Annotated in this window: 109 protein-coding genes, 1 tRNA gene, 5 pseudogenes and 3 other annotated features (1 of these 118 only partly in view); of the genes and pseudogenes, 22 read left to right on the forward strand and 93 right to left on the reverse strand. The window is 36.8% G+C overall.

Annotated features, from left to right (window positions below; translation table 11 throughout):
* The 4 genes from safA to nadB all read right to left on the reverse strand — a co-directional run.
* On the reverse strand, positions 1–1,206 hold a 1,206-nt coding region (safA, locus tag AZF08_RS03765; protein WP_153019482.1), incomplete at its 3' end, for a SafA/ExsA family spore coat assembly protein.
* 429 nt (positions 1,207–1,635) lie between these two features.
* Positions 1,636–2,742, reverse strand: a complete 1,107-nt coding sequence (gene nadA / locus AZF08_RS03770) for a quinolinate synthase NadA (protein WP_033672725.1) — start codon at positions 2,740–2,742, stop codon at positions 1,636–1,638.
* Between the two features lie 30 nt (positions 2,743–2,772).
* The gene (nadC, locus tag AZF08_RS03775) at positions 2,773–3,606 is read right to left on the reverse strand and encodes a carboxylating nicotinate-nucleotide diphosphorylase (RefSeq protein WP_033672727.1); all 834 of its coding nucleotides are present in this window, start codon (positions 3,604–3,606) and stop codon (positions 2,773–2,775) included.
* Positions 3,607–3,626: 20 nt separating this feature from the next.
* Positions 3,627–5,153 (reverse strand): L-aspartate oxidase, encoded by a 1,527-nt coding sequence (nadB, locus tag AZF08_RS03780; protein ID WP_033672728.1) that lies wholly within the window; start codon positions 5,151–5,153, stop codon positions 3,627–3,629.
* A 178-nt stretch (positions 5,154–5,331) separates the two neighbouring features.
* On the opposite strand from nadB, the gene AZF08_RS03785 reads away from it, so the two are divergent.
* The 3 genes from AZF08_RS03785 (at position 5,332) to AZF08_RS03795 (ending at position 7,748) form a co-directional block, all read left to right on the forward strand.
* Positions 5,332–6,471 (forward strand): IscS subfamily cysteine desulfurase, encoded by a 1,140-nt coding sequence (locus tag AZF08_RS03785; RefSeq protein WP_033672729.1) that lies wholly within the window; start codon positions 5,332–5,334, stop codon positions 6,469–6,471.
* Complete coding sequence (locus tag AZF08_RS03790; RefSeq protein WP_033672730.1) at positions 6,471–7,013, forward strand: transcription repressor NadR; 543 nt, start codon at positions 6,471–6,473, stop codon at positions 7,011–7,013. The genes AZF08_RS03785 and AZF08_RS03790 overlap by 1 nt, the downstream gene beginning before the upstream one ends.
* Positions 7,014–7,100: 87 nt before the next feature.
* Positions 7,101–7,748: an MOSC domain-containing protein gene (locus AZF08_RS03795; RefSeq protein WP_033672731.1), complete on the forward strand. Its 648-nt coding sequence runs from the start codon at positions 7,101–7,103 to the stop codon at positions 7,746–7,748.
* 123 nt (positions 7,749–7,871) lie between these two features.
* On the opposite strand, the pseudogene AZF08_RS32090 reads toward AZF08_RS03795, so the two are convergent.
* From AZF08_RS32090 to AZF08_RS03905, 25 genes and pseudogenes are all read right to left on the reverse strand, one after another.
* A pseudogene (locus tag AZF08_RS32090) lies at positions 7,872–8,425 on the reverse strand (GNAT family N-acetyltransferase).
* Positions 8,376–9,227, reverse strand: a complete 852-nt coding sequence (gene pheA / locus AZF08_RS03805) for a prephenate dehydratase (RefSeq protein ID WP_033672732.1) — start codon at positions 9,225–9,227, stop codon at positions 8,376–8,378. Before pheA ends, AZF08_RS32090 begins: the two are co-directional and overlap by 50 nt.
* Before the next feature lie 100 nt (positions 9,228–9,327).
* Positions 9,328–9,708 (reverse strand): FtsX-like permease family protein, encoded by a 381-nt coding sequence (locus tag AZF08_RS31950; protein ID WP_321141613.1) that lies wholly within the window; start codon positions 9,706–9,708, stop codon positions 9,328–9,330.
* A gap of 142 nt (positions 9,709–9,850) precedes the next feature.
* Positions 9,851–10,063, reverse strand: coding sequence for a hypothetical protein (locus AZF08_RS31055; protein ID WP_235604048.1), 213 nt, complete (start codon positions 10,061–10,063; stop codon positions 9,851–9,853).
* 114 nt (positions 10,064–10,177) lie between these two features.
* Complete coding sequence (locus tag AZF08_RS31060; protein WP_235190015.1) at positions 10,178–10,609, reverse strand: hypothetical protein; 432 nt, start codon at positions 10,607–10,609, stop codon at positions 10,178–10,180.
* Between the two features lie 124 nt (positions 10,610–10,733).
* Positions 10,734–11,234, reverse strand: a complete 501-nt coding sequence (locus AZF08_RS31065; RefSeq protein ID WP_235190016.1) for an FtsX-like permease family protein — start codon at positions 11,232–11,234, stop codon at positions 10,734–10,736.
* A gap of 49 nt (positions 11,235–11,283) precedes the next feature.
* Positions 11,284–12,681 (reverse strand): annotated as a pseudogene (locus AZF08_RS03815) (ABC transporter permease); the annotation flags it as partial.
* A gap of 232 nt (positions 12,682–12,913) precedes the next feature.
* Positions 12,914–14,200: a GTPase ObgE gene (gene obgE, locus AZF08_RS03820; protein WP_033672733.1), complete on the reverse strand. Its 1,287-nt coding sequence runs from the start codon at positions 14,198–14,200 to the stop codon at positions 12,914–12,916.
* Positions 14,200–14,748: a sporulation initiation phosphotransferase B gene (locus AZF08_RS03825; protein ID WP_033672734.1), complete on the reverse strand. Its 549-nt coding sequence runs from the start codon at positions 14,746–14,748 to the stop codon at positions 14,200–14,202. The genes obgE and AZF08_RS03825 overlap by 1 nt, the downstream gene beginning before the upstream one ends.
* A 64-nt stretch (positions 14,749–14,812) precedes the next feature.
* A complete protein-coding gene (gene rpmA / locus AZF08_RS03830; protein ID WP_000944957.1) occupies positions 14,813–15,103 on the reverse strand; it encodes a 50S ribosomal protein L27 in 291 nt (96 codons plus the stop codon).
* A gap of 3 nt (positions 15,104–15,106) precedes the next feature.
* Positions 15,107–15,451, reverse strand: coding sequence for a ribosomal-processing cysteine protease Prp (locus AZF08_RS03835; protein WP_006096063.1), 345 nt, complete (start codon positions 15,449–15,451; stop codon positions 15,107–15,109).
* Between the two features lie 11 nt (positions 15,452–15,462).
* Complete coding sequence (rplU, locus tag AZF08_RS03840) at positions 15,463–15,771, reverse strand: 50S ribosomal protein L21 (RefSeq protein WP_003200848.1); 309 nt, start codon at positions 15,769–15,771, stop codon at positions 15,463–15,465.
* 14 nt (positions 15,772–15,785) lie between these two features.
* Positions 15,786–15,863: a sequence feature (ribosomal protein L21 leader region), on the reverse strand.
* 77 nt (positions 15,864–15,940) lie between these two features.
* Positions 15,941–17,329, reverse strand: a complete 1,389-nt coding sequence (locus AZF08_RS03845) for an Rne/Rng family ribonuclease (protein ID WP_033672735.1) — start codon at positions 17,327–17,329, stop codon at positions 15,941–15,943.
* Positions 17,330–17,398: 69 nt separating this feature from the next.
* Positions 17,399–18,259: a M50 family metallopeptidase gene (locus AZF08_RS03850; protein ID WP_033672736.1), complete on the reverse strand. Its 861-nt coding sequence runs from the start codon at positions 18,257–18,259 to the stop codon at positions 17,399–17,401.
* Positions 18,252–18,995 carry a M23 family metallopeptidase gene (locus tag AZF08_RS03855; RefSeq protein ID WP_033672737.1) on the reverse strand — a complete coding sequence of 248 codons (744 nt, stop codon included), beginning with the start codon at positions 18,993–18,995 and terminating at the stop codon, positions 18,252–18,254. The genes AZF08_RS03850 and AZF08_RS03855 overlap by 8 nt, the downstream gene beginning before the upstream one ends.
* 327 nt (positions 18,996–19,322) lie before the next feature.
* A complete protein-coding gene (gene minD / locus AZF08_RS03860) occupies positions 19,323–20,120 on the reverse strand; it encodes a septum site-determining protein MinD (RefSeq protein WP_033672738.1) in 798 nt (265 codons plus the stop codon).
* A 2-nt stretch (positions 20,121–20,122) separates the two neighbouring features.
* On the reverse strand, positions 20,123–20,809 hold the full coding sequence (minC, locus tag AZF08_RS03865) for a septum site-determining protein MinC (protein ID WP_033672739.1): 687 nt from the start codon (positions 20,807–20,809) through the stop codon (positions 20,123–20,125).
* A 35-nt stretch (positions 20,810–20,844) separates the two neighbouring features.
* The gene (mreD, locus tag AZF08_RS03870) at positions 20,845–21,387 is read right to left on the reverse strand and encodes a rod shape-determining protein MreD (protein ID WP_033672741.1); all 543 of its coding nucleotides are present in this window, start codon (positions 21,385–21,387) and stop codon (positions 20,845–20,847) included.
* A gap of 12 nt (positions 21,388–21,399) precedes the next feature.
* Complete coding sequence (mreC, locus tag AZF08_RS03875) at positions 21,400–22,254, reverse strand: rod shape-determining protein MreC (RefSeq protein WP_033672742.1); 855 nt, start codon at positions 22,252–22,254, stop codon at positions 21,400–21,402.
* Between the two features lie 41 nt (positions 22,255–22,295).
* Complete coding sequence (gene mreB, locus AZF08_RS03880; RefSeq protein ID WP_033672743.1) at positions 22,296–23,312, reverse strand: cell shape-determining protein MreB; 1,017 nt, start codon at positions 23,310–23,312, stop codon at positions 22,296–22,298.
* 159 nt (positions 23,313–23,471) lie between these two features.
* Entirely contained in the window at positions 23,472–24,149 is a 678-nt protein-coding gene (gene radC, locus AZF08_RS03885; RefSeq protein ID WP_033672744.1) for a RadC family protein, read from the reverse strand.
* A 47-nt stretch (positions 24,150–24,196) separates the two neighbouring features.
* Complete coding sequence (locus AZF08_RS03890) at positions 24,197–24,772, reverse strand: Maf family protein (protein WP_033672745.1); 576 nt, start codon at positions 24,770–24,772, stop codon at positions 24,197–24,199.
* A 227-nt stretch (positions 24,773–24,999) separates the two neighbouring features.
* Positions 25,000–25,956: a hypothetical protein gene (locus tag AZF08_RS03895; protein WP_033672746.1), complete on the reverse strand. Its 957-nt coding sequence runs from the start codon at positions 25,954–25,956 to the stop codon at positions 25,000–25,002.
* Between the two features lie 320 nt (positions 25,957–26,276).
* Positions 26,277–27,578 carry a bifunctional folylpolyglutamate synthase/dihydrofolate synthase gene (locus AZF08_RS03900; RefSeq protein WP_033672747.1) on the reverse strand — a complete coding sequence of 434 codons (1,302 nt, stop codon included), beginning with the start codon at positions 27,576–27,578 and terminating at the stop codon, positions 26,277–26,279.
* A 116-nt stretch (positions 27,579–27,694) separates the two neighbouring features.
* On the reverse strand, positions 27,695–30,343 hold the full coding sequence (locus AZF08_RS03905) for a valine--tRNA ligase (protein ID WP_033672748.1): 2,649 nt from the start codon (positions 30,341–30,343) through the stop codon (positions 27,695–27,697).
* Positions 30,344–30,380: 37 nt separating this feature from the next.
* Positions 30,381–30,612: a binding site (T-box leader), on the reverse strand.
* A gap of 282 nt (positions 30,613–30,894) precedes the next feature.
* On the opposite strand from AZF08_RS03905, the gene AZF08_RS03910 reads away from it, so the two are divergent.
* Entirely contained in the window at positions 30,895–31,089 is a 195-nt protein-coding gene (locus tag AZF08_RS03910) for a hypothetical protein (RefSeq protein ID WP_033672749.1), read from the forward strand.
* 27 nt (positions 31,090–31,116) lie between these two features.
* Here the strand turns inward: AZF08_RS03910 and ysxE are convergent, their stop codons facing one another.
* The 8 genes from ysxE to hemA form a co-directional block, all read right to left on the reverse strand.
* Positions 31,117–32,142 (reverse strand): spore coat protein YsxE, encoded by a 1,026-nt coding sequence (gene ysxE, locus AZF08_RS03915; RefSeq protein WP_033672750.1) that lies wholly within the window; start codon positions 32,140–32,142, stop codon positions 31,117–31,119.
* Between the two features lie 170 nt (positions 32,143–32,312).
* Positions 32,313–33,320 carry a stage VI sporulation protein D gene (gene spoVID / locus AZF08_RS03920; RefSeq protein ID WP_033672751.1) on the reverse strand — a complete coding sequence of 336 codons (1,008 nt, stop codon included), beginning with the start codon at positions 33,318–33,320 and terminating at the stop codon, positions 32,313–32,315.
* 244 nt (positions 33,321–33,564) lie between these two features.
* Positions 33,565–34,854, reverse strand: coding sequence for a glutamate-1-semialdehyde 2,1-aminomutase (gene hemL / locus AZF08_RS03925; protein ID WP_033672752.1), 1,290 nt, complete (start codon positions 34,852–34,854; stop codon positions 33,565–33,567).
* Entirely contained in the window at positions 34,854–35,843 is a 990-nt protein-coding gene (gene hemB, locus AZF08_RS03930) for a porphobilinogen synthase (RefSeq protein WP_033672753.1), read from the reverse strand. The genes hemL and hemB overlap by 1 nt, the downstream gene beginning before the upstream one ends.
* Before the next feature lie 30 nt (positions 35,844–35,873).
* Positions 35,874–36,632 carry a uroporphyrinogen-III synthase gene (gene hemD / locus AZF08_RS03935; protein ID WP_033672755.1) on the reverse strand — a complete coding sequence of 253 codons (759 nt, stop codon included), beginning with the start codon at positions 36,630–36,632 and terminating at the stop codon, positions 35,874–35,876.
* Between the two features lie 2 nt (positions 36,633–36,634).
* On the reverse strand, positions 36,635–37,564 hold the full coding sequence (gene hemC / locus AZF08_RS03940) for a hydroxymethylbilane synthase (protein WP_033672756.1): 930 nt from the start codon (positions 37,562–37,564) through the stop codon (positions 36,635–36,637).
* Positions 37,565–37,579: 15 nt separating this feature from the next.
* Positions 37,580–38,413: a cytochrome c biogenesis protein gene (locus tag AZF08_RS03945; RefSeq protein WP_033672757.1), complete on the reverse strand. Its 834-nt coding sequence runs from the start codon at positions 38,411–38,413 to the stop codon at positions 37,580–37,582.
* Between the two features lie 17 nt (positions 38,414–38,430).
* On the reverse strand, positions 38,431–39,768 hold the full coding sequence (hemA, locus tag AZF08_RS03950) for a glutamyl-tRNA reductase (protein WP_033672758.1): 1,338 nt from the start codon (positions 39,766–39,768) through the stop codon (positions 38,431–38,433).
* A 441-nt stretch (positions 39,769–40,209) separates the two neighbouring features.
* On the opposite strand from hemA, the gene AZF08_RS03955 reads away from it, so the two are divergent.
* Both AZF08_RS03955 and AZF08_RS03960 read left to right on the forward strand, forming a co-directional pair.
* The gene (locus tag AZF08_RS03955; protein ID WP_033672759.1) at positions 40,210–40,662 is read left to right on the forward strand and encodes a MarR family winged helix-turn-helix transcriptional regulator; all 453 of its coding nucleotides are present in this window, start codon (positions 40,210–40,212) and stop codon (positions 40,660–40,662) included.
* A gap of 2 nt (positions 40,663–40,664) precedes the next feature.
* Complete coding sequence (locus AZF08_RS03960; protein WP_033672760.1) at positions 40,665–41,081, forward strand: organic hydroperoxide resistance protein; 417 nt, start codon at positions 40,665–40,667, stop codon at positions 41,079–41,081.
* Between the two features lie 55 nt (positions 41,082–41,136).
* Here the strand turns inward: AZF08_RS03960 and ysxC are convergent, their stop codons facing one another.
* The 8 genes and pseudogenes from ysxC to AZF08_RS03995 form a co-directional block, all read right to left on the reverse strand.
* On the reverse strand, positions 41,137–41,733 hold the full coding sequence (ysxC, locus tag AZF08_RS03965) for a ribosome biogenesis GTP-binding protein YsxC (RefSeq protein ID WP_033672761.1): 597 nt from the start codon (positions 41,731–41,733) through the stop codon (positions 41,137–41,139).
* Complete coding sequence (gene lon / locus AZF08_RS03970; RefSeq protein WP_033672762.1) at positions 41,730–44,060, reverse strand: endopeptidase La; 2,331 nt, start codon at positions 44,058–44,060, stop codon at positions 41,730–41,732. The genes ysxC and lon overlap by 4 nt, the downstream gene beginning before the upstream one ends.
* Before the next feature lie 286 nt (positions 44,061–44,346).
* Positions 44,347–46,017, reverse strand: coding sequence for an ATP-dependent protease LonB (gene lonB, locus AZF08_RS03975; protein ID WP_033672763.1), 1,671 nt, complete (start codon positions 46,015–46,017; stop codon positions 44,347–44,349).
* A 106-nt stretch (positions 46,018–46,123) separates the two neighbouring features.
* Positions 46,124–47,383 carry an ATP-dependent protease ATP-binding subunit ClpX gene (clpX, locus tag AZF08_RS03980; RefSeq protein ID WP_033672765.1) on the reverse strand — a complete coding sequence of 420 codons (1,260 nt, stop codon included), beginning with the start codon at positions 47,381–47,383 and terminating at the stop codon, positions 46,124–46,126.
* A 265-nt stretch (positions 47,384–47,648) separates the two neighbouring features.
* A complete protein-coding gene (gene tig / locus AZF08_RS03985; protein WP_033672766.1) occupies positions 47,649–48,932 on the reverse strand; it encodes a trigger factor in 1,284 nt (427 codons plus the stop codon).
* 340 nt (positions 48,933–49,272) lie between these two features.
* Positions 49,273–50,271 carry a hypothetical protein gene (locus tag AZF08_RS03990; RefSeq protein WP_033672768.1) on the reverse strand — a complete coding sequence of 333 codons (999 nt, stop codon included), beginning with the start codon at positions 50,269–50,271 and terminating at the stop codon, positions 49,273–49,275.
* 237 nt (positions 50,272–50,508) lie between these two features.
* Positions 50,509–50,719 (reverse strand): annotated as a pseudogene (locus AZF08_RS30380) (hypothetical protein).
* Positions 50,720–51,026: 307 nt separating this feature from the next.
* A pseudogene (locus tag AZF08_RS03995) lies at positions 51,027–51,441 on the reverse strand (group I intron-associated PD-(D/E)XK endonuclease).
* 154 nt (positions 51,442–51,595) lie between these two features.
* Here AZF08_RS03995 and AZF08_RS04000 point away from each other — a divergent pair.
* Entirely contained in the window at positions 51,596–52,210 is a 615-nt protein-coding gene (locus AZF08_RS04000; protein WP_033672770.1) for a PH domain-containing protein, read from the forward strand.
* Between the two features lie 414 nt (positions 52,211–52,624).
* On the opposite strand, the gene AZF08_RS04005 is transcribed toward AZF08_RS04000, so the two are convergent.
* The 7 genes from AZF08_RS04005 to gerE form a co-directional block, all read right to left on the reverse strand.
* A tRNA-Gly gene (locus AZF08_RS04005) sits at positions 52,625–52,698 on the reverse strand.
* Positions 52,699–52,799: 101 nt separating this feature from the next.
* Entirely contained in the window at positions 52,800–53,306 is a 507-nt protein-coding gene (locus AZF08_RS04010) for a metallophosphoesterase (RefSeq protein WP_033672771.1), read from the reverse strand.
* 13 nt (positions 53,307–53,319) lie between these two features.
* Complete coding sequence (locus AZF08_RS04015) at positions 53,320–53,928, reverse strand: XTP/dITP diphosphatase (protein ID WP_033672772.1); 609 nt, start codon at positions 53,926–53,928, stop codon at positions 53,320–53,322.
* Between the two features lie 11 nt (positions 53,929–53,939).
* Positions 53,940–54,677, reverse strand: a complete 738-nt coding sequence (gene rph / locus AZF08_RS04020) for a ribonuclease PH (protein ID WP_033672773.1) — start codon at positions 54,675–54,677, stop codon at positions 53,940–53,942.
* 133 nt (positions 54,678–54,810) lie between these two features.
* A complete protein-coding gene (locus tag AZF08_RS04025; RefSeq protein ID WP_033672774.1) occupies positions 54,811–55,860 on the reverse strand; it encodes a GerMN domain-containing protein in 1,050 nt (349 codons plus the stop codon).
* Positions 55,861–56,009: 149 nt separating this feature from the next.
* Entirely contained in the window at positions 56,010–56,825 is an 816-nt protein-coding gene (racE, locus tag AZF08_RS04030) for a glutamate racemase (protein ID WP_063177233.1), read from the reverse strand.
* A 191-nt stretch (positions 56,826–57,016) separates the two neighbouring features.
* The gene (gene gerE, locus AZF08_RS04035) at positions 57,017–57,241 is read right to left on the reverse strand and encodes a spore germination transcription factor GerE (protein WP_000659484.1); all 225 of its coding nucleotides are present in this window, start codon (positions 57,239–57,241) and stop codon (positions 57,017–57,019) included.
* A 387-nt stretch (positions 57,242–57,628) separates the two neighbouring features.
* Here gerE and AZF08_RS04040 point away from each other — a divergent pair, with 387 nt between their 5' ends.
* Positions 57,629–59,452, forward strand: coding sequence for an APC family permease (locus tag AZF08_RS04040; RefSeq protein WP_033672776.1), 1,824 nt, complete (start codon positions 57,629–57,631; stop codon positions 59,450–59,452).
* 209 nt (positions 59,453–59,661) lie between these two features.
* Positions 59,662–59,847 carry a PspC domain-containing protein gene (locus AZF08_RS04045; protein WP_033672777.1) on the forward strand — a complete coding sequence of 62 codons (186 nt, stop codon included), beginning with the start codon at positions 59,662–59,664 and terminating at the stop codon, positions 59,845–59,847.
* Between the two features lie 32 nt (positions 59,848–59,879).
* Here the strand turns inward: AZF08_RS04045 and AZF08_RS04050 are convergent, their stop codons facing one another.
* From AZF08_RS04050 to AZF08_RS04085, 8 genes are all read right to left on the reverse strand, one after another.
* Positions 59,880–61,604, reverse strand: coding sequence for an amylo-alpha-1,6-glucosidase (locus AZF08_RS04050; protein ID WP_033672778.1), 1,725 nt, complete (start codon positions 61,602–61,604; stop codon positions 59,880–59,882).
* Positions 61,605–61,653: 49 nt separating this feature from the next.
* The gene (locus AZF08_RS04055) at positions 61,654–64,740 is read right to left on the reverse strand and encodes a glycoside hydrolase family 2 TIM barrel-domain containing protein (protein ID WP_033672779.1); all 3,087 of its coding nucleotides are present in this window, start codon (positions 64,738–64,740) and stop codon (positions 61,654–61,656) included.
* A 45-nt stretch (positions 64,741–64,785) separates the two neighbouring features.
* A complete protein-coding gene (locus tag AZF08_RS04060) occupies positions 64,786–65,616 on the reverse strand; it encodes a carbohydrate ABC transporter permease (RefSeq protein WP_033672780.1) in 831 nt (276 codons plus the stop codon).
* 25 nt (positions 65,617–65,641) lie between these two features.
* Positions 65,642–66,586: a carbohydrate ABC transporter permease gene (locus AZF08_RS04065; RefSeq protein ID WP_033672781.1), complete on the reverse strand. Its 945-nt coding sequence runs from the start codon at positions 66,584–66,586 to the stop codon at positions 65,642–65,644.
* Between the two features lie 22 nt (positions 66,587–66,608).
* Positions 66,609–67,859 (reverse strand): ABC transporter substrate-binding protein, encoded by a 1,251-nt coding sequence (locus AZF08_RS04070; RefSeq protein WP_051725629.1) that lies wholly within the window; start codon positions 67,857–67,859, stop codon positions 66,609–66,611.
* A gap of 185 nt (positions 67,860–68,044) precedes the next feature.
* Positions 68,045–69,211 (reverse strand): response regulator transcription factor, encoded by a 1,167-nt coding sequence (locus AZF08_RS04075; RefSeq protein ID WP_033672783.1) that lies wholly within the window; start codon positions 69,209–69,211, stop codon positions 68,045–68,047.
* On the reverse strand, positions 69,208–70,911 hold the full coding sequence (locus tag AZF08_RS04080) for a sensor histidine kinase (RefSeq protein ID WP_051725620.1): 1,704 nt from the start codon (positions 70,909–70,911) through the stop codon (positions 69,208–69,210). The genes AZF08_RS04075 and AZF08_RS04080 overlap by 4 nt, the downstream gene beginning before the upstream one ends.
* A gap of 129 nt (positions 70,912–71,040) precedes the next feature.
* On the reverse strand, positions 71,041–71,613 hold the full coding sequence (locus AZF08_RS04085) for a helix-turn-helix domain-containing protein (RefSeq protein ID WP_033672784.1): 573 nt from the start codon (positions 71,611–71,613) through the stop codon (positions 71,041–71,043).
* 107 nt (positions 71,614–71,720) lie between these two features.
* On the opposite strand from AZF08_RS04085, the gene AZF08_RS04090 reads away from it, so the two are divergent.
* Positions 71,721–72,686, forward strand: a complete 966-nt coding sequence (locus AZF08_RS04090) for a DMT family transporter (RefSeq protein WP_033672785.1) — start codon at positions 71,721–71,723, stop codon at positions 72,684–72,686.
* Between the two features lie 175 nt (positions 72,687–72,861).
* Positions 72,862–73,527, forward strand: coding sequence for an aquaporin (locus tag AZF08_RS04095; RefSeq protein ID WP_033672786.1), 666 nt, complete (start codon positions 72,862–72,864; stop codon positions 73,525–73,527).
* Between the two features lie 57 nt (positions 73,528–73,584).
* Here the strand turns inward: AZF08_RS04095 and AZF08_RS04100 are convergent, their stop codons facing one another.
* From AZF08_RS04100 to AZF08_RS04110, 3 genes are all read right to left on the reverse strand, one after another.
* Entirely contained in the window at positions 73,585–74,016 is a 432-nt protein-coding gene (locus tag AZF08_RS04100; protein WP_033672787.1) for an Rrf2 family transcriptional regulator, read from the reverse strand.
* 117 nt (positions 74,017–74,133) lie between these two features.
* The gene (locus AZF08_RS04105; RefSeq protein WP_033672788.1) at positions 74,134–75,360 is read right to left on the reverse strand and encodes an ABC transporter permease; all 1,227 of its coding nucleotides are present in this window, start codon (positions 75,358–75,360) and stop codon (positions 74,134–74,136) included.
* A 2-nt stretch (positions 75,361–75,362) separates the two neighbouring features.
* A complete protein-coding gene (locus tag AZF08_RS04110; protein ID WP_033672790.1) occupies positions 75,363–76,247 on the reverse strand; it encodes an ABC transporter ATP-binding protein in 885 nt (294 codons plus the stop codon).
* A 375-nt stretch (positions 76,248–76,622) separates the two neighbouring features.
* On the opposite strand from AZF08_RS04110, the gene AZF08_RS04115 reads away from it, so the two are divergent.
* Together AZF08_RS04115 and AZF08_RS04120 are read left to right on the forward strand one after the other, a co-directional pair.
* Positions 76,623–77,450 (forward strand): 5'-nucleotidase, lipoprotein e(P4) family, encoded by an 828-nt coding sequence (locus AZF08_RS04115; protein ID WP_033672791.1) that lies wholly within the window; start codon positions 76,623–76,625, stop codon positions 77,448–77,450.
* A 221-nt stretch (positions 77,451–77,671) separates the two neighbouring features.
* Positions 77,672–78,451: a M15 family metallopeptidase gene (locus AZF08_RS04120; RefSeq protein ID WP_033672792.1), complete on the forward strand. Its 780-nt coding sequence runs from the start codon at positions 77,672–77,674 to the stop codon at positions 78,449–78,451.
* Between the two features lie 64 nt (positions 78,452–78,515).
* Here AZF08_RS04120 and AZF08_RS04125 read toward each other — a convergent pair whose 3' ends face one another.
* The 4 genes from AZF08_RS04125 to sdhC form a co-directional block, all read right to left on the reverse strand.
* Complete coding sequence (locus tag AZF08_RS04125; RefSeq protein WP_033672793.1) at positions 78,516–78,962, reverse strand: acyl-CoA thioesterase; 447 nt, start codon at positions 78,960–78,962, stop codon at positions 78,516–78,518.
* Between the two features lie 430 nt (positions 78,963–79,392).
* Entirely contained in the window at positions 79,393–80,154 is a 762-nt protein-coding gene (gene sdhB, locus AZF08_RS04130) for a succinate dehydrogenase iron-sulfur subunit (protein WP_033672794.1), read from the reverse strand.
* Positions 80,147–81,940: a succinate dehydrogenase flavoprotein subunit gene (gene sdhA / locus AZF08_RS04135; protein ID WP_033672795.1), complete on the reverse strand. Its 1,794-nt coding sequence runs from the start codon at positions 81,938–81,940 to the stop codon at positions 80,147–80,149. The genes sdhB and sdhA overlap by 8 nt, the downstream gene beginning before the upstream one ends.
* Before the next feature lie 13 nt (positions 81,941–81,953).
* Positions 81,954–82,580, reverse strand: coding sequence for a succinate dehydrogenase cytochrome B558 (sdhC, locus tag AZF08_RS04140; protein ID WP_033672796.1), 627 nt, complete (start codon positions 82,578–82,580; stop codon positions 81,954–81,956).
* A 312-nt stretch (positions 82,581–82,892) separates the two neighbouring features.
* Between sdhC and AZF08_RS04145 the strand changes: the two genes are divergently transcribed.
* A complete protein-coding gene (locus AZF08_RS04145) occupies positions 82,893–83,342 on the forward strand; it encodes a YslB family protein (RefSeq protein WP_033672797.1) in 450 nt (149 codons plus the stop codon).
* Positions 83,343–83,465: 123 nt separating this feature from the next.
* On the opposite strand, the gene uvrC is transcribed toward AZF08_RS04145, so the two are convergent.
* Complete coding sequence (gene uvrC, locus AZF08_RS04150) at positions 83,466–85,250, reverse strand: excinuclease ABC subunit C (RefSeq protein WP_033672798.1); 1,785 nt, start codon at positions 85,248–85,250, stop codon at positions 83,466–83,468.
* Positions 85,251–85,602: 352 nt separating this feature from the next.
* On the opposite strand from uvrC, the gene AZF08_RS31070 reads away from it, so the two are divergent.
* On the forward strand, positions 85,603–85,803 hold the full coding sequence (locus tag AZF08_RS31070) for a cytoplasmic protein (protein WP_082245985.1): 201 nt from the start codon (positions 85,603–85,605) through the stop codon (positions 85,801–85,803).
* 100 nt (positions 85,804–85,903) lie between these two features.
* Here AZF08_RS31070 and trxA read toward each other — a convergent pair whose 3' ends face one another.
* The 6 genes from trxA to AZF08_RS04180 all read right to left on the reverse strand — a co-directional run bounded on the left by trxA (position 85,904) and on the right by AZF08_RS04180 (position 91,460).
* Complete coding sequence (gene trxA / locus AZF08_RS04155) at positions 85,904–86,218, reverse strand: thioredoxin (protein ID WP_033672800.1); 315 nt, start codon at positions 86,216–86,218, stop codon at positions 85,904–85,906.
* A gap of 210 nt (positions 86,219–86,428) precedes the next feature.
* A complete protein-coding gene (gene etfA, locus AZF08_RS04160; protein ID WP_033672802.1) occupies positions 86,429–87,406 on the reverse strand; it encodes an electron transfer flavoprotein subunit alpha in 978 nt (325 codons plus the stop codon).
* A 36-nt stretch (positions 87,407–87,442) separates the two neighbouring features.
* Positions 87,443–88,216, reverse strand: a complete 774-nt coding sequence (gene etfB, locus AZF08_RS04165) for an electron transfer flavoprotein subunit beta (protein ID WP_033672804.1) — start codon at positions 88,214–88,216, stop codon at positions 87,443–87,445.
* 78 nt (positions 88,217–88,294) lie between these two features.
* Positions 88,295–89,071 carry an enoyl-CoA hydratase gene (locus AZF08_RS04170; RefSeq protein WP_033672807.1) on the reverse strand — a complete coding sequence of 259 codons (777 nt, stop codon included), beginning with the start codon at positions 89,069–89,071 and terminating at the stop codon, positions 88,295–88,297.
* An 11-nt stretch (positions 89,072–89,082) separates the two neighbouring features.
* Positions 89,083–89,670 (reverse strand): TetR/AcrR family transcriptional regulator C-terminal domain-containing protein, encoded by a 588-nt coding sequence (locus AZF08_RS04175; protein ID WP_438823427.1) that lies wholly within the window; start codon positions 89,668–89,670, stop codon positions 89,083–89,085.
* A gap of 107 nt (positions 89,671–89,777) precedes the next feature.
* Positions 89,778–91,460: a long-chain-fatty-acid--CoA ligase gene (locus AZF08_RS04180; RefSeq protein WP_033672812.1), complete on the reverse strand. Its 1,683-nt coding sequence runs from the start codon at positions 91,458–91,460 to the stop codon at positions 89,778–89,780.
* Between the two features lie 272 nt (positions 91,461–91,732).
* Here AZF08_RS04180 and AZF08_RS04185 point away from each other — a divergent pair.
* A pseudogene (locus AZF08_RS04185) lies at positions 91,733–92,140 on the forward strand (FecCD family ABC transporter permease); the annotation flags it as partial.
* 39 nt (positions 92,141–92,179) lie between these two features.
* Here AZF08_RS04185 and AZF08_RS04190 read toward each other — a convergent pair.
* Positions 92,180–92,851: a hypothetical protein gene (locus tag AZF08_RS04190; RefSeq protein WP_033672815.1), complete on the reverse strand. Its 672-nt coding sequence runs from the start codon at positions 92,849–92,851 to the stop codon at positions 92,180–92,182.
* Positions 92,805–93,389 (reverse strand): sigma-70 family RNA polymerase sigma factor, encoded by a 585-nt coding sequence (locus AZF08_RS04195; protein WP_033672899.1) that lies wholly within the window; start codon positions 93,387–93,389, stop codon positions 92,805–92,807. Before AZF08_RS04195 ends, AZF08_RS04190 begins: the two co-directional genes overlap by 47 nt.
* 207 nt (positions 93,390–93,596) lie before the next feature.
* On the opposite strand from AZF08_RS04195, the gene AZF08_RS04200 reads away from it, so the two are divergent.
* The 3 genes from AZF08_RS04200 to AZF08_RS04210 all read left to right on the forward strand — a co-directional run bounded on the left by AZF08_RS04200 (position 93,597) and on the right by AZF08_RS04210 (position 94,910).
* Entirely contained in the window at positions 93,597–94,100 is a 504-nt protein-coding gene (locus tag AZF08_RS04200) for a DinB family protein (protein WP_033672816.1), read from the forward strand.
* A gap of 124 nt (positions 94,101–94,224) precedes the next feature.
* Positions 94,225–94,455: a hypothetical protein gene (locus tag AZF08_RS04205; RefSeq protein ID WP_033672817.1), complete on the forward strand. Its 231-nt coding sequence runs from the start codon at positions 94,225–94,227 to the stop codon at positions 94,453–94,455.
* Between the two features lie 95 nt (positions 94,456–94,550).
* The gene (locus tag AZF08_RS04210) at positions 94,551–94,910 is read left to right on the forward strand and encodes a YfjL-like protein (RefSeq protein WP_407639458.1); all 360 of its coding nucleotides are present in this window, start codon (positions 94,551–94,553) and stop codon (positions 94,908–94,910) included.
* A gap of 64 nt (positions 94,911–94,974) precedes the next feature.
* On the opposite strand, the gene AZF08_RS04215 is transcribed toward AZF08_RS04210, so the two are convergent.
* The 5 genes from AZF08_RS04215 to AZF08_RS04235 form a co-directional block, all read right to left on the reverse strand.
* A complete protein-coding gene (locus AZF08_RS04215) occupies positions 94,975–95,679 on the reverse strand; it encodes an ABC transporter permease (RefSeq protein WP_033672819.1) in 705 nt (234 codons plus the stop codon).
* A gap of 24 nt (positions 95,680–95,703) precedes the next feature.
* Positions 95,704–96,384 carry an ABC transporter permease gene (locus tag AZF08_RS04220; protein ID WP_033672820.1) on the reverse strand — a complete coding sequence of 227 codons (681 nt, stop codon included), beginning with the start codon at positions 96,382–96,384 and terminating at the stop codon, positions 95,704–95,706.
* Positions 96,377–97,300: an ABC transporter ATP-binding protein gene (locus AZF08_RS04225; RefSeq protein WP_033672821.1), complete on the reverse strand. Its 924-nt coding sequence runs from the start codon at positions 97,298–97,300 to the stop codon at positions 96,377–96,379. Before AZF08_RS04225 ends, AZF08_RS04220 begins: the two co-directional genes overlap by 8 nt.
* 121 nt (positions 97,301–97,421) lie before the next feature.
* Entirely contained in the window at positions 97,422–98,357 is a 936-nt protein-coding gene (locus tag AZF08_RS04230) for a sensor histidine kinase (protein WP_033672822.1), read from the reverse strand.
* 1 nt (position 98,358) lies between these two features.
* Complete coding sequence (locus AZF08_RS04235) at positions 98,359–99,051, reverse strand: response regulator transcription factor (RefSeq protein ID WP_033672823.1); 693 nt, start codon at positions 99,049–99,051, stop codon at positions 98,359–98,361.
* Between the two features lie 168 nt (positions 99,052–99,219).
* Between AZF08_RS04235 and AZF08_RS30680 the strand changes: the two genes are divergently transcribed.
* Together AZF08_RS30680 and AZF08_RS04245 are read left to right on the forward strand one after the other, a co-directional pair.
* Entirely contained in the window at positions 99,220–99,393 is a 174-nt protein-coding gene (locus AZF08_RS30680) for a hypothetical protein (protein ID WP_063177234.1), read from the forward strand.
* Positions 99,394–99,588, forward strand: a complete 195-nt coding sequence (locus AZF08_RS04245) for a YwbE family protein (protein WP_033672824.1) — start codon at positions 99,394–99,396, stop codon at positions 99,586–99,588. It begins immediately after the preceding gene.
* 154 nt (positions 99,589–99,742) lie between these two features.
* On the opposite strand, the gene AZF08_RS04250 is transcribed toward AZF08_RS04245, so the two are convergent.
* Both AZF08_RS04250 and AZF08_RS04255 read right to left on the reverse strand, forming a co-directional pair.
* Positions 99,743–100,942: a class I SAM-dependent rRNA methyltransferase gene (locus AZF08_RS04250; protein ID WP_033672825.1), complete on the reverse strand. Its 1,200-nt coding sequence runs from the start codon at positions 100,940–100,942 to the stop codon at positions 99,743–99,745.
* A gap of 241 nt (positions 100,943–101,183) precedes the next feature.
* Positions 101,184–101,771, reverse strand: a complete 588-nt coding sequence (locus tag AZF08_RS04255; protein WP_033672826.1) for a prolyl hydroxylase family protein — start codon at positions 101,769–101,771, stop codon at positions 101,184–101,186.
* A 325-nt stretch (positions 101,772–102,096) separates the two neighbouring features.
* On the opposite strand from AZF08_RS04255, the gene isdG reads away from it, so the two are divergent.
* Positions 102,097–102,420, forward strand: a complete 324-nt coding sequence (isdG, locus tag AZF08_RS04260) for a heme oxygenase (RefSeq protein WP_033672827.1) — start codon at positions 102,097–102,099, stop codon at positions 102,418–102,420.
* Between the two features lie 88 nt (positions 102,421–102,508).
* Here isdG and srtB read toward each other — a convergent pair whose 3' ends face one another.
* The 10 genes from srtB to AZF08_RS04310 form a co-directional block, all read right to left on the reverse strand.
* A complete protein-coding gene (gene srtB, locus AZF08_RS04265) occupies positions 102,509–103,273 on the reverse strand; it encodes a class B sortase (protein WP_033672828.1) in 765 nt (254 codons plus the stop codon).
* A gap of 43 nt (positions 103,274–103,316) precedes the next feature.
* The gene (locus AZF08_RS04270; RefSeq protein ID WP_033672829.1) at positions 103,317–104,087 is read right to left on the reverse strand and encodes an ABC transporter ATP-binding protein; all 771 of its coding nucleotides are present in this window, start codon (positions 104,085–104,087) and stop codon (positions 103,317–103,319) included.
* Positions 104,077–105,060 (reverse strand): FecCD family ABC transporter permease, encoded by a 984-nt coding sequence (locus AZF08_RS04275; RefSeq protein ID WP_033672830.1) that lies wholly within the window; start codon positions 105,058–105,060, stop codon positions 104,077–104,079. Before AZF08_RS04275 ends, AZF08_RS04270 begins: the two co-directional genes overlap by 11 nt.
* Before the next feature lie 28 nt (positions 105,061–105,088).
* The gene (gene isdE, locus AZF08_RS04280; protein WP_082245981.1) at positions 105,089–105,967 is read right to left on the reverse strand and encodes a heme ABC transporter substrate-binding protein IsdE; all 879 of its coding nucleotides are present in this window, start codon (positions 105,965–105,967) and stop codon (positions 105,089–105,091) included.
* Positions 105,968–106,050: 83 nt separating this feature from the next.
* Positions 106,051–108,474 (reverse strand): NEAT domain-containing protein, encoded by a 2,424-nt coding sequence (locus AZF08_RS04285; protein WP_063177235.1) that lies wholly within the window; start codon positions 108,472–108,474, stop codon positions 106,051–106,053.
* Positions 108,475–108,517: 43 nt separating this feature from the next.
* Positions 108,518–108,985, reverse strand: a complete 468-nt coding sequence (locus AZF08_RS04290) for an NEAT domain-containing protein (RefSeq protein ID WP_033672832.1) — start codon at positions 108,983–108,985, stop codon at positions 108,518–108,520.
* A gap of 31 nt (positions 108,986–109,016) precedes the next feature.
* Positions 109,017–109,754 carry a heme uptake protein IsdC gene (gene isdC / locus AZF08_RS04295; RefSeq protein ID WP_063177236.1) on the reverse strand — a complete coding sequence of 246 codons (738 nt, stop codon included), beginning with the start codon at positions 109,752–109,754 and terminating at the stop codon, positions 109,017–109,019.
* Between the two features lie 498 nt (positions 109,755–110,252).
* Complete coding sequence (brnQ6, locus tag AZF08_RS04300) at positions 110,253–111,578, reverse strand: branched-chain amino acid transport system II carrier protein BrnQ6 (protein ID WP_033672834.1); 1,326 nt, start codon at positions 111,576–111,578, stop codon at positions 110,253–110,255.
* Between the two features lie 120 nt (positions 111,579–111,698).
* Positions 111,699–111,950, reverse strand: a binding site (T-box leader).
* A gap of 268 nt (positions 111,951–112,218) precedes the next feature.
* Positions 112,219–112,908 carry a 23S rRNA pseudouridine(2604) synthase RluF gene (locus AZF08_RS04305; protein WP_033672835.1) on the reverse strand — a complete coding sequence of 230 codons (690 nt, stop codon included), beginning with the start codon at positions 112,906–112,908 and terminating at the stop codon, positions 112,219–112,221.
* Positions 112,909–113,116: 208 nt separating this feature from the next.
* Positions 113,117–115,343: the 3' portion of an endonuclease MutS2 gene (locus tag AZF08_RS04310; protein WP_033672837.1), read on the reverse strand. 134 nt of this gene lie beyond the right edge of the window; the window shows 2,227 of its 2,361 coding nt (coding positions 135–2,361); its start codon lies off the right edge, out of view — the gene reads right to left on this strand; its stop codon occupies positions 113,117–113,119.

The raw sequence follows: 115,343 nt of genomic DNA on the forward strand, positions 1-115,343 counted from the left end.
ATTATCCATCAYYGGCATTATATTTGGTRGTTGGTTGTTATCCATCACCGGCATTATATTTGGTGGTTGGTTGTTATCCATCACCGGCATTATATTYGGTGGTTGGTTGTTATCCATCATTGGCATTATATTCGGCATCTTAATGTCTGGTGGTAGCACTTGCGGTATGACAAAATTTTCTTTCTGTACTTGCGGCGATACTATATTTCCTACATTTTCTTTCTGTACTTGCGGCGATACTATATTTCCTACATTTTCTTTCTGTACTTGCGGTGATACTATATTTCCTACATTTTCTTTTTGTACTTGCGGTGATACTATATTTCCCACATTTTCTTTTTGTACTTGCGGTGATACTATATTTCCTACATTTTCTTTTTGTACTTGCGGTGATACTATATTTCCTACATTTTCTTTTTGCACCTGAGGTGACACTATATTATTTGCATTTTCTTTTTTCGTTTGTGGTGCAATTATATTATTGGGTTTCATTTTATTAATTTGCGGTGCAATTAACTCGCTCCCTTTTTTCAGTACATCCGAAATTTTATAATCTTTTGCAGGTTTAATTGGCGGCTGCGGTGGCTGTGGTAATATATTTACCGAAAACTTCGTATTTTCTTTTGTTGCAGGTTTTTCTACCTTCTCAACAACTGATGGCTTTTGTACAGGTTTTTCAACAACAGCTGGTTTTTCAACAACAGGTGGCTTTTGTACAGGTTTTTCCTTTTGAATCGGTTTTTCTTTTTGCACAGGTGCTTCTTTCTGAATCGGTTTTTCTTTTTGCACAGGTGCTTCTTTCTGAATCGGTTTTTCTTTTTGCACAGGTRCTTCTTTCTGAATCGGTTTTTCTTTTTGCGGCTTTACCTGCACTTCTTTTTGTGTTTGTTGCATTGCTGGTTGCTGTGTAATTGGTGCAGATTGATACGTAGCTTCTTCTTCATCTTCTATTGCAAGCGGCGTAGGTGTCGCTGCAAATTCTTTTTGTTGTACTTCTTTTACATATTCTTTCGGAGGGGCTGAGCCAGCACCCATATTTTTTTTCACATTAACACTGCTTGATGGTACTTTAATTTTCATGCCTGGCATAATGAGATCTGGGTTACTAAGTTGCGTATTCGACTTTTTCAACGTCTCAAAATCCACTCCGTACTTTTTCGCAATTTTCCAAAGGGTATCCCCTTTTTGCACGATATGAATTTTCAAATTTTCCCCCTCCTGTATAACTTATCTATAAATAAAAAACACTTTGAAATAAAGCTTTCTGTAACGATTAAACTTGATCAACCACTCTTTCCCAACCATTTCCCCTAATATTCCTTGAATCCCCTCTGCTTCTTTAAGCAAGGTAAGGCAAACCCATTCTTCTATAATTAATCATGTAAACTCTGACTGTTCGAAAATAAACATACGAAAAAGTGCACTGATTTCCTCAACACAATGTATGCTTATTCCTCCCTAATTATGTACACGAAAAAAAGCGACGAGAATCTGTCGCTTTTTTTTCGCTACTTGCGGAAAATACTACCCTCACCTCGAAATTCATTCAAGGTGTGAAAGTTAGATAAGGGGTAAACTTCCTGCAAAATCCCCGTTGGTGAGGCATAACAATCAGTAGGAGATTAAAGTTTCACTTTATACCCGCTCTAACATACGGTTTAACGCGAGAACCGCTTCTTTTGTTACTTGTTTATCCACTTGGATGACATTGATTTGTTCTCCGCGCTCTATGGTTTCTAATGCCCAAAGCAAGTGTGGTAAATCAATACGGTTCATCGTTAAACAAGGACACATAAAAGGATTAAGTGAAATAATTTCTTTATCAGGATGTTGATGAATAATTCGATTTACTAAGTTCATTTCCGTACCAATTGCCCATTTACTTCCAGATGGTGCCTTTTCAATCATATCGATAATATACTTTGTAGAACCTGCATAATCTGAAGCTTCTACAACTTCATAACAACATTCTGGATGAACAATAATATTCATATCAGGATAATTTTTTCGTACACTCTCAATATTTTTCACAGTGAAATTTTGATGAACCGAACAATGCCCTTTCCATAAAATCACTTGTATCTCTTCCATATCTCCATCATATTCTAATGAATCTGTATGTGGATCCCAAACCGCCATTTTATCTAATGGAATACCTAAGTCATAGGCTATATTTCTTCCTAAATGTTGATCTGGTAAAAAGACTAAACGCTCTTTCTGCGTAAATGCCCATGACACCATTTTTTTCGCATTTGAAGACGTTACTGTAGCACCGCCATTCCGGCCACAAAACGCTTTAATCGCCGCAGTAGAATTCACATATGTCAATGGAATCATCGTATCACCAAACAACTTAGTCAGTTCCTTCCAAGCTCGTTCTGTTTGTTCGATATCTGCCATATCAGCCATAGAACATCCAGCGCGCATATCTGGTAAAATAACAACTTGTTCATCTGTCGTTAACATATCCGCCGTTTCTGCCATAAAATGTACACCGCAAAATACAATATATTTCGCATCCTTATTACTCGCTGCAACTTGCGCGAGTTGTAAGGAATCTCCCGCTGCATCTGAAAATTGAACAACTTCATCTTTTTGATAATGATGCCCAGGTATAAATAACGCTTCCCCTAATTTCTCTTTAATTTCTCGAACACGCTCTTCCATTTCTTGTACAGACATCGTTTGATACCGCTCTGGTAACATCGTTTCGATTGGCTGAACTTTCTCTAAAATACCCATCAGTAATCTCCCCTCTAACCGTCTCTCTTCTTAAGCCTCAATATTAAAACTTATATCTAATGCTTTCACTGAATGTGTTAATAATCCAAGTGAAATGTAATCTACCCCTGTTCCGCCATACTTTGATAAATCTTCAATTATGATACCGCCTGATGCTTCTGTAACAATCGCACTTGGAACGATTTTAGAAAACTCACGAATTTCTTCCGGTGTACGGTTATCAAACATAATAATGTCTGCACCTGCTGATACAGCTTCCCGCACTTGCTCTTCCGTCTCTGTTTCTACTTCCACTTTCACCATATGTCCAAGCTTTGCTTTCACTGATGTAACTGCTTTTGTAATAGACCCTGCAAAAGCAATATGATTATCTTTAATCATTACACCGTCGTATAATCCAAATCGATGATTATATCCTCCTCCGCATACAACCGCATATTTATCAAATATACGTAGCCCTGGCATTGTTTTTCTTGTATCACAAATGCGCGTGTGATCACTTTCTAGTGCACGAACCGCTCTTTGTGTCATTGTCGCCACACCACTCATGCGTTGAATCACATTTAATATAACGCGCTCTGCTGTTAATAAAGAGGCAATCGGCCCTTGTGCAGTCGCTAAAATTTCACCCTTTTCTACGAAATCTCTATCTTTTTTATGAAATGTCACTTGAATTCTGTCATCTATCAATCGAAATCCTTGTTCAATTACTGCGGTACCTGCGAATACACCTGTATCCTTCACAAGAAATGTTCCTTTTGCCTGTAAATTATCAGGAAAAATAAACTGAGACGTTACATCTCTTTCCCCAATATCTTCTAAAAAAAATCGATTTAATGCTTCTCTTACCTTTAGCGTATTCATAAAACCTCTCTTTCCCCTCGTTACACAAGTTGTGGTTTTCTTTTTGTAAGAATCATTTCTTTCGTTACATTATTTCCCTCTGGATAATCACTACGATAATGACCACCTATGCTCTCTTTTCTTTGTAAAGCAGCCTCTGTAATGAGGTCACAAACTGTTAGCATATTTATAATGGTTACCTCTTCATTTGTCAGAGCATCGTATTGTAATTGCCTATTTTGAACACCATACTGCTGAAACCATTTCTTTGCATACAATAAACTCTTTTCTGTCCGCACAATTCCAACGTACTTCATCATATATTCTTGTATTTCCTGTTTTGTTGGTAACTGAGGAATTGCGAAGCTCTCATGAAGTCCTTCGCTACTATTTATCTTTTTTTCCACCGGATGAGTTAAAATATGTGCCCCAATTCTTCTCCCGAACACAAGCCCTTCTAGCAATGAATTACTCGCTAATCGGTTCGCACCATGAACACCGTTGCAAGCTACTTCACCCACCGCATATAAATGGGAAATTGACGTTTCCCCATCACAATTTGTTTGAATACCGCCCATATGAAAATGAGCACCGGGTACAACCGGAATTCTATTTCGTTTTACATCTACACCATTTTTTCTACATAAAGCTGATACAGTAGGAAAACGCTCTTCAAAGTTTTGAATAGAAGAAATATCTAAATATACCTTTCCTCCAAGAAGAAACTGTTCATGAATGGCACGCGCTACAACATCACGCGGTGCAAGGTCGCGCTGCGGATGTACATCCATCATAAAACGCTCTCCTTTTTCATTTACAAGAATAGCTCCTTCGCCGCGTACCGCTTCGGAAACAAGACCACAACAACGGCCCTTCACATATAGCATTGTTGGATGAAATTGCATGAATTCTAAATCAACAAGCTCTCCCCCAGCTCGGTATACAATCGCTAGCCCATCACCTGTAATCGTTTCATCGTTAGAGGTGAAAGTGTATACACCACCGGTTCCGCCTGTAGCTAACACAGTATGTTCAGCATAATAACGCTGCAAGTTCCCTTCACTATCACGAGTCAAAACACCACTACATTTGTTATTTTCTATCATTAAATCGAGCACCATTTCTTGCTCCACTACTGTAACGTATGGAATAACTTCTTTCATAAGATGCTCTAATAATTTTCTCCCTGTTGCATCTCCTCCTGCATGTAAAATGCGTCGTTTTCGATGCGCACCTTCTTTACCAAGATGAGGTCCTTTTTCATCCCCATCAAAATTCATACCATTTGCAATGAGCTTACGAATCTCTCTCGGTCCTTCTTCAACTAAATAGCGAACCGCTTCTTTGTTGTTATAATTACAACCTGCCACTAACGTATCCTCATAATGATCATTCGCATTGTCATATGTAGAAACAGCTGCCGCAATTCCACCCTGCGCTAAATGCGTATTGTTATTCCGTCGTGTTTTCTTTGTGATAATCATCACATTCTTTTCGTGACAAATCTCTTTCGCAACACTAAGTGCTGCAACACCACTTCCGATAATTAAGACATCTGCACTTGGCATGATCATTGCCTCCTAGTTTACACTTTTCAACTGTCTTGACACCTATATTTACATAGATTTAAAATAATGACAAGAGTTTTTTTAAAAGTCATATTCTCATTATGAATTTTAGAGAAATTCTCATACTACTTTAAAATAAAAAACGACTGTAACTCTACTACAGAGAGGACTATGCGTTATGATATATCTTGACTATGCAGCAACAACACCAATGAGCAAAGAAGCAATTGAAACATATACAAAGGCAGCAGAAAATTACTTCGGTAACGAACAAAGCCTACATGATATCGGAGGAACAGCTTCATCTTTATTACAAGTTTGCAGGGAATCATTCGCACAAATGATTGGCGGAAAAGAACAAGGCGTATTTTTTACAAGCGGTGGCTCAGAATCTAATTATCTTGCAATCCAGTCGCTCTTAAACACGAAGAGTGGTAAGCACATCCTTACTACACCGATGGAACATGCATCCATTCGTAGTTATTTTCAATCCTTACAAAAACAAGGATATACAATTACTGAAATTCCCGTTGATGCTTATGGACTCATTAATTTAGAGGCTTTAGAGACCGCTATTACAGACGATACCGTTTTAGCAAGCATTCAGCATGGAAATTCTGAAATTGGAACTGTCCAACCAATCTCAAAAATTGGGTCACTCCTAAAAAAACACCATATTTTATTTCATACCGATTGTGTACAAACATTTGGCAAGCTTCCAATTGATGTTATAGCGATGCAAATTGATAGCCTTTCTATTTCCGCACATAAAATCTATGGTCCAAAAGGTGTAGGGGCTTGCTATATAAACCCACAAATTCGCTGGGGGCAAGTATTCCCAGGAACATCTCATGAAAAAGGATTTCGCCCTGGTACAGTTAACGTTCCTGGCATCGCTTCTTTTCTGACAGCAGCGGAGCATATATTAGATGATTGTGAAGAAGAAACAGCTCGTTTTGAGCAATTAAGATCCTATTTTTTAGAACAATTACAGGCGCTTCCGTTTGAAATTCAAGTGGAAGGACATTCTACTGCTTGTTTACCGCACATTATTGGGGTTACAATAAAAAGAATAGAAGGTCAGTACACGATGTTAGAATGCAACCGTCATGGCATCGCGATTTCAACAGGAAGCGCTTGTCAAGTTGGCAAACAAGAACCTTCAAAAACAATGCTTGCAATTGGAAAAACGTATGAAGAGGCAAAACAATACGTCCGCTTTTCATTTGGACGTCATACAACGAAGGAACAGATTGATACAACCATTCATGCACTACACACAATTGGAAATCAATTTTATAGAGGTGTTAAATTATAATGAAACAAAATGATCAAAAAAAGATTTTAGGTGAAGAAAGAAGACAGCTCATCCTGCAATGGCTCCTTGCCGCTAATGAACCGTTATCCGGGAGTGAACTATCTAAGAAAACAAATGTCAGTAGACAGGTCATTGTGCAAGATATCTCCTTACTGAAAGCACGTAATGAACCAATCATTGCAACTGCACAAGGATACTTATATTTAAAACCACAGACAAAGCAACAGGCTTTTGAACGTGTCATCGTCTGTCAGCATAAGCCCAAAGAAGTTCGCCAAGAGCTAACAATGCTTGTCGATCACGGCGTTACGATTAAAGATGTGAAAGTAGAACATCCTGTATATGGCGATTTAACAGCTTCCATTATGGTAAGTAACCGTTTTGATGTCGAACAATATTTACAAAAAATTGAAGATACAAATGCTTCCTATCTATCTCAATTAACCGATGGGATTCACCTACATACAATCGAAGCAGATTCCAAAGAGAAATTAAATGCCGCTTGTGATGCACTAGATCGAGCTGGATTTCTTGTTTATTAATATAAAGCACAGAGAGTTCGATTCCTCTCTGTGCTTTTATTTGTAAAATGATATAATATTGAAATCAATTGGTAAAGGAGAAATGATATGGGAATTGAGCTCGTTCACTTCAGCACCGGCAAACCGAAACAAATGCAATACGGCGAAGACAAAGAAATGACAACAGGAATCTGTAAAGAACTTACGGAAGAAGCCTTTCTATCCAAAGATGGCTTTCGTGGTGATGATGTAGCTGACTTAAGATATCACGGTGGACCTGACCGTGCCGTCTGTGTCTATCCACATGAACATTACGCACTATGGGAACAAGAATTTCAAACAACGCTCCCTTCTTCTACATTCGGCGAAAATATTACCGTTACCAATATGTTAGAGCGTGATGTTTTTATCGGTGATACATATCAATTAGGCGAAGCGATCATTCAGGTTACACAAGCTAGGGTACCATGTAGCACCATTTCAAAACGCCTTGGTATTCCTGGCATTTTACCACGCATTGTGGCAACTGGATATACTGGCTATTTATGCCGCGTTCTTCAAGAAGGAATTGTGCGTAAAGATTCACCAATGAAACTACTAGAGCGTCATCCAAATGAAGTTTCTGTTCTATTTTCTAACGAAATATATTTTCATAGACGGAAAGATAAAGAAGGTATCGAAAAGGTTCTTGCTGTTCCAGAACTAGCAGAAGTTTGGCGTGAACAATTAACAGACCGTTTAGCGAAATTAAAATAAAACTCCATGCTTATAACTAGTTATTAGGTTAAAATACATTTCAGATAAAAAGGTGTTTTCTAGATATGAAAACACCTTTTTTGACATAAATTCTGCGAATAACATGCAATAAATCTAATCAACTTACTTTGCTTCAATAGAATAAATTCCTTGCTCTGCACCAAATCTTTGATATGTTTGCACTAGTTCCATATGTAACCTTTTCAACAAGTTAAGGGACGGAATATTAGCCATTTGAGTTACCGCAATTACCTTTGGTAGTTTTAATTCATTAAAAGCATAATTTATCATTTCTTGTACTGCCTCAGTTGCATATCCCGCTCCCACCACTCAGGAAGAAACTGATAAGACACTTCAATATCTTTCCCAATATGATGAGGATCAAGGGATACTACACCCATAAACGCTTTTGTTTGCCTTTCTCTAACGATCCAGTACCAGCAGTTTTCATTTGGATTCAACATACCATTTAAAACCTCTCTAATTGTTTCTTCTTTACGAGGGCCTCCAAGATATTTTCTTACTTCTTTATTTACGTATAGTTCTTTTATATTTTTGTAATCTGACTCATGAATCTTATCCAGCAAACAACGTTTCGTTTCAATCAAATTATCACTCCATTTTACCTTACAACCAATAAAACGAATAGCTCCCCAGCACCGTAACAGAAAACCCAAGTGCCTCTAGCTCCATCGTCACTCCTGGCAATAATACGTCATCATACGCCTTATCAACATCAATTAAGAAGAAGTAATTGCCAAGACCTGTTTTCATTGGACGGGATTCGATTTTGGATAAATTTAATTTTCTCCATGCAAAAGCCGATAATACTTGATAGAGTGCCCCTGCATAATCAGCAGGTAACGTTATCATAAGCGTCGTTTTCTCTCCGCGATTCTCTCCGTTTTTCGGCAGCAATGCTCGCTGCTTTTTATGTAACACGAGGAAACGTGTATGATTGTTTTTATGCGTATGAATATTGCGCTGCACAATTGCTAAATCATATTTCTCTGCTGCTGCTTCATTAGCAATTGCTGCAATCTTTTCTTCTGGGTGTTCCTTGATGTACTGCGCCGCGGCACTTGTCGATGTCATATCACGGACCGTTACACCTTTTAATTCCTCATTTAAAAACTTATGGCACTGCGCAATCGCATGTGGATGAGAATGCACTGCATATACTTCTTTCCAAACTTCTTTGTAATCCTGATGAACAAGCAAGTGTTGCTGAATAGGCACTGTAATTTCACCTACAATGAAAAGCGGCTGTTCATGTACAAGATAATCAACTGTAATATTCACTGAACCTTCAATCGCATTTTCAAGTGGTACAACAGCAAAATCCACACTTTCATTTGCTGCCGCATCCATACAGTCAGGAATCGTACGATATGGTACATGTTCTGCTTCCGGAAAAAAACGACTCACCGCCATATTTGTAAATGTTGCTTCTGGTCCTAAATATCCAACTCGAATCATCGTCTTTCCCCTCTTTTTCGTTTTCTTACTGTTATATCATGAATATTTATATTTTTCTATGTGAATTTCGAATATTTTAAAAAGACTAGCATTTGCTAGTCTATATATGTTTCATATATTCTTTTTGGGCGAAGAAGAAATAAATGGCTGTTGCAACGCAATAAATACCTATGATTTTTATACATGTAACCCACACATTCATATCCATTAAATTACTTAATACATAGAAGGCAAATATACTATGTATGATACCAACAACAAAAGGAATTAAAAATAAACTCCCCATTTGCCAACGGACAATTCGGGTTATTTCTCTTTTTTCTATTCCTATTTTCATTAAAGAGCGATATTCTTTACGATCCTGTTCAATATCTAAAAACCATTTAAAATATGTTATACCACAAGTTGCTAGGAAAAAGAGAACACTAATAAATGACCCGATAAATAATACTAATGCTCCCCTTCTCTGAATTGCGTATATACAACAATCTTATTTCTCGTCGAAGAATAATAATTTGGTGACACCTTTTTTATCACTTCTAGTCCCATTTTTTCTGCTCCTGCCAATCCGGAATCTTATAACCGTAATATACATACTTTTCATGATCAGGAATAGCAGACTTTCATTGTTTAAACTGTTCATCACGTACGACTAATAAATAGTCATGATGCCCATCTGCATCACTATTAAACACATTTTTCACTTTCGATTCACGTAATTTAATCTGATATGGCACTCCTTGAACTTGAAATTCAAATATTTCCTTGTCATACACATTTAAGTCATCAAAAAGCCTTGGATTTATAAATGTTCCATAGCCTTCTTTATTACTCAAAATACTTTTTCCTTGCTTCTTTGCTTCCTTGTTATAATCTTCCTGTGACATAACCGTGACTGGAAATAAGCGTCCATCATTTGTTGTAAAAAATTCCCCTGGCAATCCAATAAACTATACTTTTTCTACCGTTTCATAACCATATTTTTTAAACAACGCTGAGAGCTCCTCAGAAGAAATTACTTCATGAGACCCTATCCCTTTTTCTGTATAGGAAAATTCATGAGGAAACGCAAACATCGTGCTTTTTGGAAGATCGGAAGAGTATGCATATACCGTTCCAGTTGCTGTAATAACTGTTGCTATCAAAATAGAACTAGAAAATAAAAACTTGGCATGATCTTTCAATTTATGTTCAAGGCTACGAAGTACAAATAGATTTGGATATTTATAATTACATTTTTTCGTTTTTGTATCCCTTTTAAAAACACAACACTTCCTTGTGTAAATAAAAAATAAGTTCCCACAATTACAGTGATCATAAGTGGATAAAAATATAGAAATAAATTCCCAAGGGTTACTTTTATCGCCAATGTGTATCCACATAGAAGAAAAAGAATCCCTAAACCAAATCGCCATTTCCCTATTTTAAAGACAGTATGCCCTTTTCGCTTGTCCAATAATAAATCAATAATGTTTAATTTCCAGATATTTCATAAACTAAATAGTGCTAACGAGAAAAAACACATGAATAGACAACAGCTGTAATCAAAATTGGTTTTGTTTGAAAGATAAAACCAATCGCATTCTCTAAATTTAATAATACACTCAATACCATTAGAAATAAGTGTGAAAATAACATTCCAATTCCAATCTTAATACACGTTGATAAAAAATCAACTATAGTCTGTTCAAGTAATAACAACATTGAAATTCTAGTATTTGTAGCCCCCATTAATTTAAGTAGTCCTAATTCTTTCTTTCTCGCGTCGCGAAAAATAGAATTAGAACTTAGCATAAAGAGTGCGGAAAACATAACAATAAGATAACTACAACCTCGTAAGCCTAATCGAATTCCAGTATGTACATTGCTATATACAACTTCTGGATGATAAACAAAAGATGTATACATATAAAAAACGGCTACAGAAAATGAGCTACTTAATAAAAATGCTTTATAGCTCCGCCAGTTTCCTCTTACATTTTGAATAGCTAGCTGATACAAATTCAAAACTCCACCCCCTGTAACCTGTTACACACGTAAAAAGCTAGAGGTTTCCCTAGCTTTTTACGTGTTTTAAATATCCTCTTTGCGCAACCATAAAGTAAATTGCCGAAGCTAAAATATATGCCCCCATGACAATCGTGCCTGATTTCCATAAATCTAAATAAAGCATTTTCCCTAATGTATGAAGAGCAAATTCACTATGCACAGTACCAACTAAGATTGGGATAAAGAAGATCACTCCCATCTGACAAATCGCAATTTTACGAATTTCTTTATCTGTCATACCAATACGTTTTAATGATTTAAATTGAATACGATCCTGTTCTTTATCGTTAAACCATTTAAAGTATGTCATATTGCAAGCAAAGAAGAAAAACAGTACCGCTACAAAGAAACCGATGAACACTGTAATTGCACCTTGTTCCCTTATCGCTTTATAAGTAAGGACAGAATTTTTAAATTCCCCTTGTTTGTCTTGAGGAATTTCTTTTTTCAAGTCTACTACAAGATTCTCTGTTCCTTTCCAGTCTTCAATATAATATCCGTAATATTTCGTCTTTTCATTGTCTGATACAGTCTCTGCATATTTCGCAAAATCTTGATCATTTACGATAAGATATCCTTCATCATTAAAAACAGAATATGAAGTCGGTTCGTTTAACTTAATAGACTGTTTTTGCCCATTCAACGTAAACTCATATGGCTTCGTACGATCTAACTTCATAAAATCATTCATCATGTTAATTAAAACCATCGTTGCGCTTCCTGGTTCATTGTGCACCTCAGATTTTTTCTGCTTGCGTACTTCTGCATTGTATTCTTTTTCTGAAACAATACCTAAAGGTACCTCATGCTCACCATTCAACCACTCTTGTTTTTGTGTGGCTGGAAGTGTTACATATGTTACCTTTCGTGCATCTTCAAATCCATGATTTTTCAATGCTATTTGTATTTTATCTTCGCTAATTACTTCATGTGTATTAAGGCCTTTTTCCACATATGAAATAGCGTGTGGAGTAAGAGTTACCGTTTTATAGCTCATATTTTCAAAGAATACATATAGCGTACCAATAGCTGAAGAAACAATCGCTGTAATAATCGATATAACAAAGAGAAAACGAGCATTATCTTTCATTTTATAAATAAGATTACTAAGAACGAACATATTTGGATATGTATAAAATGATGTTTTTCTTTTTTGCAATGCTTTTAATACGACAGTGCTACCTTGTGTAAATAGTAAGTATGTCCCCCCAATTGTTAATCCCACGATCGGTAAGAAATACATAACAAAATTCATAAGTGTAACCTGAAAACAAAGAACATACGCCACAATGATGCATAATACTCCTGCGACACATAACCATGTAAATGCAAAAGGCTCTACTTTTTGCTTTCTCGCCTCTCTTAATAAATCAATAATTTGTAAACGAATACATATCCATTTTGATTTTCCAACATATAGGTCACGGCTATGAAAATAAAAAGGAATCTCCACTCATTTTCTCCTTTTGTTTTCACGTGGCATGGGGCTAAAAAAGGAACTGACCGCTTCTATGCTCGGTCGGATGCTCTCTCTCACCTAAAGATTAGGTTTTATGTCGGTTTTTCAATCTGTATTTCTGTAGTTCTATTTCCACTCCTTCCTCCATTATAAAAAAGACTGCCGTATTTTGGCAGTCTTAATCGATAAATTCGAATTGATATTCAAGAATTTTTACAATGTCACCATCTTCTGCACCACGTGCACGAAGGGCTTCATCAATACCCATTCCACGCATTTGACGAGCAAAACGACGTACAGATTCATCACGTGAGAAGTCTGTCATCTTGAATGTTTTCTCAATATCATAACCAGAGATAACAAACGTGCCATCGCTTTCGCGTGTAATTTCAAATTTAGATCCTTCAGACTCAAATTTGTACATTACACTTGCTTCAGATTCATCTATAACATCATGTACTGGGAATTCTGGTGTTGTTTCTACTAAATTCGCTACTTCAAATAGTAAATCACGAACACCTTGTTTTGTTACTGCAGAAATTGGGAAGATTTGTACTTCGTCGCCCACTTTCTCTTTAAATGCTTGTAAGTTTTCTTCTGCATCTGGCATATCCATTTTGTTCGCAACAACAACTTGTGGACGCTCTGTTAAACGCAGATTATATTCTTTTAGTTCAGAATTGATCGTTACATAATCCTCATAAGGATCACGGCCTTCTAAACTAGACATATCAATTACATGCACGATAACACGTGTACGTTCAATATGACGTAAGAATTGGTGTCCAAGTCCAACACCAGCATGTGCTCCTTCAATTAGTCCAGGAAGGTCAGCCATAACGAAACTACGGTTATCACCTGTTTCAACAACACCAAGGTTTGGAACGATTGTTGTAAAGTGATATTCAGCAATTTTCGGACGTGCTGATGATACAACAGATAATAATGTTGATTTACCCACGCTTGGGAATCCAACAAGTCCAACATCAGCTAATACTTTTAATTCTAAGATTACATCACGTTCTTGACCTGGCTCCCCGTTCTCAGCGATTTCCGGCGCTGGGTTCGTTGGCGTTGCAAAACGTGAGTTACCACGACCACCACGGCCACCCCTTGCGATAACTGCTGATTGCTCATGCGTTACTAAATCCGCAAGAATTTGGCCAGTTGCTTCATCTTTTACAACTGTTCCCGGTGGAACCTTTACAATTAAATCCTCAGATTTACGGCCATGTTGACCTTTGCTCATTCCGTGTTGACCACGATCAGCTTTGAAATGACGTTGATAGCGGAAATCCATTAATGTACGTAAGCCTTCGTCTACAACGAAAACAACATCTGCACCTTTTCCTCCATCGCCACCTGCTGGGCCACCTTTTGGAACATACTTCTCACGACGGTACGCAACCATTCCGTTTCCACCGTCGCCGCCTTTTACATATATCTTGACCTGATCTACAAACATTATTTCACCACACTTTTTTCGATTGGTTGTAATATAACCGAGACCTCTTCATCTCGTACTGTATAAGAAATGGAATACCATTTATTACTTTGGTTTGTAAGCCACGTTTGTAGTTCTTCTACATCCGTTAGCTTGCCACGAAAATCAAAAAAGAAACGAGCATTCTCCGCGTCACATTCGATTGTGATACAAACATAATTTTCAACATAAACGTCTAAACTATGCTGAAGTATTGAGAAAAATTGATTCGTCCATGTACAAACTGTCTCATCGAAACGAGAAAAGTTATGTATTTTCCCTAACACTTCGTACTCCAATAAGCACGGCTGCTGTTTCCAATTATATGTTAAAATCCATTCTGAAAACAAAGGCATCGATAGCCCCATCAGATTGGATTCTTGTCTCGCTTCTTGGACAAAACGATCGATGAGCCCATGAATCTCTTCCACTCTTCCGAGCGAAAGATTTCCTTTAATCATTTGCATACGATTGAGCCAGTCATGCCTCGAATGACGCATCGCATCCATAATTGTCCATTTTTTGTCCATCCAGATACCCCTTAATATAGAAAAACTCTAACCTGCACTCAGGTTAGAGTTTTCCGTGAGTTTCTTATGCTTCTTGAGCAACAGGATATACGCTCACTTGTTTGCGGTCACGGCCAAGACGCTCGAAGCGTACTACGCCGTCAACTTTCGCGTATAAAGTGTCATCGCCACCACGACCAACGTTAACACCTGGATAAATTTTTGTACCGCGTTGACGGTAAAGAATTGAACCACCTGAAACCGTTTGACCATCTGCGCGTTTAGCACCAAGACGTTTTGACTGAGAGTCACGACCGTTCTTTGTACTACCTACACCTTTCTTAGATGCGAAAAACTGAAGATCTAATCTTAACATACGTTACACCTCCTGCATTTTTTCTATTAAACGGATATACTTTCCGTAATCAAGTTCAATCGTCTTTAGCGAAACAACCAATCCTTCTAAAAGTGTTTGTGCTTTTTCTGCTGTATGAGCGTCTAAATCATTAGGCAATTCATACGTTAAGAATCCGCCATCACTTCCGAGTTCAATAGTTGCTTGCACATTACAAAGTACTTCCACTGCATTTATAGATCCAAACACAACCGCAGTTGTTCCAGCACAGACAAGATCTTGTCCATGTGGCGCATAATCGGCATGTCCAGTCATTTTAAATGATTGGATACTTCCTAATTTCGTGCGACTTATCGTAATTTTAATCATCTTAACCAGAATTAAGCGTTGATTGCTTCAATCACTAGCTTAGTGTAAGGTTGACGATGACCTTGTTTCTTACGATTGTTCTTTTTCGCTTTGTATTTGAAAACGATGATTTTCTTAGCGCGACCTTGTTTTTCAACTTTCGCAGTAACTGTTGCACCTTCTACAACTGGGCTACCAACTTTCACGTTTTCGCCACCAACGAAAAGAACTTTGTCAAAAGTAACAGTTTCACCAGCTTCAGCATCTAATTTTTCAATGTAGATTTCTTGACCAGCTTCAACTTTAATTTGTTTTCCACCTGTTTCGATAATTGCGTACATACTTGCACCTCCTCATAATTACTAAGACTCGCCAAAACGAGGTAGACATAGAATGTCTTTTGAGAACCTGTCTTGCGCGGTTGTAGCATATAGCAGTTTAGGTGCTATAAACTATAACATAAAGATGTTATCACGAAACATAGATTATTGTCAATAAATGTTCTGCTAACTATTTTTTATGTTGCATCATTTCTTGCTTCGTTCCGAACCGAACAATCTTATATTTCTCCGCATCTTCCTCTGTGAAATAAATCTGAAGCGATATATTTTTTTGTAATTCTTTTTGTAAAAATATTTTTTGTACTTCTTTAGGCGTTGCAATTAAAACCGCTTCATCCTCTACGCTGCTATATGTAATTAATTCTCTCTCTAGCTCATATGCGATGGATTCATGAGACACTTTGTATCCTGTAGCTCTGCAAGTTGAACAATCTTCTAATAGTACATCACGTAATGAATGCTTTTTTCGTTTACGTGTCATTTCTAAAATACCTAGTTCTGTAAATCCAAGTACCCGCGTGTAGGTAGGATCTCCTTGCAAGGCTGTTATTAATATTTCTCTTATTTTTTCTTTATCCTCATGTTTTTTCATATTAATGAAGTCAATTAATATCATACCGCCAATATCACGCAGTCTTAATTGGCGAGCAATTTCTGCGGCAGCCTCTTCATTTGTACGCAGTACTGTATCTTGTAAATTCTGTTTCCCTGTAAATTTGCCGGTATTTACATCAATTACCGTCATCGTTTCCATTTGCTCGATAATTAAATAAGAACCATTCGGAAGCCATACTATTTTTTGCAACGCTTTTTCGATTTCCCGTTCCACACCATAGTGACTGAATAGAGAAGTTTTTTCATTGTAAAATAAAACTTTTTCTTTTCCTACTTTATCTTGCAATTCCGGTACAATGCTCCGTGTATCTACAATGATTTTTTCAATTGATTCAATCGGATTTTCTTTGAATACACGATCTAAAAAAGTTGCTGGTCGATGTAGTAGTAACGGAGCTTTTCCTTGCCTCTCTTTTCTTTTTAACTCTTCAAATAGCTCTTGAAAATCTTGCATTTCAACTTGCACTTCATCGATGGTTCCTTTTTCAGATGCTGAACGAAAAATATATCCACCAGTTCCTTCTACTTGGATTTCAAGTAATTGTTGCTTTCTCTTATAATTTTTTATTTTCCGGGAAACTGCGCGCATTTCGTCATACGGCATATAAACGACATATTTCCCGGTAAATTCTATATTAGCCGTTAGCTTGGGACCTTTTGTATCAATTGCTTCTTTCACTACTTGTACAAGCAAGGCCTGTCCTTCATGCACTCGATATGATGAAGGAACATCATCGTAAGAAAGGTACGCATGCTTTTCTAAACCGATATTGACAAAAGCCGCATTCATGCCAGCGATCGTGCGTACGACACGACCTACATAAATATGCCCCACAATTTCTTGCTCTTGATTTCTTTGCCATAAAAGTTCAACAATTTCTCGTTCTTCTTCTACAGCAACTCTTTTTTCCGAACCTGTATAGTTGATGTATAACGTCTTCAAAATACCTTCCTCGCTTTTTCTTTTTTCTTTTCCTCTTACAATAATAAAAGGTTAGTGCCCTCGTCAACACTAACCGATTAACTCTTCCACAGATGAAGTTGTTCTTTTTTCGGTAAAATACGCATAAAGCAATTCATTTTCATCTAATGTATAATGCTCTTTATATTTACCATGCACGATAATAGAATGTTTATACCCTCTGCGAAACTTTGTGAAAATCACATATAATCGATCTTCTGTTTTTACTTCAATTGGAGCAATCTTTTCAATATCTCTCTTATTTCCATAATAACGTTCTAGTAAAAAGCGCATAAATGCATAACGCCTTTGCTTCCATTCTTGATACAAAGAAATAGTTAAGAAAAGAAGGAGCACCCACATCATAATATTATTACTATTCCAAAATAGTTGCCACCCCAATATCATACTAAAAAAAACACATGATATTTTCATCATTTTCTCATGCGCTTGTAAATAAGGAAATTTGTGAGATAAAATATTAAATAAAATTTTCCCACCATCCAGTGGCCAAATGGGTAATAAATTAAATCCTAAAACAATTAAGTTGTTCCATACAAAAAAATGATACAGATCATCTGGAACCCATCCAGCCTTGTATAAAACATACGCCATTCCAATCATCCAGACATGTTGAATAGGCCCTGCCACCACAACAATTAATTCTTCTTTTAACGGTTTATTCCCATGCTCCTCAAGCTCAGCCACACCACCAAATGGTAAAAGCTGTATTTGCTTGATCCGCCATTTATAATGTGCAGCTGCAAAAGCATGCCCAAGCTCATGAATGAGCACGATACAAAATAAAAGAAGTAACTCTTTAAAGCGTGCCGTAAAAATCCCGATGGCTATAATTCCCCAAAACAAAGGGTGTATCGTAATTTTTGATAATACTTCGCTATATTTATTCAAATGAAATCACCTGAATCGGATCGATAAATTTTTCATTCTTTTTGATTGCAAAATAAAACTTACCATTCTTATTATCTGTGTTAACACTCACAGTTCCAATCTTTTGTTTCTTCGTAACATAATCATATAATTTCACCGATGTTTCACTTAAATTTCCATACCATGATTCCGTTCCATCTGCATGTTGAATTTCTACTATATTCCCAAATTCCTCTTTCTTTCCAGCGAAAATTACGACTCCTTCATTCACTGACTCCACCGTTGCATTTGCTGCTGTTTGTACAAATACACCTTGCCCATTTTTTTGAAAGTCTTGCATAACTTTTCCAGAAGCTGGAACTGCGTAATCTTTTGATTTTGCCTCTTGTTTTTTTTCACTACCAGGAAAAAAAGCAAGAGGTTTTCCGAATTGATCTTCATACCATTTTGATACAGCAGCAAACTGAAATTCCTCCTGCATAACTTTTTTTACAACCGTCCTTGTCCCGTCAAAAGAAGCTGGGGCATTTTTAAATAAAATAGCTACCGACAACACAAGAATCGCTGCTAGTAAAAACTTAAATAAGAATACTTCTTTTCGAAAAAGGGGATGCACCTCTTTTTCACCATCTTCAATAAACAACGTTTCTCCGTCAAAGCCCTCTTCAGAAAAGTATTGCCCTTTTTCTAATCTTTCTTGTTCTTCTTTTCTCTTCGCAATCCGTTTTCGAATTTCGTCTACACGTCTATTCTTCATCCTGTCCCCTTTCTTTTGCTAATTCTCATTATTAGCAAATCCAGTGAAACTGCAAAATAGTAATAGTTATCCATTCGCCACACTTCCCCCACTTTAACGCACAGTAAGAACCCACCTCAAAATTCAGAGAAAAGCAAGGAGGATAAGGTAGGCAAGGGATCGACTTCCCATAAAAGCCCAGTTGATGAAAGCTAACCATCAGTGGTGATGAAGAATCCCCACTGACGAAAGTTTCACTTTATATAGTTTGTACATATGTATGAGGCGGTCGGCAAAGATATTCATGAGAAGAAAAAAGAAAGCACTTCGCATATATGCGAAGTGCTTTTAACGGATTCCAAAGAAATGTTTCACCTTTGTAAATACAGATACTTTCTCTTGTTCAAACGCTTGTAATGGTACAGATTCACCTAACAAACGTCTTGCAATGTTTCGATAAGCTAATGCTGCTTTCCCACTCGGCTGCAACGCTACAGGTTCCCCTGTATTTGTAGCACGAATAACTTCATCGTCATCTTCCACAACACCAAGTAGTTCAATCGAAAGTGTACGTACAATTTCATCTACATCTAGCATATCTTGCTCATGTAGCATATGGCTACGCACACGATTGATGACAAGCTTCGGCGGTTCAATATCCTCTTTTTCTAAAAGTCCGATAATACGATCCGCATCACGCATAGAGGATACTTCAGGTGTCGTTACAACAATTGCTTTATCCGCACCTGCTACCGCATTTTTGAACCCCTGCTCGATACCTGCCGGACAATCAATTAATATGTAATCATAATCTTGACGTAATAGCTGTATTAATTCATCCATTTGTTCAGGTGTTACCGCTGATTTATCACTCGTTTGTGCTGCAGGTAATAAATAAAGCTCATCAAAACGTTTATCTTTAATAAGAGCTTGAGGTAAACGGCAACGACCTTCGACAACATCAACAAGATCAAATACAATACGGTTTTCTAGCCCCATTACTACGTCTAAATTTCTTAGACCAATATCCGTGTCAATTAAACATACTTTTTTGCCAGATAATGCCAGGGCTGTACCAATGTTTGCAGACGTTGTAGTTTTGCCTACACCGCCTTTTCCAGATGTAATTACTATTGCCTCTCCCACAGCTATACAATTCCCCTTTCTAACTTTGTTAAATTAGGTCTAAGATGAGTGAGAAGTTGCAGGCGATCGACAACAATGTGATTATTCTCATCAATATACGCACATTCTGCCGTCTCTGCTCCGTCTTCTTTCTCTTCCGGAGCCCTCATTGTCACATCACTAATCCGAAGTTGCATTGGATTCATAGCAGATGCCGCAATTACAGCATCTGTATCCCCATAATATCCAGCATGTGCAATACCTCGTAGTGCTCCAATGACAAAAATATTCCCCCCAGCGATAACCGTTCCGCCTGGATTAACATCTCCAATTAATAATAAATTTCCTTTTACATGCAACACTTGACCTGAGCGAACGATTTTGGAAATAGGGACAATTTCTGTTTCTTCTTTCCAAGCTATAGCTTCTTCTTTTGTGATAACATCACTCTCAATGGAGTCCACAACAAGATTTTTCTTATTGCGAATTAAAGTACGAATCTCTTCTTGTTGTACCTCTGTCAAATAGCGATTTCCTACTCTAACATGTACTTCAATTAGTGACCGTTCATCACCATCGTAATAATGTGTAGAAAGCTTTTCGTCCAGTTCTTGCAGTAATAAAGAAAATGAACAACAATCATCTAAATGTAGTGTTATTCCATCTTTTGTCCCTTTGATCGTTACATTTTGCTGCTTTTTTTCTTCCACTAAAGTTCACCCCACCGATTCAATTCGACATAAAATTAGAAAATCCTTTTTTCTTTTTCTTCCATGGCTTTTGAAAGACGCACAAGATATCGTCTCAGTGGGAAACAAACTAACAATAAGAAAATTCCATTTAACAATAAAGTAGCAAAGAGACGATCTGATAAAAAGATATGTGCTGGTAAATGAATACGTCCTAGTAATGTTAAGAACCCATATACATAATACTCTAATGCCACAATCCCTGTTAATACAATAAAAGAAACAATAAATAAATTTAATTGTAAAACTTTCATTGTATTGTAAACAAGATACGCTAAAATCGGATAAGCAAATATATATACCCCAACAAGTTCTGTATACACCGTATCAAATAAAAAACCGAATAGTAGTCCATAGTAAATACCTTGAAGAGGACTATAATAAACGGTAATAAAGCATAGTACAATCATAAAGAAATGCGGAGTTGCTATACTGTTTTTCCAAAATAATGCTGTCGGAACTACAGTAGAAAACATATTTTCAAATAAAAAGACAAAAAGAAGCAAAAGAGGAAGAATCGCTCTTTTTAAAATAGCCATATCTTCTCCCCCTTACTGTTCTAATGCTGCTGAAGGCATAACTCTTTTTGTAACCATAACATGGTCTACATCATTTAAATCCGCAGCAGGTTTTACGTAAGCTGTTTGTGTTAATCCATATTCATCCGGTGAAACATCTACGATTTCCCCTATTATTAAACCTTTCGGGAAAATATCACTTAGTCCTGATGTTACAACTTTTTGCCCTTTTTCCACTTTTACATCCGAAGAAATCTTTGTAAATACAAGTGCTTGTTTATTTTTGTCATATCCTTCAATCAATCCGAAAATACGATCCTGACCTTCTACCACCACAGAAACACGATTTTCTCGATTCAGTGAGCTTAGTAACTCTACATTTGCTGTAAATTGAGACACACTCTTCACTCGTCCAACTAATCCTTTTGAAGTCATTACAGCCATATCCTTTTTGATTCCTTGCTGCGCACCTTTATCAATTCCAATTAAGTCATACCATTTGTCTGGATTACGCGCAATAACTGTCGATTGAATTGGCTTATAGTCACGAAGAGAATCTTTCTTATCAATTGTTTCACGAAGCTTCGCATTATCTTTTTCTAAATCTTTTACTTTCACGGATAATTCCGCATACTGATCTAATTTTTGTTTTAATGTTTTATTTTCTTCATACGTGCGCTTTACATCTTCTACGTTCTCAAAGAATCCAGCAGCATAATTCGCAGGCTTTTGGAATACACGCTCTACAACACCAACAGTATCTTTTACAAACTGCTCTGGCCATGTTAGATTTTTCCGTTCTTTCAATGAGATTCCAATCAATGCCACGAGAAGAATAATACTAACTAACAAAACAATTAATCTTTTGTTTAAGAAAAACTGTGGCACGTTCACACCCTCTTAATTTCATTGATTTTTATTTTGAAGTATTATCGAGCAGTTTTGAAAAGGTCGATATTATCTAAAGCTTTACCTGTTCCAATTGCTACACAATCCAATGGGTCTTCTGCAACAAGAACTGGCATTTTTGTTTCTTCACTAATTACTTTATCTAAGTTGCGAAGTAATGCCCCACCACCTGTTAATACAATTCCGCGGTCCATAATATCCGCCGCTAGTTCAGGTGGAGTTTTTTCTAATGTGTTTTTAACTGATTCTACAATTGCATCTACTGTATCTTTTAATGCTGATGCAATCTCTTCAGCTTGAATTAATACTGTTTTCGGTAAACCACTTACTAAATCACGACCACGGATTTCCATTGGCTCAATACCTTCTGGCTCGCCCGCAGAACCGATTTCTAATTTTAATGCTTCTGCTGTTCTTTCACCGATCATTAAGTTGTAGCTTTTCTTAATGTATTGAATGATTGAATCATCCATATCATCACCAGCCACACGAACTGATTGACTTGTTACAATTCCGCCTAAAGAAATAATAGCAACTTCAGTTGTACCACCACCGATATCAACGACCATACTACCAGTTGGTTCCCAAACAGGTAAGTTTGCACCAATTGCTGCTGCAAATGGCTCCTCAATTGGATATGCATCACGAGCGCCTGCTTGGCGAGTCGCATCGATTACCGCACGTCTTTCTACAGCAGTAATACCAGATGGCACACATACCATTACATAAGGCTTACGAGAGAAAAATCCATTTGATTTTTGTGCTTGTTGAATATAATATTTCATCATTGTTGCTGTTGTTTCATAATCAGCAATTACGCCATCTTTCATAGGGCGAAGAGCCACTACGTTTCCTGGTGTACGACCAATCATTTGTTTTGCATCGCTACCAACTGCAACGATTTGTTTTGAGTCAGTTTGCAGTGCCACTACTGAAGGTTCACGTAAAACAACACCTTTTCCTTTTACGTATACAAGCGTATTCGCCGTTCCTAAATCTATTCCAAGATCACGAGTAAAACCACCAAATCCAAACATATCATCTATCTTCCTTTCTCATTTTCACGGACTCATTTTCTTACTTTATATTTATAATAAAACAGTACGTTTTTATATTTTCTATCCTTTATTGTAGACGATTGTCTACAAAAAACTCATAAATCACATTATAAAACAAAATGGGTAAAAAGAATAGTCTTAAATATGACCTTTTTCTTTCAAACTCACGAATTTATGATCACCTATGATAACATGATCGAGAACTTCAATTCCAATAATCCTACCACACTCTACTAATCTTTTTGTTACTTCAATATCTTCACGGCTTGGCGTAGGGTCTCCTGAGGGATGATTATGAAGACATATAATAGAGGCAGCCGCACGGCGAAAAGCTTCCTTAAATATTTCACGAGGATGCACAATCGAGGCATTTAAGCTCCCAATAAAAACGGTTTGTCGATGCATAACTTGATTTTTTGTATTCAAATATAAACAAACGAAATGCTCTTGTTGTAAAAAACGCATCTCTTCCATCATATAACTTGCACAATCTTCTGGGCTTCGAATACTATATCTATTTTGATACTCTAAGCGCACCATTCTCCTTCCTATTTCAAATGCAGCGATAAGCTGAGACGCCTTCGCTATTCCTACACCATGAATACTTGTCATCTCCTCTATTGTAGCATCTTTTAACATGCGTAATCCGTCAAAATGATACAAAATTTGATCTGCTAATGTTAAAACCGATTCTTCTTTAGAACCTGTTCTAAGTAACACTGCAAGCAGTTCTCGATTCGATAAATTACTTGCTCCTTCTAACAACAAACGCTCCCGTGGCTGTTCCTCTTTCAAAACATCACGAATACCGTTCATATTTTCACTCCTTTTTTTATTTATTGCAAAGAAAACCCCATGCAATTTTAGGCATGGGATACATCATTATCGAACTGTTTTAATTCACGAACAAGACGGGAAATCGGTAGACCGACCACACTATAGTAATCCCCTTGTATATGCTGAACAAAAATAGCACCCTTCCCTTGAATACCATAACTTCCAGCTTTATCAAGTGGCTCTTTTGTTCTAATATACGCATCTATCTCTTCTGCTGTTAACTCCCAAAAAGTTACTTCTGTACGCTCATAAAAAGTGACTGTCTTTTCTTTCGAAATGAGCGCAACACCCGTATATACTTCATGCGTTTTCCCTGATAATAATTGCAACATCTCTTTTGCCTCCGCCTCATCACTCGGCTTCCCGAGAATACGCGACTCATATGTAACAATTGTATCTGCACCTAACACCACACAATCATCATGATCCTCTGCTACAGCAGACGCTTTTTGCAAAGCCAGTGACATCACAATATCAGAAGGTGATGAATATGCGCCGATTGTTTCTTCTACTTCACTCACAACAATTTCAAACGGTACATTTGCTAGTTCAAGTAATTCTTTCCGGCGTGGTGAACCAGAAGCTAAAATAAGTTTTTTCATATATTCTCCTTTCTTTCTTACCATACAACAGAAAAATATAGCTTGATCGTATCAAATGAATATCTTCCCCACAAATTGTAAAAATATCATTTTCTTTTTTATAAACTTAATCTTTTGTTTGTATACGACTATATTCTGTAGGTAAAGAAAGCACCTTATTCTTGAATGAAATCAAAAAGAAAAGAGAGAAGTATCCACACTTCTTCCCTTCTTATTTCATTATCATATCATTTTGCTTTTTTCGAAACCAATTTTTCATAAGAAAGTAAACTATCGATAACGACTTGATTCAATTTCGCTACTGCTTCCTTATCACTTTTCCCTTCTTTAATCGTTTGTACTGCTACCGATGCATACGTATATAATTTTTTCATATCCTCACGTTTCATTGCTTTGTCTTCTTTTTCAATTGCCTTCCATTCTTTTTCAATTGCAGCTATTTCTTTTTGATTACTCTTCCCTCCAGATTGCACATCTGATGCATATTTTACAAAATGAGTATATAAGGACTGTAACTTACTTAAAAAGGAGCCAAATTCTTTATCATTTTTTAACAATGCTTTATCTGTAATTTCCCAATTCTTCTTCAAAACAGATACGCCATCTTTCTTATACTGTTCCATTAATTTATCTATAGATTGTCCATCGCTAGCAATACCAACAACAAGTGAATACTTATCACCATTCGGTTTTAACGCTGCTACGCCTCCATTATCTTTCCACTCTTGAATAGCTGCCTGTCCTTTTTCTTCAGAAGAATATAGTCCCCCCTGAACAAAATATAACGTTATTGGTGCTAAAGCCGCTGTATTCCCTACCGGTGTCTTCTCTTCTTTTTTTTCTTCAGCTCCTGCTTCCTCCTTCTCTCCCCTACTAGTTTGTTGTGAAGATGTTACAGTAACGTCTCCAGCTGAATCTTGTCCCGTTAACAAATGAAGCATCCCCATTCCTAGCATTGTGCCCATAATAATGGCAGCCGCAACTGTAAAGATAAGTACGTTACTCCATTTCTTTCGATATTTTTTGATAGATGGTAGCTTTTCTTTTTGAAACGGCACTACATTTTGCGGCGTTTTACTATCGACCACCATCCAATCAAATTCATCCTTTTCCTTCTGCGTTTCTTCATACTTTGCTTCCGTTCCGTTTACCTTAACCGAGATTGTTCGTGATTGCTTGTCCATACCCTCACACCTCACCTCTTATCATTGTCCGCATCATATCATATTCACTTCATAAAAAAACGAGATATTTGTCAGAGGGATTCGTCAAATTGTTCCATATAGTTATCTTATCCCGCATTAACGGGCAGTAATATCCCCTATCTCAAAAGTTAGGATAAAAACAATGAAGGTTGTTAGGGGATAACTGCCCCTAAAAGCCCGATTGGTGAAAGCTAACCATCAGTGGGAAATAAAAAAAACCACTGATGGTTAGCTTTCACTTTATATCTATGCATTTGACTTCATTTGTAGAACAAACAACTAGGGCAGCAAATGCTGCCCTAGTTGTTCTCACGAATGTATTTTCGGACTTCTGAAATAAAATAAAGCGATCCCGTTATGATGAAAACATCATTGTCTTTTACATTCTTCATATTTGTATCAATTGCTTCTTGCCAATTCTCAAAGATTTGTTTTGATTTCTTACGTGAATATGCAGCCAGCTCTTTAGCAGAAATCGCGCGATCAAATGCAAATGTTGTGAAAATCATTTCATCTGCAATCGTTTCTAATTGTCCTACCATGTTGTTTAGCTGTTTATCACCAAGAGCAGTAAATAAAACAATGACATTTCTATCGTTATAATGAGCCTTTACTGTTTTCACAAGGCTCGTAATCCCTTCTGGATTATGAGCGCCATCTATAATTACGTCCGGATTACTTTGTAACCGCTCAAATCGGCCGATCCAGTATGCTTCACTTAATCCTGTTCGAATATGCTCTTCTTCCACTAAGAATGATAAATATGTTCTAAGGTACATAACTCCCATCAGCGCAAGTGTTGCATTTCCTACTTGGTGAGCTCCTTTCATCGAAATACAAACTTCCTCAAACGTCGCAAACGGACAAGAAAAGTCAAAGTACTCTCCATCTTTATCAGAACACTGATGTACTACTTTAAATTGTTTTCCAAGTTCATAAAGGTTTGCATTCTTTTCCTTAGCAACCTTTTGAATGACATCAAGTGCTTCTTGATCCTGAACACCCGTAATAACAGGAACACCTGATTTAATAATTCCTGCTTTTTCATATGCAATTTCCCCTAGCGTATTACCTAGAATATGCATATGATCATGACCGATATTTGTAATCATCGTCAGTATCGGATGAATTACATTTGTTGAATCAAAACGACCACCAAGGCCTGTTTCAAACAGGACAACGTCACAGAAGTTTACCTTACCGAAATAACAGATTGCCATTACTGTAATAATTTCAAACTCCGTTGCTTCTCCAAAATCTGTTTCATCTAATTTTTCAACAACGGGTTTTACCATATTTACAAGTTCAGTAATTTCTTTATCTGCAATTGGTATTCCATTAACACTAATTCGTTCATTAAATGTTTCAATATACGGAGACGTAAATGTCCCAACTTTATACTCTGCTGCCTCTAGCATATAACGCATATACGTTAAAGTTGAACCTTTTCCATTCGTTCCTGCAAGATGAACACATTTTATATGACGCTCGGGATTCCCAAGTTTCTCTAGCATCCACTGCATTCTTTCTAACCCTGGTTTAATACCAAACTTTAATCGGCTATGAATCCAGCCTATTGCTTCTTCGTATGTATGTACCATCTATGCCATTCCCCTTTCAAATCAACAAAAAAAGAACCAAGGCAACAAATTGCCTTGATTCTATTATACGCAAATACAAGAGACTCACCAATATGATGAGTCTCCTTAGAACGGTTTTACTTTTGAAGATCAGCTAGACGTTGGCGAACTGCTTCGCGTTTTTCTAAGTAATCTTGCTCTTTCGCGCGCTCTCCTTCAATAACTGCTGCTGGAGCTTTTGCTACGAAACCTTGGTTTGAAAGTTTCTTCTGTACGCGTTCTACCTCTTTATCAAACTTCTCAAGTTCTTTTTCAAGGCGTGCTTTCTCTTCATCAAGATTGATAAGATCAGCTAACGGTAAGAATAACTCCGCACCTGATACGATTGCAGTCATCGCTTTTTCTGGTGCTTGTAAATCCGTCTTAATTGTTAATTCGCTTGGATTACAGAAACGCTCAATGTAAGAGCTGTTTTTCGTAAGCTGCGCAAGTACTGCTTCGTCTTTTGCTTTAATTTGCATTTGAACTTTTTTGCTCATTGGCGTATTTACTTCAGCACGAATGTTACGAACAGAGCGAATGATATCAACAAGAAGATGCATTTCTGCCGCCGCTTCTTTGTCTTGTAAATCTTCGCGAACTGTTGGCCATGCTGCTACTGTAATAGATTCACCTTCATGAGGTAAGTGCTGCCAAATTTTCTCTGTTACGAATGGCATGAATGGGTGTAATAAACGCATCGTTTGATCTAGTACGTACGCTAGAATAGAACGAGTTGTTTTCTTCGCTACTTCATCTTCACCGTATAATGGCAGTTTCGCCATTTCGATATACCAGTCACAGAAATCATCCCAAATGAAGTTGTATAATGCACGGCCAACTTCACCAAATTCATACTTATCCATGTTACGCGTTACACTTTCAATTGTTTCATTTAAGCGAGTTAAAATCCACTTATCTGCAACTGATTTTTCACCAGTTAAATCGATATCTTCATACTTCATGTCATCCATGTTCATTAATACGAAACGTGACGCGTTCCAAATTTTATTAATGAAGTTCCAAGTAGATTCTACTTTCTCCATACTGAAGCGTAAATCTTGCCCTGGCGCACTTCCTGTTGATAAGAAGAAGCGCATTGCATCTGCACCGTACTTTTCAATAACATCCATCGGATCAATACCATTACCAAGAGACTTACTCATTTTACGTCCTTGCTCGTCGCGAACAAGACCATGAATTAATACATCTTTAAATGGACGCTTTCCTGTAAACTCTAAGCCTTGGAAAATCATACGAGATACCCAGAAAGCAATAATGTCATAACCTGTTACAAGTACATCTGTTGAATAGTAACGATCGAAGTCTGCTGCATCTTCATTAGGCCAACCAAGCGTTGAAAATGGCCATAACGCTGAACTAAACCATGTATCAAGTACGTCATTATCTTGATTCCAGTTTTCGATATCTGTCGGTTCTTCTGTACCTACGTATACTTCACCCGTTTCTTTATGATACCAAGCTGGGATGCGGTGCCCCCACCATAATTGACGAGAAATACACCAATCATGAATATTTTCCATCCAGCGTAAGTATGTGTTCTCGAAACGATCTGGTACGAACGTTACTTTTTCGTCTTCTTCTTTTTGTTGAAGTTCAATTGCCTTTTCTGCAAGTGGAGCCATTTTTACGAACCATTGTGTTGATAAGTAAGGTTCAACAACTGCTCCGCTACGCTCACTGTGACCTACTGCATGTATGTGAGGCTCAATTTCTACTAATACACCGGCTTCTTGCAAGTCTTTTACTAACTGCTTACGGCATTCAAAACGATCCATGCCGTTATACTTACCAGCTTTTTCATTCATTGAGCCATCTTCGTTCATTACTAGAATACGTGGTAAGTCATGGCGGTTACCTACTTCAAAGTCATTCGGATCATGAGCTGGTGTAATTTTTACAACACCTGTACCGAAATCTTTTTCTACGTACTCGTCAGCAATAATCGGAATTTCACGATCTACGATTGGAAGTGTAACTGTTTTTCCGATTAAATGTTTGTAACGATCATCTTCTGGATGAACTGCTACTGCTGTATCACCAAGCATTGTTTCCGGACGAGTTGTCGCAAGACGAATGTGACCAGAACCGTCTGTTAGTGGGTAGTTCATATGGTAGAACGCACCTTGAATATCTTTATGGATTACTTCAATATCAGAAAGGGCAGTACGTGTTGCTGGATCCCAGTTAATAATATATTCTCCGCGGTAAATTAAGCCTTTTTCATATAATTGAACGAATACTTTATTAACCGCATCAGATAAACCTTCGTCTAATGTAAAGCGCTCACGAGAGTAGTCTAATCCTAAACCAACTTTTCCCCATTGCTGACGAATGTGAGAAGCATATTCTTCTTTCCATTCCCATGCTTTTTCAAGGAATTTCTCACGGCCAAGATCGTAACGTGAAATACCTTCTTCACGAAGTTTTCCTTCTACTTTTGCTTGCGTTGCAATACCAGCATGGTCCATTCCTGGAAGCCATAATACATCGTAACCTTGCATACGCTTTGTACGTGTTAAAATATCTTGAAGTGTTGTATCCCAAGCATGACCTAAATGCAATTTACCTGTTACGTTTGGAGGCGGAATCACAATCGTATACGGCTGTTTTTCTGCATCTCCTTTTGCTTCGAAATATTTGCCATCGAGCCACCATTTATAAAGGCCTTCTTCAACGGACATATGATCATATTTAGTCGGTAAATTCTTTTCCGTGTTTGACATTATTTTCCCTCCTTAAAATAAAAAATGCCCCTCATCCAAAAAGGACGAGGGACATCGTGGTACCACCTTTATTTACAAACAAATTCAAGATTTGCTTATACTCTTAATTGGATAACGGACAGATCCGTCTTTTCCTAATGAGAATGGTTCCGTTCAGAAAAGATGCTCCAGGGCTACCTTCTAACATGACTATCTAGAGAATCTCACAGCTACTAATTCTCCTCTCTGCAGACGTTTAATGTTATACTCTTCCCTTTCAACGCATTTATATAATTGTTATTTATTATATACAATAGTGTAAAAAACGAAACCACATTCGTCAAGATAAAAATATTTTTCATCAAATTCTTACATTTGATAGATTTCACACATTCCTATCCTCAAAAAAAATTCTTCCATTCTCTATCAGCTTAAATATTTTTTCAACACATGTACAAAAATGAAAAAATGCAGCACAAGCACCTTAGGTACTTATCCTGCATAATATACTATTACACCTTCACCTCTCAAGATTAATATGTAATAACAGCTTTCTGTATGGAGGAATGATTATGCGACGATTCCGACGCAACTACAATTTTTCTGCTCCTTCATGGATTAGAAATATACAAACAGTTTTTGCTGATTTTGCAATTCCCCTTACCATTTTCCAAGGTATTCGCACTTTACTACTTCCAACTTTCTTAGACTTTATCATCCTTATTATTTTTGTTGTCGCAACAATCCGCTTGCACTTTCAGCCGTAGCCTCAGAAATTACTGAGACTACGGCTGTTATTCATTACCTTGCTGCGTTGCTTGTAATTGTGCAATAAAATATTCTATATTACTTACGAGCCAATGGGATTGCTGCAGCATTTTCACACCATGAAGCTCTTTCTTTTCATTACGACTTCGTTTTGTACTTGTATAAGAGCGAATTTGCCGGATAAACGGTGATGGATACGTCAAGTAAGCAAACATCAGAAGCTGTTCTTCTTTCGTAAACGGAAAATTCTTTTGGTACACTTGATACCACTCAAAGCGATCACTTCTTGCAATTGGATAGGTGTTCAAAGAACGAGAGTAAAAACCAACAAGATCTTGAACCGGTGTAGCAAATTGAGATTTTTCTAGACTAATAAAATAGCCGTTGCGTTCATAATCAAATAAAAAATGATTCATCGATACATTTCCATGCACAAAAGAAATACGTGTTTTCTCTTTCTCTTTCATCGCTTCATGCCACTCCGAGAGCTGCTTCGTCGCAAAATTACGAGCCCTCATCACATGATGAAAATACGTGCAGTACTGTAGTTCAAACGGAGACATATACCATTTCGCTTCAGATTCTACAAGGAACTCCTCTAAAAACTCTCCATCTTTCTCCCATCGCTCTGATACATTTGTATAATGCTCTTCTAACACTTCTTCCGTATACGTTTCTTCTTTAGTCGTTCTTTGATGGAGCATCGCTAACGTCTGAAACATTTTATGATATTGATCATTGTCTTCTCCATTCCCTTCCTCTCTCTCTAACCAAGGCATTAAATAGTAACTATACTTCCCATCACTTAAAACATACTTCCCGTCTGTCGCATGGTAAATGGGTGCAAAGTGTGTAAATCCTTTTTCACGTAAATATTGAATGTGGTACATTAAATTATTCCGCTCTAGTCTTTTATCTAGTAATTTTTTCAATGCATATGGACCTTGATTCGTATAAATTTTCATCACATTCCCGTGCTCTTCCATATGTTCAACAGTCAATTGATATTGCCGCAAAATTGGTGCATATTGCTCACGTAATTCTCTATCCATACGAAGGATCCTTTCTCATTCAAAAACGTAAAATAAAATGAAAGTTTAACGTACCAGCAACTAGCAAAATAAAGTGAAACTTTCATCAGTAGGGGTCTTCATTCCCCACTGATCATTAGCCCTCAAATAGCGGGATAAAAAGAAAAGAGGTGAAGAAGAAATTTCTTCACTCACTTTGTCTTTACTTTTGAAACAGGTATATATATAACTTGCCCGGCAGTTAAATATATATCGTCTGTTTGATTCACGCGATGCAGATGCTGAACAGAAGTTTCATAGCGTTCTGCAACGGATTCAATCGTATCCCCTTCTTGCACAAAATACATACGTACCTTTGTAAACTCTTCCTCTGGCTCTTTCGTAAATAATTTCGTTAAATATAGAGCATTTTCATCTCGCTGCGAATATGTTGTTTCTTCCTCTTCTTCCGGCAGCTTCTTTGCTTTTTCTTTCTTAAAATCCTTCCGACCAAACAATTCAAATTGAGGTGCTGTTTCTTTTGTTTCTATTGGCTCTATTGGTTCTTCAACTTCTTGTACGTCTTTCTCTTCCTCTTCTAGCTCTTGTTCTTTACGCTCCTCTAGTTGAAACGGCTCAAATGCATAATCTTCCCATCCATCTTTTTCTGTATGAACCGGTACTTCTTCAACTTCCATTGGCACTGGCGTTTTCATTTCATCCACTGCTATTACTTCCTGTTCCCTTTCAACTTCTTCCTGCTTCTCTTCAGCTTCAGCTTCCTCTTCCACTCTCTCTTCATCATATAAACCAGAGATTGATATATCCGCTAATAGTTGTAAGCAACCATTTTCTTTTAATTCATAATCGAATTCTTCAATAGACACATATAATTCCTCAATGTGTTTCACCCTGTTTCGGGGAATCGAGATTTCTAGCGGAAAAGAATGTACAAGCTCGTTCACACCATCTTCTCGTGTTTCTACATAATCAATGGATTTAGCTGGAGACAACTCTCGCAGCGAAAATGCTGAATCATCTTGTTTTGCAACATATTCCCCTGTTAAGTCCAACTGCCCTCTCACAATCACTTCATAATCAAGCTCTTCTATCTCAACGTCTGGATCTAACGAAATTGACAAAAGTTCTTCGACTTCCTGTCCTTTTTGGAACCAAACCGATTCTTTTAATGAAAAACGTAATGAATGATCTGTCGCCACTTCTTTTTCCCCCTCCCAAACTATAGGTCATTACAGATTTATGTGTATGGGAGTGATTTTATGAATAAAAAATCAAACTTCACATGTAAGCTTCCCATTCAATTCAGTTTCAATATATCAGCGATTTTCAAGATATACCGACGGAATCGCTACATATATCGACCATCAGGCACAACTTATCGATGCTTCAACAATATGCAACATAACAAAAAGGTTGCCAGGACTCTCCTGACAACCTTTTTATTTACGCTTTTAATTTTGACATCGCAATTTCTGCCGCTGCGATCGTTGCTTCAATATCAGCATCGCTATGTGCTGTCGATAAGAATAATCCTTCAAATTGAGAAGGTGGTAAAAATACACCTTGTTCTACCATTTCACGATAGTAAGCTGCAAAGAATTCTAAATTTGAAGTTTTCGCAGCATCGTAATTAATAACTCGTTCATTTGTAAAGAAAATACCAATCATAGAACCTGCGCGGTTTATATGATGCGGGATCCCATGCTTTTCAGCCGCTTTACGTAGGCCATTTTCTAGCATTTCCGCTTTACGTTCAAACTCTTGATAACACTCTGGCGTTAATTGTACTAATGTTTCATAACCTGCAGTCATTGCAAGTGGATTACCAGATAATGTACCCGCTTGATAAATTGGACCACTTGGTGCCACTTGGCGCATAATCTCTGCTTTACCACCATATGCTCCAACCGGTAATCCACCTCCGATTACTTTTCCTAAGCAAGTTAAGTCAGGAATTACGCCGTAATAACCTTGTCCACAGTTGTAAGCTACGCGGAATCCCGTCATAACTTCATCAAAAATAAGCAAAGCACCATTTTGCTCCGTCACTTCACGAAGCCCTTCTAAAAATCCTGGTTCAGGCGGCACAACTCCCATATTTCCTGCTACTGGCTCTACGATAACACACGCGATATCATCACCAAATTGTTCGAAAGCATATTTTACGCTCTCTAAGTCGTTATAAGCTACTGTAATTGTATTTTTCGCTACACCTTCTGGTACACCAGGGCTATCTGGTAAACCAAGTGTTGCAACACCAGAACCAGCTTTAATTAATAAGGAGTCACCATGACCATGATAACAACCAATAAATTTTAAAATTTTATTGCGCCCTGTATACCCACGTGCTAAACGAAGTGCACTCATTGTTGCTTCCGTTCCGGAGTTTACCATACGTACAATCTCAATAGATGGCACGCGCTCAATAACAAGCTGTGCTAATTTATTTTCAATTTCTGTTGGCGCACCGAAGCTCGTTCCTTTTTCAGCCACAGCTTTTAATGATTCCACAACACGGTCATTTGCATGTCCATGAATTAACGGTCCCCATGACAATACGTAATCGATGTATTCATTCCCATCGATATCATACACTTTAGAGCCTTTCCCGCGCTCCATAAACAACGGATTCATACCGACAGACTTAAATGCACGAACTGGGCTATTTACACCACCAGGCATTAAATCTTGCGCCGTTTCAAATGCTTCAATGGATTTATCAAATTTTTTCATTATTGTGCGCCTCCTTCTTGTAACCATCGTGCTGCATCTTTCGCATGATACGTAATAATTAAATCTGCTCCTGCACGTTTCATACTTAATAGTTTTTCGAGTACGATCTCTTTTTCATTAATCCAACCATTTTGCGCCGCTGCTTTAATCATGGAATATTCTCCGCTCACGTTATACGCAACAATTGGTAAATTGAAATTATTTTTCACATCGCGAATAATGTCTAAGTAAGAAAGAGCTGGTTTTACAATTAAGAAGTCTGCTCCTTCCATTACATCTGATTCAGCCTCGCGGAATGCTTCCATACGGTTTGCTGGATCCATTTGATACGTCTTACGATCACCAAATTGCGGCGCACCATGTGCTGCATCACGGAATGGACCGTAAAATGCTGATGAGTATTTCACAGCGTATGACATAACCGGTATGTGCGCAAATCCATTTTCATCTAACGCATAGCGAATGGCCGTTACGAACCCATCCATCATATTAGATGGAGCAATAATATCCGCTCCTGCTTTTGCTTGGCTTACTGCTGTTTTTGCAAGAACCTCTAATGATTCATCATTTAAAATGATTCCGTCTTCAATAACGCCGCAATGACCATGGCTTGTATATTGACATAAACATGTATCGGCAACTACTACTAATTGTGGGAATTGCTCTTTAATTTGCTTAATCGCACGTTGGACAATACCATTCTCACAATACGCTGATGATCCAACTTCATCTTTTTCAGCAGGTAAACCAAATACGATAACAGAACGAATACCTAAATCTACAACTTCTTGCATTTCAGCTTGCAGAAGATCTAAAGAAATTTGATATACATCTGGCATAGAAGGAACTTCATTACGAACATTCTCGCCTTCTAGTACAAAAATAGGGTAAATAAAATCTTCTGTATGTAAAAATGTTTCACGTACAAGCGCACGCATATTTCCGCTTTGTCTTAAACGACGATGACGATTAAATTGTAAAGAACTCATAAATTTCTATCCCCATTCTTTTTATTTAGATTATGCATTTAAATTCGATTTGGAAATGCATTGTATTAACGATTCCACTGTATATTTCTCTGGAATAATAACATCTGCAAAATAATATCTTGCTTCTTGTTCTGTTATCGGTCCTATACAAGCAATTGTACATTTTTTTATCCATTCTCTCCAGTTTGTGCCCTCAAGTAACTTCACAAAACTCGTAACAGTAGATGGGCTCGTAAATGTAACGAAATCGATCTTGCCAGATTCTAAAGCTGTGACGAGCTCCTGCTGTTTCTTATCATTTGTTTTCGTTTCATATACGACGAGCTCTTCTAAGAGTATCCCAAACTCCCGGAGCTTCTTTGGAATAACATCTCTAGCTAAATTTCCTTTTGGAAATAAAATACGTTCTGCCCCGTTTAATTCTCTTATAAATTCTTCTGCAAAAGTTTCCGCAACAAACGCTGTTGGAACAAAATGAACTTGATAGCCTCTTTTTTTTAACTCTTGCCCTGTTTTCACACCTACTGCCGCAATACGTACAGTAGATGGCATCCGCTTACAAAAACCATCTAAAAAAAAGCTCACACCATTTTTACTCGTGAAAATAATCCAGTCATACAAATGAAGCTGCTGAGATACATTTTGAAATTCCCGCTGGAATACACCCTCCATATGCAAAAGCGGAATCTCCAATGGAATTCCGCCCTTTTTTTTCACAGCTGTACTCATTTGTCTTACTTGGTGCTGAGCACGTGTAATCAGTACTGTTTTGCCAACAAGAGCATTCATATTTACTGCTGCTCCTTGTTCGCAGCGAGAATAAGTTCTTTTGCTCCTTGCTTAATTAAACGATCTGCCGCTTCTAGACCAACTTTCTCTGGATCGGCACCTGTTACGATTTCTTTTAACAAGATCGAACCATCCATAGAACCAACAAGAGCCGTTAACTCAATTTTATTGTTCTCCCCAAGTGTCGCATACCCTGCAATCGGAACTTGGCACCCACCTTCAAGTTTATGAAGGAATACTCGCTCAGCTGCTACTGTGCGCTCTGTTACAGCATCATTGATATGTGATAACAATTGCAATAAGTCTTCATCACCCTCACGGCACTCAATCGCTAAAGCACCTTGTCCCACAGCTGGTACACATAACGTTTCATCTAAATGCTCTGTAATCACATCATTATCCCAGCCCATTCTCTGTAATCCAGCTGTTGCTAAAATGATTGCATCATAGTCTTCTTCTTTTAATTTACGTAATCTCGTATCAATATTTCCACGAATCCACTTCACTTGTAAATCTGGTCTAGCTGCTAATAATTGCGCACTACGTCTTAAACTACTCGTCCCAAGGACTGCCCCTTCTGCTAGGCTCTCAAATGATTCCCCGTTTTTCGAAATAAACGCATCACGTGGATCGACACGCTTTGGTATACATCCAATTGTTAATCCATCCGGAAGCACAGCTGGCATATCCTTCATGCTATGTACAGCCATATCGATTTCTTTCGTAAGAAGCGCGTGTTCAATTTCCTTTACAAACAAACCTTTTCCGCCTACTTTTGAAAGAGTCACATCTAAAATGACATCACCTTTTGTAACAATTTCTTTCACTTCAAATTCATATGGTAAACCTAGTGCCTTTAACTGATCAATAAACCAATTTGTTTGTGTTAACGCTAACTTACTTTTTCTCGAACCTACAATAATTTTGCGCATAATTTTCTCTCCTCATTATAAATACCAAAAGTGGAAGTTGGATAAACTGCTTAATAGAAAAATATTGATTAACATAACGAGGAAAGCCCCAATGTTCCAATTTATAATCTTCTTACCTTGCAATATATCTGTTCCTCGTAAATATAGACCCGCACAATATACAAATAAAACAACAAAAGACCCGATTACTTTCGTGTCATACCAATGAAAATTATCTAACTTTGTATATCCCCATATACATCCAAGCAAAATAGCTAACAAGAAAAAAGGAACAGAAAATAAATTCAGTCCATAAGACATAGACTCAAGCTTCGGTAAATTCCCGAGCCTTCTTAATCTGGCATTCCATTTTTTTTGTTTTAACAAGCGATATTGCAATAGGTACATAATCGAAAAAATAAATGATACTGTAAATGCCGCATACGAAATAATTGCCATCCCTACATGCACATATACCAGCTCCGAAACCAATTGATGCGCAAGTACCGGAGACATTTTTCCAAGCGGGGTAAAAATAGAAAAAGCGCTTACGCCGAAAGCAATCACATTTGTAAAAAAGACTAAAAAGTCAATGCGCATAAATCGATTGATTACTAATGACATTGTAATCAATAACCACACATAAAAATAAATTCCCGACAATAAAGTTAAAATGGGATTCGTTTCTGATTCAGTCGCCCGTATAAGCATAAAAACAGACTGCAGTACCCACACAATTGAAAGTAACCAAAAAGCAATTCGATTCGCCTTTCGGTTACTTTGAAAATAATCTATAAAATATAAACTAATGCTACAAGCATATAAAATGATTGCGATATGATAAATAATACTATTATTTAAAAAGCTCATCCGATCATCCTTCCGAGTTATAAAGATGGAACGGATGGTGTCCATGCTCGTTTATGTTCCGGTTCTTCCTTATGTTCCAAAGCCTCTTCTTGCACTTCTAAATCAAAAATCTTTGCAAATAAAGCGAGCTTTTCCGTAGCTCCCTCTTCAGCTGCTAATTCTTTCGCTACTAAAATTGGATCCTTTAGCAGTTGATTAATAATACTTTTCGTATGCTTACTAATCACTTTCTTCTCACGATCACTAAGCGTTGGAATTTTTCGTTCAAGACTTTGCATCGTATCACTTTGAATCGCTAACGCTTTATCACGTAAGGCTGATATTAATGGAACAACGCCAAGCGTATTTAACCACGCTTTAAATAGAACGATTTCCTCCTCAATCATAAGTTGAATTTTTTCCGCCTCTTTCAAGCGCTCAGCACGATTCGCTTCTACTACACCTTGTAAATCATCAATATCGTACAAGAAAGAACCTTCTAGCTCATCAATCGCTGGATCAATATCACGCGGTACTGCAATATCGACCATAAATAAAGGACGACCGCAGCGCATCCGTTCCACTCTTGTCATCATTTCTTTCGTAATCACGTAATCTGAAGCACCCGTTGAACTAATTAAAATATCCGCTTCTAAAAGGGCACATTGCAATTCACTTAACGGCTTTGCATGCCCCATATATTTCTCGGCCATTGTTTCCGCTTTCGTAAATGTACGGTTCATCACTGTAACTTTACGAGCTCCGCTTCCGTATAAGTTTTGCAACGCGAGTTCTCCCATTTTGCCAGCACCAAGAATTAGCACATGACAATCTGTTAAATCACCAAAAATTTTCTTCCCAAGCTCAACGGCCGCATAACTAACAGACATCGCATTCTCACCAATTGTTGTTTCTGAATGAGCACGCTTTGCGAGCGTAATCACTTGTTTAAACAATTCATTAAAAATCGTGCCTGTTGCTTTTACTTCTTGCGCCTGTAAGAAGCTGTTTCGAATTTGACCTAAAATTTGTGTTTCACCAACTACCATAGAATCTAATCCGCACGTTACACGGAATAAATGTTCAACGGCACCATCTTGTTCAAAAATAGACAAATATGGCGAAACTTCTTCTATCTCAAGCTGAAACCAATCAGCTAAAAATTTCTTAATGTAATATCGTCCCGTGTGTAATTGATCGACGACAGCATAAATCTCTGTGCGATTGCACGTTGATACAATGACATTTTCTAACACACTCTTTTGATTTTGTAATGTTGTCATTGCCAGTTCTAGCTCTGCTGCCTGAAATGTGAGTTTCTCACGAAATTCTACAGGGGCTGTTCGATAATTTACACTAACAACAAGAATATGCACGCAGCATGTCCCCCTTCACCCGTTTTTTCACCTTATCTACTATCATAATACAACTTTCCTGTTATGAATCTGACAATCGTGTGAACAACAGAAATTTTTTTATTCATCCTTCTCACTTCTTGCAGAAGGTAGATCAAATCTTCTGAAATAAACATCTCAATTTATAATCATTATAAAATAATAACTCTATTTGTACGTTACCAAAAAAAATTGTCAGAATCAAGTGATGGAAACTATTCCATACGAATTGCAAGGCTATCTTTTTCTATCTTCTTTCATCATACAGAAAAATATGTATGTTTGTTCCATAATGTAACAAATTCTTGTATATTACATATTACTCAATTTTTTCGTTGCATTGTATTTGACTTCTCATTTCTTTTTCGATATATTGATTTCATAAAATTAAATTGTGCACAATTTAAAAAAGGAGGAATGCTCATGAAAGAGAATCCTTTACATCTCGATAATCAGCTTTGCTTTTCTATTTATGCTTGCTCTAAAGAAGTAACACGCTTTTATCGACCTTATTTAGAAGAAATGGGTATTACGTATCCTCAGTACATTACATTATTAGTGCTTTGGGAACAAGATGGCATAACTGTAAAAGAAATTGGTGAGCAATTATTTTTAGATTCGGGTACATTAACACCGATGCTAAAACGAATGGAAGCATTAGAATTAGTAAAACGCGTCCGTTCTAAAGAAGATGAACGCAAAGTTTGCATTGAACTAACAGAACAAGGACACGCTTTAAAAGAAAAAGCATGTTCGTTACCAAAAACAATGGCTACCAATTTAGGGATTTCAGAAAAGGAATATCAATCATTATTAATTCAGTTAAATAAATTAATTGAAACAATGAAAACAATCAATGATAGAAAAGGAGAATAAAGATGGAAAAATTATATACTGCAACAGTAACTGCGACAGGTGGAAGAAATGGAAAAATCGTTTCAGAAGATGGAATTCTAAATCTTGATGTGAAAATGCCAAAAGCATTAGGGGGTATGGGCGGAGAAGCAACAAATCCTGAACAATTATTCGCAGCTGGATACGCAGCATGCTTCGATAGCGCATTACAACTTGTTATTCGTACAAAACGTGTAAAAGTGGAAAGCACAGAAGTAACAGCTCACGTTTCAATCGGGAAAGATACTGATGGCGGTTTTGGACTATCTGCTGTACTTGACGTACGCGTTTCTGGTGTTTCTCACGCTGAAGCTCAAGAGCTAGTAGAAGCCGCTCACGGCGTATGTCCGTACTCAAAAGCAACAAGAGGAAATATCGACGTTACATTAAACATACTGTAAGAAGATAACTATTTCATTACTCTATCTTCTCAAAACAAAAACGCGCGACGAATCGTCACGCGTTTTTTGTTTTTGTAAATTTATGAATTGCTTTCCACGCTTCATCTTTTCCAAGTCCTGTTTCCGATGAAAATAGAACCACTTCATCACCTTGTTCAATATCAAGCGTTTCTTTCACAACTTTCAAATGCTTTTGCCATTTTCCTTTCGGAATTTTATCAGCTTTCGTCGCAATAATAATAGTTGGAATTTCATAATGCTTAAGGAAGTCATACATCATGACATCATCTTTTGTTGGTTGATGACGTAAATCAACTACTAATACAGCCGCATCTAATTGCTCACGCGTTGTGAAATACGTTTCAATCATTCTTCCCCATGCCGCTCGCTCTGTTTTCGATACTTTCGCATACCCATAGCCTGGCACGTCAACAAAGTGCATCATTTCATTGATTAAGAAAAAGTTCAATGTTTGCGTTTTTCCCGGTTTCGAAGAGATACGTACTAATTTTTTACGGTTTAAAATTTTATTAATAAAGGAAGACTTTCCAACATTAGAACGACCAGCTAATGCAATTTCTGGCAAGTCCACATCTGGATATTGTTCTGGTTTTACAGCACTGATTACAATATCTGCTTTTGTTACTTTCATTGTTTCACTCCTACTAATGCGTGCTCCAATACTTCGTCTAAATGAGAAACAAGCACAAACGTAAGGTTTTCTTTTACGCTTTCCGGAATATCATCTAAATCTTTTTCATTTTCTGCTGGCAAAATAATTTTCGTTAAGCCTGCACGATGAGCACTTAATGTTTTTTCTTTCAAACCACCGATTGGTAACACACGACCACGAAGTGTAATTTCACCTGTCATCCCTACTTCTTTGCTTACAGGAACGCCTGTTAGGGCAGAAATAAGTGCCGTTGCCATTGTAATACCAGCTGATGGACCGTCCTTTGGAACTGCTCCTTCTGGAACATGAATATGAATATCATTCTTTTCATGGAAATCTGAATCGATGTGAAGTTCCTCTGCACGAGAACGAATGTAGCTAAATGCGGCTTGTGCGGATTCTTTCATAACATCCCCAAGTTTCCCTGTTAAAATCAATTTCCCTTTTCCTGGAGATACAGACACTTCAATTGCAAGTGTATCACCACCAGCAGCTGTATACGCTAAGCCAGTTGCCATTCCAACTTGGTCTTTCGTTTCAGCTTGCCCGTAACGGAATATATGTTTACCAAGCAAGTCAGTAATATTTTTTTCTGTTACAACAATACGTTTACGCTCTTCTGTTACGATAATTTTTGCTGCTTTACGACAAATCTTTGCAATTTGACGCTCAAGCGTACGAACACCCGCCTCGCGTGTGTAGTAACGAATGATTTCAAGCAGCGCTTCATCACGCACTTGCAGATTTCCTTTTCGCAAGCCATGTTCCGTTAATTGCTTTGGTAATAAATGCTCACGCGCAATATGTACTTTTTCAATCTCTGTATAACCAGCAATCGAAATAATTTCCATACGATCAAGAAGTGGACCTGGAATGCTTGCTAGCGTATTTGCAGTTGCAACAAACATTACTTTTGATAAATCATAAGGCTCTTCAATATAATGATCACTAAAGTTATGATTTTGCTCTGGGTCTAACACTTCTAATAACGCAGCAGACGGATCACCACGGAAATCATTAGACATTTTATCAATTTCATCTAATAAAAAGACAGGATTGATTGTCTTCGCCTTTTTCATTCCTTGAATAATACGGCCTGGCATTGCCCCGACATATGTACGACGGTGACCACGAATTTCAGATTCATCACGAACGCCACCAAGAGAGACACGCACAAAATTACGATTTAACGATGTCGCAATCGAACGAGCTAAAGATGTTTTTCCGACACCAGGAGGTCCTACTAAACAAAGAATTGGTCCTTTTAACGAATTTGTTAGCTTTTGTACAGCTAAATATTCGAGCACACGTTCTTTCACTTTCTCGAGACCGTAATGATCTTTATTTAAAATCTGTTCCGAATGTGCTAAATCGATCATATCCTCTGTTGCTTCTGTCCACGGAAGTGCTAATAACCAATCAAGATAATTGCGAATAACACCGCTCTCCGCAGAACTTACTGGCAACTTTTCATAACGATCCAATTCTTTTAAAGCAGCCTTCTTCGTTTCTTCTGGCATTCCTGCCTCTTCAATTTTCGTACGAAGTTCTTCTACTTCGCCGCCTTTACCTTCTTTATCACCAAGCTCTGTTTGGATAGCTTTCATTTGTTCACGCAAGAAGTACTCTTTTTGCGTACGTTCCATTGAACGCTTCACTTTCTGCCCAATCTTCTTTTCTAAACTTAATAGTTCTTGTTCATCTTGAATAATGGAAATAAGTGTATGTAATCTTTCTTTTACTGCTAGCGTTTCTAAAATCTCTTGCTTTTGTTTCGTCTTAATTGGTAAATGAGAAGCAATTAAGTCAGCTAAACGGCCAGGTTCTTCTACATCTGCTACTGTTGCAAATGTTTCATTCGATATCTTTTTGGAAACTTTAATATATTGCTCAAAATGTTCCAGCAACGTGCGCATAAGAGCTTTTTCCTCTAGGTCGCCTTCTTCTTCCTCTGTTACCATTTGAATCGAGACTTTTACTACCTCTTCTTCTTCAATAAACTTTACTACTTCTGCTCTATGTAAACCTTCTACAAGGACACGAAGCGTACCGTTCGGCAGTTTTAACATCTGCTTTACTTTCGCCACCGTACCCACACTATATATGTCATCTTCTTTCGGATCATCGATATTCATTTCTCTTTGCATCGCTAAAAAGATAATATTTTCATCCATTGCTGCCTGCTCTAGTGCTTGTATCGATTTATCACGTCCTACATCAAGATGCAGAACCATCGTTGGATATACGAGAACGCCTCTTAATGGTAGGAGGGGCATAATTCTTTCGTTCGTATTCATACTAGACATAGCACCTCCATAATAAATTAAACTCCTGTTCAACTATTTTATATTACAATACACCTTGATGCAATTGCAGAGGTTCCTTGCAATTACAAAACTCCTACTTTTTCTTTCTCTATAAAGTGAAGCTTTCATCAGTTTAAGACTCTTACTGCCCGCGAATAATAGGACAAAAGAAAAAGGGACTCCGCTTAAGCATACAAACTTAAACGAAGTCTGGCAAATATTATTATGTTCTATGCCGCATTCCAATTAAAGGAAACTTCTCATTAGAACCTTATTTACTTTTATTTTACATCGATTGTGCATCGCTTTCATCTACCCCACGGCGTACATCGATTTCACGATGAATGTTCTCTTGCACGAATGTTAACTCAAAAACTTCTTTCAACTTTCGAACAGGAATAATTTCAATACCCTTTATTGTGTATAAAAATGGTTGCATATTTTCAGCCGGGATAATGACCTTTTTAGCCCCTGCTTTTTTCGCAGCTTTCACTTTTGCATATACACCGCCAACTGGTTTTACTTCCCCATGAATGCTGATTTCTCCCGTCAGCGCTATTTCGTTATTCACATACATACGTTGTAAGGCGGAATATACACCTGTTGCCATCGCAATTCCAGCAGATGGTCCATCAATTGGAATACCACCTGGAAAATTAATATGTATATCATATCCTTCTGGCAACAAGTCGAGAGAACGCAGCACGGTTAACACATTATCAACAGAACCTCTCGCCATACTCTTACGGCGAATCGATTTAGTTTGACTACCAATACTCTCTTCTTCCACAATCCCTGTAACATTCACTGCCCCTTTATCCTTAGCAGGGATAGCTGTTACTTCAATTTCTAATAGTGCTCCTGTATTCGGCCCATATACGGCGAGACCATTTACTAGACCAATCTTTGGAATCGGATAAATTCGCTTTTCATATTTTGGAGTAAGCTGACTCGAATGAACGACCCATTCAATATCCTCATCTTTAATAAAAGAACGTCCCTCATTGATTGCCATTCCGGCCGAAATTTGGACAAGATTGATGGCTTCTCTCCCATTCCTCGCATACATGCCTATCATTTCGACACCTTGCCCTCCAATATCCATTTTCACTTTTTCAGCTGCATTCTTCGCTACTTTTTGAATTTCTTCTGTATCTAGTTCCCGGAAGAACACTTCTAAACAGCGAGAACGAATGGCAGGAGGAATTTCATCTGGAGAACGAGTTGTCGCTCCAACTAAACGAAAATCCGCTGGTAAACCTTTTTGAAAAATATCATGTATGTACGTTGGAATCATTGAATTTTCTTCACTGTAGTAAGCACTTTCCAAAAACACTTTGCGATCTTCTAATACCTTTAACATTTTATTCATCTGAATTGGATGCAATTCCCCAATTTCATCAATAAACAAAATGCCACCATGCGCATCTGTTACGGCACCTTTTTTTGGTTGTGGAATCCCTGCTTGCCCCATTGCACCTGCACCTTGATAAATCGGATCATGTACGGAACCAATTAAAGGATCAGCAATGCCGCGCTCATCAAAGCGAGCTGTTGTTGCATCAAGTTCAATAAATGTTGCGTTACTACGAAATGGGGATTTTGGATTTTTCTTTGCCTCTTCTAACACAAGACGTGCCGCCGCTGTTTTCCCTACTCCAGGAGGCCCATATATAATGACATGTTGCGGGTTTGGACCACAAAGCGCAGCTTTTAACGATCTAATCCCATCCTCTTGTCCAACAATATCTAAAAAAGATGTGGGACGTACCTTTTCAGCAAGCGGTTCTGTCAAAGAAATCTCACGCATTTTACGAAGTTGTTCTAATTCTTTTTTCGATTCTCGATCAATTGAAACTTTTTGTGTTCGCTGATTTCGGAGCAAATGCCAAAAATATAATCCGACAATTACACCAAAAACAAGTTGAACAAGTAAGAATATATTTGTCCAGCTCATAATTTATTTCCTCCTGCCATGTTTTACCATTTAGTATTTCCTTGGAGGAATAGAGCTAAACATAATAAGAAACAGCAATTATAAAAATTGCTGTTTCCCTCTTACATTATGCAGATGTTTTTGTATCAAGTACAGTACCGTCTTGTAACACCAATTTTGGCGCAGCATCGTCCGCTACTGTTTCTTTTGAAAGAATACACTTCTCGATGTCTTTACGAGATGGAAGTTCGAACATTACATCTAGCATTAAGCCTTCAATAATAGAGCGAAGTCCACGAGCACCTGTTTTACGTTCAATTGCTTTTTTCGCAATCTCAATCAGCGCTCCTTCTTCAAATTCTAACTCAACATCGTCAAGCTCCAATAATTTTTGGAATTGCTTTACAAGTGCATTTTTCGGTTTTGTTAAAATATCAACAAGAGCACCTTCATCAAGCGGCTCTAAGTTTGCGATAACTGGTAGACGACCGATAAACTCTGGAATTAAACCAAATCTTAAAAGATCTTCTGGTAGCACATGAGATAAAACATGCTTTTCATTTACATCAGCATTTTTCTTCTCTGAACCAAATCCAATTACCTTTTCACCAAGGCGACGTTTAATAATTGGCTCAATGCCATCAAACGCACCACCGCAAATGAATAGAATGTTCGTTGTATCAATTTGGATAAATTCTTGATGTGGATGCTTACGGCCACCTTGAGGTGGAACGCTTGCTACAGTACCTTCTAAAATTTTCAGAAGGGCTTGCTGCACACCCTCACCAGACACATCACGTGTAATTGACGGATTTTCTGACTTACGCGCCACTTTATCAATCTCATCAATATAAATGATTCCTTTTTCAGCTTTCTCAACATCGTAATCAGCTGCTTGGATAAGTTTTAATAAGATGTTTTCTACATCTTCACCTACATATCCAGCTTCTGTTAAAGATGTTGCATCCGCGATTGCAAATGGAACATTTAAAATACGCGCTAGTGTTTGTGCCAATAGCGTTTTACCACTACCTGTTGGCCCGATAAGTGCGATATTACTCTTCGCCAATTCTACATCATCAATTTTGCTGTTAGAATTAATGCGTTTGTAATGGTTATATACCGCCACCGCTAAAGCTTTCTTCGCGTTGTCTTGTCCGATTACATACTCATCTAAGATTTCACGAATCTCTACCGGTTTCGGTACATCTTTGAATTCTACTTCTTCGTCTTTTGCAAGCTCCTCTTGTACAATCTCTGTACAAAGCTCAATACACTCATCACAAATGTAGACACCTGGACCAGCAACAAGCTTTCGGACTTGCGTTTGTGTTTTACCACAGAAAGAACATTTCAGTTGTCCTTTTTCATCATTAAATTTAAACATATTTTCACACCCCTTACAAAGTGCTAACATCTTGCCCTCGTATGTACACGATAAATGTATCGTATGTAAATACATATTATGTCACTACGCGGCTAGAAATACAAATAATATGACTAGTTATGTACAAATAAAAAATTTTTAAAACTTTTGAAATATGTATATTCGACTTTCAAAGGATCTTTTCCTTCTACATCGAAAACTTTTATAAATATATTATCTATATTTATAAAATAAGGCACGATCAAAATCGTGCCTTATTATTTTATTATGCAGCTTTGCTGTTGTCTACTAAGAAGTCTACAGCTTTACGAACTTTAAGATCTTCAGATAAAGCATCAGCGCTTCCAAGAGCTTGTGTGATAGCTTCAACTGGCATGTTGTACATTGCAGCCATTTTTTCAACTTCTGCAGTTACTTCTTCTTCAGTAACTTCGATGTTTTCAGCTTCAATGATAGCTTCAAGAACAAGGTTGATTCTTACACGTTTTTGTGCATCTTCTTTCATTTGTTCTTTTAACTTGTCAGCGTCAGTACCTGTGAATTGGTAGTAAAGCTCAAGGTTCATACCTTGTTGGCTTAAGCGTTGCTCGAATTCACGAACCATACGATCTAACTCAGTTTCGATCATAGCTTCTGGAATTTCGATTTCAGCGTTAGCAGCAGCTTTTTCTACTACTTCGTCACGAACTTTGTGCTCAGCTTCGTGCTTTTTGCCTTCTTCTAAGTTTGTACGAAGTTTTGCTTTTAACTCATCAAGAGTTGCTACTTCTTCGTCTGCATCTTTAGCGAACTCGTCATTTAAAGCAGGAAGTTCTTTTGATTTAATTTCATGAACTGTTACTTTAAATGTTGCTGGTTTACCAGCAAGTTCAGCAGCATGGTACTCTTCTGGGAATGATACTTCAACTTCTTTTTCTTCGCCAGCTTTTAGACCAATTAATTGCTCTTCAAAACCTGGGATGAATGTGTTAGAACCGATTGCTAGAGAGTAGTTTTCGCCTTTTCCGCCTTCGAATGCTTCGCCTTCAACGAAACCTTCAAAGTCGATTACAGCTGTATCACCATTTTCAGCAGTTCCTTCTTCTTTAACAACTAGCTCAGCTTGACGCTCTTGTAAAGATTTTAATTCGTTCTCTACATCTTCGTCAGTTACAGTTGTTTCAACTTTTTCTACTGCTAAGCCTTTGTATTCACCTAATTTAACTTCAGGTTTTACAGTAACTTTTGCAGTGAAGATTAAGTTTTGACCTTTTTCGAATTTCTCGATGTCGATCTCAGGATGAGCAACTGGGAAGATACCAGTTTCATCGATTGCTTCACCGTATGCTTTTGGTAAGATGATATCTAAAGCATCTTGGTATAAAGATTCAACACCGAAGCGTTGTTCGAATAACGGACGAGGCATTTTCCCTTTACGGAAACCTGGTACGTTAATTGTTTTTACTACTTTTTTGAACGCAGCGTCAATAGAGTTGTTTACTTCTTTCGCATCAACTTCGATTGTTAAAACGCCAACGTTACCTTCTAATTTTTCCCATTTTGCAGCCATTTATTCTTTCCCTCCAACTATAATAATGTATGCACATACCTCTAGAGATTGAGATTTTTATCGTTTCTTTTCTAGAAACAATAAAATTGTTAAAAAGCTGATTAATTCAAACTTTCTATCCTCTAGCAAAAGCCTTCCGATACACACTTCCCAATCTACTAGTTGTCTAAAAAAGACAAACGCGGTATATTTTGTTCGAGAATAATATGAAACATATTAAGTAAGAGAATTACACTTCACTTCTCTTCTCTTACAAAAAGGCAGAATTCAGCCTTTTGCAACCCTTACATTATAACATAGAATATTTTCGTTTCAATAACTGAACGATTCTTTTTCATAATTATACAGGTAAATATCCTTCTCTCTCAACGCGTAAAAACCATTGATAGGCAATATGAAATTCTTCCAAAGAGATATTATACGCTTCCATGAGTTCCTCTTCGTCAATTATTAATCCAAAGCGCTTTCTTCCTATTCTCTCTAAAACAGCCGCCCAAACTTCGACTTTATCCGTTAATAGCGGGAACGGGAATAGACTAGTTTGCATTTCTCTCCAATATGTAATAATTGTCTCAAATATAGTCGGATTATCATTTTCTAAACGATTAGATAATATATGTATAACCTTATCCGTGTACTCATCATTATGACCCAAATTAGCTGGGATAACTACTATTTTATCGCCAAATTTCTCCACTTCTATTTCTTCTTCCATACGCTTTTCTACCATTTTGTATATAATAGAAGTTTTTAAATATGGATGTTCTGTTTCATCAACAAGAAATTTACGTAAAGCTGGCAAAGCTTTTTCAAGATCTTTAAGCGATAGATCATTAATCGCTCTTAACTTCTGTCCAAAACTGTCTACGAATAACTCCTTTGAAAATTCCTCCAGATCGAAATCTGATTCTATTGGCGGCGCCTCTTCACCAGCTAGCATATTTTCTGCAAACTGGGCCAGTTTTGCTAATTTTTCTCTTTGTTCTACTGTCAATTCTTGATTTTGCAAAACACCTTCAACAGTTTCAATTACGCCTTCATAATCATTTGTTTGTACTAAAATCGTCACATATGTTTCAAGAATATCACCAAATAAGACTTTCCCTGTTTCAAGCAACTTCTCACATTTCTCTTTCGACTCTTCTATTCGTTTTAATTCCAGCAAACAAATAACCGACGCTAGTTCTGTTTGTTCTGTTTCTGCATGATACTGACGCAATATTTCAAAGCAGCGCAATGCATCTTCGAACTCTCTATCCTTCAGTGCCAAAAACCCTTGATCGATATAACGCTCTGACAACTGCGGAAACAATACGACCGTATTTTCTTTTTTATCCATACGTCCGCCTCTTTTTTTAGATTTTAAATATCTTCAAAGTAAATATAACAAATGACTGATAAGAAAACAACATTCCACATACATTTATTTGAAATATGAAAATATTTAATTTTTATGATAATAACAACAAAATTACACTAACAATATTCTTTTATACAAACAACACTTCTATCTGTAACAAAAAATCATTAGAAAACAAATAAAAAACCCTCAGTAATCGGCGCGGAGGATTTCTTATTAATAGAAAGCGTTTATAATTTTAGGATACACAAAAAGAGTAATAATTTGGAGAGCAAGAATTGTAACAACAATCATGCTAAAAAAAAAGATTGGCTTACTTTGCTTCATAAGAAACATAATAATAAGCATAATGCAGGCATGCAGTTGATGGGACAAACAACAATAACGCAACACTACAGACGCCTATAATGCCAAATAACCATTCCATTCATTTACCCATTCCCTTTCCCTTTCCCTTTCCCTTTCCCTTATCGTACAAAAATATCTTTCTATGCTACTAAATGTTTCACAACGTCAATTACATACGTTAATTTCTCATATGCTACAAAACCAAAAGCTACCGTTAAAGCTGTTACAATTAATCCTTTCATGATTTCTTCCTCCTCGTTTCATCTTTGTTACCTTTATTATAAAGAACGGACATTTTGTTACCATCGAACTTCCTTACACTTACCTTACAGAATTGTAAGATTTCCAAACAAAAGAAAAACACCTAACAGAATTGAAGGTGATTTTTACGGGACTTCTCTATAATTGTCTGCAAAATTGATGTTCTTTTCTTGATGATTCTTCGCTGAATCTATTCTTAGACTAATTGATTTACGAAATGATTTTGGATCAAAGTAATAGCACAAATCAGTTTGAAGACAGTATATACAATAAATATCTATTTCCTCTTTATCTACATTTTTTATAGTTATCCCATTTGTAGTCGAATAACTAGAACGAAATCTAATTTCAAGTATTCCTCTCTCATTTAATTCTCTGTATTTCACCTGCACTCTCTTAAATACCCCTTCTTTGTAAACGACAAGATCAAATGGAGAATGTTCTGTGCATGGAGTTAAAATCATATATCCTTTTTCATACAAGTCCACCTGAGCCTTTAAAACACCTAAATCTCCTTTTGTTTTTTGTATGATGATACATTTGTCCACTCAACACCTTTAAAGTTATTCTCTAAATTAAATTCGGTAGTTCATTCACAATCCCTCCTTCAATTTTTTAATTAAACTTATAAACTCTCTATAAACATGGTAATATAATTTCGTACAATTCAGAATTCAAAAAGGGGATGAGTTATATGTTCAAAAAAGTGGCTGCTGATGTTTTAGGATTAAGCGATGTAGGTTCTGTGATCACACCGAAAGATTACGATAAAGTCGATGCTGATGATTATGTCATGCATGAAGATGGAGAAAAAATTTATTTTCTCATCAAATCAAAATCCGATGAGTATTGCTTTACAAACAAAGGATTAATTCATTTAGATGGGACAAGTGCAGCGAGCAAAAAACGCACGCTACGACGCTTTAGTTACAGTAAATATCAAATCAGAAACGTAGCATTAGAAACTGCGGGCACAATTGATTTAGATGTGGAGATTAAATTTCATATGGGAGATGAATATTACTCAATCGATGTTCACAAAAAACATATTGAAGAATTAAAAGACTTATATAAAGCCCTTCTAAAAATCGAAGAAATTTCCTACGAAAATGACATTACATTACAATATGCTCATAGAAGTTTAGATATGGCCTCTAACACATTTAGCCGTATCACAAATGCACAACTTAATTTAGCAGAGCAATTTAAAGAAATAAATCAAACCGCTTTTAATTGGCTTGTTGATACGAAAAAGCAATATAACGTGAAAGATTATGGATTTGTCTTCGAAAAATTTATTAACAACTAATTTTTAGACAAATAAAAAACCTTGTTATCAAAAGATAACAAGGTTTTTTTAGCGTCCCAGGAGAGATTCGAACTCCCGACCGACGGCTTAGCTTACCACCATAGCTTTCGCTACCAGCAATTACTGTTTGTAGTCTGGACTATATCTTCACCATTTCAGGTGCGACACGTGTAGTCTCTACGGAACCTCACGATGATTTTCATCATACTTCAGAGTCTTTACCATTAAGATTTACTTAATCATTCAAAACTCCTTAATCTTCTCAAGGAAAATCGTAAGTTTCCTCGGTATTACCATCAGCCGTACTGTTAAGGCTTCACCGATATAGTGTCGTCCACTCTATAGGTTCTTGTTTCCCTATAAAGGCTCCTATTCTTGAAGGCCGTTGCTCTATCCTGCTGAGCTACTGGGACATGGAGCGGGTGAAGAGAATCGAACTCTCGACCAGAGCTTGGAAGGCTCTTGTTTTACCACTAAACTACACCCGCATATGTTATTTTTATTTTTCGCTGATGTCTTATCGACAAGGTTTATTATATTTGTACGTGCAAATAAAGTCAACACTTTTTTTCAAAGAGGATAATTTTTCTTATCCTCTTTGAAAAGTTTCTTGTTCAACAACTTGTCCATCCAATGTTTCAAAACGAACTTTCATTTCATTTCCGTCCATTTCTAACAAAGCAAATGTTTTTTCGGTACGGGCACGGGGCAATAAAATACTTCCTGGATTGATAAATAAAATCCCCTTAACCAATTCCGCTCCTAGTACATGCGAATGTCCAAAGCATACTACATTCGCTTCTACCTCTTCTGCACGATACGCCAAAGTCTGTAATGTCATTTTCACATTATGTCGATGTCCATGCACAATCAAAAAGCGTACGTCCTTTACATCGGTAATAATTTCATCCTCAAAACTATTATAAGAATCACAATTTCCCTTTACAACTTGGAACCCTTGCAAATCCGGATGAGTTGACGTGAGCTCTGAATCACCGCAATGAATCATGACATCTACTTTACCTTCATACAGTTCTTTCAATTGTTGTAACTCTTTCACCGAGCTGTGACTATCGCTTACGATTAAAGCTTTCATCAGTCTCTCTCCCTTACTCTCCTAAAAACCATGCTGGGATTTTCTCTTCTAATTTACGAAGAGCACGCCCGCGATGGCTAATTGCATTTTTCTCATCTGAAGTTAATTCAGCCATTGATCTTTTATATTCTTTTACATAAAAGATTGGATCATAGCCAAAGCCATTCTCACCACGAGACTGTTCTAGCATTTTCCCTTCACATGTTCCATTTACAATAACCGGTTCTTTATCAGCTTCTGGGAATGCGACTGCTAACGCGCAATAAAAACGCGCTGTACGTTTCTCCATGGGCACGCCGTCTAATTCTGTTAAAACTTTATCAATATTCGCCTGATCGTCTTTTGGTTCTCCAGCGTAACGAGCAGAGCGCACACCAGGATTTCCATTCAAAGCATCGATAATAAGGCCAGAATCATCCGCAATGACAATAGAGTTTAACTGCTTACATAAGCTGTCCGCCTTCAAAATCGCGTTCTCCTCAAATGTTTCACCCGTTTCTTCTGCTTCTTCAATATGAGGGAAGTCATGAAGAGATTTCACCTCTAAATCGAATCTCTCAAACAACTCAGCAAACTCACGCACTTTCCCCATATTTTTTGTTGCTACAACAACTTGTTTCATACTTTCCACCTCTACTCTATATGAGATACGATGTCACCTAACGCTTCTTTTTGCTTTTCAACAAGCTGTAAGATCCCTTGTTCTGCCGCATCAAGCAATTCATTTAATTCCGCTCGGCTAAATGTTGCTTCTTCCCCAGTTCCTTGCACTTCAACAAACTGCCCTTTTCCAGTCATAATGACATTCATGTCAACATCTGCTTTAGAATCTTCTGCATAGTTTAAATCTAAAACGACACCTTGTTCTTCAACAATACCAACCGAGGTTGCAGCTAAATAATCTTTCACTGGAATTTTAGATACCTTTTCTGCTTGTAATAACTTTTCAAAAGCTAATACCATCGCGACATAAGCACCTGTAATAGAAGCCGTTCTTGTTCCGCCATCTGCTTGAATGACATCACAGTCAATCCAAACTGTTCTTTCGCCAAGCGCTTCTAAATCAACAACCGCACGCAGCGCTCGTCCAATTAGACGCTGAATTTCCATTGTGCGACCAGTTACTTTCCCTTTACTTGACTCACGAATTGTACGTTGTTCAGTTGCACGTGGAATCATCGCATATTCCGCGGTTACCCAACCCTTCCCTTCGCCTCTCATAAATGGCGGCACACGCTCTTCAATCGTCGCTGAGCAAATCACCTTCGTGTCCCCAACCTCAATTAATACAGAGCCCTCTGGATGTTTTAAATAATTTGTATGAATATGTACATGGCGTAATTCTGTTACCTCTCTACCATCTACTCGCATAAAATAACCTCCCTCATAACTGCTACTTTTTAGTATAGCCCGTTTTCATTTTATAATATCTACAACAAATAGAAGAAGAGGAACTCAAAAAGAAATTCCCCTTTCTTACATAAGTATATCAAATTATTTACGATTAAAAACTACCTGTATTTACGTTTTGTGGACGATCGACAGGTTTTGTCAGTTTCTCACCCTTCTCATTAACAAGATTTGCTTTTCCATTTACTTCAACAGAAACATTTTTCACACCTTGTTTTTCCGTTAGAGATAACACGAGTGATTGCAGTACATAATTTGAAATCATACTTTTATCTTTGTTTGTATAAATGTTTTCATTAAAATTCAATGTAATCTTTCCATCTTGCACTTTCGGTTCACTGACAAGTTTCACATCAGGGTTAAAATCATTAAGTAAAGACGAATGAGATGGTCCTTTCACAAGTTCATTCACAACTGTTGCTAATTCATTTTCTTTCCCTTCTGCAACGCGGCGTGTCACCGGTACATAGTACTGCTGCTTATTATTGTTTTGCGCCATAAAATAAAGTGTAACAGGCTTCGTATTTGTCACGTCTGTTACCTGCTCATCATCAAAGTTAATACCATCCGCGCGGCTCACACCCTCACCAATCGGTGCACCACCAACAGGCATCTTCGCTAATTTCTCACCATTTATTTGAAACTTGACTTGTTTAATGTCTTTAAATTGTGTTAATGTCCACGCTACTGATTCAATGATTTGACGCTCTTCTTCTTTTTTATAACTTTTCATTTCCTTTGAAAAATCAACCACCGCTGTCCCGTCTTTTTTCACATCAACTGACAAAGTAGTGTTTGCCGGAAGAACAGCTCGGAACCCATTCGGCAGCAAATTTGTTACAGGACCATCCTTCACAAGATATTCTAATGTTTGTTTTACAACGTCATTCTCTTTTGGAACAGGCATCGCTATCGTTTGAGGCACGACATAACCATTTTTATCAACAAGGTATAACTCTCGATTTATCGTTTGCCCTTGCTTTTCTTTTTTTGCAGTTTCTTTCTTCTCACCTTCTGTATACGTAACTTTTTTCGGTGGGTCAATTTGTTCTGTCTCTTTCTCCTTATTTAACAAACCACATCCTGTTAATAAAACTGCGCTCACTGTAACACAAACAAGCCATTTAAAAGTGGATTTAGGCATACCATTTCCCCCTAAAATCTAAGTTTGTACTATATGTATACGAGCTATTTACTATTTTAGAACAAGCAATGACAACTTATCTTTCCATTTATCAAATAAAAAACTCCCGATTTCTCAGGAGTTTTTATAGGAATCTATGATTAACTTGTTTACAAATTAATATGCTTTACATTTTCAATTGGCTGTCCAAACCATTTAGAAGCAATTTCTTTAAATAAATCTATTTTCCCTGTTGTTAAGAAGAGATGATCACTCTGTTCTTCCCCTTCATTTAACATCTTACTATGATATAAAATCGTGCTCACTTCACGAGCCGTTTCATCACCTGAACTAATTAACTGGACTTGATTTCCCATTACTCGTTTAATAACAGGGCCTAAAATTGGATAATGTGTACAACCTAAAATCAGTGTATCGATTTCAGTAGCCTTTAATGGCTGCAACGTTTCTCTGACAACCTCATACGCCATCTGGCTCTCAAAGTTCCCACTTTCAACAAGCTCAACAAATGGCGGACACGCTAAACTCTCTACCATAACCCGGTTATTAATAGATTTTAACGCATATTCATATGCGCCACTTTTCACAGTCCCAATTGTTCCAATAATACCAACATGGTACGTATTCGTCACTTTTAAAGCGGTACGTGAGCCAGGATGAATTACACCGACTACCGGAATTGGTAATTGTTTCTGCATCTCCTCAAGTACAACCGCAGTAGCAGTATTACAAGCAATGACTAGCATCTTAATATCCAGCGCTAATAAATGTTCAGTCATTTCCCATGTAAATTGACGCACCTCTTCGCGAGAACGCGGACCATAAGGACAACGTGCTGTATCTCCTAAATATATAATACGCTCTTTGGGCAGCTGACGAATTAACTCTTTCGCTACTGTTAATCCTCCTACTCCCGAATCAATGACACCAATCGCTCTATTCAACATAATCACCCGTTTTCTCATTCATCATCTTATTTTTTTGCATATCGTATATCTTACATACTTTAAATCTTCATACAGCTAAAATATCCCTGTTAATAGATTCTCAAATATGTACCTGTATAGATCAGGACCTTTTTTATTTTGCTCCTTTTCTTTGCAATTTGCAAGATAGAAAAATAGCCGACCTTTTATAAAAAAGTCGGCTTTACCTATTATAATTCAAGTTCTCCCATACGCAGAAGTTCAACAACCGCTTGCGAACGTCCTTTAACCCCTAGCTTTTGCATCGCATTTGATATATGGTTGCGTACGGTTTTTTCACTAATAAAAAGTTCACCTGCAATTTCTTTCGTCGTTTTATCTTGAACCAGTAATTCAAATACTTCTCTCTCTCTCTTTGTGAGTAACGGTTTGGATTGATATGCTTTTTCCTTCAACTGGTATAACCCTCCTTGCTTAAGCCAGAGCTGTATATGTGTAAGTTGGGTGTTTATTTAGTCAAGATATTGTATGAACAGAATGTGCAGGTGGTGAATGAAAATGGGCTTTATTTCATGCGTTATTTAAGGTGAATATATATTTGGTACAGTCTATATCTAATCTCTCGAGTATTCCTTACAAGCAAACAACTGAATAAGTAGCATGTGAAATCCCCCCTACCCATGTACCATTTCGTAATCGGTTTTGTGAAACGGGCATTCCATTTATTACCTTCTTCTTTTCAGAAAGATTCACCTGCAAGCAGCTAATACTACCAAATAGGAATGTGTGTATTCATAACAATCCGCTTCGCACACAAAACTTTATGCATTGGTGGTGTTATTATGTTTTCAGCCTTCAAACGTTTTCTAATAGGTAGACCTCTTAAATCCACAGCACTAGGTGAACAGAAATTAAATAAACTGAAGGCGCTAGCAATTCTATCTTCTGATGCTCTTTCTTCAGTTGCTTACGGAACAGAACAAATTTTAATTGTTCTCGCCGCATTTGGAGCGATTGCCTTTTGGTATTCCATCCCTATCGCCATTGGCGTTTTAATCTTATTAACAGCACTTATTTTATCGTACCGGCAAATCATTTATTCTTATCCACACGGCGGTGGTGCTTATGTTGTTTCCAAAAAAAACTTAGGTACAAACGCCGGGCTCATTGCCGGAGGATCGCTACTTGTAGATTACATTCTTACCGTAGCCGTAAGTGTTTCAGCTGGAACTGATGCGATTACATCAGCATTCCCGATATTGCACACATACACCGTTCCAATCGCAGTCATACTTGTAATTTTTATTACAATTTTAAATTTGCGAGGCGTAACTGAATCCGCTTCAATTTTAGCGTATCCTGTCTACCTTTTTGCTTTTGCACTCGTTATTTTAATTTTTGTTGGTGTCTTTAAAATAACTTCCGGACAAGCTCCCGCTACTCTACACACACCAATAGGAACCGTTGTGCCTGGCATTACATTATTTTTCTTATTAAAAGCATTTTCATCTGGTTGCTCTGCCTTAACAGGAGTAGAGGCCATTTCAAATGCAATTCCAAACTTTAAAGAACCGGCAGCGAAAAATGCCGCAAAAACATTAGTGATCATGGGAATCATTCTAGCCATTTTATTTACTGGCATCACATTTTTAGCATATTGGTATGGAATCGCTCCAAAACATAATGATACTGTCGTGTCTCAAATTGCTTCAAATATATTTGGAAGGAATTTTGTATATTACTTTATTCAAGGGACAACTGCGCTCATTTTAGTGTTAGCTGCCAACACTGGGTTTTCAGCATTTCCACTTTTAGCATTTAATTTAGCATCAGATAAATATATGCCGCGTATGTATTTAATGCGAGGGGATCGTTTAGGATATTCAAATGGAATCATCACGTTAGGCATTGGTTCTATCCTATTAATTATGGCTTTTCAAGGGAAAACCGAGCAACTGATTCCTTTATATGCAGTTGGGGTATTCATTCCCTTTACGTTGTCACAAACGGGTATGATCATAAAGTGGTTACGAGAAAAACCACAGGGATGGCTGCCAAAATTACTAACAAACTTATTAGGTGCTCTTATTTCATTAACTGTGCTTCTCATTTTCTTTATTACAAAATTTGCACAAGTATGGTCCATCCTTATCTTCCTACCTATCATTGTTTTCATATTCCATCGCATACATAATCATTATGTTGCTGTAGGAGAACAGTTACGGATTAATTTTAATGAAATTCCTGAAAAGCTAACAGGTAATGTCGTAATTGTTCCTGTCGCCGGCATTACGAAAGTAGTTGAGCAATCAATCAATTATGCGGAAACAATTGGAGGTCAAGTTATCGCTGTATATGTAGCCTTTGATAGAGAGAGCGAGCTACGCATGCAGGAAAAATGGAAAGAATGGCAACCGAACATTCGCCTTGTGACATTTATCTCCTCTTACCGAAGTTTAATGAGACCTATTGCAAAGTTGATTACAATTATTCAGCATAAAGCATTAGAAAAAAACCGTTTCGTCACCGTTTTGATTCCGCAATTCATCACAAAAAAGAACTGGCATAACATTTTGCACAATCAATCAAGCGTATTGCTACGCGTTTATCTTTTGTATAAGAAAAACGTTATTGTCACGACCGTTCCTTACCGTTTCCGAAAATAAAAACAATATGCACATAAAGGAAAAAGAGCGAACTCTCTCCCTTTCTTTTACATGCACAGCCGCCTTACAAAACTGTAATCTTCTTTCAGAAAAATGTAATATAATTCGATAGTTTCCGCATCTTTTTCCATGTAAGATAAATATATAAGGTATCACCGGTACATATATAAACAGCACATGGTGATCGAAAAAAAGGAGAGGGTTTTATAATGGAAAAAAAGTTACGTAAATCTGAAACAGATAAAATGTTGTTTGGTATATGCGGTGGTTTAGGAGAATATTTCGATATAAGCACAAGTATGATTCGAATCCTTTGGTTAATTGCAATCTTCTTTTTCGGAACAGGGTTTTTAGCTTACTTCGTTTGTATGTTGCTTATGCCTCGTTCTCACTAAAAAGGCACCGGTGCCCACTCGGTGCCTTTCTTTCATCTCGTTTCTTCTTTAGGAATCATTCCTTCTTCATCTTTTTCTAACAAATATGCATTCGCTAAAATAAGAAACACACTAGAAGTCCATGTGAACGCTAAATCACGCAACCCTTGCCCCGTTTGCGCATGAAAATTTTCAGCCATGCCACTTTCATTCGCCATCATGCAAAAGCGAGCTGCAATCTCTCGGGCAAACTCATATTGTCCAACCGCTTGCAAGGCTTCAGTCATAATAAATGTTGTCGGTGCCCAAATTGGCCCGCGCCAATACCCATCCTCGCGGTAATACGGACTTTTTACACTCTCTGTTGCAAATCCATACTTTGTTAGGAGATGATTTTCTTCCTTCAATTCTGTGAGCAAGCATTCAGTTATTTCTTCAGGTAATCTCTTCCCTAAAATAAGTGGGATATACAAGACAAGACTTTCTGATACTTCATATGAATGTTCTCCAGAGCGGGGCGCAATAAAGCGATTCTCTCTCCAGCAATGCTGAATCATGCGATGGAGCGTTACATTCGCTCTCTCTTCCCATTCCTTTGATTCTTCTTCAAATCCAAGTTTTTTAGCAATTTCTGCTAATACTTCCATTTGCAAAATAAGGAATGAGCTTAAATCCGGGCTCTCAACAGGTGCACCACGGTGAAAAATCGTACTATTATCCCAACCGCTATCATTTCCATGATTATATTGCGGGATTCCGTCTCCATCATCATCACGATATGTAAACCACCAATTCGTCCACTTACATAATGGTTCATACACTTCTTGTAAGTGTTTCTCTGTTATAAAATCTGCGTGTTCCATCATCCACTTCAGTGTCCATCCGTGAATAGGTGGTTTACAACAATTCCAAAGTGCAAATTTATCATTAATATAATCTGGTAATACACCGCACTCGTCTTGTTTATCAAAGAAAATCATAAATTGATCCCACGCTACTTCCGGCTGTTGTACCGCTAGTGCCATCGCATTAAAACAATGATCCCAACTCCATATATTTGTCATCCAATTCTTTGACATATACATCGCTTTTCTCGGTAAATATCCTTCCGCTTCTACCATACAAGACCACGTAATATACGCTGCTAACTCTCGTCCTCTCGATAAACCTTCTGGAACAGCTAATGTATGATGTAACCAATTTACAAAATCCATCTCGGCAGCACGCTCTGCTTCTATGAACGTTTTCTTCTCCTTTTTCTTCTGTAATACTGTTTTATACTCTGTTAATTCCATATCAATTCCTGATTCTTCATCCTGCGCGCAAATATCAACAATAATATGCTTACAACGAAGTTCTTCAAACGGTGCATCCATATGCATAACGCCTTCAATGGCGGATAAATGGAATCTCATTTCTTTCGAAAAACTATTAATCTCCCAGCCACCTTTATCACTCGGAATACAATAATCGTAGGAACTTGTAATCCCAACAAAACGAAGATGTAATTGATCCGAATAAAAACGAATTGTATTTGATTCAGAGAAACAAATCTGCACATCACCTTCTACAGTTTGCAGCGTCAACAATGAAGATGTCATCTTCGTTTCACATGATAAAATTTCTCCTTTACGATTTAGCACTTCGATTTTAAACACTTCACCAAAATCATCGTCACCACCACGAATATTTCGGATAAGTAATCCGTTATCGTAGTTTAAAGAAATGACTAAAAAAGAACCGTGCCGACTAAACGGCACTTGTTGTAAGTCAAACATTCATATCCCCCTAGGAAAGAGCCCCGCATACCGAAGGGCCCTTGTATGATTAAGATTCTTTCACAATCTCAAAAGCTCGCTTATGTCCCCCATTAAAAGGAACAATATAGATTTCAAATTGACACTGCTCTGGCTTTAACTGATAGGCTGGAAGCTGCGCTGGCCCACAACTCGCACTTCCTAAACCGTTTTGCTTATAGTCCAAATGAAAGGTAACAAACTCTCTTTCTTGTAATTCATATAAATGCTGCGCTTTCTCTAAATCTTCTTTTGCATAAAGAAGAGCGCTGAAATTAAAATTTTTTGCACTGTATGCAACAAATCCAACATGATACTGATCATATAATGAAACCCATTTTACATCTGTTCGATTTCCTGTCTCTTGCGGATATACATACGGGAAAAACAAATCTTTTACAGTCATTTCATATAAATCCGTTTTGTTCGCTTCTTTACTATCCACATAAGATTCTCCTGGTCCTCGCCCAAACCAACTTACATTTCGATACTGTTTTGGCAAGCGCATTTCAAGCCCGATCCTCGGAAACATGTCTGGCAAGGCACCACTTGGATCTACTTTCATTTCTATTTTCACAGCACCACTTGGATCTATTTCATACGTAAAAGAAAAATCGATTCGCCAGTTTGCAACAAGCGGAGCAACAGATCCTTTCACAACAATTTGAACATTTCCATTTTCAAGGTGCATAGCTCTTACACTTTCTGTATCATGCCTCACAAGGTGTACATATTGCTTTTTCCACTTTTCGACCTCATACATATCGTTATCAATTGTCGCCCGCCAAATATTTAAAATAGGCCCTTCTTCCATAAGGGATTGCCCTTTAAAGCTCCATTTTTTTATACGCCCAGTCACATGATGAAAAGAAATGACAAAACCTTCGCCGCTAACACAAATTTCATCCTTCGTTTCATGTAATTCTAGCGGTGAATATAACTTTGAACTTCTTATCCTCCTCACCTTTTGTACAGCCGGGATACAAAATTGTTCCCAGGCTATTTCATGAGTTGCCGAGCCCCAAACTATATCTGCCCCTAACACAATAGAAACTGTCACATAACAATCCTCTTCTGTATGAAGAACAATTCCCTCTTTATACGGAATCTGAATTTCACAACTCTCCTTCGGTAACAGCGGCGGAGCATCCATAGAACCACTCCCAATCACTTCACCTTCTTTTTTTATCACCCACTGCACACGATGTCCTTTTAAAGAGCGGAAATCATATAAGTTTCTCATAGAAATACATCCACTTCGTATATCAACTGCTTCTATTTTAATAGGTTCAATAATTTTCTTATATTGCAGCAATGCTGGTGATGGCGTTCGATCTGGCAATAGCATTCCATCAATACAGAAGTTACCATTATGCGGATTATCACCAAAGTCCCCTCCGTATGCAAAGTACTCCTCTCCATTCTCAGTTACTTGACGTAACCCATGGTCAATCCACTCCCAAACAAAACCGCCCTGTAATCTCTTATTGCTATAAATCGCCTCCCAGTATTCTTTCAATCCACCAGGACCATTCCCCATCGCATGTGCATATTCACATAAAATATGAGGTTTTTCCCAGTTTTCTTCCGCCGCGTAGCCAATCATCTTTTCAACTGAAGAATACATCGTACTAAAAACATCAGCGACCTTCGTTTCCCTATCACCTTCATAATGGATGATTCTTGTCTGATCAAGCTCTCTACACTTATTCGCCATCGCAATAAAATTACAACCAAATCCGGATTCATTTCCTAGTGACCACATAATAATCGATGAATGATTACGATCTCGAAGTACCATACGCTCAATTCGATCTACATACGCCTTTTCCCATTCAGGATTATCACTTAACTCATTCGCATTACCAATTAACTCAAATCCATGACATTCTAAATCCGCTTCATCAATTACATATAAACCGTACTCATCACATAAGTCATAAAAGCGTGGATCATTTGGATAATGTGCCGTTCGCACTGCATTAATATTATGTTGCTTCATTAACGTCACATCTTGTTTCATTGTTTCATATGTGACGTATCGCCCTGTATCTGGATGATGATCATGACGATTCACGCCTTTAAAGATAATCGGTACACCATTTATAAGAAGGTTCCCGCCCTTTACCTCAATCATACGGAAACCAACCTTCTGCGGGATTACTTCTATCACTTCACCTCGTTCATTTCGAATTGTAAACAATACAATATATAAATATGAATCTTCCGCTGACCACTTCCGTGGGCTTTTAACGGAAAAAGAATGTGTATCATCTACATCCTTTTTCCCTTGTAAATCCATATACGATATATGTTGATCCAACACCTCCCCATTCTTGTTACAAAACTTATACTCTAGTACATATTTCCCATACAATAATTGTTCATTCCGAATCTTTGTAGTTAGTTGTAACACACCATCTTCATAATTTTCATCTAGCGTTGTAATCAAAGTAACATCATGAATGTGCACAGCAGGTTCATACACGATGTACACATCACGAAAGATACCACTTAGCCACCACATATCTTGATCTTCTATATAAGAACCATCACACCACCTATACACACATACTGTAATTGAATTTTTTCCACTATGAGTCCTAGATGTAATATCAAACTCTGCCGTTAAACGACTCCCTTGGCTATACCCCACTTCCTCCCCATTTATCCATATATGAAAAGCGCTATCTACTCCTTCAAATCGAATACGAATACATCCATCTTTCCAATCTTCTGGTATATAAAAATCATTTTTATAACAACCAACCTGATTTTCAAACGGAACATGAGGCGGTTGAACTGGAAATGGATAATATAAGTCCGTATAATGCGGCTTTCCATATCCTTGCAATTGCCAATGCCCAGGTACATGAATACTGTCCCACTCACTGCAATCAAATGTATTTAAAAAGAAATTCCCTGGAAGTTGCTTTAGAGATTCTAAATATAAAAACTTCCACATTCCATTCAGCAATTTATAATTTGAAGAGCTTTCACGTGCAAAGGATGACGCCGCTTGTTCCGTTTGAAATGGAATAAAATGTGCTCTTCCTTCCATACGATTTCGCCCTGTTACCTGAACATTTTCTAAGTCCTCTAACATGCCCCTTATCATATCGATCCCCCTTTTGTTTATGCTCGGATGAATGCTTTCTACAACTTATCCTTTTAATCCTGTATGTCCTGATTCTTCAACAATGTAACGCTGTGCAAAGAAGAAGAGCGCAAGAGGTACGATACTAATTAATAATGTCACCGCCATAATCCCCTCCATATCAACACCGAACATCCCTTTAAACTGCGCTAATCCTAGCGTTAATGTATATTTACTCTGATCATTCAAGAAAATGAGCGGCCCTAAATAATCATTCCAACACCCTAAAATATTAAAAACAGCAACGAGAATTAAAATTGGTTTCATAATCGGTAAATAGATGCGGTAATAAATTTGAAATGCATTTGCCCCATCCATTCTCGCAGCCTCATCTAACTCTTTTGGAACAGACATAATAAACTGCCGCATTAAAAAAATAAAAAATGCACCACCAAACCAAGACGGAATAATTAAAGGTTTCAGCGTATTAATCCAACCAAGAACGTTAAATTCCATATAAAGCGGGATCATCGTAACTTCCCATGGAATCATCATCGTCGCTAATACAATCATGAATAACAAATCACGACCTTTAAATTTAAAACGTGCAAAGCCATATGCAACTAAAGAAGATGATATTAATTGTCCAATTGTCGAGAACACGGTTACAACAACCGAATTCCATAAAAACGTATTAAACGGCTGACTCGTCCATGCCTTTGCAAAATTACTAAATTTAAACTCAGATGGAATCCATTTTGGTGGGTATAAATATAATTCTTCTGGCGATTTCACAGACGTTGTAATCATCCAAAAGAAGGGCAGTAAAAATAAGATAGAAAAACCTATTAACAGTCCGTACACTACAATTCGATGTATGCGTTTCTTCGTTTTCACACTGTATCCTCCTTATTAATTTCCTCTACTTTGACTTCATTTCGTTTTCATAATAAACCCATGCTGCGGATGATTTGAAAACGAGTAGTGTCAATCCTAAAATGATCAAAAACATAAACCAGGCATTCGCTGATGAATAGCCCATTTTAAAATACTTAAACGCATTTTCGTACACATACATCGCGTAAAAATAAGTAGACTTTAGCGGTCCCCCGCCCGTTAATACAAGAGCTAATGTTAATTGTTGAAACGCCCCAATGATTGTTGTAATTAAATTAAATAAAATCGTCGGCGTTAACATCGGCAACGTAATTTTAAAGAATTGTTGTACTTTCCCAGCCCCGTCAATCGAAGCTGCTTCATATAAGTTTTGTGGAATATTTTTTAAACCTGCTAAAAAAATAAGCATAAGCGTCCCTTGTCCCCATAAGCTAGCAATTACCATCGCAATAAGCGACCAGTTCGGGTCACTCAGCCAATTTGGCCCCTGTATACCAACAAGCGATAGAAAATAATTCAAAATACCGTATTCCCCGTTGTATACCCATGCCCAAATCATCGCTAATGCAACGCCAGAAATAACACTTGGTAAATAGAAGAATGTTCGAAAGAACGCATATCCTTTTACCTTTTGGTTAAGTAAAATCGCTAAAAAGAGAGCAATAATTAAATTAAACGGAACAAATAATGCTGCAAATTTCACCGTAATCCATAGTGAGTCCCAAAACATCGGATCATTCATAAACATATCTTGATAATTTTTTAGTCCAATAAACTGAACTTCACCAATAAGTGGCCAATCAAAAAAACTAATAAATAGCGAGAATAAAAGGGGACCAAGGGTAAAGGCTACAAAGCCAAATACCCAAGGAAATATGAATGCATACGGAACAAGTTTCTCCCATTTCATTTTCTTTTTTCTAATGGTTATATTCGTTTTATTCTCAACAGATACTTCATATTTCAACATTCACACCTCTTTGCTCTTACGATTATTTATCCATGTATTTCTCTGAATCTTGAACAGCTTTATTTAATAATTGTTCTGGATTTTGCCCAAGCATAATTGCATTGATTGCCGCAGATAAATTACGGTTAATTTCATCCCATTTTGGATTGAGTAAAAATGATGGTGTATTTGTTGAACGTTCCAGCATTGTGTAGAACGGTTTAATATGTGCATCCTCTTCTTTCTTCAGCTCTTTTACGACACTAATTCGCACTGGTAAATCCGAAGTTCGCATTTTAATCGCTTCTGGTGAAGAATAAAATTTTACGAACTCCCAAGCTAACTCTTTTTGTTTTGCATCTTTTGCAATTGAAACCGCTGACGTACCAACAAGCCCTTTCGCGGGTTTCCCTTTAAATGTAGGTGGTTCTACTGTACCGACATCAATTTTCGCTTCTTTAAACCCTTCTAATGGCCAAACTCCACTTTCCCACATTGCCAGCTTTCCAGCTTTAAAGATGTCATCACCACTCTGTTGATTTTTCCCACCTACTAATATCGCACTTTTATCCTTTAACATACTTTGGAATGATTTCATAACTTCAATTGTTTCTGGACTATTCATATATCCTTTTATTTGTTTTCCATCTTCACTTACAAAGCTGCTACCATTACTCCAAATAAACCCTTGTAAATCATACGTATCTGGCTCTGGTCTTAAACCAAACCCATACTGTTTATTGTTTGCATCTGATAGTTTTTTTGCGATTTCTGTAAATTCATCCCATATCCATCCATCTTTCGGATACGGAATATTTACTTTATCGAATAGTTTCTTATTGTAATAAACAACCCGCGTTGTAAATCCAGCTGGCATACCATACAATTTGCCATCAATGCTAGAATAATTAAACAACCCTTGATAAAAATCATCTAGTTTCATATCTGGATCTTTTTTTGCAAGTTCATCAAGGGGCTCAAGAGATTTATAATACGCCGGAAAATTCCACATATACATAACGTCCGGTGGGTTTTTCGCGCCAAAAGACGCCGCAAGCTTTTGATCAAATCCATCGCCATAGGCTTCAACTTGCACCTTTACCCCCGGATTCTTTTCTTCAAATTTCTTTGCAATTTGCTGTTGAATCTTTAAATTTTTACCAGCATCCCACGTTGCAAATCGTAATACTTTTCCATCCTTCGATGTTTGTTTCTTTTCATCACCTGTTGTTGTCTTTTTACTTGAAGTTTCATTTGAGCTACACCCAGCTAAAAAAACAATAAGTACGAGCATAAAACTAAGACATACATACACAAACTTTTTCACTGCACAACCTCCCCTTCCATTAAAATGTCATTTATTTCCGATTTTTCAGAATAAATAATTTAACCGCTTTCATTTTACCTTTTATGAAAGCGGTTAAAAACGTCAATTTGTTCGATTTTTGTTATCAAATTGTTTGATTTACGAAAAGGGTGTCAATTTGTTTTATATAAAGTTTCATATTGTTTGTCTCGATACTCTGATGGGGTTGTCCCTGTACATTTCTTAAACCATTTACTAAAATATTTGCTATTAGTAATACCAATATGTTCTGCCACTTCTTGGATTGTAAGTGATGTTGTTTGAAGCATTTGCATCGCAAGTTCCAGCTTTCTTCGCTCTGTAAAAGAATGAAAGCTTTCGCCTATTACCTTTTTGAATAGCGTACTAAAATGACTCCTACTTAATCCCACCATCTCCGCTACTTCCGAAACAACAATTGGTTCTGATAAATGATTCATCGTATACAAAATAGCCTCTTTAATCGTTTTTGGCCAATTTTTAATCGTTACCTTATATTTAATCTCAAGTTCTGCAAATTGTTTCATTGATTTAACCGAATCCATCCATTGCTCTACGCTAGAAAGTTCCCTCGATGTAATCCAGTACAACTCCTCATATTTACTTTTTAAATCAATAAAAATTTGTTCTACCATTTCTTCGTTTCTTTCATTTAAAAATAGGAAACATTGATCTTTTCCACATAAGATTTTTATATATACATTCGGTACCTTTCTATCAATATCTTTCAATATAAGATGTAACCGCGATTCCGATCTTATAAAACAAGCATAATACCCATCACTCATCCAGCTCCATTCATTACGAAATAACCCCTCAAGTACCTCTTGAAATTGATTTTGAAAGCCACACATCCACTGGAAAAATTCTTCATAAAAAGGGTGTTTTTGATGCCCCATCTCTTCAACTTCCCTATGAACTGTTAAACCTTGTTGAAATTCTCGCAAGTATTGATCAAGCTCTTCATCATGCAACAATGTTTTTAACAAATAACCTGAAACGCCAAGTTTTATTCCTTCCTGCGCATACTCAAAGTCACGATGACAACTTAATAACAACACTTTTGTTTTCGGAGCCCGTTGTTTCACTCTTTTCACAAATTCAATTCCATTTACAACAGGCATGACAATATCTGTAATAATAACTTCCGGTTCATGCTTTACAAACTCCTCCCATCCCCTCTCACCATTTGGTACATCAGCTACTACTTCCATATTATAAGCCGCCCAATCAATTGCCATCTTCAATCCCTTTCGAACAATTGTCTCGTCATCCGCAATGAGCACTTTAATGCGCTTCATTTATGCGCTCCTCCCTTTGGCCAAAGAACCTTAATAACCGTCCCTTTCTTTTCTTCTGATTGGATAGTTAAACCGTACTCGCTTCCAAAATGCAACTTGAATTTTTGATCAATATTATATAATCCAAGCCCACCTTTTTGTCCTAAAGAAGGCTCTTGTAATAACTTTCGTTTCTGTTCATCCGATATACCACGGCCATCATCAATAATATGTATACATAAATGACCGTCATCCGTTTCAAATGCGTATAGCGTAATTGCACCATACCCATCCTCAAAAGCATGAAAAAATATATTTTCAAATATAGGTTGAAGTGACATCCTTGGAATACATTCACCTTCTATAGAAGGTGAGACGTTTTGTGTATAAGAAAAATGATCTCCAAAACGAATTTCCTGTACTTTTAAATAATGCTCAATAATTGTTAACTCACTTTGAAGCGTAACAAAATCATTAGTGAAATTTAAATTCCCCTCTAGTATAGCAACTAGATGATAAATCATTTCGCTTACATCATTCGCTCCTTCGAGCCTCGCTTTCCACTGAATAGAATTTAATGTATTAAATAAAAGATGTGGATTAATTTGATAATGGATTGCCTTTAATTCAGCCTCCTTTTTCAATTGTTCCTTCTCATATATTTCTTCTATTAACGTCTTAATGTGAACGACCATTTTATTAAAATTCACAGTTAAATTCCCAACCTCATCCTGTGAATTTACCGGTATGTTTGTATAAAAATTACCCTTGCTTACTTGAGACATCGCATCATCTAAGTGCGTAATATTTTCCGTTAATTTCCCTGAAATCAAGAACGCTAATATAAATGCTAAACAGAGCGACACAATAATTCCAATTAACGTGATAAATAAGATAATCGTTGACGATTGATAAAATTCTTTTTCTGGAATGATGATTTCAAGACTCCATTTATTTGATGGGATTGGCTTCTCCCAAACAATATCCGCCTTTTTCTTTTCATAAGACTTATCCGTCGTATAAATGATCTGCTGTTTTTCATCACGGATTGTAATTAAGGCATGTAGGTCTTTCTCTAACGAATCAATAAACTTAAATAACTCGGTTGCATCCGTTTCCACCAGTATCCGACTATCCTTTAAGCTACCAAATGACGTTTTAATGGGAACAAGTAAGCCTATTACTTTGTTTTTATCAGATATAGAATAATGATTCGGAACATAAATACCGTTCCAATAGCCTTGTAATGATAAGTCCCCTTGTTCTTCCCAAAATTTTTCCTGCCTCAGTTTCTGCACATCTAAATATCGATCCCCGTAGTAATAACCACTTGGGGTGATTAAAAAAACTCCCTTCGTTTGCGCTGTTTTATGCCCTTCTAAAAATCTTTCAAAATTTTTCTCGGCAATAAATTCCGTATATGATTTCGGCGCTTCTTTCTTTAAAACAATTAATGTCGGATCTGATAAATAACCTTGAATGTCACTAGCAATTAAATGCATGTGGCTTAATGTTGATTCAATTTGTGTTTGGAGCTGTGATATCGCAAACTTTCCGTAATCCCCAAACTGAGCATTTACCAGATTAGACGACTTCTCATATGACATCCAGCTAAATAAAATAAGCGGAATAAGCGCAACTAATACAAATAATGTAAGCAACTTCATACGAATACTTGTCCGAATTCGCTGTACTACCTTCCATAATCTATATTTCCTCATTAGCCCCCTCCCTTATTACACATAGGCCATCTTTATTTTTCTGAATTTTCTAACTTAATTATATTTTATCAAAACGTTAAAATCTATACAAAAAGGAGCGCTTTATGACAAGCGCTCCCTCTCCTATATTTAGGAAGAATATTTCATTGTTAAATGCAGCACAGCAACTTCATCTCCTGTATTTTTATAGCTATGTTTTTTATTCGCTTCAAACTGGATCGAATCAAATTCATTTAATTCATACACATCATTTTCCACTTGAATCGAAGCCTGTCCTTTCATTACCGTCACAAGTTCAATTGCTCCTTCATGATGAGACTCTGGCTCATATATACTCTGTGGCCTTAAACAAGCACGGTGCATTTCCATGCCTGTTTCTTTCGTATATCGAAATATAGTCTCTAACCGCCATGCTTGTCCTACATCAACTGCAAATCCTTCTCCGCAGCGTGCAACCGCTACTGGTTCTCCAACAACCATTAACCTCGACAACGGAATGGATAATCCCTTTGTTATTTTCCAAATAACCGCTAAAGTTGGATTCGTTTCACCTCTCTCGATTTTTCCTAATGTTAATTTACTAACCCCTGTTTTTTGTGCCAATTCTTCTAAACTCAGTTTTTGTTCATTTCGAATTTGCCTTAGTAACTGGCCAACTTGCTGAATAACTTCTTTCGTTTGCATATCCTCTTTTTCTTTCATATATAACAAAACCACCTTTAAATATAAAATAGTTTACTTTTAGTTAATTTAAGTATATTGTAATATACATCTCGATTCAAATTTTGAAAGGAGTGCATATATATATCATGCGTGCCATATTATTAGGTATTTTATCGTCAGCCTTTTTTTCTGCAACCTTTATTATTAACAGAGCAATGAATGTATCAGGAACAAGCTGGGCTTGGACCGCTTCCTTCCGCTTTTTATTTGCTCTTCCTATTTTATTCCTTATTGTCTTATTTCGCAAAAACCTTGGGGTTCTATGGATAGAAATGCGAAAACATCCTTTTGCATGGCTAGGATGGGGATCATTGGCCGGTATTGGATTTTATTCTCTATTAAGCTTTGCTGCGGTCTTTACTCCTGCTTGGCTCGTTGCCGGTACTTGGCAAGTTACCATATTAGCTGGGTTACTACTATCGCCATTATTTTTTATTACAATTGAAACAAAAACAGGTACCAAACGCGTACGCGGCAAAATTCCACTTCGCAGTTTATATGTATCACTTTTTATTTTAATCGGCGTCATCTGCATGCAGGCAACACAAGCAGGACATATTACTGCCACTCAATTTTTATCTGGTTTTCTTCCTGTTGTTTTAGCAGCTTTCTTATATCCATTTGGCAACCGAAAAATGATGGAAGTTGTCGGCGGGCGTCTTGATACATTCCAGCGCGTATTGGGAATGGCTATTGGTAGCCTTCCCATCGCCATTATTCTTGCAATATACGGATTTTCGACAACTGGTATCCCGACATCGGGACAAATGCTTCAAGGAGCGTTATTAGCATTATGTTCAGGTGTAATTGCTACAATGACATTTTTCTTTGCTACAGATTTAGCTAAAAATAACCTTGCCTTACTAGGTGCAGTAGAGGCAACACAAGCTGGAACAATGATATTTACTGTTCTAGGGGAAATTGTCTTCTTAAACGGTTCATTCCCTGTGGACCTCTCTCTGATCGGTATGATTATCATCATGGCTGGAATGGTTGCGAATAGCATTTTGAATCCTTCTGTTCCAATTGCTAAACAAAAGAAAACAGCATAGCAACAGATTTTAAAACATGATTCTTCTTTGAGAATCATGTTTTTTTATGTAATGGAAATTGTAAAAACCTTAATCGTTCATTTAATCGGAATATTTTTTCATTCCTTGTTTATAATTAGAACAGCATCATTCTATGTTATAATACGTTCTCATACACATTTAAAGGAGGAAAATTATGTTAAAAAAAGCAATTACTGAACTTATTGGTACATTTGTACTTGTATTATTCGGAACTGGAACAGCTGTTTTAGGCGGCGGAATCGAAGGAATTGGTACTTTAGGAATCGCTATGGCTTTCGGGCTATCAATTGTTGCTATGGCATATAGCATTGGAACAATTTCTGGATGTCACGTAAACCCAGCAGTATCTATTGCCATGTTTATAAACAAACGAATGAACGCTATGGAGCTTAGCTATTATTTATTAGCCCAAGTTTTAGGTGCTTTCTTAGGAACTGCAACGTTAGTGACAATTTTAAAATCTTCTAATATGTCTTTAGATAATTTAGGACAAAACGGTTTTGGAACGCTTGGCTTATCCGGATCATTTTTAGTTGAATTTGTATTAACATTTGTCTTTATTTTAGTAATTATTGCTGTAACAGGTAAAAAGGGTAACGCACATTTAGCTGGACTTGTAATTGGTTTCACATTAGTATTAGTTCACTTATTAGGTATCCCATTAACAGGAACTTCTGTTAACCCTGCACGTAGCCTTGCACCAGCTTTATTTGCAGGTGGGGAAGCTGTTTCTCAGTTATGGGTATTTATTGTTGCCCCAGTTCTTGGTGGTATCTTCGCAGCTCTTGTAGGAAAATTCTTATTAAATACTGAAAAATAAAATTTTCAATCTTTCTGAAAATAAAGAAGCGAGCTCATCTATATGAGGCTCGCTTCTTTACTTTTTGATTTTTGATTGTAAATTAGTAACAAGTTGTTCTACCTTAACATTCGCAAGTACATTTTCCATCGCTTCTTGTGCTTGCATTAATATAATCTCTAATACTGATTGAATATTAGCTCCAACTGGACATTCAATATTTGGATTCTCATGGAAAGAGAATAGATGTCCTTCTTCTACCACTTCCACTGCTTTATATACATCAAGTAATGTAATTTCATCTAACTCACGAGCAAGTGATGTACCACCTTTTCCAGCTTGTACATCAACAAGACCTGCTCTCTTTAACATTCCTGTAATGCGGCGAATCACAACCGGGTTTGTATTTACACTACCCGCAATCCATTCAGAGGTACAGCGAGAGTTTCTATCTATCGCAAGTAATGTTAACATATGAACACCTACTGTAAAACGACTACTAATTCCCATCTGCACACCCTCCTTTACGTTCATTCTATCAAAAGACGATACTTACTATTATATACTATTTCTTCTTTACACATAAAGAAAAAGCATGATTCCCATAGAAAATCATGCTTTTCATTCTTATTGACGCTTTATAAATTTAGCTAAATCTTTAAATTTCACTTTATCAGAGTAGTTCATGACACCATTGACATAAATGCGGCTTGTAACAGCATTTAATATACCAATTGTCACCAGTAAAACTGCTAATGTTATAGTAATCTCTAATACACCAGCCTCTCCAGCTACAATACGCGAGAATGTAACCATTGGCGTAAAGAATGGAACGTAGGAACTAACAACAACGATTGTACTATTTGGATCACTTAATGATTTGATACTAATAAAGAACGCAGCCATAATTAAAATCATTATTGGGAAGGAAACGGCTTGTAGATCCTCCGTTTTGGATACAACCGCCCCAGCTGCTGCATACATCATCGCATACAGTAAGTATCCTGTAACAAAGTAGATAAGGAACATACTGATTACTTTTGCATCTAATTTTGTAAAATCAATTGGAACTCCAAATAATGAAGCACTCTCTAGGTTTACCCATCCCAATACATATGGAATAAGATAACCGCATGCCAATATAGCAAGTTGCAATAAAGCTGTTGAGACAACTGCTAAAATTTTTGCATACATCATCGTAAGAGGCTTTACTTTCGGAAGCATTACTTCCATAACACGAGAGGCTTTTTCAGACGCAATATTCATTGCAATTGCATTTCCGAATCCGATAATAAACATATACAATGCAAATGTAAAGAAGTATGCAATACCAAAAGAAGATGTACGATCTTTTATCGCTTCTTGTTTCACCGGGATTTCCATTTGTAATTGCTGCGCAACCTCTGGTGAAACATTATTTTTAGCAATTGTTACTGCTGTATATTGCTGTTTTAAATAACTTGCCATTATTGTAGAAACCGTTTGACTTGGGAATCCGTTATACATATACGTAACTTCTGGAACTCCATTCTTTTCCGTTACATGGAATAAACCATCTAACTCTCCCTCTTCTACTTGTTTACGCAACTTCTCAAAATCTTCTTTTGAACCAACAGTCGCCTTCGCTGATGGTAATAACTTATTTACTTCATCTTCTTGCACTTTATATGTAGAACTTTCCGTTACAACAGCAATCTTATCTTTATCCTTATTTTTATCTCCATCCGAAGTAAAATGATTAAATCCAAAAATCCCAAACACAATTAAAAATAAAATCCCACTCGTAATTAACGTCTTTTTAGATAGAAATGATTCCTTAAAATAAAATGAAAATACATGAGAAAATTTACGCATTGTTATTTCGCCCTCTCTACAAATATTTCGTTTAACGTCGGCTCCAGCATTTTAAATTGTCGTAAGCTGACACCTTGTTCTTGCAACTTTTGTAAAATCATTAGGGCTTCTGTATCATCTTGCACTTTCACATAAAGGAGTCCTTGCTGTTTTTCATACGGAATATTTAGAGCTTGCAATGCCTGTTCATTTTCTACCGCATCTTCAATTGTTAAATTACGAAAACCGTATTCTTTCTTAATGTCGCTCAGCTGTCCTTCAACAACTGCTTCACCCTTCTTCAAAATACAAACATGTTGGCAAAATGCTTCTACTTGTTCCATCCGATGGCTGGATAAAATAATCGTTTTCCCACTTTGTACTTGTTCTTCAATAATACTTGCTAACATACCAGCATTAACTGGATCTAGTCCACTAAATGGTTCATCTAAAATAAGAAGTTCCGGATCATGAAGAAGCGCAGCTATTAATTGGATTTTTTGCTGATTTCCTTTTGACAGCTCTCCTGCTGTCTTATATTTATATTCCAGGATTGCTAGTTTCTCTAACCAACGATCAATCGCTCGGTCTACTTCTTTTTTTGTCATTCCTTCTAATCTTCCAAAATAGCGAAGCTGATCTATTACTCTACTTTTTGTATATAATCCTCTTTCTTCTGGAAGATACCCAATTGTCACTCCACTCTGAGATATCGCTTTCCCGTTCCATGTAATGGTCCCTTCATTGGGAGTCAATAAACCGAGGAGCATTTTAATCGTTGTCGTTTTTCCTGCACCATTTCGTCCAAGCAATCCCAACACTTCACCTTTTGGTAATGAAATTTGCAATTGATTTACTGCTTTTGATTCACCGAATATTTTCGTTAAATTTTGAATTTGTAAACTCAATGTATAAACCCTCCTCTTCTTTACCACCCTTACTCTATTCTAAACATTATGATTATTTAAAACAAAATATAGTAATGCATATGACTTTATTTCATTCGATACTCAATCCCCTTATATACCACTTCTTCCCAACCCACAATTTGTTTCATTTAGTTAAAATTGTAAATACAAAAGTATTTTTTGTCAATTATAATTGTCATTTCGACATGAATGATTGACACTAAAAATATCCTATTCCTTACTTATTATACTGAAATAGGGCATACTACTGTATACATAAATAACAATATGCAAAAATGCATAAAAAAAGCTACAAAAACCATTATATTTTAATATATAATATTAAATGATTTATTTACATCAAGGAGGATACATATGAAGATGAAAAGGGGCATTACCACTTTATTATCTGTAGCAGTTCTTTCTACATCACTTGTAGCATGTACAGGAACAGCTGAGAAAACAGTGGCAAAAGAAGAGCAAGTAAAATTAACAGATCAGCAATTGATGGCCGATTTATGGTATCAAACAGCTAGTGAAACAAAAGCATTATACTATCAAGGATATAATATCGGTCAATTAAAACTGGATGCTGCTCTTGCAAAAGGTACAAGCAAGAAGCCAGCGATTGTACTAGACTTAGATGAAACTGTTTTAGATAACAGCCCTCACCAAGCTATGAGTGTAAAAACAGGAAAGGGCTACCCTTATAAATGGGATGAGTGGATTAATAAAGCAGAAGCAGAAGCGCTTCCTGGCGCAGTTGATTTCTTAAAATATACAGAGTCTAAAGGTGTAGACATTTATTACATTTCGAACCGTAAAACAAATCAATTAGATGCAACAATTAAAAACCTTGAGCGCGTTGGTGCTCCGCAAGCAACAAAAGAACATATTTTACTACAAGACCCGAAAGAAAAAGGAAAAGAAAAGCGTCGTGAAGTTGTTTCACAATCACACGATATTGTCCTATTCTTCGGTGACAACTTATCTGACTTCACTGGATTTGATGGAAAGTCTGTAAAAGATCGCAATCAAACGGTTGAAGAAACAAAAGCACAATTTGGTGAGAAATTCATCATTTTCCCTAACCCAATGTATGGTGACTGGGAAGGTGCTTTATACGATTATAACTTCAAAAAGTCCGATGCAGAAAAAGATAAAATTCGTCGAGACAACTTAAAATCATTTGATGTGAAATAATAAAAGGATGGCTTTCGCCATCCTTTTATTATTTCATTCTTTTGAACCTTTTTATCGATATATACGAACAATCACGATGAAAATCTCCAATTTCACACATTTTTTGACATTTTCTTTGCAATTCTATTACGTTATGACTCTTATATTTCTTTTTATAAAAACTAGACTTATAATTAACATACTAGATAAACCATAAGAAAGGAATGAGATTACACAGCGTTATGAAAAAGGTAATTGTTATTTCTGCCACTACGATTGTAATCGGTATCACATCCTTCGCTTATTTCAGCTCTAAATCTCCACTACAAAATGAAGCGAAAGCTGTCGAAACACAAAGGCATATTGAACACCCAAAAGAAGAGATTCCAGCATTCCCAAAGGCAAATCATACTGCAAAGAAAATAGATGAGAATCTCTCGCTTGTTACAAATCCAGATTCACCACTAGTATTAGTAAATAAGCATCGTAAATTGCCAGATGGTTATACACCAGATGATCTTATAAGACCGGACGTCCCATTCGCATATCCAAAAGATAAAGAGAAAACATTACTTCGTCAAGACGCTGCTGTTGCTCTTGAAAAAATGTTCCATGCAGCAAAAGAACAAGGACTAGAGCTTACGGCTGTCTCAGGTTACCGCTCTTATAAGCGCCAACAATCATTACATAATATGTACATCAAACGTCAAGGACAAGCTGAAGCTGATTCAGTTAGCGCAGTTCCTGGAACGAGCGAACATCAAACAGGACTTGCGATGGATATTAGTTCTAAATCAGCAAGTTATCAGTTAGAAGAGATTTTTGGCGAGACAGAGGAAGGAAAATGGGTAGCAGCACATGCTCATGAATTCGGCTTTGTTATTCGTTATTTAGAAGATAAAACAGCTACGACAGAATATGCGTATGAACCATGGCATCTTCGCTATGTTGGCAAGCCATACGCTACATACTTACATAAACATCATCTGACATTAGAAGAAGCGATGGGTGCAAAAAAATAAGGGAGCAAATTCGCTCCCTTATTTTTTTTCATCCCACTATTCGATAGGGACGCAGAATCCCCATTTATTGAAGTAGCTTTTGCTTCCATTCCTCAAGCCAAGGCGCTCCTTTTCCCGTTTTCTTTGAAGCTTGCACCATCGCACCGCGCCCAACTAAGCAAATTTCCCCCGCTTCATTTTCTACCATATAGTGTAAATCCAAAGAAGAGTTTCCAACTGTTTCAGCTTTTACATACACCTTTAAGTGCTCGTCAAAGAAAATTTGCTTCAAAAAGTTACATTGTAAATCAGCTACGACAATCATTGTTTCCGATGCTTTATGTGTCCATTCTTGCATAAAACCAAGTTCTTTAAAAAACTCAATACGCGCTTCTTCAAAATATGTAAAAGCAACACCATTATTCATATGCCCAAACATATCTGTCTCACAAAAACGAACTTTAATAGGAATATAAAATGAAAAATCTTTTGCCCATCTCTCAAAGTCTTCAATGTAAGAAATCTTTTTCATGTTTTTCTCTCCTTTTTCTTTCATTCTAATAAGTAACATACTACATTTCAGAATAAACAAAAAATTAAAACTATAGAATCCTATATATATCCATTTTGATTTTCCAACATATAAAGTGAAACTTTAATCAGTGGGGATTTTCTCCATCCCTCACTGATTATTAGCCTTCACCAATCAGGCTTTTACGGACAGTTCATCTCCCACCTATCTTCTTTGCTTCCGCTGAATTTTGAGGTGGAAGTGTTACTGTCCGTTAATGCGGGATAAATCGCTGCTATGAAGAACAAAAAATGATCTGCACTCGTTTTCTCTCTTTGTTTTCACTTTGCATGACCGGATGCTCTCTCCCACATAAGAAAAGGTTTTATGTCGGTTTTTCACTTTGTATTTATATAAATATTGCCTCTTCGAATCGAAGAGGCAATATTTATTAATAGTTATTGTCACTACCAAAGAAATCTTTGAACGATTGAATCGTTGTATCTCGGTTTAATGCTGCAATTGATGTTGTTAATGGAATACCTTTTGGACATGATTGTACACAGTTTTGTGAGTTACCACAGTTTGCAAGACCACCATCACCCATAATTGCACGTAAGCGCTCTGCTTTATGCATTTCACCAGTTGGATGTGAGTTGAACAAACGAGCTTGCGAAAGCGGTGCTGGTCCGATAAAGTCAGATTTACTATTTACGTTCGGACATGATTCTAAGCAAACACCACATGTCATACATTTTGAAAGTTCATATGCCCATTGACGCTTTTTCTCTGGCATTCTTGGGCCTGGTCCTAGGTCATACGTACCATCAATTGGCACCCAAGCCTTAACACGTTTTAAAGCATCAAACATACGGCTACGATCGACTTGTAAATCACGTACAACTGGGAATGTCTTCATCGGTTTTATACGAACCGGTTGTTCTAATTTATCGATAAGCGCTGTACATGATTGGCGTGGTTTACCATTAATCACCATAGAACAAGCACCACATACTTCTTCTAAACAGTTCATATCCCATGCAACAGGAGTTGTATGAGTTCCTTTTGCATCAACAGGATTACGACGAATTTCCATAAGAGCCGAAATAATATTCATATTTGGACGGTATGGAATTTCAAATTCCTGATCAAACGATTGTGCATCTGGTCCATCTTGTCTCGTAATGATGAGGCGGATTGTTTTCTCAGACATGTTGTTTATCCCCCTTCTCTTCACCCTTAGCAGCTACATCATGTTTTGAAGAATAATCACGTTTACGTGGTTTGATTAATGAAATATCAACGTCTTCGTAATGGAATGCTGGTGCATTTCCTTCTCCCTCAAATTTCGCCATTGTAGTTTTTAAGAAGTTTGCATCATCACGATTTGGGAATTCCGGTTTATAATGCGCACCGCGGCTTTCATTACGGTTATATGCACCAATTGTAATAACACGTGCTAATTGAAGCATGTTTGAAAGTTGACGTGTAAATGAAGCACCTTGGTTACTCCATTTTGCTGTATCGTTAATATTAATGTGTTTATAACGCTCGATTAACTCTTCAATCTTCGCATCTGTTTCTAGTAATTTTTTATTTTCACGAACTACCGTTACGTTATCTGTCATCCATTCTCCAAGCTCTTTATGAAGAACATATGCATTTTCAGTACCATCTAACGTTAAAATATTGTTAAATTTCTCTGTTTCGATTAATTCATTTTGATCATATACAGAAGAAGAAACAGCATCAGATGATTTTGAAAGACCTTTCATATATTCAATTGCATTTGGCCCTGCTACCATACCACCATAAATTGCTGATAGTAATGAGTTCGCACCTAGTCGGTTCCCACCGTGCATAGAGTAATCACACTCACCTGCTGCAAACAACCCTGGAATGCTTGTCATTTGCTTATAATCAACCCATAATCCACCCATTGAGTAGTGAACAGCAGGGAAGATTTTCATCGGTAGTTTACGAGGATCGTCACCTGTGAATTTTTCATAGATTTCAATAATTCCACCTAGTTTAATATCTAATTCTTTCGGATCTTTATGAGAAAGATCTAGATATACCATGTTTTCACCATTAATACCTAACTTTTGCTCTACGCACACGTCAAAGATTTCACGCGTTGCGATATCACGAGGTACAAGATTTCCGTATGCAGGATACTTCTCTTCTAAGAAGTACCATGGTTTACCGTCTTTATACGTCCAAACGCGTCCACCTTCACCACGTGCAGATTCACTCATAAGACGTAATTTATCGTCCCCAGGAATTGCAGTTGGGTGAATTTGAATGAACTCACCATTTGCATAATATGCACCTTGTTGATATACAGCAGATGCCGCTGTACCTGTATTAATAATAGAGTTTGTAGATTTCCCAAAGATGATACCAGGGCCCCCTGTTGCCATAATCACGGCATCAGCTTGGAAACTTCTAATCTCCATAGATTGTAAGTCTTGTGCAACGATTCCGCGGCATACACCCTCATCATCAATAACAGCACGTAAGAAATCCCAACCTTCATATTTCGTTACGAGTCCCGCTACTTCATGACGACGTACTTGCTCATCTAATGCGTACAATAATTGTTGACCAGTTGTCGCACCAGCAAACGCTGTACGGTGATGTTGTGTTCCTCCAAAGCGACGGAAATCAAGAAGTCCCTCTTCTGTACGGTTAAACATAACACCCATGCGATCCATTAAATGAATAATACCTGGTGCTGCCTCGCACATTGCTTTAACTGGTGGTTGGTTCGCTAAGAAGTCCCCACCATAAATTGTATCGTCAAAGTGGATCCATGGAGAATCCCCTTCACCTTTCGTATTTACGGCACCGTTAATACCACCCTGTGCACAAACAGAATGTGAACGTTTTACTGGTACTAAAGAAAATAGCTCCACGTTTACTCCTGCTTCTGCTGCCTTAATCGTTGCCATTAAGCCGGCCAAGCCACCGCCGACTACTATAAGTTTCCCTTTCATGCTCTCCCACTCCTTACTGATTTGCTAGCTGTGGATCGATGAACGCTAATAATGCACTCACACCTACATAAGATAAACCTAGGAAAATAGCTAATGTTACATAAGTAGAGATACGTTGTGAACGTGGCGATACTGTAATTCCCCAGCTAATGCAGAATGTCCATAGTCCATTAGCAAAGTGGAAAATTGTTGATACAACCCCAACCAAATAGAAACCAAACATAGCTGGGTTGTTTAAAATATCTGCCATCATATCATAGTTTACTTGTTTACCTAACAATGCTTGAATACGAGTTTCCCAAACGTGCCAAGATATGAAAATCAGCGTAACGATACCTGAGATCCGTTGGAAGACGAACATCCAGTTACGGAAGTAACCGTAAGATACCGCATTGTTCTTAGCTGTAAATGCAATATATAATCCATATATAGCATGGTACAGTATTGGTAAAAAGATGACGAAAATTTCTAGCGCATACCGGAATGGAAGGAGCTCCATAAAATGAGCAGCTTTGTTAAAAGCCTCTGCTCCTCTTGTTGCAAAGTTGTTTACTACTAAATGTTGCGTCAAAAAGACACCAACCGGAATGACCCCCATTAATGAGTGCCACTTGCGAAACGTATACTCGCGGCCTTTCATGTCCCCATTACCCCCCTTGAGTGTTTGACTGCTGCTTTCAGTATTAGTTTATAACAATAATGTTTTTTCACTATTGCTATAAGAAAAACTGAAAAAATTATTCGAAATATTTCAGCATAATTTGATACCAAGTTCATTTTACTCCTATTTTTGTCGAAGCGTCAAGAAAACGTATACATAATTTGTACATAATTTGCATATAATTTGCCAATTCTTTTTTTCTTCCTATTTATTAAGATTTTCCCAAAGAAAGTTCTGTTTTTATAAATGGGAAATGTTATATAATAATCCCTATAGAAAGAGGGGAATATTGTGAGCAAAAATACAATTGATATAGCATCTTTACAAGATGTTTCATTAAACGCCTTCGCTTATGAATTGCTGCGTGAAGAATTACTACCTGATCTAATTGGTAAAGAATTAGATGATATCTTATACTGGGCTGGCCGAAATCTAGCGCGAAAATATCCGTTAGAAACCATTGAAGAAGTCATTCACTTTTTTGAAAAAGCCGGCTGGGGCACTTTAAACATCATTGAACATAAACGTCGTGAAATGCACTTCCAGCTGACAAGCCCACTTATTACAGAGCGTCAAAAACAAAAAAAACATTCTTCTTACCAATTAGAAGCTGGATTCATTGCAGAGCAAATTCAAAAGCAACGAAACGTTGTTGCAGAGTCATATGAAGAGCAAAAAAAGCGTTCGGATTCCATTACATTCCTCGTAAAATGGGACGTGAAAGATCTCATCGAAGTGTAGAATCCATAACAACAGTCAACTAGACATATAGGTTTAGTTGATTTTTTTATTTTTGCATATTCATTCATTTTAGATGATTTTTAATCTTCTGAAATTATATCAAAAAATAGAAGACGTTGTAAACTACAACGTCTTCTTATCTGTTAAATAAGAATAGATGGTCTCTGCCACATTTTGCGGCATCCCTACTTCGACAAATTCCGTCACAGAGGCCTCTTTCATCTTCTTTAGTGAACCAAAATGTTTTAACAATACTTTTTTTCGCTTTTCTCCGATTCCAGGAATTTCGTCTAATGCAGATTGAATAACTGATTTTCCATGAAGCTGACGATGAAACGTAATGGCAAATCGATGCACTTCATCTTGGATACGCTGTAGTAAATAAAATTCTTGGCTGTTCCTTTCAAGCATAACAGGCTCAGGTGGATTACCAATGATTAAATGTGATGTACGATGCTTATCATCCTTAACAAGTCCAGCCATCGGAATGTATAAACCAAGTTCATTTTCAAGTACATCACTTGCAGCTGCTAGATGTCCTTTTCCGCCATCAATTACAATTAAATCAGGCAGTGGCAAATTTTCTTTTAACGCGCGGGTATAACGGCGCCGTACCACTTCTCGCATCGATTCATAATCATCTGGCCCTTGCACCGTCTTGATTTTATATTTTCGATACTCTTTTTTCGCTGGTTTTCCATCAATAAATGCAATCATCGCTGAAACTGGATTCGTTCCTTGGATATTTGAATTATCGAATGCTTCAATACGATAAGGCGTTTCAATATTAAGCTGTGCACCTAAATTTTCAACAGCCTTAATCGTCCGCTCTTCATCACGTTCAATTAAATAAAACTTCTCCTGCAAGGCAATCTTCGCATTCTTATTTGCCAACTCAACAAGGTCTTTTTTCTTTCCACGTTTCGGCTGCGTAGCCTCCACTTCTAAAAATCGCTCTACTAATTCAGAATTAATACTTCCTGGTACTACAATTTCTTTCGGCTTAAAGTGGCTGCTTTGCTCATAAAATTGACCGATAAATGTTAAAAATCCTTCTTCTGGCTCATCATAAATCGGAAACATGGAGACATCACGTTCAATTAACTTTCCTTTTCGAACAAAGAAAACTTGTACGCACATCCACCCTTTATCAACTGCGTAACCAAATACATCACGATCGACTAAGTCGCTCATAATCATCTTCTGCTTTTCCATAATTGCATCTATATGAGCGATTTGGTCCCGCAGTTCTTTTGCCCGTTCAAACTCTAATTTCTCGGATGCCTCGTACATTTTTGTTTCTAGTTCTGAACGCACTTCTTTATGTCCACCATTTAAAAACTTTATAATTTCATCTACAATTTCTTTATTTTGCTCGTCTGTTACTTCTTGTACACAAGGCGCTAAACATTGACCCATATGATAATATAAACAAACTTTATCTGGCATATTTGTACACTTACGGAGTGGGTACATGCGATCTAGTAGCTTTTTTGTTTCATGAGCTGACTGCGCATTTGGATATGGACCAAAATACTTTCCTTTATCCTTTTTGACATTTCTCGTAATAAGCAAACGCGGCTGTTTTTCAGCTGTAATTTTAATAAATGGATATGTTTTATCGTCTTTTAACTGGATGTTATATTTTGGATCATATTTTTTTATTAAATTTAATTCTAAAATAAGTGCCTCGAGATTCGAGGAAGTAACAATATACTCGAAATCGACAATCTCTCCTACCAGACGTAGTGTCTTCCCATCATGTGAACCAGTGAAATACGAGCGCACACGATTTTTGAGCACCTTTGCTTTTCCAACATATATTACTGTTCCTTGCTTATCTTTCATTAAGTAACAACCTGGCTGATCTGGTAAAATCGCTAACTTTTCTTTTAAATGCTCGTGCACTCGTATTCCTCCGTTCCCTATATACTTATCATTGTTGTTTCAAAACAAAAACATGCAATGTTTAAATCCCCAACATACGTTCCTTTATTGTAACGGAAAGCAGAAAAAAAGGAAAACATTATACATATTTTCGTCTTTCAACATAGAATTTTACTATTGATCTTCATGTTAAACTAACAAAGTGGAATTCTTGATTTTGTTTTTTAACCTTTGATCATGATGTGCTATACAAACGATTTGTACATAAAATACCAAAAAAACATTCAATATAGAACATCAAAGAAAAGCGCAAAAAGAAGGATAATAATGGAAAAATTTCAAAGACGCACACCGTTTCTGTTCTCGTAATAGAATTCACTTAGAAAAGGACACTGTATGTGGTTGTTTTTATTGTTTAGAAATTTTTAGACCAAGTAAAATTAATGATTGGTGGGATGAGGATGATACAGCCGTTTGTCCCTATTGTGGTATTGACTCTGTTATAGGAGAGGGTTCTGGATTTAAAATTACAGAAACCTTTTTAAAAGGAATGCGGCAAAGATGGTTTGATTAGATAAAGTGAAACTTCCGTCACCAATCGGGTTTTTACGGATATCATTATCGTCTAACAGAGACTTAAAATAAAAAAACTGCCTCATGGCAGCTTTTTTATTTTAGAAGTGTTTAGAAACTAATTCTACTAACGCTTCTTTTGGTTTGTAACCTAACGCTTGGTCAACCACTTTACCATCTTTTAATACGAAAAGAGATGGAATGCTCATTACTTCAAAACTACGAGCTGTTTCTTGGTTTTCATCAACGTCTATTTTTACTACTTTTACTTTTTCGCCTAATTCTGCATCAATTTCCTCTAATACAGGAGCGATCATTTTACAAGGCCCACACCATGGTGCCCAGAAATCTAATAATACAATACCTTCGCTTGTTTCAGCTGCGAAGTTTTGGTCAGTTGCGTTTACAATTGCCATTTTATTTCCTCCTTCAAGTGTATTCTACCAAAAGTATATCATTAACTTATATACGTGGCGAATATTATGTATCGTTATGTATTGTAACAAAAAAATGTTCCTTTATACTATATAAAAATACAGATTACATGCTAAAAAGGTGAGAGACAGGGGATCCCTCACCTTTTCTATATATAGGGGTACTTCACTTGGAACTCAAGGGTACTCAAATCATGAATGCACTTTTAACTTTTTAAACTCCTCTGTTAAAAGAGGCACTACTTCAAATAAGTCACCGACAATACCATAGTCAGCTACTTTGAAGATACTCGCTTCTGGATCTTTGTTAATTGCAACGATTATTTTAGAATTAGACATACCAGCTAAATGTTGAATCGCTCCAGAGATACCACATGCAATGTATAAGTCCGGTGTAACAACTTTACCTGTTTGTCCAATTTGTAATGAGTAATCGCAATACTCTGCGTCACAAGCACCACGTGATGCACCAACAGCACCACCTAGTACATCTGCTAATTCTTTTAACGGTTTAAATCCATCTTCGCTCTTCACTCCGCGTCCGCCAGCAATAATAACTTTCGCTTCTGAAAGATCCACGCCTTCTGCTGTTTTACGAACAACATCTTGAATGATTGTACGTAAATCTTTTACATCAACTGTAATAGAAGATACTTCACCTGTACGAGAATCATCTTTTTCAAGCGGCGCGATGTTATTTGGACGTACTGTCGCAAATAGAATGCCATCTGTTACAATCTTCTTCTCAAACGCTTTACCAGAATAAATTGGGCGTGTAAATACAACATTACCACCCGTAACTTCTAGTGCAGTTACGTCAGAAACAAGGCCTGCTCCAAGTTTTGCAGCTAGTTTTGGTGATAAGTCTTTACCAAGCGCCGTATGTCCAAAGACAATTCCTTCCGGCTTTTCCTCAGCATATACAGCAAGAAATGCTTGTGCATAGCCATCAGATGTATATGATTTTAATTTATCATTTTCAACTGTCACAACGCGATCTGCACCGTAATGAATCAATTCATTTGCAAAAGAAGCAACGCTTTCTCCTACTAGAAGACCAACTACTTCACCGCCTTCTGCAATTGTTTTTGCTGCTGCTACCGCTTCAAATGAAACGTTACGTAGTGATCCGTCACGAACTTCACCCATTACTAATACTTTACGAGCCATAGATTTTCCCTCCTGCATATATAAATTCGTATTTTATTAGATTACTTTCGCTTCTGTATGGAGCAACGATACAAGTTCTTTTACTTGGTCTTGCAGCTCGCCTTGTAACACTTTTCCTGCATCTTTCTTAGGAGGCAAATAGATTTCAATTGTTTTTGTTTTTGCTTCCACATCATCTTCCTCTAAGTCTAGATCATCTAATTCTAGTTCTTCAAGCGGCTTTTTCTTTGCTTTCATGATACCAGGAAGAGATGGGTAACGAGGTTCATTTAAACCTTGTTGCGCTGTTACTAAAAGCGGTAGTGATGTTTCAATCACTTCTGTATCCCCTTCAATATCGCGCTCAATCCTCACGTTTGTACCGTTAATTTCAAGTTTCGTAATTGTCGTTACGTATGGAATATTTAACGCTTCAGCTACACGTGGCCCAACTTGTCCAGATGCACCATCAATCGCTACGTTTCCACCTAAAATTAAATCTACATCTTTATCTTTTAAATACTCAGCAAGTACTTTTGCTGTTGTAAATTGGTCACCATTCTCAACATCATCTTCAATATTAATTAATACCGCTTTATCACAGCCCATCGCTAGCGCAGTACGAAGCTCTTTTTCACTTTCTTCACCGCCAACTGTTACAACTGTAATTTCGCCCCCTTGTGCATCTCTTACTTGAATTGCTTCTTCAATCGCATATTCATCGTAAGGGTTGATGATGAATTCCGCTTCGCCATCATAAATTGCACCGTTTTTAATTACGATTTTTTCTTCTGTATCAAATGTTCGTTTCATGAGTACGTAGATGTTCATTCCATTTACCCCCTTGTTTTTCAGAAAGATTCCATCAATTCTAATATTCCGTTAATTTATATTAAAAAAATAATTGGACTACCTACCACTAAATGAAGGTTTACGTTTTTCTAAAAACGCAGCTACACCTTCTCTTCCATCTTCACTCGTAAACACCTCACCAAATATTTGCGCCTCACGCTGCACACCTTCATAATAATGAGATGATTTTGTTGTTTGCAAAAGCTCTAACACAGCACGAGTTGTCGCTGGGCTTTTACTCGCGATTTGTTTCGCAATTTGGAGCGTTTCTTCTAAAATTGATTCTTCAGAGAACACGCCGTTAACAAGTCCCCATTCTAATGCCTGTGCACCTGTAATCGGTGTACTTGTTAGCATCATTTCACAAGCCTTTGCTTTGCCAACATAGCGCGGCAAGCGCTGTGTACCCGCAAAACCAGGAATTAATCCAAGCGTTAACTCTGGCAAACCAAGCTTTGCACTTTCAGTTACAAATCTCATATGGCAAGACATAGCGAATTCAAGGCCGCCGCCAAGTGCCGCTCCATGAATTGCCGCAATAACTGGCTTTGAGCACTTTTCTACACGCTCAAAAGTCACTTGACCAAGCTGCGCTAACTCTGTCGCTTGCTTCGCTTCCTCAACAGAAGTGAATTCTTTAATATCTGCTCCTGCTGAGAAAAAGCGCCCTTCGCCATGAAGTACGATAACGCGGACATTTTCATCCTTTTCAACTTGATCAATTAACTCAGTAACGTCATGCATAACTTGTGAAGACATCGCATTAGCTGGCGGATGGTTTAACTTCGCCACCGCGATATGATCTTCCACTGTTACAGATAGGAATTTCAACATGATCCCTCCCATTATTGACGATAACCACAAGCTGAAATAAGCAGCCCATGTACCGTTTTTGAAAGTGCGACCAAATCATATTTATGATCGCTCATTACCCAATTGGTCACAACTTCATCTACTGTTCCAAAGATCATTTGTCTTGCCACGCGAACATTTAAATCCGCTTGAAATTCTTCTTGTCCTATACCTGTTTCTAAAATCTCATCGATGACTTGCAAATATCCTTTTAATACTTCATTTATTTTGAGGCGTAGGTCTTGGTTGGATTGACGAAGCTCTAGTTGCGTAACGATAGCAAGAGGATCATTTTGTGACAACAGCAAGAAGTGCGTTTCTACCAACATAAATAACTTCTCTACAGCGCTTTCAATTCCTGCTGTTTTTTGACGAATTGTTTCGATAAATTCTCCCATCTTCTCTTGGAATAAGGATATTAATATATCTTCTTTATTTTTAAAATATAAATAAATAGTTCCATCAGCTACCCCAGCTTGCTTTGCAATTTTAGAAACTTGTGCTTGATGGTATCCATTTTCTGCAATCACAATAACCGCTGCATCAATAATTTGGTTATATTTTGGTCGATTTTTTTTCACTTTACTGTCCCCTTCAAGAAGATGACTGAATGAATAATCATTCACATTTTAATAATACTGATTATTTTAAAAATTGTCAATCCTATATTTCCAAAAAGAAAGGGCCTTTAGCCCGTCTGCTCATCCTCTTTCTTCCGCTCTTCATCTATAAGTACACGGCGTAAAATCTTTCCAACTGTTGTTTTTGGCAACTCGCTCCTGAACTCATATACTTTAGGGACTTTATACGCAGCTAAATATTTTCGAGCAAACTGATCTAATTCTTCTTCAGAACAAGCTTCTCCTTCTTTTAATACAACAAAAGCTTTTACAGTCTCTCCGCGATACGGATCCGGAACACCAATTGCAACAACTTCTTGCACCTTTTCATGCTCATACAAAACTTCTTCTACTTCGCGTGGATACACATTGAAACCACTAGCAACAATCATATCTTTCTTACGATCTTTCACATAGAAAAATCCATCTTCATCCATATAACCAATATCACCGGTATGGAGCCAACCATCTTGCAATACCGCTGCCGTCTCCTCTGGTTTATTCCAATATCCCATCATGATCTGAGGACCCTTCACAACAATTTCACCAATTTCACCTGGTGGTAACGCTTCTCCCGTTTCAATCGACATAATGCACGCATCGGTATCTGGCCACGGAACGCCAATGCTTCCTGGCACACGTTTTTCCCACAAGAAATTACCATGTGTGACTGGAGAGGATTCTGTCAATCCATACCCTTCTACTAATTTACCGCCTGTAACCTTTTCAAACTTCTCCTGTACTTCTACTGGAAGTGGAGCAGAACCACTAATACAAGCACGAATCGAAGAAATATCATATTCCTGAAGCAGCGGACTATTTAAAAGTGCAATATAAATCGTCGGGGCTCCTGGGAATAGTGTAACTTTATGCTTTTTAATCGCTTCAAACACCATTTTCATATCAAATTTCGGAACAAGAACCATTTTATATCCTTGCATAATAGCCAAATTCATCACAGCTGTCATCCCGTACACATGGAAAAAGGGAAGGACTCCCATCACAACTTCTTCTCCTTCTGTACAGTTATATAACCAATGCGCTCCCATTAATGTATTCGATACAAGATTTTTATGCGTGAGCATAACACCTTTCGGAAAACCTGTCGTACCTCCTGTATATTGCAGGAGTGCTAAATCATTTTCAGGATCACAAGGTACTTCTATTATTCCATCACTTTCTCTTTCTACCGATTTCCAAACATGAATCGTATCACTTTCCGTTACTTTTACAACAAGATTCGTTTGCTTCTTTTGTACAAATGGATACAGTAAATTTTTTGGAAATGGTAAAAAGTCGGCAATGCGGGTCACAATAATGTGTTCCAGCTTCGCAGCAGACTGAACGTTGGTGACTTTCGGAAAAACGAGATCGAGACAAAGAATAACTTTCGCCCCAGAATCATGGAGCTGATATTCTAGTTCTCTCTCTGTATAAAGAGGATTTGTTTGTACCACTATGCCACCTGCTAGTAACGTACCGTAATATCCAATTACAGCTTGCGGGCAATTTGGTAACATAATCGCAACTCGATCACCTTTTTTCACACCAATCCTCTGAAGATAATTTGCAAATTGTCTCACCTTACAATCCAGCTCTGAAAATGTAATATCTTTCCCTAGAAAATGAAGCGCTTTCTTTTCGGGGTACCGAGAAGACACCTGCTTCAAATATACATGGAGCGGCTGAATATCATAAGCGATTGTATGTGGAATTTCCTCCGGATAATTTCGTAGCCAAGGTCTTTCCATCCTCATTCCTCCTTCCTATTCTTACACAACTAAAATGAATGTCCATTCATGGTGATTGTTTTCATTATATTATAGTCGTAACCTTGTTACAATCACAATATTCTGACTTTTATATAACTATTCATTGAAAAACTAACTTCATTTTATAAAGAAATTTATTTTTCTCTTTAATGTTTCGTTAATTGATAAGTTCATATTTTGAAAGCGTTATAGTAAAAAAGATATTTTAGTGTTCTAAAAGAAATAAGTTTTTATCAGAATAGAAAGAAAAGTATCCATCTCTTATTCTCGTACCAACGATATTCTTCTTGATGAAACAGCTCGATGTTCTTGTACTCGGAGACGACTTAGCAACTGGGCTAGGACAACCTGTAAACAAAACACGCTTTGCACTCATCATTTTAGCGACATTACTCGCATCGATTAACATTGCCGCTGTTGGAACAATCGCTTTCCTAGGACTCGTTGCACCGCACTTAGCACGCATTGTTGTCAGTATGAATCATCAAAGATTATTTGTTTGTTCAGCGCTATTTGGAGCAATCCTTCTCTCCATCGCTGATTTACTGGGACGAACGATTGCATATCCGAAAGAGATTCCTTCAGGGCTTGTAGTTGCTGTACTTGGAGCTCCTTACTTCTTGTGGTTGATGAGGAAAAGTGGGAAGAAAGTTAATTAAAAAAAGAAGGCTTCTTTTGTTTAGAAGCCTTCTTTTTCATTAGTGCGGCATAAAGTTAACATAAGCTTTATAAAAGAAATATATTACAAATGAATACATGCATATATAAAATATACTTCGTTTCCCTCTTAATGCCCATGTTAGTTTTTTATCCTGTAGTGATAACTCTATTCCACTAGCTTTTTTCACCTGACGTAACACTTGGAACAATTCACGATATTCATCATCAATTCCTAATAATAAGTACTCTTTACCATTTGTATATTTTATATATAAAAACTCACTGCCGCCCTTACGATCTAATACTGTTTTCATAGAGACAATTTCATTTAATTGATATACTTTTAAATCAACATCATTGTAATATTTATCTACAAAGAAAACATATAATCTTTCATTTGTAACAACGAGAACACTATTAATACCAAAATGCATAGCGAGAGCGCCTATTCCTAACATTGTTGCTGTTCCTGTTTGTGATCCTTTCACACGAGGGTTAGAAGCGATCATGCTATATAAAATCTCTTCATCTTTCTGTAAATCACCTTGTACTTGCTGATAACAACGCTGCATTAAAATATTTTTTGTTACTACTTTTTTTGCACGTTTTATTTTCTGGTTATCTACTTTTGTTTCAGCAGTATACTCCACCACATCTTCATCGCTATATTGTAAATTGCTTAGTCCCTGCAACAACTCCTCTTTTCGCATCCTTTTCCCCTCCTATTATCTTTTTTAGTTTTTTCCGCCCTCTTGAAAGCCTGCTATAAACAGTATCTGTTGTCAGACCTAATTCAGAAGCAATCTCTTGCACACTATATTCATCTAAATACCTTTTTATAAAGATTTTCTTATCTTTATTGCTTAGCGATCCAATTAAAATATAAAAGTTTTCTTCCTGTTCTTCTTTCGTTTGATTCGTATCATGCATCTCTTCATATATATCTTGCTGAAATTCTTGTAATTGATAGGCTTGATTACTTTTCCTCTTAAAATCAATGGCTTTAAACTTTGCGACAGATATAAGCCAATTCTTAAACTTTCCACGCTTCTCATCATAACTATTAATGTTGTACCAAATGATTAATAAAATATCATCGACACATTCATCCACTAGCACTTTACTATGCGATGTATCTAATACACTGTGAACAACTTTATAAATTAAATCTCCATATTGATCAATTGCTGCATGCAATGCGGTCATATCTTTCTTTCGTAAACCTTCTACTATTTCTATTTCTCTCATCCCTATCACCACTCTTTGCTTCATTCTCTATTCACTTAATATACGAACTCTAATGTGGTTTTTCTGACATTTCCATAAAAATCTTTCTAAATTCACATATATATTTCTATCCATATTATATCAATGTAAGCATATGAAATAAAAAGAGAAGGAAAAACGCCTCCTCTCACGAATTTACCTTATGAATGTAACCATAGGGGGGATAACATGTATCAAACAATTGAAGGCTTTTTAAAAACGTGGAAATACGAGGCAGGTTCTACGCAAAAGGTATTGGATGCATTAACTGATGAATCTTTATCACAGGAGATTGCACCTGGGCATTGGACTTTAGGTAGAGTCGCTTGGCATATCGTTACTGCGATTCCTGTCATGCTATCAGGTACAGACTTACAGTTTGAGGGGGAAACAAAAGATTATCCTGTACCAACTTCCGCAAAGACGATTGCAGAAAATTACCGTAAAGTAACTACATCTTTCGTTGAAGCACTTCAAACGCAGTGGACTGATAAAGATTTAACAACAATTAATGATTTCTTTGGACGTCCAATGCCAAATTCTATCTTTTTGATGACTCTCATTAATCACCAAAATCACCACCGTGGCCAAATGACTGTTTTAATGCGCCAAGCTGGATTAAAAGTTCCAGGTATTTATGGACCTGCTAAGGAAGAATGGGCTGCTACGGGGATGGAAGCTCCGAAAATGTAATAAATACTTTTATGTAATATTACACATTATAGAATTGTTAGTACATCACTTCTTAGAGAGTGATGTACTTTATTCTCGGTAGACTTCTACACAATTCCGTTTACGACGAAATAGGGGGAATCTTATGGCTCGTTGTACAAATTGTAAGACGAGATGGAAAGCAAAAGATGTATGGTCTCTATTTTTTCAACATGACGGGAAGGATTGTCCGTATTGTAACCAAAGACAATATATTTCAGCCAAAACCTGTAATTCTTCAGGTGACATTTTAGGTATCCCCTTTTTATTTCTTTTTCCTTTCCTCGTTGAATTAAGCGATAAGAGCTTATTAGACTATATAGGGAAAGAAAATTGAGTTATCCTGTTTTTCCTTTCCCCTCTTTTTCTGTAACTTGTTTCATGTGAAACTATTTTCTACTAAATAGTTTCACATGAAAGAGGTAAGCTTAAATGAATTCATGTCATTATTACAGGGGAATCACTCAATTGAATAAAAGCATAACAAAGGTAGCCCTTTTATTAACTTCTATCCTTAGTGTTATCTTTTTATTTCTTTACTTCACATATAATGGTACTCCCTGGAAAAGACAAACAGCAATTTCTGAATCAGAAAATTATATTGTAAAACACTTCGCTTTAGATGCGAAAGTCAAAGACACTTCTTATAATCATAAAATGGATAGTTATGAAATCTCATTTGAAACAAATGAAGATGGCAACTTTATTATTGAATATAAAGGACCTAATCGCTTTGACATTTCTCCAGCAGTTCAAGAGTATTTAAATAAATACTCCAAATTTGCACAGTAGCCATAAGACATACATATACAAAAAAAGAGTTGCTCTCATCCCAACTCTTTTTCACTTCTTCTGATTACGCCGCTATATCTTCTTTTTCAATATTTCTAATACCATAGTAAGCAATCATTATCCCAATCGCTGCAAGCCCTAGCTGAAGTGGGATAAGCGTTACTACTGAAAATCCTGGATTACTCGAACATGCAATCATCACAACAATCAAAGACGAGAGAATTGTGACTGGCACAGAATATTTACGCATCCCGAAGTATAATGGAATTAAACTTGTTCCTGCAGCTGCAATTGCAAAAGGCACCATTTTTATAACTTCTTTCATAAACTCGTTTACCGTTATTGAATCTGGAACAATCGGAATATAACTATTTAATATAAACACTGCGCCTGCTACAAAAATGTTAGATAGCAAAATCGTGGTAAACGTTAGCAAAGCTGTAATTACTAACTTACTAGCGATAAGTTTCTTTCGACTAACCGGATAGGAAAACATTATCAATATGGTTTTATTTTTATATTCTTCAATTACTAATTTTGCAATTAATACCCCCGCAAAAACAATAAACGTTCCTCGTACCATTCCACCGATCAGTACAAATGCGTCTGAGAAGCTTTTAACTATCTCACCTCTTCCCGTCTCTTCTATTTGTTCTATATAGTTAATCAAACAAAATATTGCAATAATAATTACATTTGCGATAATTGCACCTTTCACATACCACCCAAGCTTAAACTTCTTCATTTCTAATTTCATGAGATGCAGCATAAGTATCCTCCTAATTCATCTATTTTATTTAAACAAATCTATCTGTTCGATCTTTCTTACTGCCCTGTAAGCAATAAAGAGACCAATACACGCTAATGTAATAGGAATCACAATAAAGCTAAACAATGAAATCTCACCATTCAAACTAGAAGTAACCAAAAACATAACAATAATTGCAGATACAAATGTTGCCCGCACTGAATATTTCTTCATTCCAAAGTAGAGTGGGATTAAACTAATTCCTGTTGCCGCTAATGCATTTACAAATAACTTTGCCCCGTTCTGGACTAGAATCGACATCGTCAATGGTTCTGTGATTACTGGATGATATAGATTTAAGGCATAAATGAAACTAAAGAGAATACTCTCTGAAATCACAATAGCGCACAACGTAAAAATAATAATAATAAGCATTTTCGCAATCATCATCTTTTTCCTGTTAATCGGATACATGAACATCACTGTCATCGTCTTATTTTGAAACTCTTGAATAATAAATTTTGCAATTAAACTTGCTCCAAAAATCATAAATACTGCTCGTGAAAAAATATCTATAAATTGAAATGCAACAGCATAGCTATTCATTTCTCCCTCAAACATTAGTAATGTAAGAAATATAGAAGCAATAAGAATCGCAAGAAGAGCCCCTCTAATAACGGGTACCAATTTAAACTTTATAAGCTCTAATCTCATTAAATTAAGCATGGATTCCCTCTCCATTCACAAGATTCAAGAAATACTCTTCTAATGAGCTATGCTTCTTATTAATACTTTCAATTTCCACATCATTCATGATGAGTTCTTTAGAAATCGCCTGCTGCGTCGCTGTCATTTCATACACACGAATCATGCTTCCACTCATAATTTTGTAGTTTGTTATACGTAGTTTATTTTCTAAAATATAAGCTGCTCGTTTCACATCTGGAGCAGAAATCTCAATGTACTCTGTTTGTTTTCCGTTAATGCTCTTCATTGAAACTTCTTTTATAAGTTTCCCATTTTGAATCACGCCAATTGTATCTGCCATTTGCTCCATTTCACCTAAAATATGACTAGAAACTAACAGGGTAATTCCATATTCTTTGCAAAGCATTTTAAATAGGTCACGTAATTCTCTAATGCCAATTGGATCTAGACCGTTGATTGGTTCATCCAAAATTAATAACTCTGGCTTTGTCAAAATCGCTCTTGCAATTCCTAATCTTTGCTTCATCCCCAGTGAAAAGTCTTTTATTTTTTTATTCTCCACGTTGTGTAAATTAACAAGATCTAATGCATGCCCAATCCCCTTCTTGTCGTAGTAACCCATATATTCGCAATGTAAATATAAATTTTCCTTAGCTGTTAATTTGTCATAAAAAATAGGATATTCGATAATTGTTCCCATTCGCTTTAACACATCATAGGATGTATCTGTTAATCTCTCACCGAAAATTTCAATATCTCCACTCGTTGGTTTTATTAAATTTGTAATCATCTTCATTATTGTTGTTTTACCAGCTCCATTGGGTCCTAAAAAGCCGTAGATTTCTCCTTTTTTCACGTGCATGTTGACCCCAGAAACTACTTCTTTTCCTTGCAATACTTTTGTTAGCTGATTTGTTTTTAATATATAAGTCATATCATTTTCCCCTTTCGCTTTCACTTTATATCATAGACAATGAACGTCTCTTTTTTCTTACCCATTCCTTACAAATTCCTTATGTTCAAAAAAAAGCTTGTAGAATACTCCTTTCTACAAGCTAAAACCCCATTTTCTTCAGCATAATTGTAAATACCGTTTTCTCATACGGCGTACTAGAAAGATGAATTTCTCCGCCTAAAGCTTCTACAAGTCGTTTCGTGATGGTGAGTCCAAGGCCACTTCCTTGATACAATCGGTTCCTTGAATCTTCTAGCGTATACATGCGTTCAAATACTTTATCAATATGAGATTCATCAATTCCTTTGCCGCGGTCCCATACATCAACATAAGTGCACACGTCATCATCTCTTAATGTGATACCAAGTGTTTTCCCATCATATCCATACGCAATCGCGTTGGATATTAAATTATTTAACACCCGACCTAATACTTCTGCATTTCCAAGTGCATATACATTTTTCTCCGGTATATCAATATGCACCTCAAATCCCTTCGTTGTTACTAAATCATAAAAGGATAAAACCTTTTCTCGGCACACTTCATTCATATTTACCTTTGTCATCTCGATTACTTTATCTCCTGACTCTAATTTTGCCAAATCAAAGAATTTATGAATGAGTTCCATTACTTCTAACGTTTTTACATGTACCTTTTCTAGCAATACTTCTTGCTCTTCATCTTTCATTGTTTTATCTGTATTTAGCATTTCTGTATACCCAAGAATAACAGTGAGCGGCGTTTTTAAATCATGTGAGATGTTAGAAAGCATCTTCCGCATCGAAATTTCAACCTTCGCATGATCGGCATTCGTTTTTTGTTTCGCATCTAATAAGTTATTAATCGCTACTAATAATTTTTGCAGTTCTTTATCATCCGTCATAACTAATAGTTTCTCACCTGTTTGCTGCTTTACAATATCCTGTAACTTCTCATATGTATAACGTGTATTGGCACTCTTGCTTTTCTGTGTTCTATATTGAAAATAAATAACACCTAATAATATGAAAATAACGATTGTTAAAAGAAAGGCCATACTACATCACTTCCAACTTATAGCCAATACCCCATAATGTTTTAATATATTTTGGATTCGAAGGGTCATCTTCAACTTTCTCACGTAACCGTCTCATATGAACATTAATCACGTTATCATCACCATAATACTCTTCATTCCAAATTAGGTTATAGATTTGCGCTTTTGTAAATACACGATTTTGATTCTTCACAAATAGTTTTAAAATCTCAAATTCTTTCAAAGTAAGTTTTAACTGTTTTTCTTTTTTTTGCACAGTAAAGTTGATCGGGTCAATTTTCAAATCACCAATCTCAATCATTTCTTCTTTCGGCTCCGCGGCTGAATACTTTGTAGATCTTCGAATACCTGCCTTTACCCGTGCAGCTAGTTCAATCATAGAGAAGGGCTTACAAATGTAGTCATCTGCTCCAAGTCCCAGACCGACCGCTTTATCCACATCCGTATCCTTTGCGGACATCATTAAAATTGGAACAGCACTTTTTTCGCGAATGATTCTTACAACTTCTAAACCATCTAGCTTCGGCATCATGATATCGAGAATAATTAAATCAAATGAACCTTTTAAAAATGCGAAAACTCCTTCTTCTCCATCAGATGCGATTGTAACTTGAAAGCCTTCTTTCGTTAAATATTTTCCAACCATTTCTCGAATCGAAATGTCGTCTTCTACTATTAAAATATGATGTGACATATTTCTATCCCCTTTTTACAAACATTAACAATTTAATTGTAACTGAAGTAGCTAAAAGTGAAAAGAATTATATGAAAATTCAATCTGACTTCATTTCTTTTCACAACAATGTTATGATGGAATTCATGACTATTGTTTATAATTAACCTAATATAAAGGAGTTTTACCATGTCAGAAAATAAAAAAGTAAGCTTAGCTGATTTAATGCGCGAACAACTTGCGAAGAAAAAGCAAGGAAATGGAAATGGCTCAAATGCTGCAGGCCAAAGCCAAGCAACAAAGAAATTACAAAGCCAACAAACGAAGAAAACAAACAACCAACGTAGACGTACAGGTGTGTAAATGAACGGACAGAAACGAACTAACATTTCACCAGGCCTTGAAGTTGATATTGTCTTAAAGAAAGATCAACGTACTGGTAAACTCACTCGAGGAATTGTAAAAGATATTTTGACAAACTCACCGTCTCATCCGCACGGTATTAAAGTACGATTACAAGATGGACAAGTGGGAAGAGTGCAGCACATTGTTCAATAAGAAAAGGAGCTCATTTGAAAGTGAGCTCCTTTTTCTCTGTCTTTTTTTGTCTGTAAGTCGATATCCTTTGTCGAAACGCCGATATCTGGTACATTTGCGCCGATATATTATGCAAAACCATCGATATATTAAAAAAAACGCTGATATATTTTGATTATCCTTTGATTTTTTCAATGAAAACTACTTTTAAATAGTCGCCTTCTTTAAATTGATCAATTGTACGGAAATCTTCTGGTAAGGAATGTTCTTCTAATATTTTATATTTACCATTCATTTCTTTAAATGCTGTGTCGATAAAACCTTTAAACTTTTTCATATCGAACGTGCTACAGTTTGTGGAAGCAACGATAATACCATTGTTCTCGGTAATTGCGATTGTTTCTTTTAATAGGTTTTTATAGTCTTTCGCCGCACTAAATGTATATTTTTTAGAGCGTGCGAAGCTTGGTGGGTCTAGTACAACCATATCAAACTTCATTTGTTTCTTCGCTGCATATTTAAAGTAATGGAACACATCTTCTACGATAATGTCTTGTGCTTCATAGTCAATGCCATTTACGCTAAATTGTTCAATTGTTTTGCTTAAGCTGCGATTCGCAAGGTCAACACTTGTTGTTTTTGCTGCTCCGCCAAGTGCCGCGAATACAGAGAAGGCACCTGTATACGAGAACATATTTAACATTGTTCTTCCGTTCGCATATGTATCACGAATTTGTTTTCTAACGTTACGCTGATCTAAAAATACGCCTACCATCGCCCCGTCGTTTAAGTATACCGCAAAGTTTACCCCGTTCTCTTTTACGATGATTGGAAACTCACCGCGTTCTCCTGTAACAAAGTCATCTTCTTCAATATATTTTCCTTTTGTATCAAAACGCTTTTTCTGATAAATCCCTTTGAAGTTGGCTACCTTTTGAAGAGCTCCAATGATTTCATCTCTGAATGAATAAATCCCTTCGCTGTACCAGCTTATTACGTAATAGCCATCGTAATAATCAATGATTAAACCGCCAAGGCCATCCCCTTCACCATTTACGACGCGAAATGCTGTTGTATCATTAGATTTGTAAAATCCTTTTCTTTTATGTAATGCCGATTTGATTTTTCTCTCAAAGAAAGCTTGGTCAATGTTCTCTTGCTCTTTTCTCGTTAAAATCCAACCGTATCCTTTATTTTGTTTTCCGTAATATCCTTTTCCAAGAAATTGGTTCTTCTCATCAAGTACGTTGATGAGTGTACCTTCTTCACGCACATCATTTAAATTTTGAATTGCATCTTTTAAAATAAGCGGATAACCACTTTTAATTTCTTTTATAAATTTTGGTTTTATCTTCACAGTTACTTCTGATCGCATGTAATGTCTTCCTTTCCATTTGAATGCTTTCTACCTGTAGGAAGCATTTAAAAAACGAGACTCAAAAATAGCCTCGTTTCACTATACCATATTATTGCTTTGCTAGTACAACGACCTCTTCGCTTATTTAATTGTTACATGTAGGTTTTCATCCAGCGATTAGTCCTAGCGTGCATCCCAACAAAAAATCCCTGTACAAGGATAAGAATTTCCATTCCTCTCCCAACCCTCAAAATAATTTTTAATATTGAGGTTTTTCACGAAACCATAATGTAGCAATCCATTTTTCTCCTTCATGTACTGCACAACCTTCATGCATGGAAAGCGGATGTGGTTCATTTGTCCCCCTTTTACAATTCTCAAAAATTAGTAGTTTCCCTTCACTTGGAGTAACCGTGAGATTCAGAGAAGGGAAAACTGTTTCTCCACCTGCTTCTACTACGTTCAAATAAAGGATAGCAGTATAAATTCGTTGTCCCCCGTGTTCAACTCGCTCCCTTCCGTACTCAGTGCCCGTATTATAACAGTCCATATGAGCATCAAATTTCCCTCCAACTTCATATCGAGCTGCCTGTAATGGCTCAGCATGATTAAGTGGCAAGGTCATAATAGAAGCAATACGTTCTGATACTCGACTAACAATGCCATACGAATAGTGCGGAAGCCAAGTAAAGTCTGACTTTCTCTCCCCTGTATGCCCAAAGAATTGTGCAGGCTGGATGTGCTGTTTTGCTAATTCAATTAACTCTCGACATTCTGCTGGTGTAATTATTTGTTCATACTGGGCTACAAAAGGCTCAGCATGGAGAACGATTGGCTGTTCTTTCATACGTTGTAATCCCCCTCAATCTTTATTGAACGACATTATTATATTTATGTGCATGAAATTGAATAGATGTTACGAACAATCATTCAGACAGTGCAAACTTTTTTAGCTTAAAAACTTTTTCTTTCATAGAATGAAACTTTAAGTAGTAGAAGGACCTCATCCCCCACCTAAATTCTTTTGCAGAATCTTGATCCGTGGGTATAGCTGCCCGCAAATAGCGAGATAAATTTCTTTTATCCTCATTGACAATGATAACGATTTTCATTATCATTTATTTAAAGGTAGATTATGAAAATAATGGGAGACTTTCAGGAGGAATAAAGACATGATTATTGTGACAAATACATCGAAAATTACAAAAGGTGATGCACATAAGTTGATCGAGCGCTTCAATAAAGTAGGTAAAGTAGAAACAATGCCTGGTTTTTTAGGTTTAGAGGTTCTGCTGACTGAAAATACAGTTGATTATGATGAAGTGACAATTAGCACACGTTGGAATTCAAAAGAAGACTTTCAAGGCTGGACAAAGAGCAATGCTTTTAAAGACGCTCATTCACATCGTAGTGGATTACCAGAATATATTATCGAAAATAAAATCTCTTTCTACGATGTTAAAATTGTCCGCATGCCAATTGCTGCAGCTCAATAAAAAACCTCGTTTTTTAACCTTTTTAATTATCGGTATAGAAGTGTAAGAAGCAGCATACATTCTTTCACTTCTATACCTTTTTTCATTCTCAACTTCGTTTCACCAACTTCGCATGTACGACTAACCTTCCTGCCTCTGGATCAAGCGCATAGTCACACGTAGACAATGTCAAAATTTGATCATTTGCTGTAACAGCCGTATCTACTTTATAAAGTGATTTCTCTTTAATATTTTGTAAGAACGATGTGTATTCCTCATCGTTTTTAAAATCCGTTTGAATATAATAGAAATCGGTCGTTGTTGTATATGCTGAAAAAACTTCGACATCATATCCTTCAAATAAAGTATCATAATATAACTTATGGTGAGACATAAAAAAGTCTTTCTCTAACATTTTTTTTAAACTACCAAACATAGAGCCATCTTTCATGCGGTGACCATATAAAACTGTATTTCGATTTTGAGCTTTCACATCATTACGATGATCCATAAAAATGCTTCCAGCTCTCATATCCTCACCTTTATAATTACGATATAAATAGTAATCATTATCTTTCGCTTGCACAATTGGATAATTAATTTGTGTATCATCCATCGTAATCCATCCGACTATTTCCGGATTAATCTTTCGCAAATTTTGGAACTGTGCACGAATTTCTCCATCAGGCGCCTTTTCTTCCATGTGACTACTTTGATAGATTTCTTGCGCTTCAGCCATTACTTTGCGATTTTCATAGTAATCCATGAACATGCCACCTAACTCATAGGCAGAATAGAAAAATATACCTAAAAAGAAAATGGTGACTATTCTTTGAAAAAGAGATTTTTTTTTCTTTCCTTTCTTGCTGCTCAAATTATCACCTCAAAACGGATTTTTTACGGTTTCAATCCGCTTTTCAAATCCCCATTGGCACCATATATAGTCCCGTATCCTCATCATGCTTCACAACAACATCCACGCCATATATTGTTTTAATCATATCTTCTGTCACAACATCATCTGGTGTACCTTTCATAACAATTTCTCCATTCTTCATAACGATAATATGATCGCTATAGCGGATTGCCTGATTAATATCGTGCAATACCATAACAATCGTTAGACCATACACTTCATTTAATTCTTTAATTAGCTCTAATATTTCGATCTGATAATAAATATCCAAATACGTCGTCGGTTCATCTAAGAAGAGCATTGGTGTGCTTTGCGCTAAGGTCATCGCAATCCACACACGCTGCCTTTCACCACCAGATAAAGCATGTATTGCCATATCCCGCTTCTCTTGCAGATTCGTACACGTTAGAGCTCTTTCAATCGCTTCTCTATCTTCTTCGCTTTCCGAAGAAAATAAGCCTTTATGTGGCATTCGGCCAAAGCTTGTTAATTTCTCAACAGTAATGTCGGAAGGAGCTTCATTTTGCTGATGTACAACTGCTAGTTTCCAGGCAAACTCTTTCGGTTTATACTGACTAATTGCTTTTCCATCCAATATAACTTCCCCGTTCCGAGGATTATAGTTTCTGGACATGACACCTAGTAATGTTGATTTACCACAACCGTTAGGTCCAATAATCGTTGTGATTTTTCCAAGTTCAATTTCACTACTTACAGATTTCAAACGATCTGTTACATTGTCATACGAAAATGTTACGTTTTTAATTTCCATGGATTCGATCACTCTTTCTAAGCAAGAATATTAAGAATGGCCCACCAATGATTGCCATAATTGTCGCTGCTGGAATTTCATTAGGCGGTACAATCAATCGTCCAATTGTATCAGCCGTTACAATTAATAACGCACCTGCAAGGGCTGAAAATGGAATAAGTACTTTATGGTCTGAACCAACCAGTTGCCGAGAAATATGCGGAATAAGCAACCCTACAAAAGCAATAACACCTGCAATTGCGGTTGATACAGCAGCTAAAAGTACAGCAATAGCTGAAATAATAAGGCGAACTCTCGTAACATGAAGCCCTAAATTTTTTGCTGTTTTATCTTGCAGAGATAATAAGTTACACCATGCTCCTAAAAATAGTGCAAGAATGAGACCGATTGACCCATATGTAACGATAACTTCTACATCACTCCATGTTTTCATCGTTATATTCGATGTTTTTGTCTGCTTAATACTCTTAATGAAATATCCACAAATCGTAACAAAGGATTCATTTAATCCAGTAAACATCGCATTAATAGCAATCCCGATTAAAATAATCCGCAATGGGCTTAGCCCTGATTTCCAAGAAAACGAATACACAAGATAACAAGCAAACGCTCCGCCTAAAAAAGCAAATAGTGGTGTCCAAAAAAACAATTGTGGAAATAACGTAATAATAACAAGTGTCATAAAACTCGCTCCTGAAGATATCCCAATAACCCCTGCATCTGCAAGTGGATTCTTCATAACTGCTTGGAAAAGCACACCGGAAACAGCAAGTGCCGCTCCTGTAAAGAGGGCAATAATAATACGAGGGAAACGTAAATCTTTAATCACTTCAACATCCTCATTCGTCCCCGTAAATATACCTTGCAATAGATCAATAATGTCTACCTCTAAACTCCCTTTCACTGCCGATACAGTCGTCATCACAACAAGTAAAGCCGTAACGATGAAAAAACTCCAAAATTTTTTATTCATTACAATCGTCCCTTATTTATAAAATGCATCATGGATACATCATTTTCTTTAGTTCATCTAGCGCTTCCATCGCTGCTAAATTCCCTGTCGTTCCGAATAAAAGTTCTTCTAAATCATACACTCTATCATTTTTCACAGCGGAAAAATGCTTCCAAATATCATTCGTTTTAAATTCTTTATCAAACATTTTTACAACTTCATCTGGCATACCGTGAGCTGCTCGTAAAATAATATCTGGATCAGCTTTCTTTAAGTACTCCGTATTAGAAGCTAAATATTCTACCTTCTCGCCTTGTACAATATTTTTACCACCTAATTGTTTAACAAGATCACCAATATAAGAATGTTCTGTTGCCACTAAATAACTTCCTGGTACACCTAGCAGAATAAGAACTGTTGGTGCCTTCTTTCCTTTTACTTGTTTCTGAATATCTGCAACCTTTTTATCAAACTTTGTCACAACTGCTTCAGCTTGCTTCTCGCGACCGTATTTTTTTCCTAAATCAGTAATGGTATTTTGCATATTTTTCAGACTTGTTAAGTTTAAGAAGCTTGCTTTCATACCTGTTTCCTTGAAAACTGGCTTCAGTTCATATTCAAGCGTTGTAACGGATAACACCTCTGTCGGTTTCATCGATTTCACTTTTTCCATATCGGGACTCATCGGATTTCCTATCTCTGGTAAATCTTTATAACGCTTTGGTAATGTTTTATAACTTGTTGGAACTCCAATTAAATCTACTTCTAATGCATCCATAATTTCGGTCACTGCTACTGTTGTGGCAATTACACGTTCATCACTATTTTTCACCTTTTTCGCGGCGACATTTTCTTTTTTAGGTGATGAGCATCCAACTATACCAAATAGTAGACTAACAGCCATCAATGCACTGGTGATTTTCCTCACTTTTGATCACCACTCCTTTCAAGGCAATATCAAACTAAAAGTAAGTCTTGATACACAAAGAGGTGTATCAAGACTTAAAAAAGTTACAGTCTACCAGCTCTATATTTACGGATTAATAGAACAAGTGAACCTAGCAATAGCGCCATATATAAACCGATTTGTGCTGTATCTGCAGTTTTTGAGTTTTGTTCTTTTTTCGCATTGCTGTTTGTATTTGACGTTTGTTTCTTGCCATCTGCATTTCTATTAAAATCAGGGTTTTCAGTTGTTGGATTTTTAATAACTGAACCTTTTATATTTGGATTGTTTGGATTTGGATCTTCCTTAATCGTTCCTACAGCCCCAATACTATTCGGATCAAATTGAATTTGCACATCATAGAAATGGTGATAATTCATTGAGTCGATATCTACTTTTACTTTCGTATTTAATTTTGCAAATAGATCATCTGCTTCGAATTCTACAACTCTTGTATCCGCGTTTTTATCTTCACTTACTACTTTCGCATCTGGGAATGCACCAGCATTTTCTGTTTGGAACTTCGTAATCCATGCACTATTTTTCAATGTCATCACAACATGCTTCTTGCCATCTTTCACTGTTAATCTCGCCGGGCTTACTACATATTGGTTCATCATTGAAATTTCTTCTGTTTTATCTTTTAATACTTTAAAAGCAATGTCGTATTGACCATCTTTTAAATTTTTCGGATCAATTTTTTGATTTCCATTGTTGTTATTTCCATTTGGGCTATTATTTCCATCAGGATTGTTGTTTCCATTCGGAGTATTATCTCCGCTTGGATTGTTATTATCATTTGGAGTATTATCTCCATCAGGGGTGTTGTTTCCGTCCTGATTACCTAAAGATTTAATACTCCCTTTATCAAATGCAAATTGAATATCGTAAAGATGATGGTAATTCATTGAATCGATATCTACTTTCACTTTTGCATTTAATTTTTTCGATAAATCGTCTACTTCTACTTCCACTACTCTTGTATCTGGCTCTTTATTTTCACTTAGCACTTTTGCATCAACGAATGCACTATTCTTTTCAAACTCAAATTTTGTAATCCATGCACTATTTGTTAAGGTGAAGGATACATATTTCTTTCCATCTTTTACTTTTAATACACCGGGACTCTTTGTATATGTGTTCATCATTGAAATTTCTTCTGTTTTATCTTTTAGCACTTTGAAGTCAATGCTGTACTGTCCATCTTTAAGTGCATTAGGGTCTATTGTTGTGTCTCCGCCTTGGTTATTGTCTCCACCTTGGTCGTTGTTTCCACCTTGGTTATTGTCTCCACTTTGGTTGTTGTCTCCACTTTGGTTGTTGTCTCCGCCTTGGTTGTTGTCTCCACCTTGGTTATTGTCTCCACCTTGGTCGTTGTTTCCATCTTGGTTATTGTCTCCACTTTGGTTGTTGTCTCCGCCTTGGTTGTTGTCTCCACCTTGGTTGTTGTCTCCACCTTGGTTATTGTCTCCACCTTGGTTATTGTCTCCACCTTGGTTGTTGTCTCCGCCTTGGTTATCTAGAGCTTTCATACTTCCTTTATCAAATTGAATTTGAATATCATAAAAATGATGGTAATTCATCGAATCGATATCTACTTTCACTTTTGCATTTAATTTTTCCGATAAATCCTCTACATCAAATTCTACGACTCTTGTATCCGCAGCTTTATCTTCACTTATTACTGCCGCATCAACAAATGCACCAGCATTTTCTGTTTGGAACTTCGTAATCCATGAACTATTTGTTAAGGTGAAAGATACTTTTTTCTCTCCATTTTTCACCTTTAATTTCCCTGAATTTTGCGTATACGTATTCATCATGGAAATTTCATCTGTTTTATCTTTTAATACTTTAAAGGGAATACTGTACTCACCGTCTTTAATTGTGTTAGAATTTGGTTGTTGATCTGAGTCAGGCTTTTGGTCGGGCTTCTGACTTGGATCTGGTTTTTCATTTGGATCTGGCTTAGTAGCTGGGTCCTTTTTTTCATCTGGATTTTTTGGTTCATCCAGTTTTACTACGTTAATTGGTGTAATACTTTTTTTATCAAACGAAAAACGAATATCATAGTAGTGATGGTAGTTTAAAGCATCAATATCTACTTTTACTTTCGCATTTAATATTTTCTCTAAATCTTCTACATCAAATTCTACAACTCTTGTATCTGCATTTTTATCTTCGCTTATTACTTTCGCATCAACGAATGCTCCATTTTTTTCTGTTTCAAACTTCGTAATCCAAGCACTATGAGTTAGTGTAAAGGATACTTTCTTTTTCCCATCCTTCACTTTCAAAGTTCCTGGGCTTACAGAATAATCATTCATCATAGATTTTTCATCTGACTTATCCTTTAGCACTTCAAACGCAATTGAATATTCACCGTCAGCCAAAGTTGTAGCTGCTTGAACTGCAAGTGGTTGTAGTGTTGATACGAATGTAAATATCATGAAACACATTGCGACAACAATCTTAAGGTACCTGCTCAATGGAATAACGCTCCTTCTACATGTTTTTTAAGTACTCACTGAATTATTTACTAACTACAATACTATTTACATCAAATACGATTCGAATATCATATGAGGCGTTATAATTAATAATTGGAATATTGATTTTCACCTTGCTATTTAACAGCTTTGATAAATCATTCAATTCAAATTCTACGACTCTTGTATTCTCTTTTTTATTCTCACTTACTACTGTTGTTTCTACGAATCCACCATCTTTTTCTACTTGGAAACTCTTAATAGAAGAGCTGTCTTTCACTTTGAATGAAACATATTGTTTTCCATTCTTAACTGTTAATGTCGCTGGACTTTCAAAATAACTGCCCATTCTAGATGTTTCATCTTTATCGCCTTTCCATACTGTAAAAGCAATATTATATTTACCATCTGCAAGTTGCGTAGCTGCTTTCGTTTCTTGAGAATCTAATGTTGCCATAAAAGTGAATAGGATTGCGAATACTGCAATAACTGCTTTTAATTGTTTGAACATACGATCAGCACCTTTCTTATTACTCCATAGTTTATTTACTTAGTTTCACTTTACGAATTAAAAAAACACCTGAAACAAGAAGCAATGTCGCAAATCCTGCAATCTTTGCATCATCACCGGTTTTTGGATTTTCAGTTTTCTCTTTTTCATTTGTTCCTTTGTTTGCATCTTTATTTGTGTCTTTATTTATCTCTTTGTTTGTATCTTTATTTATCTCTTTGTTTGTATCTTTATTTTTCTCTTCATTTGCTTGTCCATCTTTTTTATTTTGATCTTCATTTTTTGTTACCCCAGCAGCAGTGTTATCGCCACCTGTAGCTTTTACATTTGCATCAAATGCAAAGCGAATTGTGTAATGATGATCGTAGTTTGCAGATGGTACCACAACGTGAATCTTTACACCTAATGGTTTAGATAAATCGTCAACTTTAAACTCAACAGTTCTTTTATCTGCTGCTTCATCCTTACTTACTACTTTTGAGTCAACAAAATTACCGTTCTCTGGTGCTTTAAACTCTGTAATCCAAGCACTATGATTCATGGGTACTTGTACTCTCATCTCACCATTTTTCACAATTAACTTAGCTGGTTTTTCAAAATAATCATTTGCCATAGAAGCTGAATCATCTTCCGCTTTTTTTATGACATAGTTGATATCATACGTACCATCAGCCAATTTTGCTGAAGCTTGTGAAGATGGTACGACAAGAAAAGTAATCATACATACAAGTGTTATAATAAAAGCTGGTAATGCGGAAAACTTTTTCATTTTGCTTATTTCCTCCTTGTTTATCACTTAATCCAAATACCCTTCTTGAAAATGATAATTATTCTCAGTTTATCTAAAAAAAAATAACCCGTTCTATCTTTCCATCCCTATTTCCTTATTCAAAAACAAAATTGATTATCATTCTCATTTAAATTTAAAAAAATAATCTTTTCCCTATTACCTTTTAAAGGAAACGCTTACTGAAAAAAGATATGTATGTTCTTTTGTAATGATTATCATTCTCAATTATAACCAAAAAAAATAACCATTCTATTCTATTGTTCTATCACCTCTTCTTACAAAAATACTGAATTTAAACCTTTTATTCTCTCTCATCCATCACTTCCCTTCAAGAATTCTCACAACTAAGTCAATCTTAGCTTAAACATGAAAATTTTGTCAACTGAATTATGTATAAAATTTTTAATATCACATTTTCTTTATATATAAGATTTCCTACAAAAAAAGAGACTTTCTTTGAAAGAAAGCCCCTTTTCCTTATTTTTCTACAACAATTTCTTGTTTCTGAAAAACAGAAACAACATATCCAATAAACATACCGATCAAGCCTGGAATGAGCCATCCAATTCCTACACTATAAAATGGAATTTTTTCTAAAATAGGTGCTAGTGCCGCAATTTGAATATGCGCATTATTTAAACCATCAAAGAAACTAATAACAAACGCTCCTATAATACCACCCACATACATTGCTAATGGAACACGAATGTAATTTTCAATGAGTGATAATACGATTAACACGATTCCAATTGGATAGATTGCAATTAAGATTGGTAATGCTAATGCATTTAACTGTGTTAGACCAAGGTTCGCTACCATAAATGCTAATACACAGAAGATGAAAATAACTTTTTGATAAGACAGTTTTGGTAATAATGCTGAGAAAAACTCTCCACAAGCTGCGACAATCCCAACAGAAGTTGTTAAACAAGCAGCTGCAATTGCTATTCCAAGTAGGAATGTACCGTAACTTCCAAATAGATGATGAACAACGTTTGTTAAAATAACACCGCCGTTTTCTCCCATTCCAAGTGATACACTAGAAGCCCCTAGATAAGCAAGTGCTAGATAAACGATAAGTAAACCCAGTGCTGCAATAATCCCTGCAAAGATTGTTACTTTCGCAATGCTTTTGTTATTTGTAATCCCTTTTGCTTTTAAAGTATTGATGACAACATTTCCGAAAACAAGTGCCGCTAATCCATCTAATGTTAAATATCCATCAATAAATCCTTTGAACAGTGGATCTTTGTATGTTTCTGTCGGTGCCCCAAACTCTCCCATTGGTGTAATCAGTGCTTTGATGACAATAATTGCAATAACCGATAATAAGATTGGTGTTAATACTTTCCCAATACGTCCTACTAATTTCGAAGGATTTAATGCTAAATAGAAAGTAACTGCAAAGAAAATAAATGTAAACATAACGAGTGGATATGCCCCACCAGCTACTGAGCTTGATAAAAATGGAGCAACCGCCATTTCATAAGCAACAGTTCCTGTACGCGGTACACTTACAAATACACCTAAGCATAAATAAATTGCAACTATGAAAACAAGTGCAAATAACGGATGCACACGACCTGCTAATGCATTGATATCTCCTTTTAAAGCAATGGCGATGACTCCTAATAAAGGAAGCCCTACACCTGTAATAATAAAACCAAACAACGCAATCCATACATCTGTTCCAGCACCTTGTCCTAATGCTGGCGGGAAAATCATGTTTCCTGCACCGAAGAATAGCGCAAATAACATTAAACTTATTGCAAACATCTCTGATAACTTTAAAGATGATTTCATTTTTCTCTACCTCCTAAAAAATTAATAAAAAAACAAAATATTCTGAAACAAAATACCGTTATATATCCTCTTTCAATTCTAATTCCCTTAAAAAAGAACGCAAAAAACACTCGTCCCTAACAAAGGGACGAGTGTTGAAATCGTGGTTCCACCCTTATTCTAATAAAATGAATTTATAACAAAATAAGCTCATTTTATAGCTCGTGTAAATTGATAACGGTTTTATCCGCCAAGAATTACAATGCATGATACAGTTCACTCTTGAAGTTTAGAGGTGGTAAATGTGTCTTTTCGTATTAGGAAGCTCACAGCCTAAGGCTCCCCTCTCTGAGAATCGTAAAAAACAACTCATGTCCTCATCATTACTTTTATAAAATATGTTGTCGAATCTTGTTGTTTTTTATTATATGGGCTATTTTTTAAAAAATCAATAGTTTTATTTTTTCTGACAAAAAATAAAGTGAAACTTTAATCAGTGGGGAGTCTTCATCCCCCACTGATTATTAGCCCTCACAAATTGGGCTTTTACAGGCAGTTCATCCCCCACCTAACTTCTTTGCTTTTGCTGAATTTTGAGGTAGGGTCTTACTACCTGTTAATGCGGGATAAAAAAGAGAGGAAGCCATAGCTCCTTCTCTCCTTATAGTTGTTTCAATAGTTCTTGCAACTCTTGCTCTGTGATATTTCGCCACTTTCCAGTCTCTAATTCATCAAGCTTAATATTCATAATTCGGACGCGTTTTAGCTTCGTTACTGTATATCCAAACGCACGGCTCATCCGTCGAATTTGTCTATTCATTCCTTGCGTTAAAATAATTCGAAATGTGGATCCATCTACTCGCATCACTTTACACGGCTTCGTCATCCCATCCTTAATTTTCACACCACGGGACATTTCATCGATAAACCAATCTGTAAATGGCTTATCCACTGTCACCACATATTCTTTTTCATGCTCATGATCCCCGTGTAAAATTTGATGGGCAATCCGGCCGTCATTTGTTAACAAAATCAATCCTTCTGACGCTTTATCTAAGCGACCAACTGGAAAAATTCTCTCTGGATGATTGATGTAATCGATGATATTGTCTTCAATATGTTCCGCTGCTGTACAAGTAATACCAACTGGTTTATGAAAGGCGATATAGATTTTTTCTTTGTCCTCTTTTTCAATCAGTTTGCCATCAATTGTTACAATATCATCCGGCGTGACAATCATGCCATGCGTACAAACTTCATCGTTAATTGCTACGCGACCTGCTTTAATAAGGCGATCTGTTTCTCGCCTTGAACAGGATAATGCTTCACTTATAAATTGGTTAATTTTCATGTCGTATTCCTTTTTTTCTTATAGATTATCCGAAAAGAAAAAGTGTCAATCTTAGGCTGTATCATGATGCCGAGATTGACACTTCTTTACTTCGCAAAAACCACTAAATAAATAACCCCAATCACAAAAAATATGCCGCAACAAGCTAACAATACTTTTGCAAGTTTGTCCATAAACATAGTGTTTACCCCTTTTGCTTGGTTTTGTGCTATTTTAATTCGACAACTGTTACGCCTAGGCCTCCCTCACCCATGTCACCGTAACGATAGTTTTTCACGCCCCGATGCTTCTTCAAGTAATCTTGTACCCCTTGGCGAAGTGCTCCCGTTCCTTTTCCGTGAATAATGGATACGCGCGGGTAGTTCGCAAGCTGCGCATCGTCTAAATATTTTTCTACACGCATCATTGCATTTTCGTAGCGCTCACCACGAAGATCAAGCTCTAAAGAAACGTGATAGTCTCTTCCTTTAACAGTTGCGACTGCTTTCTTCTCGGTTTGTTGTGGTGTATTAATGTATTCCATATTCGATTCTTTTACTTTCATCTTTAGAATACCTATTTGTACGTTCCACTCTGTATCACTTACTTTTTTAAGAAGTTGTCCTTTTTGACCAAATGTTAATACTTTCACTTCATCGCCCGCTCTTAGCTGTTGCTTTGGCGCTGTGTTCTTCACTTTTACTTTTTGTTTTTTCACAAGCTCTGGCGCTGCCCCTTCTAGGCGGCTCTTCGCTTCAATTAGCTCGTGATCTTTCACGTTTGCAAGCTGCGCTTTACGCAATTGACGAAGTTCGTGAATGATGCCTTCTGCTTCTTTTTTTGCAGCATCGACTTTTTCTTCGCCTTCTTTTTGTGCTTTTAATAATCTCTCATCACGCTCATCATTAAATTCAATAATTTGGCGCTGTAATTCACGATGAAGCTTTTCAGATTGTTTACGATGCTCTTCTGCTTCGTTCCATTCGCGCTCTGCATTTTTTTGACTTTCTTCTAGCTTGGCAATCATATTTTCGATTTTATTTGTATCCGTACTAATATGATTACGAGCACGATCAATTACACGATCAGATAATCCAAGACGTTTTGAAATTTCAAAAGCGTTACTGCGTCCTGGTACACCGATTAGTAACTTATAAGTTGGACTTAATGTATTTACATCAAATTCAACGCTTGCGTTAATAACTTGTTCACGATTGTATCCATATGCTTTTAACTCTGGATAGTGCGTCGTTGCAACAACGCGCGCTCCTCGGTTGTATACTTCGTCTAAGATTGAAATTGCAAGAGCAGCCCCTTCTTGTGGGTCTGTTCCGGCACCTAATTCATCAAATAATACTAAGCTTTCAAAATCAGCACGTTCTAAAATGTCTACAATGTTTACCATGTGAGAAGAGAACGTACTTAAATTTTGTTCAATAGATTGTTCATCACCAATATCAGCAAAGATGTTTTTGAACACACAAATCTCTGATTCATCCATTACTGGAATATGAAGGCCTGATTGCGCCATTAATACACAAATACCGACTGTTTTTAACGTAACTGTCTTACCACCAGTATTCGGGCCTGTAATAACGATCGTTGTAAAATCTTTACCAAGCATAATGTTATTTGGCACAATAATTTCCGGATCGATAAGAGGATGACGCGCTTGTCTTAAATCCATATAACGCTCGTTATTTACAATTGGCTTCGTTGCTTTAATTCGTTTCGCATAAAGTGCTTTTGCAAAAATGAAATCAAGTTCAGCAATAACCTCTACATTCGCTAGTACAGTATCAGCTTCTATTGCTACTTCTTCTGTTAACATCATCAAGATGCGTTCTATTTCTTGTTTTTCTTTCACACGTGCTTCTTGCAGAGCGTTATTTAGTTCCACAATGACTTGCGGTTCAATAAATAACGTTTGCCCAGAAGCAGATTGATCATGAACGATACCGCCATATACACCGCGATATTCCTGTTTTACAGGAATTACATAGCGCTCATTACGAATCGTTACAATCGCATCTGATAACATCTTCTGCGCATTAGAAGAGCGCGTCATATTTTCAAGTTTCTCACGAATGCGGCTTTCCGCAGTACGGATTTGGTTACGAATGCCGCGCAGTTTATCACTTGCGCTATCAACTACTTCCCCGCCATCGCCGATGCAATTCGTAATTTTCTTTTCTAAATCATATAAAGAAACGATTTGTGCAACACGCGTTTCTAGAATTGGAAGTTCTACGCCATTCTCAACCATATCTTCAATAAATCGTTTCATTTGGCGACTACCATACATCGTACTTGCAATATCTATTAATTCATGCGGACTTAACATACTTCCAATTTTCGCACGTTTTACATTTGGACGAATATCAGAAATCCCGCCAAGTGGCACATGTCCTTTTAAACGAATCACTTTCGCTGCTTCATCCGTTGTTTCTTGCATT

It is taken from the genome of Bacillus gaemokensis, assembly GCF_001590835.1.
Taxonomy (GTDB): Bacteria; Bacillota; Bacilli; order Bacillales; family Bacillaceae_G; genus Bacillus_A; species Bacillus_A gaemokensis.

What these genes read in the sequence shown, in the direction of transcription:
- AZF08_RS04275 (WP_033672830.1), bottom strand. Translation starts at nt 105,060, where the DNA reads ATGAATAAAAAATTTTGGAGTTTTTTCATCGTTACGGCTTTACTTGTT.
- sdhB (WP_033672794.1), bottom strand. Translation starts at nt 80,154, where the DNA reads ATGTCTGAGAAAACAATCCGCCTCATCATTACGAGACAAGATGGACCA.
- AZF08_RS03825 (WP_033672734.1), bottom strand. Translation starts at nt 14,748, where the DNA reads ATGGACAAAAAATGGACAATTATGGATGCGATGCGTCATTCGAGGCAT.
- AZF08_RS04080 (WP_051725620.1), bottom strand. Translation starts at nt 70,911, where the DNA reads ATGAGGAAATATAGATTATGGAAGGTAGTACAGCGAATTCGGACAAGT.
- obgE (WP_033672733.1), bottom strand. Translation starts at nt 14,200, where the DNA reads ATGTTTGTAGATCAGGTCAAGATATATGTAAAAGGCGGCGACGGTGGA.
- clpX (WP_033672765.1), bottom strand. Translation starts at nt 47,383, where the DNA reads ATGTTTAAATTTAATGATGAAAAAGGACAACTGAAATGTTCTTTCTGT.
- etfB (WP_033672804.1), bottom strand. Translation starts at nt 88,216, where the DNA reads ATGAACATCTACGTACTCATGAAACGAACATTTGATACAGAAGAAAAA.
- AZF08_RS04210 (WP_407639458.1), top strand. Translation starts at nt 94,551, where the DNA reads ATGAATTCATGTCATTATTACAGGGGAATCACTCAATTGAATAAAAGC.
- AZF08_RS03960 (WP_033672760.1), top strand. Translation starts at nt 40,665, where the DNA reads ATGGAAAAATTATATACTGCAACAGTAACTGCGACAGGTGGAAGAAAT.
- AZF08_RS04015 (WP_033672772.1), bottom strand. Translation starts at nt 53,928, where the DNA reads ATGAAACAAGTTGTTGTAGCAACAAAAAATATGGGGAAAGTGCGTGAG.
- AZF08_RS04010 (WP_033672771.1), bottom strand. Translation starts at nt 53,306, where the DNA reads ATGAAAGCTTTAATCGTAAGCGATAGTCACAGCTCGGTGAAAGAGTTA.
- AZF08_RS04195 (WP_033672899.1), bottom strand. Translation starts at nt 93,389, where the DNA reads ATGAGAGAAATAGAAATAGTAGAAGGTTTACGAAAGAAAGATATGACC.
- AZF08_RS04190 (WP_033672815.1), bottom strand. Translation starts at nt 92,851, where the DNA reads ATGCGAAAAGAGGAGTTGTTGCAGGGACTAAGCAATTTACAATATAGC.
- ysxE (WP_033672750.1), bottom strand. Translation starts at nt 32,142, where the DNA reads ATGGATAGAGAATTACGTGAGCAATATGCACCAATTTTGCGGCAATAT.
- hemD (WP_033672755.1), bottom strand. Translation starts at nt 36,632, where the DNA reads ATGAATGCTCTTGTTGGCAAAACAGTACTGATTACACGTGCTCAGCAC.
- AZF08_RS04000 (WP_033672770.1), top strand. Translation starts at nt 51,596, where the DNA reads ATGTTCAAAAAAGTGGCTGCTGATGTTTTAGGATTAAGCGATGTAGGT.
- lonB (WP_033672763.1), bottom strand. Translation starts at nt 46,017, where the DNA reads ATGAGCTGGACAAATATATTCTTACTTGTTCAACTTGTTTTTGGTGTA.
- rpmA (WP_000944957.1), bottom strand. Translation starts at nt 15,103, where the DNA reads ATGTTAAGATTAGATCTTCAGTTTTTCGCATCTAAGAAAGGTGTAGGT.
- rph (WP_033672773.1), bottom strand. Translation starts at nt 54,677, where the DNA reads ATGCGAGTAGATGGTAGAGAGGTAACAGAATTACGCCATGTACATATT.
- ysxC (WP_033672761.1), bottom strand. Translation starts at nt 41,733, where the DNA reads ATGAAAGTAACAAAAGCAGATATTGTAATCAGTGCTGTAAAACCAGAA.
- hemB (WP_033672753.1), bottom strand. Translation starts at nt 35,843, where the DNA reads ATGAGTTCTTTACAATTTAATCGTCATCGTCGTTTAAGACAAAGCGGA.
- AZF08_RS04100 (WP_033672787.1), bottom strand. Translation starts at nt 74,016, where the DNA reads ATGGGAATTAGTAGTCGTTTTACAGTAGGTGTTCATATGTTAACATTA.
- AZF08_RS03910 (WP_033672749.1), top strand. Translation starts at nt 30,895, where the DNA reads ATGCGACGATTCCGACGCAACTACAATTTTTCTGCTCCTTCATGGATT.
- AZF08_RS04105 (WP_033672788.1), bottom strand. Translation starts at nt 75,360, where the DNA reads ATGCGTAAATTTTCTCATGTATTTTCATTTTATTTTAAGGAATCATTT.
- AZF08_RS04125 (WP_033672793.1), bottom strand. Translation starts at nt 78,962, where the DNA reads ATGAAAAAGATTTCTTACATTGAAGACTTTGAGAGATGGGCAAAAGAT.
- nadB (WP_033672728.1), bottom strand. Translation starts at nt 5,153, where the DNA reads ATGCCAAGTGCAGATGTCTTAATTATCGGAAGTGGTGTTGCAGCACTT.
- AZF08_RS03990 (WP_033672768.1), bottom strand. Translation starts at nt 50,271, where the DNA reads ATGGATAAAAAAGAAAATACGGTCGTATTGTTTCCGCAGTTGTCAGAG.
- AZF08_RS04255 (WP_033672826.1), bottom strand. Translation starts at nt 101,771, where the DNA reads ATGAAAGAACAGCCAATCGTTCTCCATGCTGAGCCTTTTGTAGCCCAG.
- AZF08_RS04215 (WP_033672819.1), bottom strand. Translation starts at nt 95,679, where the DNA reads ATGCTGCATCTCATGAAATTAGAAATGAAGAAGTTTAAGCTTGGGTGG.
- sdhC (WP_033672796.1), bottom strand. Translation starts at nt 82,580, where the DNA reads ATGAAAGGCCGCGAGTATACGTTTCGCAAGTGGCACTCATTAATGGGG.
- AZF08_RS04245 (WP_033672824.1), top strand. Translation starts at nt 99,394, where the DNA reads ATGAACGGACAGAAACGAACTAACATTTCACCAGGCCTTGAAGTTGAT.
- AZF08_RS04075 (WP_033672783.1), bottom strand. Translation starts at nt 69,211, where the DNA reads ATGAAGCGCATTAAAGTGCTCATTGCGGATGACGAGACAATTGTTCGA.
- hemC (WP_033672756.1), bottom strand. Translation starts at nt 37,564, where the DNA reads ATGCGCAAAATTATTGTAGGTTCGAGAAAAAGTAAGTTAGCGTTAACA.
- etfA (WP_033672802.1), bottom strand. Translation starts at nt 87,406, where the DNA reads ATGGCTCGTAAAGTATTAGTAATGGGTGAAGTTCGTGACGGATCACTA.
- AZF08_RS04180 (WP_033672812.1), bottom strand. Translation starts at nt 91,460, where the DNA reads ATGGAAAGACCTTGGCTACGAAATTATCCGGAGGAAATTCCACATACA.
- mreD (WP_033672741.1), bottom strand. Translation starts at nt 21,387, where the DNA reads ATGGCTATTTTAAAAAGAGCGATTCTTCCTCTTTTGCTTCTTTTTGTC.
- AZF08_RS03855 (WP_033672737.1), bottom strand. Translation starts at nt 18,995, where the DNA reads ATGAAGAATAGACGTGTAGACGAAATTCGAAAACGGATTGCGAAGAGA.
- AZF08_RS04070 (WP_051725629.1), bottom strand. Translation starts at nt 67,859, where the DNA reads ATGCTCGTACTTATTGTTTTTTTAGCTGGGTGTAGCTCAAATGAAACT.
- mreB (WP_033672743.1), bottom strand. Translation starts at nt 23,312, where the DNA reads ATGTTTGGATTTGGTGGTTTTACTCGTGATCTTGGAATAGATTTAGGA.
- AZF08_RS03900 (WP_033672747.1), bottom strand. Translation starts at nt 27,578, where the DNA reads ATGGTACATACATACGAAGAAGCAATAGGCTGGATTCATAGCCGATTA.
- AZF08_RS04050 (WP_033672778.1), bottom strand. Translation starts at nt 61,604, where the DNA reads ATGTTTGACTTACAACAAGTGCCGTTTAGTCGGCACGGTTCTTTTTTA.
- radC (WP_033672744.1), bottom strand. Translation starts at nt 24,149, where the DNA reads ATGAACGGTATTCGTGATGTTTTGAAAGAGGAACAGCCACGGGAGCGT.
- AZF08_RS04220 (WP_033672820.1), bottom strand. Translation starts at nt 96,384, where the DNA reads ATGCTTAATTTAATGAGATTAGAGCTTATAAAGTTTAAATTGGTACCC.
- AZF08_RS04205 (WP_033672817.1), top strand. Translation starts at nt 94,225, where the DNA reads ATGGCTCGTTGTACAAATTGTAAGACGAGATGGAAAGCAAAAGATGTA.
- isdC (WP_063177236.1), bottom strand. Translation starts at nt 109,754, where the DNA reads ATGAAAAAGTTTTCCGCATTACCAGCTTTTATTATAACACTTGTATGT.
- racE (WP_063177233.1), bottom strand. Translation starts at nt 56,825, where the DNA reads ATGAGAAAACGGGTGATTATGTTGAATAGAGCGATTGGTGTCATTGAT.
- AZF08_RS04170 (WP_033672807.1), bottom strand. Translation starts at nt 89,071, where the DNA reads ATGTTGAAATTCCTATCTGTAACAGTGGAAGATCATATCGCGGTGGCG.
- AZF08_RS04225 (WP_033672821.1), bottom strand. Translation starts at nt 97,300, where the DNA reads ATGACTTATATATTAAAAACAAATCAGCTAACAAAAGTATTGCAAGGA.
- AZF08_RS31060 (WP_235190015.1), bottom strand. Translation starts at nt 10,609, where the DNA reads ATGTGGATACACATTGGCGATAAAAGTAACCCTTGGGAATTTATTTCT.
- AZF08_RS04230 (WP_033672822.1), bottom strand. Translation starts at nt 98,357, where the DNA reads ATGGCCTTTCTTTTAACAATCGTTATTTTCATATTATTAGGTGTTATT.
- AZF08_RS04090 (WP_033672785.1), top strand. Translation starts at nt 71,721, where the DNA reads ATGCGTGCCATATTATTAGGTATTTTATCGTCAGCCTTTTTTTCTGCA.
- AZF08_RS04120 (WP_033672792.1), top strand. Translation starts at nt 77,672, where the DNA reads ATGAAAAAGGTAATTGTTATTTCTGCCACTACGATTGTAATCGGTATC.
- AZF08_RS03795 (WP_033672731.1), top strand. Translation starts at nt 7,101, where the DNA reads ATGGGAATTGAGCTCGTTCACTTCAGCACCGGCAAACCGAAACAAATG.
- trxA (WP_033672800.1), bottom strand. Translation starts at nt 86,218, where the DNA reads ATGGCAATTGTAAACGCAACTGACCAAAACTTCGCAGCTGAAACAAGC.
- AZF08_RS04085 (WP_033672784.1), bottom strand. Translation starts at nt 71,613, where the DNA reads ATGAAAGAAAAAGAGGATATGCAAACGAAAGAAGTTATTCAGCAAGTT.
- hemL (WP_033672752.1), bottom strand. Translation starts at nt 34,854, where the DNA reads ATGAAAAAATTTGATAAATCCATTGAAGCATTTGAAACGGCGCAAGAT.
- AZF08_RS04095 (WP_033672786.1), top strand. Translation starts at nt 72,862, where the DNA reads ATGTTAAAAAAAGCAATTACTGAACTTATTGGTACATTTGTACTTGTA.
- sdhA (WP_033672795.1), bottom strand. Translation starts at nt 81,940, where the DNA reads ATGAAAGGGAAACTTATAGTAGTCGGCGGTGGCTTGGCCGGCTTAATG.
- AZF08_RS03790 (WP_033672730.1), top strand. Translation starts at nt 6,471, where the DNA reads ATGAAACAAAATGATCAAAAAAAGATTTTAGGTGAAGAAAGAAGACAG.
- nadC (WP_033672727.1), bottom strand. Translation starts at nt 3,606, where the DNA reads ATGAATACGCTAAAGGTAAGAGAAGCATTAAATCGATTTTTTTTAGAA.
- AZF08_RS03955 (WP_033672759.1), top strand. Translation starts at nt 40,210, where the DNA reads ATGAAAGAGAATCCTTTACATCTCGATAATCAGCTTTGCTTTTCTATT.
- brnQ6 (WP_033672834.1), bottom strand. Translation starts at nt 111,578, where the DNA reads ATGAAATCATCTTTAAAGTTATCAGAGATGTTTGCAATAAGTTTAATG.
- isdG (WP_033672827.1), top strand. Translation starts at nt 102,097, where the DNA reads ATGATTATTGTGACAAATACATCGAAAATTACAAAAGGTGATGCACAT.
- AZF08_RS03945 (WP_033672757.1), bottom strand. Translation starts at nt 38,413, where the DNA reads ATGAGCTTTTTAAATAATAGTATTATTTATCATATCGCAATCATTTTA.
- AZF08_RS04290 (WP_033672832.1), bottom strand. Translation starts at nt 108,985, where the DNA reads ATGTTCAAACAATTAAAAGCAGTTATTGCAGTATTCGCAATCCTATTC.
- pheA (WP_033672732.1), bottom strand. Translation starts at nt 9,227, where the DNA reads ATGATTCGAGTTGGATATTTAGGACCAGAAGCAACATTTACAAATATG.
- AZF08_RS03895 (WP_033672746.1), bottom strand. Translation starts at nt 25,956, where the DNA reads ATGGACAAGCAATCACGAACAATCTCGGTTAAGGTAAACGGAACGGAA.
- AZF08_RS03785 (WP_033672729.1), top strand. Translation starts at nt 5,332, where the DNA reads ATGATATATCTTGACTATGCAGCAACAACACCAATGAGCAAAGAAGCA.
- AZF08_RS04250 (WP_033672825.1), bottom strand. Translation starts at nt 100,942, where the DNA reads ATGCGATCAGAAGTAACTGTGAAGATAAAACCAAAATTTATAAAAGAA.
- AZF08_RS04065 (WP_033672781.1), bottom strand. Translation starts at nt 66,586, where the DNA reads ATGTTGAAATATGAAGTATCTGTTGAGAATAAAACGAATATAACCATT.
- AZF08_RS04270 (WP_033672829.1), bottom strand. Translation starts at nt 104,087, where the DNA reads ATGGAAATTAAAAACGTAACATTTTCGTATGACAATGTAACAGATCGT.
- AZF08_RS04040 (WP_033672776.1), top strand. Translation starts at nt 57,629, where the DNA reads ATGTTTTCAGCCTTCAAACGTTTTCTAATAGGTAGACCTCTTAAATCC.
- AZF08_RS04045 (WP_033672777.1), top strand. Translation starts at nt 59,662, where the DNA reads ATGGAAAAAAAGTTACGTAAATCTGAAACAGATAAAATGTTGTTTGGT.
- lon (WP_033672762.1), bottom strand. Translation starts at nt 44,060, where the DNA reads ATGTCTAGTATGAATACGAACGAAAGAATTATGCCCCTCCTACCATTA.
- AZF08_RS30680 (WP_063177234.1), top strand. Translation starts at nt 99,220, where the DNA reads ATGTCAGAAAATAAAAAAGTAAGCTTAGCTGATTTAATGCGCGAACAA.
- AZF08_RS04305 (WP_033672835.1), bottom strand. Translation starts at nt 112,908, where the DNA reads ATGAAAATTAACCAATTTATAAGTGAAGCATTATCCTGTTCAAGGCGA.
- AZF08_RS04055 (WP_033672779.1), bottom strand. Translation starts at nt 64,740, where the DNA reads ATGATAAGGGGCATGTTAGAGGACTTAGAAAATGTTCAGGTAACAGGG.
- AZF08_RS03905 (WP_033672748.1), bottom strand. Translation starts at nt 30,343, where the DNA reads ATGTCAAACACGGAAAAGAATTTACCGACTAAATATGATCATATGTCC.
- AZF08_RS04235 (WP_033672823.1), bottom strand. Translation starts at nt 99,051, where the DNA reads ATGTCACATCATATTTTAATAGTAGAAGACGACATTTCGATTCGAGAA.
- AZF08_RS03835 (WP_006096063.1), bottom strand. Translation starts at nt 15,451, where the DNA reads ATGATTAAAATTACGATAAGTCGCACGAAATTAGGAAGTATCCAATCA.
- AZF08_RS03890 (WP_033672745.1), bottom strand. Translation starts at nt 24,772, where the DNA reads ATGAAAAAACTTATTTTAGCTTCTGGTTCACCACGCCGGAAAGAATTA.
- AZF08_RS04025 (WP_033672774.1), bottom strand. Translation starts at nt 55,860, where the DNA reads ATGCCTAAATCCACTTTTAAATGGCTTGTTTGTGTTACAGTGAGCGCA.
- nadA (WP_033672725.1), bottom strand. Translation starts at nt 2,742, where the DNA reads ATGGGTATTTTAGAGAAAGTTCAGCCAATCGAAACGATGTTACCAGAG.
- tig (WP_033672766.1), bottom strand. Translation starts at nt 48,932, where the DNA reads ATGGCTGCAAAATGGGAAAAATTAGAAGGTAACGTTGGCGTTTTAACA.
- AZF08_RS04200 (WP_033672816.1), top strand. Translation starts at nt 93,597, where the DNA reads ATGTATCAAACAATTGAAGGCTTTTTAAAAACGTGGAAATACGAGGCA.
- rplU (WP_003200848.1), bottom strand. Translation starts at nt 15,771, where the DNA reads ATGTACGCAATTATCGAAACAGGTGGAAAACAAATTAAAGTTGAAGCT.
- AZF08_RS04115 (WP_033672791.1), top strand. Translation starts at nt 76,623, where the DNA reads ATGAAGATGAAAAGGGGCATTACCACTTTATTATCTGTAGCAGTTCTT.